Source organism: Xanthomonas sp. NCPPB 3569 (assembly GCF_041475645.2).
Classification (GTDB): Bacteria; Pseudomonadota; Gammaproteobacteria; order Xanthomonadales; family Xanthomonadaceae; genus Xanthomonas; species Xanthomonas phaseoli.
The window spans coordinates 4,526,264-4,640,187 of record NZ_CM192969.1; the positions used below are offsets into that span (position 1 = coordinate 4,526,264).

A 113,924-nucleotide genomic window follows, 5' to 3' on the forward strand; every position below is an offset into this window, starting at 1 on the left:
GCTGCAGGCTTTGACTGAAGGTGGGTTCATCGGCGCCGGATTGGTTGGCAACCCGGCGCCGCGGCAAGGCCACCTGCCCCCGGCTGGCCAGCACCAGCAGCACCGCAATGATCAGCAGCAATGCCGCCACGATGGCGCAACCGACGGCGCCCAAGCCCAGCGGGCCGCTATCGCCTTGCGGCACCGCCGCAGCCACGCGCAAGCCGCTGTTCCCAAGCGGCCTGGCCAGCGTTTCGGCGGCATCGGCCAGTGCCATATCGCCCTGCTGGGCGACGTTGTAGCTGCCCTGGCGCAGGGCCAGGTAGGCGCTGCTTGGTGCCGCAATTGCATCCAGCGGGCCGGTCAGGCGCAGCAACGGCAACCGCGCATACGCCACCGCCGGCTGCCCGCTAAGGCGCACCGCGGCAGCCACGCCCAGGCGGACTTGTTTGGCGTCGCGCACGACCCGGACCTGGGCACGGTCGGCCACCTGCGCCGATTCGAGCAGGCTCAGACGCGCGTAACCGAAATCCTTTGGGTTGGCATAGGCCGCGGCAAGGTCCCCAGGCAGCACCTGGACATCCTCGGCACCTTTGAAACGCTCGCGGATGGCCGATGCGGCCGCCAGTGCGTCGCCACCGGCCAACGCAGCGACGACCGGCGGCTGCTTGAGCACCGCATCGAGCTGGCCGGCCTGCGTGGCCATGGCCTGGCCTAGGTCCTGCACGGCACGGTCGCGCACCTGCTCCAGCCCTTGCGCCACCGTGTCTTGGCGCCATTGCGCATAACTGTTCCAGCCGAACCAGGCAGCCAGCAGCACCAAGATGCCCCCCAACACCGGACCACTCGTACGCACGCTGGACATCCCCTGCCTGCGCTCGTTCGTCTTGCTCATGTCATTTCCCCTGTCAGCGCACGCCGGTGTGGCCGAATCCACCCGCTCCCCGCGCGCTGTCGACGAAAGTATCCACCACTTGCAAGCCCATACGCACGATCGGCAGGACCACCAGCTGCGCGATGCGGTCGCCCGGCTCGATGGTGAAGGCCTCGCGACCGCGATTCCAGGTGCTGATCAGCAACGAGCCCTGGTAATCGGCATCGATCAAACCGGTGCCGTTGCCAAGCACGATGCCGTGGCGATGACCCAACCCCGAGCGCGGCAGGATCACCGCGCACAGCTGCGGGTCGGCCAGATGGATCGCGATACCGCTGGGAATCAACGCCGCATCGCCCGGCTGCAGCGTCATCGGCGCCTCCAGCGCGGCGCGCAGGTCCATGCCGGCACTGGATTCGGTGGCATAGGCCGGCAGCGGCCACAGATCGCCGAAGCGCGGGTCGAGCAACTTCACCTGCAAGGACTGGGTTGGGGGGCTCATGCCTGCAATCTCTCCGCGATCAGGGCCAGCAGCTGGTCTGCCAACTCGGTCTTGCTGCTGCTGGGGAACACGCGCTCGCCGCCCTGCCAATAGGCCGTGGCTGCGTTGTTGTCGCTCTCGAATCCGCCGCCTTCGATCCCCACCTGGTTGGCGATGATCAGGTCCAGCCGCTTGGCCGCCAGCTTGCCACGGGCGTAATGCTCCACGTCGTGCGTTTCGGCAGCAAAACCGACCACCAGTTTCAGCGCGCCGGTCTGCGCGGCGACCTCGGACAGGATGTCCGGGGTGCGCACCAGTTCCAGGGTCAACGTTTCGCCGGTCTTCTTGATCTTTTGCGACACCACCCGCTTGGGGGTGTAGTCGGCCACGGCGGCAGCGCCGATGTAGATGTCGGCCGGGAATGCGCCCAGCACCGCGTCGCGCATCTGCGCGGCCGAGCGCACGTCGATGCGCTGCACGCCGGGTGGGGTGGTCTGATGCACCGGCCCGCTGACCAGCACCACATCGGCGCCCTGCCTGGCAGCTGCGGCGGCCAGGGCATAGCCCATCTTGCCGCTGCTGCGATTGCCGACGTAGCGCACCGGGTCCAGGTCTTCGAAGGTGGGGCCGGCACTGATCACGATGCGCAGGCCTTCCAGCTGGGCGCTGCTGGGAATGAAGACGGGCGCGGCGACGCTCTTGGCGCCCTCCGGGGCAGCGTTGGCGACCGCCGCGCCGCCGGCCAGCGCCGCAATGATCGCCGCCGGTTCGGCCAGCCGGCCGGGGCCGGATTCGCCCTCGGCCAGCGGGCCGTCGTCAGGGCCCACCACCGCCACCCCGCGCGCGCGCAGGGTGGCGATATTGGCCTGGGTGGCCGGATGCAGCCACATGCGGTGGTTCATGGCCGGCGCCACGGTCAGCGGCGCGGTCGTGGCCAGGCACAGCGTGGTGACCAGATCGTCGGCCAGACCATGCGCCAGACGCGCCAGCAGGTCGGCGGTCGCCGGGGCGACGATCACCCGGTCGGCCCAGCGCGCCAGTTCGATGTGGCCCATCGCCTGCTCGGCGGCGCTGTCCCACAGCGTGGTGCGGGTGGGCTGCCCGGACAATGCCTGGAAGCTGAGCGGGGTGACGAATTGTTGCGCACCGCCGGTCATGGCGACCTGCACCTGCGCACCGGCGTCGCGCAGGCGACGGACCAGTTCGAGCGATTTGTAAGCGGCGATGCCTCCGCCGACGCACAGCAGCAAACGCTGTCCGTCCAGGGGGCGGGCCTGAGTGGAGCCGATCACGTCGGGGTCGTCCTACGGTTACAAGGACAACTAGATTAGCCGATGCCTCTGCTTGGCCTGATGGGCGTCGGCGATGAGCACCGGCAATCTCGCCATATGCACATACACGACTGGCCCACCCACGAACGCCCGCGCGAGAAACTTCTGGCGCGCGGGGCCACTGCCTTGTCCGATGCCGAGCTGCTGGCGATCTTCGTCGGCTCCGGTCTGCGTGGCCAGGATGCGGTGCAGACCGCGCGCGATCTGCTGCATCGGCACGGCCCGCTGCGCCTGCTGCTGGACCGCCCGCCCAGGACGTTGGCGCGCCTGCCCGGGCTGGGCCCGGCCTCGGCCTGCAAGCTCGCCGCCGGGATGGAACTGGCCCAGCGGCACCTGATGAGCGCGCTGGAGCGTGGCCAGGCGCTCAGCGACCCGCCCAGCGTGGGCCGCTACTTCTCGCAGCGGCTACGCGCGCGGGCCTATGAAGTGTTCGCGGCGCTGTTCCTGGACAACCGCCACCGCGCCATCGCCTTCGAGGAACTGTTTACCGGCACCATCGACGGTGCCGACATCCACCCGCGCGAAGTGGTCCGGCGGGCGCTGCTGCACAACGCGGCGGCGGTGATCGTCGGGCATAACCACCCGTCGGGTAATCCGGAGCCCTCCGAGGCCGACCGCGCGGTCACCAAGCGGCTGCTGGACAGCCTGGAGCTGGTGGACATCCGCCTGCTGGACCATTTCGTCATCGGCGATGGTCGGCCGGTGTCGTTCGCCGAGCGCGGCTGGCTAGAATGAGCAGTGGTGCGCTGACCTGAACCATCGGTCGGACCCTGCGGCACGCGGTCGGGTAAAATCGCTGGTTTGGTTCCAAGCAGATCCCACGTGAAAGCCCTACTCCGCGCACTGATCGGCCAAGGCATTGAAGCCTTGCGCGCCAATGGCACCCTGCCCGCCGACACCCTGCCGCCGGATTTTGTGGTCGAGCGACCCAAGACCCGCGAGCACGGCGACTTCGCCACCAACGCCGCGATGCTGCTGGCCAAGGCTGCGCGCAGCAATCCGCGCGCACTGGCGCAGGCGCTGGTTGCCGCGCTGCCGGCCAGCGACGACGTGACCAAGGTGGAGATCGCCGGCCCCGGATTCATCAATTTCCATCTGGCTCCCACCGCCTACCAGCGCGAAGTGGCGCATGTGATCAAGCAGGGTCACGACTACGGCCGCGGGCTGGCCGGCAACGGCCGTTCGGTGGGCGTGGAATACGTTTCGGCCAACCCGACCGGCCCGCTGCATGTCGGCCACGGCCGCGCCGCGGCCATCGGCGACAGCCTGGCGCGCGTGCTCGACGCCAACGGCTGGAACGTCAAGCGCGAGTTCTACTACAACGACGCCGGCGTGCAGATCGAGAACCTGGCGTTGTCGGTCCAGGCACGTGCGCAGGGGCTCACCCCCGACAGCGACGGCTGGCCGGAAAACGGCTACCGCGGCGACTACATCGCCGATGTGGCCAATGCCTACCTGGCCGGCGAGACCGTCGACCTGGAGGGCCATCTGGTCACCGGCACCAAGGATCCGGCCGATCTCGAATCGATCCGCCGCTTCGCGGTGGCGTACCTGCGTAACGAGCAGAACCACGACCTGGCGGCGTTCCGGGTCGATTTCGACATCTACTTCCTGGAAAGCTCGCTGTACAAGGACGGCAAGGTCGAAGAAGCGGTGCAGAAGCTGATCGCCTCCGGCCACACCTACGAGGAAGGCGGCGCGCTGTGGCTGAAGTCCACCGACTTCGGCGACGACAAAGACCGCGTCATGCGCAAGTCCGACGGTACCTATACCTATTTCGTGCCGGACGTGGCCTATCACCTGACCAAGTGGCAGCGCGGCTACGAGCGCGCCATCACCGAACTGGGCGCAGACCACCACGGTTCGCTGACGCGCGTGCGCGCCGGCCTGCAGGCGATGGAACTGGGCATTCCGCAGGGCTGGCCGGAATACGTGCTGCACCAGATGGTCACGGTGATGCGCGGCGGCGAGGAAGTGAAACTGTCCAAGCGCGCCGGCAGCTACGTCACCCTGCGCGACCTCATCGAAGAAACCAGCGCCGATGCGGTGCGCTGGTTCCTGATCGCGCGCAAGCCCGATTCGCAGCTCACCTTCGATATCGACCTGGCGCGTGCGCAGAGCAACGACAACCCGGTGTTCTACGTGCAGTACGCGCATGCGCGCGTGTGCAGCGTGCTGCGCCAGGCGCAGGAAAAGGGCTACAAGTACGACCAGGCCCACGGCCTGGCCGAGCTCGCATGCCTGGAAGACGAGCACTCGCTGGCGGTGATGCTGGAGCTGTCGCGTTACCCGGAAGTGGTGGAAATCGCCGGTCAGGCGTTGGAGCCGTATCAGATCGCGCAGTACCTGCGTGAATTGGCGCACGCCTTCCACACGTGGTATCACAACAGCAAGGTGCTGGTGGACGCTGCCGCCGAGCGCGACGCCAAGCTCACCCTCGCGGTCGCCACCCAACAGGTGCTGGCCAATGGCCTGGAACTGCTCGGCGTCAGCGCTCCGGAAAAGATGTAAACAGGCGGCCGCTGCCGGGTGCCATCGCAGGCAGCGGCGCAGCGCATGGCACGGCGGTAGGCGCCGGCCTGCCACCTCGGGTGCCGATGGCGCTCACCGGGCAATCAGCGCATCGGCGCGCGTTGCCACAGCACGCGGGCCAGCGGGCCCGCAACGACACGATTCGGAGAAGTGGTAGATGGCAGCACGACGCGGTAAGAGTCAGGCCCGGCGCAACACCAGCAATGGCACCCCCGGTTGGGTGTGGCTGGTGGCTGGCGCCGCGATTGCGGCAGTGATTTTTCTGGCCGCACCCAACCTGTTCAAGAAGGACGGCGACGGTTTCCTGCGCGTGGGCCCGCGTGCCAATCCGGATGCGCAGCCCGAGCCGGTGGCCGATGCCGACGTGGACACGCCGGCCGAACTGCCCAAGCCCAGCGCGCAGCCGCCCAAGCCGCAGGCCAAACCCGGCGATGCACAGACCCAGTACGACTTCTATACCTTGCTGCCTGGCAAGGAAGTGCAGATGTCCGACGCCGAATTGGCTGCCAGTGCGCGCGCCGAAGAGGCCGCGCGAGCGCGTGCGGCGCTGGAAGGCAAACCCGTGCCCCCCGCACCCGGCGCCAGCGTGGCAGCCGCTACACCGGCCGCCAGCGTCGCGATGCCATTGAAGGAAACCAGCGCCAGCGCACCCAAGCCGCTGCCGGAAACCGCACCGGCACGCCCGGCCGCCACGCCGGCTCCGGCCAGTACCGCCGCACTCACCACGCCGGCCGCCGCCGCGCCCAAACCCGCCGCAACCGCCGCCGCTGCAACAGCGCCGCCGGCTGCTGCGCCGGCGGTCGCCGACAACACCCGCTACATCCTGCAGGCCGGCTCGTTCGGCGCCTCCGGCGATGCCGAATCCACCAAGGCCAAGCTGGCGATGATGGGCCTGGCCGCACGCGTGGAATCGGCCGACATCAGCGGCAAGACGGTCTATCGCGTGCGCATGGGGCCCTACGGCAGTGCCAGCGAGCTTGCCGAGGCCAAGCAGAAGCTCACCGGCAGTGGCCTGTCCGCCATCGCGATCAAGGCGCAGTAAACGCCCGTGTTGCGACGTATCGCTGGCATGTTGCTGGGCGTCCTGGCGTGGGCCGGCCCGGCGCAGGCCACCGATCAGCTGCCCGACCTGATCCAGATCGACGGCCAGCAGGCGACCCTGCTGGCCGAACCCTTGTCCGGCCCACTGGACGACCCAGCCACCTGGAAGCGTTTCGTGGCGCACGCCGGCAGCGCGCTGGGCAGTTGCAGCGCCAACTGGCGCGGCTACCGCGCTTACTGGCGTCTGGACGGACACCAGCTGTGGCTCGATCGCGTGGTCTTGGGCGCCTGCGCCGAGGCACCGCCCACGCTGCCGTTGGATGTCCTGTTCCCCGGCCAGCCAGCGCCAGTGCCCGCCGCCTGGGTGGATGGCGAATTGATCGTGGCGCTGCCCGCCACCGCCACGAGCGCTGCGCACGCACCGGCCCCGTACGTGGCGCTGCAGCTGCGGCGTGGCCACGTCGTCGCACGCCAGGCCCTGACCGACGAGCTGCTGCGCGCGCGGCATGCCGCAACGGCGAACCCGCGGCCTGCTCACTGAATCTGCTTCCCGCCCCCTGTCCTCCCTGGAGTTCCCCATGTCCAAGACCGTCCTGATCACTGGTGCCACCTCCGGATTCGGCAGCGCCGCCGTGCGCCGCTTCGCCGCAGCCGGCTGGAAGGTCATCGCCACCGGCCGTCGCGCCGAACGCCTGCAGGCGCTGGCCGCTGAACTGCCGGCCGGGCAGGTACACGCCGCCGCGTTCGACATGCGCGATGCACACGCCTTGTCGGACGCGATCGACGCGGTGCCGGCCGCATTCGCCGAGATCGACGTGCTGGTCAACAACGCCGGCCTGGCGCTGGGAACCGCGCCCGCGCAGCAGGCCGACCTGGCGCAGTGGCAGCAGATGATCGACACCAATGTCACGGCGCTGGTCACGCTCACCCACCGCCTGCTGCCGGCGTTGATTGCGCGCCGCGGCGCCATCATCAACATCGCTTCGGTCGCGGCCACCTACCCATACACCGGCGGCAACGTCTACGGCGGCACCAAGGCCTTCGTGCAGCAGTTTTCGCTGGGCCTGCGCTCTGACCTGCACGGCACCGGCGTGCGCGTGACCTCGATCGAACCGGGCATGGCCGAGACCGAATTCACCCTGGTGCGCACCGGCGGCAACCAGGCCGCGTCGGACACGCTGTACCGTGGCGCCACCCCGATGACGGCAGAAGACATCGCCGAACAGATCTTCTATGTCGCCAGCCTGCCGGCGCATTTGAATATCAACCGCCTGGAAATCATGCCGGTGACGCAGTCCTTTGCGGGGTTCCAGGTGGCCCGCGACGCGCAGTGAGGCGTTGCAACGACGCAAGGGCCTAGGCGGTGAGCGCGCAGTGCGCCAGGCACACCCCCCGCTGCGCCGCGTAAGCGGTACGGAGCATCGAACGGAGCATCGAAAAGCCGCGCACTGCGCGGCTTTTCTTTGCATCGGCGCTGCAGATTCGCAGCAATTGCGCAGACCGGTTGCCTGACACCAGGTGCTGCAGCGGCGGCCACCATGCGCAACCGGTGCACGCTCGCCGTTATCCGCAGCCATCGCATCATGCAAGTTCGGCATCGCGGCGCGCGGCTGCACGCCTTCGCAGCAACGCGCTACGCAGCTGCAGGAACGGACGTTCCACCATGTAATGCAACAGCGCACCCGCCGCCAGCGCCACCACGCCATACACCGCAAAGGCCAGCACGCCATGGCCGTCCAGCGTGGTGCCCAACCAGCCCTGGGTCACATGGAACATCGCCTTGTGGGTCAGATACACGCTGTAGGAAATGGCGGCCAACCAGGTAGCGCCCGGCACGCGTAGGCGGCCCAGTACGCTGTCGGTCGCGGTGCCTGCCAATACCAGCAAGGCTAGCCCCAGCGAAAGCACCGGCCAGCCCACTGCGTTGCCGATCAAACCGGTACGTTCGCGAAACAACCACATGGCCAACGCCAGTACGGCCAGCCCGGCAAACGCCCAGGTCGTGCCGCGCTGCTGCAGGCGCTGCCATGTGTGCGGGCGAAACACCTTGACCACTGCCAGCACGACCCCGGCCAGCAAACCGTCCAGCCGGTTCCAGGTGGGGTAATACAGATCTTCCACAAACCAGTTGCGCTGCTGGCCGCCGCCGAGTTGATCCAGCGCCGTGTTGTGCAGCCACACGCTGGTGCGCAACGCGATGCCGGCGACCACCACCGCCACGCACACCGCGACCACGCGCGCGGCCGATGGACGCCGCAACAACACCGTCGCCAGCAACGGAAACACCAGATAGAAATGCTCTTCCACGCAGAGCGACCATGCGTGCGAGAACGCGGCCTGCTCGCCGTAATCGACCAACAGATTCAAGGTGAAGGTGAGAAACATCCACCATGGCGCCAGCCCGGGCGATTCGCGAAAACCCGGCCATGCCATGTAGATCGCCAGCACCACCAAAAACGCCGGCAGGATGCGGAATGCGCGGCGCAGGTAGAAATCGGCGAAGTCCAATGGCTTGCCGCGCGACAGCGGAGTCAGCACCTGGGTGCCGATCAAAAAGCCGCTCAGCACGAAGAACAGGTCCACCCCCATCCAGCCGTAGCGCGACAGCCATTCCCAGTCCGGCCCCAACCCGCCGACCACGAACGAATGGAACAGCATCACCCACACGATGGCGATGCCACGCAACAGGTCCAGAGCGGGATAGCGCATGCGGGCCAGATCAACCGAGGGAGCCCGATTGTGCCGCATGCCGGCAGCGCACAGTGCGTCGCTGCCAACCACGCACTGCTACGCGGCGCCGCAGTGCGCGCATCGCCTGCGGCGGCAGATGCGCAGCATCGCCACGCCTATGCGATGGCGTGCTGCTCGGTCCGTGTGGCCACTGCGGGCGCCACTGCCGTGGGTTCAAGCAGGTGCCAGGCTTCCAGCTGATCGACCGCGTTGCGGACGCCGTCTTCCTGGCCAATCCGTTGCCCGAGTGCGCGCGCGGCCGCGCGCATGGCCGGCGTGCTCGCCTGCTGGATGGCTGCGGCCAGGGCTTCTGGCTGCAGCCCGGCACGCGCCAGCGCGGGCGGCGCAACCCCGCGCTGGGCCAGGCAATGCGCCCAGAACGACTGGTCGTAGCCAAACGGCAGCACCACCGAGGGGATGCCCGCCGCCAACGCGGCACCGCTGGTGCCGGCACCACCGTGATGCACGGCCACAGACACGCGCGGGAACAGCCAATCGTGCGGTGCCTGTTCCAGATGGAAGAAGCGCTCAGCGTCATCGGCGGCAGCGGCATCCCCGGCCCCCAGGCCGCCCCAGCCGCTGGCCAGCAACGCGCGCTGCCCGGTCAGTCGCACCGCTGCCTTCACCGTAGCAGTGAGCTGCGCGACGGCGCTGCTGGTCATGCTGCCGAAGCCGATATACAGCGGCGGCGGCCCGGCCTGCAAAAACGCCTGCAGCGCGGCCGGCGGTTGCCACTGCGACGGCGGCAGTTGCCAGAAGCCGCACACCTGCGCGCTCTCCGGCCAGTCCGGCGGGCGCGGGCACACATGCGCGCTATAGCCGTAGATCGCGCGCAGCGTGCTGCGATCCGGACCGCTCCACGGATACCCCGGCAGCCCCAATGCCGGACGCACGATATCGTTGAAGGCCGGCCGCATCAGCTGCCAGCCGACAAAGCGCATCAGGCGATGCAATGCCACGCTGACACTTCCCGGCAGACGCAGGTTGGGCATCAGCATCAACGGCAGGTGGCGCGACTCGGTGAGCGGCTGCAACTGCGCAAACGCCACCGGCACGCCATACGCCTCGCCCAGGCTGTGGACGAGGAAACTGGCACTGCCCACGCCCAGGATCAAGCCGGCATCGGCGCACGCCGCACGGCCCTGGGCGGGCCAATCGCGCGCCCACTCCAGCAACTTCCTGCGCAAGATGGCAGGGGCGCCGCGCATCTCGGCAACGTCCGGATGGTCTTGCAACAGCTTCTGGAGATCGCCGCTGAGCGGGAAGAATTCCAGGCCGTGGGCACGGATCAAGGTCTCGAAGTTGGAACTGGTCAGCACCCGCGCCGGATAACCGCGCCGCTGCAGTCCAAGCGCCAGCGCAATGATCGGGCGCACGTCCCCGTGCGTGCCGAGGGTGGCGATCACCACCGGCCGCTGGCGTGACGGATCGGCTCCGGACTCAGGCATATTCGGTCACTCCGTCGCCGGCGACCGCACCATGGCCGGCCTGCCCCACAGGCTGCACAGCCCGGGTAGCCTCTGCGGTAGCCGCGTGCAGCACGCTGCTGAGCGTGGCCGAATGAGTCGGCGAGAGCATCGAATGGTGGTCGCTGTCCAGAACGTGCAGCTGCAAGTTGCGCACGTACGGATGCCACGCCTGGGGACGGTAATCCACCCACAGCGCATCGTCGCCGCCGGAGCTCATGCGCACCCTCGCCTCGACAAAGACCACATCCTGGTCCAGCGGCTTGGGCCGATGACGCCGCGCCAGCTGCAGGTAATGCTGGGTGAGGGCGCCCAGATAGTCCAGCAAGGTGGGACGTTGCTCCAGCAACTGGCGCACCGCAGGCAGGTCGTTCAGCCCGTAGTGATCGCACAACAGGATGGCCAGCTCGGCGACCGTGGTCGGCATCGGCTGGCCCGGCGCCAGATGCAAGGCCAACGCGTGCACCGAGGCGCGCACGTTCTCCGACTCCGACAGCGATGCGGCCTGTTCCAGATGCGGGTAACTGTCGAGCATGGCCAGCAACTGGACCTCTTCGCCCAGCGCATGCAATTCGGCCGTGATGGCGTGCGCGATCAGACCGCCCAGCGACCAGCCCAGCAGACGGTACGGCCCGGTCGGCTGCACGCTGCGCAGACGCGCCAGGTAATCGCGCGCAATTGCCTCGATGCTCTCCGGACGGTGCTGCGGGTCGCTCAAGCCCGGCGATTGCAGCGCATACACCGGCCACTGCGGATCCAGCTGACCCAGCAAGGTGAGATACGACCAGCCCAGACCGATGACCGGATGGATGCAGAACAGCGGCGTGGTGCCGGCGGTGCCTGCACGCAGCGGCAGCAGCACGCTCAACGGGTCGTTGGGCGTGTGTGCGCTGCGCCTGATCACTTCGGCCAGGCCGGCGATCGTCGGTGCATGGAACAACGTGCCCAGCGGCAGTTCCACCCCGAACATCTGCGGGAAACGCGCGGCCATTTCCGCCGCACGCAGCGAATCGCCGCCAAGCTCGAAGAAGTTGTCTTCCACGCCCACCACTTCGATGCCCAGCACCTCCTGGAGCATCGTTGCCAACTGGCGTTCGAGCGCATCGCGCGGCGCCAGATGCGCGCGTTGCGGCAATGCGCCGGGCGCCGGCAATGCACGCCGATCCAGCTTGCCGTTGGGGGTCAGCGGCAACGCCTCCAGCGGCACCCACAGGGTGGGAATCATCGATGCCGGCAGGCGCTGCTGCAGATGCGCGCGTAGCAGCTCGACCGATGGCGCGTTGCCGTGCTTGCCGACCACATAGGCCAGCAGTTGCAAGGCATGCTCGCCATCGCCATGGCCCACCACCACCGCCTGTGCCACCTGCGAATGCAGCAGCAAGGCGCTTTCGATTTCGGCCGGCTCCACCCGATGCCCGCGGATCTTCAGCTGCGCATCGGCGCGCCCGATGAATTCCAGCAGGCCATCGCTGCGTTGACGCACACGGTCGCCGGTGCGGTACATGCTGCTGCCGTCGTCGGCGAACGGGTCGCGCATGAAACGCTCGCTGGTCAGCTGCCGCTTGCCGCGATAGCCCTTGGCCACGCCTGCGCCACCGATATACAGCTCGCCGATCGCACCGGTCGGCAGCGGTTGCCGCTGCGCATCCAGCACATAGACGCGCTTATTGAGCAGCGGTCTGCCGATCGGCGGTGCGGCGGCATCGGTCAGCTGCAACGGCATGATGGTCGACCAGATCGTGGTTTCGGTGGGCCCGTACAACTGGGTCAGGCGCCCTACCCGGCTGAGCAATTGCGTGGCCAGCTCCGGCACCAACGCCTCGCCGCCGATCAACGCGTGGATGCGATCCAGCACCAGATCCTCATTGGCCAGCAGAACGCGCCACAGCGATGGCGTGGCCTGCACCACGCTGATGTGTTCGTCGGCGATCAACCGCGACAGACCGCGCGGGTCGTGGCTGATACCGGCTGGTGCAATGACCACGCGCGCACCCACCAGCAGCGGCAGGTACAACTCCAGCCCGGCGATATCGAAGGTGATGGTGGTGACGGCAAGGACACGATCGCGCGGACGCAATGCCAGCTCGTGCTCCATCGCATGCAGGAAATTGAACAGGTTGCGATGGCTGATTTCCACGCCCTTGGGTGCGCCGGTGGAGCCGGAGGTGTACAGCACGTACGCAGTGCCGTCGGGCGTCGCCAGCGGTGCGATCGCCTCCGGCAACACGGCCGGGCGCGGATCCAGCCAGACCATGCCACCGAGCAGGTAGCGCTCGCACAGCGCCGGCTCGCAGACCAGGCCGATGGCACCGGAATCGTTGAGCATCTGGCGGTTGCGTGCGGCCGGGCTCTCCGGATCCAGCGGCAGATACGCGGCCCCGGACCACATCACCGCCAGCAACGCCACCAACAGTTGTTCGCTGCGCGGCAACGCCACCGCGACCACGTCGCCAGGGCGCACGCCATCGGCCACCCATTGCGCAGCGATGCGCGAGGCAAGCTCGCACAGCGTGGCGTAGTCGAGCGTGCGGTTGTCGTATTGCGCCACCACGGCCGCAGGCATCAACTCGGCGCGTTGCAGCATGCCGTGCAACAGCGTGGCCGGTTGCGGCAGCGGCGCGGCGGTGTTGTTCCAGGTGTGCAGCAAACGTCGGCGCTCGCTGTCGCCGAGGACATCCACCTGGCCCAGCGCACATTCCGGATCGGCCAGCACCGCGTCGGCCAGATGGGTCAGGCGACGGCAGTGTTCGGCCAGTTCCTCGCTGTCGTACAACGCCGGGTTGGCATCCAGATCGAAACGCAGCGCGGCCCCATCGCCGCGTTCGTAGCAGAAGATGGTGAGGTCGTCGGCCGGGCCGTTGGAAAGGTTGTGCGGTACCGCGTACGCCTCGCCGAAGCGCAAGGTGTAGTCGAAGGCCTCGATGTTCACCGCCAAGCGTGCGAACTTCTGCTCCATCCCGAACATGCCCAGATCGCGGCGCACGTCCTCGAAGCGGTATTGCTGATGGCGCAGTGCATGACGGACCACCGACGACACCTGCGCGAACAAGGTATGGATAGGCTGCTGCGGGTCCATCTTCAGGCGCAGCGAAATCACGTTGGCCACCAGGCCTGCGGTTTGCCTATAGCGCGCGTTGATGCGGCCGGTCACCGGCATCGCCAGCACCAGATCCTCGGCACCGGTGCAGCGGTAGTAGTACGCGGCAATCAGCGAAATCAGCATCTGCGGCAGGCTGGCGCCGTACTCCTTGCCCAGCGCGCGCAGACGCACCACCTGCTGCGGCGAGAACTGCCCGGTGCCGCGCAACAACCCGGTGGACAGCGGATTGCCCGGCCGCGCCAGCGTCGCCGGCGGCGGCAGATCGGCCAACTGCTGCATCCAGTACTCGCGATCGCGCTGGAACCGATCGGAGTTGCGATAGTGCTGTTCCATTTCGAGCAGCGACAATGCACTGCCGTACTGCGCAGGCTCCGGCTCCACGTCGGCCAGGTAGGCGTTATAGAGCACGGCCATGCGCTGCATCATGATCGACGCGCAGTAGCCGTCCATCACCAGATGGCTCACGCATTGCACCCAGATATGATGATCTTCGCCAAGACGGAACACCGCGCAATGCCATAGCGGCCCGTTCTGCAGGTCTTGCCGGCTTGCGGATTTCTTCGTCGATCCAATGTTCGGCGGCATTACGCGGAGCCGGATCGGAGCTGACATCGAAGTATGGAATCGTGCCGTTGTACTCGGGCAAGACTACCTGCGAAGGCACGCCCTCGTGCTCGACGATACACAGGCGCAGCGTATCGAACTCGTGCGTCAGCTGCATGCTGGCACGGATCAGCACCTGGGGATTGAGCGGGCCGAACATTTCCAATACTTCGGCCAACATCAAGGTGTTTTCGGTGTGCAACTTGTTGGCCACCCAAAGGCCACGTTGCGCCTTGGTCAGGGGAAAAAAACGGGAGAGGCGTCAGCGTGCATTGCGTGCATCCTTCTGGTGTGGCGCGCAGTCCGTCGACACCCTTCAACCGTTATCGGTCAATGGACACCGGATCAGCACCTGGCTTGAGAAAACGAGGGGTAAGAAACACCGCCGACCACCGACAATTGCCGGTAATACGCGATGGAAACGCATGATGAAGACGCACAGCACAGCGACTCGCACAATCGAACAACAATGTGCAGGTGACTAGTTGAAGCACTTGTATCCCGACAAGTTAAACGAACACTAACAATTCGCGCGGGGCCGAAACCGTGCAAAAAATCACGGAAATCGCGTGATGCCGAAAATTTTCTTTCTGAACTGTGATTTGAACTAGTGTTCTACATGCATACATCCGATCGAATCCCGCGCCGCATCCGGCATACCGCATGGTCGACGCTACGCACGCAGTTCAAGGCGAATATGCGCGCATCACCGCAGATAAGACCCCGCATTGAATAAGACCAATTCCAAATGAGCGTTACTGGAATTAGGTTATTCGGAAAATCACTTTATGAGAGAAAAGACGCCTTCAATGCGTTTGACTCCCTCGCGTGCACGATCACGCGATGGTCGCCTGATTGTCATCGGCATGCAGTACAAACGCGCGAAGAACGTAAGCTCGAGCCGATCGCAAGGCGTAGCGCATGACAAGTGCAGGCACTTTGTTCGATCCGGCGGGGTACGGCTGCATGAAGCGCAGGATCGCAGCCGACCAGCGCACGTCTGCGCGATCGCGCATCGACACGTTGCAGAACCTGCAGCGTCCATGCCGGTGATGCCCCTGCCGCTTCAGGCGGCGCTTGCGGCACGAGCGCGTGCAGGATGGGCCATGTCGCGCACCGCCAGCGCTGCGGCCCAGCCGCAGCGCATTGCCGATCAGCCCAGCGGCTCGTCGGACAGGTAGGTGTAGCCGGTCAGCCCCGCTTCCAGCGCAGCGCTGAGTTCCTGCGCCCGTTCCGGCGACAGGTGTGCGGCAGCAATGCGCTCGGCATAGGTGGCACGCAGCGTGTCCAGCTGATAGCCCACGTAGTCCAGCATCACGTCGGTGGTATCGCCGCGGCGCTGCTGTGCGATGCGATAGCCATCGCGATTGACCACCACTTCCACCGCATCGGTATCGCCGAATAGGTTATGGATATCGCCCAGGATTTCCTGGTAGGCGCCGACCAGGAAGAAGCCGATGCGATAGCTCTCACCGGCATTCAAGCCATGCAGCGGCAGCGAGCTGTCCAGGCTCTCGTTCTCGACATAGGTCTTGACCATGCCGTCCGAATCGCAGGTCATGTCGGCGATGATGCCGCGCCGCTGCGGCGCTTCGTTCAAGCGCTCGATCGGCACGATCGGGAAGACCTGATCGATCGCCCACACGTCCGGGATCGATTCGAACACGCTGAAGTTGACGAAATACTTGTCCACCAGCCGCTCGTTGAGCTCATCCAGCACCGGGCGATGGCTCTTCTCGTCGAAGCTCAGGCGTGCGCGCACGCCATGTGCGATGGCATAGAACAGGTCGTCGATGCGCGCGCGCTGCGGCAGGTCGATCTGGCCCAGCGCGTACGCGCTCAAGCCTTCGGCATGGAAATGCTGGGCTTCCTGGAACAGCTCCACCGCCGGACGCACATCGAGCTCGTCGTGGATCTCGCGCAGGTGGCGGATCGCGGCCGGCTCATCGTCGTGCGCGTCCGGCACGCGGCCTTCCGGCGCCTGCTCCACTTCCGACACGTTGGCGATCAGCACCGCGTGGTGCGCGGTCATTGCGCGCCCGCATTCGGTGACGACGCGCGGCGGCGGCAGGCCATGCTCTTCGCAGGCGCTGGCCAACGGCTGCACGATGTTGCTGGCATACGAATGCAGGCCGTAGTTGATCGAGCAATAGCTGCGCGAGCGCGTGCCTTCGTAGTCGATGCCCAGGCCGCCGCCCACGTCCACATGGCTGATCTTCGCGCCCAGGCGCGAGAGCTCCACGAAGTAGCGCGTGGCCTCGCGCATGCCGTTGGCGATGTCGCGCACATTGGAAATCTGCGAGCCCATATGGAAATGCAGCAGATTCAGGCTGTCGGCGTACTCGGTGTCGCGCAGCGTCTTCCACAGGTCCAGCACCTGCCGCGGCGAGAGCCCGAACTTGGCCTTGTCGCCGCCGCTGTTCTGCCACTTGCCCGCGCCCAGCGAGGCCAAGCGCATGCGCACGCCCAGGCCGGGCTTGACGTCCAGCGCGCGCGCCTCTTCCAGCACCAGGGTCAGCTCGGACGGCTTTTCGATGACGATGAAGGTCTGCAGCCCGAGTTTGCGGCCGATCAGCGCCAGGCGGATATATTCGCGGTCCTTGTAGCCGTTGCACACGATCAGCCCGCCCGGACGCGACAGCGCCAGCACCGCCATCAGTTCTGGCTTGCTGCCCGCTTCCAGCCCGAAGCCTTCGCCGTGGTGGCTGGCCAGGGTGCCGGCCACGCCACGATGCTGGTTGACCTTGATCGGGTACACCGCGGTATAGCCGCCGGCGTAATCCCACTCCGACTGCGCCTGCGCAAACGCTGCCTGCAGCTTGCCCAGGCGCTGGCCCAGGATGTCCGGGAAGCGCACCAGTAGCGGCAGCTTGGCACCGGCTGCGCGCGCGGCATCCACCACCTCGGGCAGCGACACCGCCGGGCCATCGGCGGTCGGCGTGACCACGACATGTCCGGCAGCGTTCACATCGAAATACCCGTCGGCCCAATGCGGGATCGAATAGGTCTTGCGGGCTTGGTCGAGGGACCAATCGCTCATTTCGCTGTCTCGGCTGGAATAAAAAAGGGCGTGAAGTGTAACGCCTGGCATGCGCAGGGTCCGTTACAATCCGCGCCGACTTCACGCCCCTCTCCTGGTTGGAGCGGGGCCGAGCAAGGGTCAGCCGCTGTGCAGTTTGGCTGCACGGGGCTGCGCCCGACCCTCATCCGGCGCTTTGCGCCACCTTCTCCCGGTGGGAGAAGGAACTGCCCGCTTCTTTTCGATTAGGACGTCCGCATGAGCACCAACGACAACTGGTACATCGAACACTTCCAGCCGACCGGCTCGGCGATCGGCTTCCGCATCAGCGGCAAGCTGGACGAGGTGCAGTCCCCGTTCCAGAAGATCGAGATCTACCAGACCACCGATTGGGGCAAGCTGATGCTGATCGACGGCGCGGTGATGCTCACCAGCCGCGACAATTTCTTCTACCACGAGATGATCAGCCACCCGGCACTGTTCACTCACCCGGCGCCCAAGCGCGTGGTGATCATCGGCGGCGGCGACTGCGGCACGCTGCGCGAGGTGCTCAAGCACCCCGGCGTGGAAAGCGCCACCCAGTGCGATATCGACGAGCAGGTCACCCGCATGTCGGAGAAGTATTTCCCCGAGCTGTGCGACGCCAACCACGACGCGCGCGCCGAACTGCTGTTCGACGACGGCGTGGCCTACATGGCCAATTGCCCGGCCGGCAGCGTGGACATCGTGATCGTCGATTCCACCGACCCGGTTGGCCCGGCCGAAGGCCTGTTCAACAAGGCCTTCTACGAGAGCTGCTTCAAGGCATTGAAGGACGACGGCATCCTGGTGCAGCAGTCCGAATCGCCGCTGGCGCTGCTGGACCTGATCAACGAAATGCGCACGGAAATGGGCAAGGCCGGCTTCCAGTCGTTCAAGACCTTGCCATTCCCGCAGCCGTGCTACCCCACCGGCTGGTGGAGCGTGACCATGGCCAGCAAGCAGGCCAAGGCCGATTTCGCGTTCCGCCAGGACGCTGCGCAGGCCAAGGGCTTCGACACGCTGTACTACACCGCGCACCTGCACACCGGCGTGCTGGTTGCCCCGCCGTTCGTGGCCAAGGCACTGGGCGAGTAATCGCGGCTGGCCGAGCATGGCTGGCACGTGCAAACGGCAAGTGTTTAAGCATGGCGCCTGAATGGACGCGGCCGGTTCCTGCAAACGGCCGCGCCCGCTTGGCGGTGAGGTCCAGCCGTTTTGCGGGTTTTCTGCATGGCCTGCGTGCTTACGGCGCGCGGGCCGATGCATTGGCACACCGATCAGGTCTGCCGTGGCCGCGCAACGCTGGTGATGTGCGAGGCCAGCGCGCCACCCCCAGCCTTCTGGCACAGCGATCCGCCGATAGCGCGGCCGTTGATGCGTCACTAGCTGCGATCTATGGGCCGATGTATGTGAAGCCCACCGATGCATCGATGCGCTGCGCAAGCTATAGGCGCGCCAGCACTTCTGTCTTCTTGGCGTCGAATTCGTCCTGCGTGATCAGCCCTGCCTCCAGCAATTGCTTGAGCTTGCTCAGCACCTGCACCGGATCGTCGGTCGCAGGAACCGCACTGGCTTGCGGTGCCACTGCCGCACCCTGCGCACCAGGCGCATGCACCACCACGCCACCGGCCGCCGCACGCAACTTGTCGATCTCCAGCTGCTGGCGCTTTTCGTAGGCGGATTCTTCTACCTGCTGCGCATAGGCATACACGCGCCGCGCCTGTTTCTTGGGCAGGCTGTCGATGGAAGCGTAGGCGCCCTGCGTGGTGCGGCACATGATGGTGGCTCCGAGCATCTGTTCGCTCATGTGCACATCGAGCACCTCGCGCCAGGGGAAATCGCGGAACGTCATGCCGAGCAGCTTTGGGTAGACCACGATGAAGCGGCGGTTGGTCAGCACCACCGCATCCGGAGACAGGTTCATCACCATTTTCTTCTGCACGGCGATGTACTCGACCTGCTCGTCGCGGGTCAGCAACTCGGTGATCTTGGGCAGGATCTTGCCCACCGCCACCGGGTCCTGTTCGTCCGTCAAAAACTGCGCCAATGCGTCCATCTGCCCTCGCCAACGGTTGAATCAGTGCGTTGACCAGGACACTACAGCAAGCCGCATGGATGGCGGTGCAATGCCGACCGTTTGCGGTGCAGCTTCAACTGGATCGCTGTCCGCTGCATCGCGGTGCATGCGGCATGACGCAGAAGGGGGAGCGCTGCCGCCCGCCCTTCGACCAGCGCTAGTTAGAAGCGGACTTCCAGTACTGCGTTCAGTACGTCTGCACGGTTGATGGTGGTGTCTTGGGCATAGTCGTAGTAGTCATTGGCGTAGACGTAGTTGGTGTACATCGCGCTCACGCTCGCATGCTTGCCGATATCGAGGCCCAGGCCGAGGCTTGCGTAACCGCCAAAGATTTCGTCGCTCATGTCTGCGACCTCGGCATACCATGAGCCAAGGCGGACTACCGCGAACAGCGGAGTGTCGCCAAAATTGAAACGTGCCGTACCCCCAATGCCGCCAAACTTCACTGCGGGGATAAAGACATCGTCGGCCGTATCGCCGCGGTCCAGGCGTCCAATCGATCCCTCAAGTCCGATCAACGTGACCGAGCCAGCACGCCAGCGATAGCCGGCGCTGAGGCCAAGCATGTCTTGCTTATAGCCACTGAAAACCTCACCTCGACCACGCTGCACGCCGATGAACGCGCCCCTTTCAATGCGCGATTCCTCCACCCGTGTGTAGCTCGCTGCGGGGACAGGCGCTGCCGGGTAAGCAGCGGCAGGCTGGCCTGCCTCTGCCTCAGTCGGCTCGGTCACCGTATTGAATCGGCCGGGCGCACCAGGCTGGCCGGAGCCGCTTCCACCGACAGCGGCCGGCGCTGCGCCAACGCCCGCTGGCGCCGGACGCGACGATGGCGCTGCCGGCGCGGCAACGCCTTGCGTGCCGGTCTGCTGCTTTTGCTGTTGACGGTAGCTGTCCCAGCCGCGCGACAACGACTGCGCCGAGGCCTGAGCCGTGACGCCGAACGCCGTGCAAGCCAACAGCAGTGTTGCGGTCCTTTTCATTGCATCCCCATGAGTCGTGCTCCATCGTTTCCGCATCCTTGCGCACGCAGGTGGCACCTGACGGCGTCTGGAAGTGGCGCAAGTTGCAGTCGTATTCGGAGGCGCTTTTCGGCATCACCGGATGTCGTGCGACATCGATGCAGGGCGACGCTCGAAGAGCGTGCCCGTGTTAACGCGTGCTGCAGCCCCCTGACCGCAGCCGGCACAGTGTCTGGAGTCTCATTCGCTGTCAAGAAGCAAAGTGACCGTCAACGCACTTCATCAGCCGGCGCGGACAGCGCCGACCCTGAGGCAAGACGCAACGCCGGCGGGGCGAATCATGGCCTGGGCTGGCGTGCCTGTATGCACTGGCCGGTACATTCCGATCCTGGTGTTCCTGTCAAACGCCTGATTCCAAATGCTGTTCCACTCCCGGAACATTTCATTTGTTAAATAAATATAATTTCAATACTAACAAGTTCTAAAATTAGGCAGACCGATCCCCGCGATCACCGTGAACCTGCGCAACGCGTGACATCTCCGCGCCGCCAAGGTCTGGAGAACTGCCATGCATTACCAGCCGCTGGACATGTCCAGCCTGCACCTCGTCACCCCTGTTCTGCTCAAGCAAGGCACCAGGCTGCTCGAGCCGGACGTCTACCGCACCCACGTGAACGGGCAGCCGGCGGTGGTCAAGGACTACGGCCGCTATCGCCGCACGCTGTTGTCGCCGATCGCCCGGCTCATGGTGCGCCACGAGGCCAGGATGCTGCGGCAGTTGCAGGGCTGGCGGCATGCCCCGGCCTTGCTCGGCACGCTGGGCGGGCTGGCGCTGGGCATGGAATTCATTCCAGGCGACACGCTCAGCGCCAGCACCGTTGTGGGCCAGGAGGTCTTTCAGCAATTGCAGCAGGCGCTGCGCCGGCTGCATGCGTTCGGCATCACCCATAACGATTTGCACGGCACCAATGTGGTGGTCAGTGCCGGCGTGCCGGTGCTGATCGATTTCACCTCGGCGTGGCGATTCCCGCGCTGGCTGCGGCGCGGCACGTTGGCGCGTCAGCTGCAGCGCAGCGACGTGGCCAACTTTCAGAAAATGCGCCAGCGCCTTGCCGGCATCGCACCGACTGCCGACGAATCGGCCCGCAGTGCCGAACCGCGTTGGGTGCAGGCAATTCGCAGCGGCTGGAAGCGGCTGTATCGACGCTTGAAAGGCAAGGCGTGACCAGCGCTGCCGACTAACGGCGACTGAGCACACCATTGCGCCCAGCTGCTGCGCTGATGTCGTCGGTTTGATCTGGAGCGCGGACGTCCTTCCGGCGCGCCATGCCAGGTGCTGCGATGCAGATGGCAATGGCGCCCGCGCATTTGCATGCACAGCGACGCGAACAATTCCCCGTGCGCGTCGTTAGTGTTTGTGCACTAACCCACTCATTTTGCTGCTGCCGACTCAGTCGCTGCCGCCTGGCGATAAGCGATCAGGCGCGGCGCTTGCGCGATGAAGCGGTCCAGCACGCCGTCAGCGATCTTGACCGGGCCGCCGAAGCGCGTGGCGCCGGGAATCGATTGGATCTGGCCCGCGACGGCGGCGATCGCAGCCGCCTCGGCAAACAAGGCCGGCGCCTGCGTGTGGCCGCGATTTGCCGCATCCAGCCCGGCTGCGGTCTTCTGCAGGGCCTGGCCCCAGTCTTCCATTGCCTCCAGCCACGGGCGCGATTGCTCGGCAAAACCCTCATCGGCCACGCCGTCGCGGATGATCTGCGGTGCCGCAGCCATTTCGTCGGCAGAGCGTGCCAGTTCGGCAATCGCCTGCGTGCGCGCTGCGGCATCGCCAAGCGCGATTGCCTCGCGTACATGGTCGAGCACCGCCTTCAAGCGTGGCGCCTGTTCCTGCCATGGCTGGCTGCCAAAGGTGGGCGCCAGGTGCTGGGTATCGAAGAGGGTCAGCAGGGCCGCAGCAACACGCGCATCGCCGCCGGCCAGATCGCGCGCCGCCGCATGCCAGGTGCGTTGCGCGTCGTAGCCTTTGTCGTTCCAGGCGAACGCGGCCACGCCCATCACCGCGACGCGGCTCGGCGCTTCCTGGTTCATCGGGTTGGACACGATGCCCGACAACTCGGCCGATAGACCCGCCTCGCGCCGCGCATACGGCGCCATCAGCAGGCGCCCGGCCGACGTTTCGAAATCGTTGACCGGATAGTTGTCCCACAACAGCGTCTTGCGGCCGAACGCCTTGGTGGCTGCGCGCGCATCGGGGATGGAAATGGCCGGCGGCACCACGTCGGTACCGGTCCACTGCACCACGATCTTCGGGTCTAGATGCTTGCGCAGCGCTTCCTTGTAGGGGCTCTCTTTGGCGTCGTAGTACTCGGTCGGCACCATGATCAGTTCAGCGGCCGCATCGTGGCGCGCGACCAGATCGGCCTGCACCAGATTGAGCAGATGCGACTGCGCGATACCGGCCGCCTGCGCGCCGGACTCGCCGAAGGTGGTCTTGTCGCGTTCGCAATTCCACTTGGTGTATTCGATATCGTCCAGCGCCACGTAGAAGCTGCGCACGCTCAGCGCGCGGAACGCATCGAACTTGCGCAACAGCGCCTTGGCATCGGCCGGATCGGAGAAGCACACGGTGGGGCCAGGCGAAATCGCGTAGACGAAATCGACATGATGGCGCTTGGCGGTGGCGGCCAGCTGGCCGAGCGCCTTCAAGGTCGTCTTCGGGTACGGCTCGCGCCAGCGATCGCGCGCGTAAGGGTCGTCCTTCGGGCTATAGATGAAGGTGTTGGCCTTGGTGCGGGCGAGGAAATCGATGTGCTTGCTGCGATCGCTCATCGACCACGGCGCGCCGTAGAAGCCTTCGATGGTGCCGCGGATCGGCATGGACGGGTAATCCTGGATCGTCAGCGTCGGGATGGCCGGCCGCTCGACCAGCTGCCGCAGCGTCTGCGCCGCATGGAACAAGCCATCGTCATCGTGGCCGGCCAGCGTGATCAGGCTGCCGCGATCGAGCGCAACGCTGGCCAACGTGTAGCCTTCCTTATGGGTGTCCTGCATCGCCTTGCTACGCCCCAGCGCATCGCGCACCACGGCCGCATCGCCGGTGCCGAGCACGATGTGCGGGCGGTCCAGCGTGGCAGGCAGGCGTGTGGCGGTCGCAATCTTGGTGACGCCTGCGCTGTCGAGAATGCTGCGCACCAGCGCCACCGTGGCCTTGTCCGCGCCAGGGGCGACCACCAGCACCACCGAGCGGCCCAAGGTGACGGTTGCCCCATCCAGCGTCATCGAGACCGGCGTCGGATAGATCGCCGGCTGGGTAACCGGTTCGGTCACGTCCTGTGCCAGCGCCGGAGCAGCCAGGCCCAGCGCTACCAATACCGAAAGCAGGCGCACGCCCGGCTTGCAGTTGCGTCGCTTCATCTCGAACTCCGGTATTGGAATAGTATTACACCCTAGAGTAGGCAAGTCGGGCGGCGGCGACAAGCGCGGCCGCGATTGCTCTCTGTTCAGCGCTGGAACGCCGTAACTTCAGGCTGTTTCTGCATGGCACGCCAGAAAGGTGCGGCAGCAATCGGTGGCGGTATTGAAATGGTCTGACAAGATGGACGGTGGCGCCTTCGCGCCCGGTAGCGGCCTGGCCCGCACACGCCCAGCCGCCCATCCGCGGCGGTGATGCGCGCCACCGCCAGTGCATTTAGTGCACGCGCAGCGCGCACGTCGCATGGCTTAGGTGGCCCGAGTTTCCTGCGGTCGGTGCGACCGCAATGCGCCTGATCCAGTGAAGTCGACTGGATTGCTGGCGCAGCACTACGGCTCGGTCTCGCCGTTGCGCAGGCAGAGGGCATCGAACCCCTCACCGCCCGCCACGCATCTGGCAAGCAGCAAGCGCCGCATTGCGAACCTACAGCGCGTCGCTATCCAGCTCGCCGGTACGAATACGGACCACCGTGCCCAGGTCGTACACGAACACCTTGCCGTCGCCGATCTTGCCGGTACCGGCCGCCGCGACGATCGCCTCGACCACGCGCTCGGCCTGGTCGTCGGTCACCGCCACTTCGATCTTCACCTTGGGCAGGAAATCGACCACGTATTCGGCGCCGCGATAGAGCTCGGTGTGGCCTTTCTGGCGGCCGAAGCCCTTGACCTCGGTCACCGTGATGCCCGCCACCCCACAGCCGGCGAGCGCTTCGCGCACATCGTCGAGCTTGAACGGTTTGACGATGGCCATGATCATTTTCATCGGTGCAGGTCCCAGGGCATGACGGCCGCGCAGCATACCGTGGACGGGCGCAACACTCATCCAACCGCGCCGCGCCCTCACCGCGGACGACAGCCGAATGAGACTATCCTTACCGCCTGCCGACTGCCTTGCCGATGTCCCGCGTGTCCCGGCCTGCACTAGGCTTCCTACGGACCTGCGGAGAACACCATGATCGATTTCAACCAGCTCGACGACCTCGCCCGCCGCCTCAGCGACCTGGTGCCGCCGGGCCTGCGCCAATCGCGCGAAGAACTGCAAAGCACCTTCAAGGGCGCATTGCAGGCCGGGCTGGGCAAACTGGACCTGGTCACCCGGGAAGAGTTCGACGTGCAGCGCGCGGTCCTGCTGCGCACCCGCGAAAAACTCGACGCGCTGGAGCAGACCGTTGCCGCATTGGAAGCGCGCGCACCCGGCACGCCACCCACTGCGCCGCCCACCACCCCCTGAGCGAAGGCCACCACCATGAGTCTGGCGCTGGTGCACAGCCGTGCCCGCGTGGGGGTGCATGCGCCTGAAGTTCGGGTGGAAGTGCATCTCTCCGGCGGTCTTCCTTCTACCCAGATCGTGGGCCTACCCGAAGCGGCAGTGCGCGAATCGCGCGAGCGCGTGCGTGCCGCCCTGCTGTGCGCACAGTTCGAATTCCCCGCCCGGCGCATCACCATCAACCTGGCACCGGCCGATCTACCGAAAGAAGGCGGCCGGTTCGACCTGCCGATCGCTCTCGGCATCCTGGCTGCCAGCGGGCAGATCGACCGTCAGGCCCTGGCCGATTACGAATTCCTCGGCGAGCTTGCGCTGACCGGCGAGCTGCGCGGCGTCGACGGCGTGCTGCCCGCGGCGCTGGCGGCCGCGCAGGCCGGGCGACGGCTGATCGTCCCGCTCGCCAACGGTGCCGAAGCCGCCATCGCCGGGCACGTCGAAGCCTTCACCGCGCGCACCCTGCTGGATGTCTGCGCCACGCTCAACGGCAGCCAGAAAGCGCCTGCCGCCGAGCTGGCAGCGCAGGCGCTCGGCGCCCGCGCCCTGCCCGACATGGCCGACGTGCGCGGCCAACCGCATGCACGTCGCGCGCTGGAGATCGCCGCCGCCGGTGGGCACCATCTGTTGCTGGTCGGCAGCCCTGGCTGCGGCAAGACCCTGCTGGCCTCGCGCCTGCCTGGTCTATTGCCCGAGGCCAGCGAAGCAGAGGCACTGGAAACCGCAGCGATCACCTCGATCAGCGGCCGTGGGCTGGATCTGGCCCGCTGGCGGCAACGCCCCTACCGCGCCCCGCACCACACCGCCAGCCCGGTGGCCCTGGTCGGCGGCGGCACGCACCCGCGCCCCGGCGAGATCTCGCTGTCTCACAACGGCGTGCTGTTCCTGGACGAATTGCCCGAGTGGCAACGGCAAACCTTGGAAGTGTTGCGCGAGCCACTGGAGTCGGGCGTGGTCACGATCGCGCGCGCGTCACGCAGCGTGGATTTTCCGGCGCGCTTCCAACTAGTCGCCGCCATGAATCCCTGCCCGTGCGGCTGGGCAGGCGATGGCAGCGGGCGCTGCCGCTGCAGCAGCGATAGCATCCGTCGCTACCGCAGCCGCATCTCCGGCCCGTTGCTGGACCGCATCGATCTGCATGTGGAAGTGCCGCGCCTTCCGCCACAGGCGCTGCGCAGCGGCAACCTCGGTGAAGACAGCGCCAGCGTGCGGACGCGCGTGGTCGCCGCACGACAACGACAGCTTGCACGCGGCGCGCTGCCCAATGCGCAACTGGACCAGGCCGATACCGACCGCCATTGCCGCCTGCAACACGACGATCAGGTGCTGCTGGAGCGCGCCATCGAACACCTGCAGCTGTCCGCACGCTCGATGCATCGCATCCTGCGCGTTGCGCGCACCATTGCCGATCTCGACGACAGCCCGGACATCGCCACACGCCATCTCACCGAAGCGATCGGCTACCGCAAACTGGATCGCGCGCTTGGCGCCGCCAGCGCGGCGTAGTTCGGCAGGTCAACCGGGGGCGCGGTCCGCAAGCCATGCGCGGGCGCGCATCCTGCTACTGCAAGGCGCCTGCATTGTCAGGAAGTGGCGCTGGTGCCAGTGCCAGTGCCAGTGCCAGTGCCAGTGCCAGTGCGCAACAGCATTCACCGTCACGGTGTTCATCGGATGCAGCCAATTGATCGCTCGCGCGACATCGGCGCACGAGTGGCATCGTGCCTAACGCCAGCACGCACCGAGCCGATGCCCTCACGGACGCCCGCCCTTGCTGCACGACCGCTGGCGCCATATCCCAACATGCATTTCATGGCGTTGCACGTACAACAGGCAGCACTCCATTGTGCAGAGGCCTGTATGAGCCACCACCCCGAACTTGCCACGGTCCCTTCGCTGGATCTGAATCGCTACCTGGGCACGTGGTACGAAATCGCCCGCCTGCCGACCCGCTTCGAGGATGCCGACTGCACCGACGTGTCGGCACACTACACCCTGGAAGACGACGGCAGCGTGCGCGTCCAGAATCGCTGCTTCACCGCGGAAGGCGAGCTGGAAGAAGCGGTAGGCCAGGCGCGTGCCATCGACGACACGCACAGCCGGCTGGAAGTGACCTTCTTGCCCGAGGGTCTGCGCTGGATTCCTTTCACCAAGGGCGACTATTGGGTGATGCGCATCGACGCCGATTACACGGCTGCACTGGTCGGCAGCCCGGATCGCAAGTACTTATGGCTACTGGCGCGCTTGCCGCAGCTGGACGAAAACATCGCCCAGGCCTACCTGGCGCATGCGCGCGAACAGGGCTTCGATCTGTCGCCACTGATCCATACCCCGCACACCGGGCGGCTGACCGAGCAACCGCTTCCGTAGGCGACCCCGGCTGGCTGGGGACTGGTCAGGCCAGCAACGACGCACCGCCTGCAACCCTTGCGACCTGGAGGCACTGACCAGTGGACGATAGGCATATGCTCTCAACGACCACCCAGCCCACAATCACCCACTGACGCAGTCGCCATGGCCACTGCCGTGGCGACCCAGGGCACCGGTCCTGGCGGCTGCATCGCGCAGACCAGCACCCCAACCTCTCAGTCGTCGAGCGTGCCGAGATCCTTGGCAGCTGCCTGTGCACCTTCCAGGCTGTCGAAAGCCACGCCCGTGTCGCCGACCACGTACTTGGTCAGCTCGCCGTCGCGTGTTGTCTCCTGCATCTTGAAGATCGGCACCGCATCGGTGCCGCCGACGCGTTCTTTCTGCGTTGTCATGCGTGATTCCTCCAGTGAAAGCGTCCTGCGTGGGACGGGTGTCCGGCTGCTCCCGGGCGGGAGCGCAGACAGTCCGACCCTAGCGCGGTCCTGCGTGCAGTCGCGTGAATCCGCAGGCGGCCCCGACTGCCACGATGCGAGGCAAGACGGTCGGAAAAAAATCACAGCCGCTTCGCTCCGCAAACGCGCGCAATGCACGCGTGTGTCGTACATTCGCGACGTGCAGCCTCATCAGTCCATGCCGTGCGTCACCAATCGCGACGTGTGCCGTTCGCGCACGCCGGTTGGCGTGCACGTTCGATCTGCGCAAGCCCGCGCTGACGGCGTTTCTGCAGGGGCCATGCGTGAACCGGCAGCACGGCCGTCGCGGGTGGTGGGATGAAGCGCCAACGCATCATCAGCGTCACCGTGCTGCTGGTGTTGCTGAGCGCAACGCTGCCGATCGGCCTGTCCTACTACCTGGCCTGGCGGCTGGCGTTGGCGCGCGAAGAGGGCAAGCTGAGCCAGCTGGCGGCGCTGTCGATCCGGCGCACCGAAACCGCCTTCGACGAGGCGCATGGCGCATTGTTGAGCATGGCCGCCTCGCGGTTGCCGCCGTGCTCGCCTGCGCACCTGGCGCAGATGCGCGCCTTGGTGCCGACCAGCCACTACATCGTCGAGCTGGGACGGTTCCAACAAGGTCGTCTCAGCTGTACGTCGTGGGGCCAACTGCGCAACACCGTTCCGCAGCGCACGGCCGACTTCGTGGTCAAACGCGGCATCGCGGTGACCACGCGGCTGCTGCCGTTGGCCAATCCGCAGCGTCCGCTGATGGCACTGCAACTGGGCGACTACAACGTCCTGGTCAACCCGGACACGCTGGCCGACATCAATATTCCGCCGGGCCTGCAACTGGCGATCGGCACGCCGGACGGGCAGATTCTCAGCAGCACCGGCACCGCCGCCGAACACTTGCTGATCGACCCCACGGCCAAGCGTGAGCCGGGCGACCTCGTGCTGTCGCAGGTGTTGTTCGGGCGCGACCGTCGTGGCGACTGGGCCGCGGTGGTCACCGAGCCGGTGGCCTATCTGCGCGGGCCGCTGGCGGCGGCACGCTTGCAGCTGGTACCGATCGGCATTGCCGTGGCGCTGCTGCTGGTCGGTGCGGTGCTGTGGGTCTCGCGGCGGCGCCTGTCGCCACTGGCGCGGCTGGAAATCGCCGTGCAGCGCGGCGAGTTCATCGTGCACTACCAACCGATCGTTGCGCTCGACAGCGGTGCCTGCGTTGGCGCCGAAGCGCTGGTGCGCTGGCAGCAGCCCGACGGTGTGCTGGTGCCGCCGGACGCCTTCATCCCGCTGGCCGAACAAAGCGGCCTGATCCTGCCGATCACCGATCTGGTGGTGGCCGAAGTCATCCGCGAACTCGGCCCCACCCTGGCCGCCGATCCAGCGCTGCATGTGGCCATCAATGTCTCCGCCGACGACATCAAGAGTGGCCGCGTGCAGGGCGTGCTGGCCCAGGCGTTGCGCGGCACCGGCGTGGACAGCGGCCAGCTGTGGGTGGAGGCGACCGAACGCAGCCTGATGGACATCGAGGCGGCACGCACCACCATCACCCATCTGCGCGGTGCCGGCCACACGGTGTCCATCGACGATTTCGGCACCGGCTATTCGAGCCTGCAGTATCTGCAGGGCTTGCCGCTGGACGCGTTGAAGATCGACAAATCGTTCGTGGACACCATCGGCACCCACTCGGCCACCAGCGCCGTGACCGCGCACATCATCGAGATGGCCAAGACGCTACGGCTGCGCACCATCGCCGAAGGGGTCGAGCGGCAGGAACAGCTCGATTATCTGCGCGCCCATGGCGTGGATCTGGCGCAGGGCTGGCTGTTTTCGCGCGCATTGCCCGCCACTGGTTTCATCGCCTACTACGCACAGGCACGCAGCGCCAGGCAGTGAACCCGGCAAGAAAAAGGCCGCCATTGGCGGCCTTTCGATGTCGATCAGGCGTTGCGCAACCCAATCACGCGCCCTGCAATGCAGCACTGCTCTGCCGCACCGGCTTAGGCCGGCTCGGGAAGGCATGGCGCACGATCCGCCACATCACCTGGCCGAACTGGCGCGGCAGCGAGCCGGTGTTGTAGTGCTGGCCGTAGCGCGCACAGACCTGCTTCACTTCGACGGCGATCTGCGCATAGCGGTTGGCCGGCAGGTCGGGATAGAAGTGATGCTCGATCTGGTGGCTCAGGTTGCCCGACAGCACGTTCATCAGCTTGCCACCGGTCAGGTTGGACGAACCACGCAGCTGACGCAGATACCAGTGGCCACGCGATTCGTTGCGGATGGATTCCTTCGGAAACACTTCCGCATCGGCGGTGAAGTGGCCGCAGAAGATGATCACGAAGGTCCAGATGCTGCGCAGCACGTTGGCCGCCAGATTGCCCAGCAGCACGGTCAGGAAGAACGGGCCGGCCAGCAGCGGAAAGACGATGTAGTCCTTGAGCATCTGGCGACCCATCTTGCGGCCGACCGGCAGGAACGAGGCACGCAATTCGGCGGCCTTCATCTTGCCGGCGAACCAACGGCCCAGACGCAGGTCCTGGATCGCCACGCCCCATTCGAACAGCAGCGCGAACACCACCGCGATAAAGGGCTGCAGCAGGTAGAAGGGGCGCCAGCGCTGCTCGGGGAAGATGCGCAGCAGGCCGTAGCCGATGTCGTCGTCCATGCCACGCACATTGGTGTAGGTGTGGTGCTTGAAGTTGTGCGTCTTGCGCCAGTTGTCGCCGGTGGCAACGATGTCCCACTCGTAGGTGTTGCCGTTGAGCTGCGGGTCGCCCATCCAGTCGTACTGGCCATGCATGACGTTATGGCCCAGCTCCATGTTCTCCAGGATCTTGGACAACGCCAGCAGCAGCACGCCGGCGATCCATGCCGGAATCAGCACGCTGTGCACGAAGGCGCCCAGGAACAGCAGCGCACGGCCGGCCACGCCGGTCCAGCGCACGGCAGCCACGATGCGGCGGATGTAGCGCGCATCGGCGGCGCCCACCTGGCGCAGCACGCGCGCGCGGATGGCATCGAGTTCGTCGCCGAAAGACTGCAGTTCGGCAGCGGACAGGGCACGGTTATGGACTCGGCTCATGAAGATTCCTTACAGATCCAGGATCAGGTCAGTGCTCGGCGCACTGATGCACAGGCGCACCTGTGCGGTGGGTTCGTTGCTGCGTTCACCGGTCAACAGGTGCCGGGTGGTGCCGGACTGGCGCGGGCAGGCGCAGGTATTGCAGATGCCCATGCGGCAGCCGTGTTTGGGCCGCAGGCCTTGCGCTTCCAGCCCTTCCAGCAGCGACTGGCCGCGCGGCAGGGTCAGGGTACGGCCGCTGCGTGACAGTTGGACCTGCACCTGGCCGGTCTCGGCCTGGTCCAGTGCCGGCACGCTGAAGGCCTCTGCCTGAAAGGCAGCCACGCATCCCTGCAGCCGCTCGCGCGCGGCCTGCACAAAACCGCCCGGCCCACAGGCCATCACATGGCGCTGGTCCAGCGCGGCAATGTGGTCCAACGAATAGGTGTCCACGCGTTCTGCGGGGGTCTCGCCTTCGCGGGTGGTCAGCAGTTGCACACGCAGGCGCGGATGCGTCGCGGCCAGCGCGGCGAATTCGTCGACGAAGCAGGCTTCGTCGCGCTGGCGCACCCAATACAGCAGGTCCACGTCCATCGGCATGCCGGCCTGCGCGGCGGCCTGCAGCAACGCGCGCATCGGCGTGATGCCCGAACCGGCGGCCAGCAGCAGGAGCGGAGTTGGCGTGGTCGGCAGCAGCATGTCGCCGAACGCCGGGGCCAGCGACACCACCGTGCCCAGGGCCGCATCGTGCGCCAGGAAGCGGCTCACCAGCCCGCCCTCGATCGCCTTGACGGTGATCGCCAGCCGGCCGTCGGCCAGCACCGTCGGGCTATAGCTGCGCAGCAGGCGGCGGCCGTCGATCTCCACGCCCAGGCTCACATGCTGGCCGGCCTGCAGGCCGCGCCAATGGCCGTTGGGTTGCAACACCAAGGTTACCGCGTCCCGGCTGGCCGGGGTGCGCTGGACCAGCCGCGCCATCGGCTGTTCCAGCGTCCACAACGGGTTGAGTCGGGTTGCCCAGAAATCGAACAGTTGCGGGGACACCAGCCGACGCGCCAGGCGTGCCGGCAACGGGGACTTGGACTTGCGAGGAGATGCCAGGTTCATGGGTCGCACTATACGCATGCATGTACAGCCGTGTATACACTTGTATATTGCCAGAGGGGCTATGATTCAGGCCCACGCCCGGCTGCAGCCTCATGACCTCTATCGCCCTGCCTTCCCACGACGCGCCGCCGTCCCGCAAGCCGGCGATTTCACGTGAGGATCTCATCGCTGCAGCGCTGTCCTTGATTGGCCCGCACCGCAGCCTGTCCACGCTGAGCCTGCGCGAAGTGGCACGCGAGGCGGGCATCGCGCCGAACAGCTTCTATCGCCAGTTCCGCGACATGGACGAGCTCGCCGTGGCCTTGATCGACCTGGCCGGGCGTTCGCTGCGCACCATCATCGGCCAGGCGCGCCAGCGCGCGACCTCCACCGACCGCAGTGTCATCCGTGTCTCGGTCGAAGCCTTCATGGAACAGCTGCGCGCCGACGACAAGCTGCTGCACGTGCTGTTGCGCGAAGGCGCAGTGGGCTCGGACGCCTTCAAGCAGGCGGTGGAGCGCGAACTCACCTATTTCGAAGACGAGCTGCGCGTGGACCTGATTCGCCTGGCCGCGGCCGACAACGCCAAGCTGCATGCTCCTGCCCTGGTGTCCAAGGCGATCACCCGGCTGGTATTTGCGATGGGCGCGGTGGCGATGGATTCGCCGCCGGAAAAAGATCCCGAGCTGATCGAGCAGATCTCGCAGATGCTGCGCATGATCCTCACCGGCGCGCGCACCCTGGGCACGCACGGCGGTTGATTGCTTGCCGGCGTCCGCGCGCTGCGGGCATCGGCATCGGCGCATGGACCGAGTGTCTACAGCGATTTTGAGCGCGCCGTGCAAACTTTCCGACGACTGCTCACGACGCGCGACCGGCATGCGTCATCGGCGGTGCTTGAATCGGATCATCGCCGGATTCCACCGCCCTCTTCGATTTCATCAGCGCGTTGTAGCCGATACACAGCTGCATTCTCTTTCGCCTCGCGAAAGATAATCCGAAAAATAATTGCATAAAGTGCTTGCATCGTTAAAAAGACGCAGGTAATGTTCGCGCCCTCAGCAGCCACGTCTGCACTTTCACCGAACCGACCTCATGTCCCTGCTCAACTCCGCCACATTCAATCGACTGCCCAGCGCGCACCGCGCGGCATCGTATGTGCGCACGAAGAAAGCAGACGTGCGCATCACCCTCTTCGACTGATCCCCTCAAGGAGATCGGTCATCCGATCTCCGAGGCACGCGAACGCCCTCGGATGCTGCATCCCGGGGCGTTTTTCGTTGTGCGTTCGCATCACATCATGTGGATGACCTTCCAGGCACCCGGGCATGGATTGCCCGACAACATGGACGTTGCACGCGACCAGGCGCGAGAGCGCTGTGCCCAGGTGCCGGGCACGGGTAGCGCTTGGTCATGCACAGACAAGAATTACCGTTTGAATAAAACGGTGATCAGAAACACTGCGAAAGATATTCAGCGGCCTGGAGTTTATTCCAGCTGGTGCGCGCGGCGATGCCGTGGCGTATACCGAACTCTTTGGCATGTTTCTCGTTACGGGTATCGGCTCCTGGTGGAGCGGCGGCGAAAGCCGTAGGCCTGGTTCGATTCCGGAATACCCACCCCTGGATAGCTCAGTTGGGTAGAGCAACAGATTTGTAATCTGTCTGTCGCGGGTTCGAATCCCGCTCCATGCATGACCTTCTCGGTCATTCCTCGGGACGCAAGTCCCCTTACGGAAACGCCCATGCCGCAGGCAACAGGCAAGCCATCGCCTGACTGCCTGCAGCAGCGGCGCCCCTGCCGGGCCATTGCCCTGAATGCGCGTGCTGCGCCGTTCGCTGCTGCTGCGCAAGCCATCGCACCGCAGCAGTCACACAGATGCAGGCGCCAACAGCGCATTGCGCCCCGCACGGCCGCCGTCACCGGCGTTTCCACCTTTCAACGCCGCGTTGCATCGGCACACGTTCCGCCGGCAGTCCGATCCGGGCAGCGGAACGGCTGCATTCCCGGATCGGACCACCAGAGCCAAACCTAAGGAGAAGTGCCATGTTCTGGACCAAGAGGGTCGTGATCGGTGACGGCGAGCGCGGCCTGGTGTATCGCAACCGTCGGTTCGAGCGCGTGCTCGTCCCCGGCGTCTATCGCCTGTTCGACCCGTTGGGTCGCAGCCAGGTCATCGTCCACGCCATCACGCAAGGCGCCGATGTGGGCTGCGATGCAGAAATGCTGATCGACACGCTTCGTAGCATCCTGCCGCAACACTTCGTGCTGGCCGACATCGGCACCGCGCAGGTCGGCTTGCTGATCCGCAATGGCAAGCTCGACGACGTGCTGCCACCGGGCACGCGCACGCTTTACTGGCGTGGTCCGTCGGCAATCGAGGTGCAGACCCTGCCATTGGGCGATGGGCTGCAGGTGCCCACCGATGTGCAGCGCAGGCTGCGCCAGCTCGGCACGCTGTCGCGTGTGGCGGTCTGCATGGATGTGCCGGCCGAGTCGCAAGGGCTGGTGTTCGTCGACGGCAAGCTGCTTGCACCGTTCGGACCGGGGGCGTATGCATTCTGGAATTTCCAGAAGAACATCACCACCGACGTGATCGATCTGCGCGTGCAGTCGGTCGAAGTGTCCGGGCAGGAGCTGTTGACGCGCGACAAGGTGTCGTTGCGGGTCAACCTGGCCGCCAGCATGCGCGTCACCGATGCCGTGGCGATGCGTACGCGCGTGGCCAAGGCCGGCGATTACCTGTATCGCGAGTTGCAGTACGGTTTGCGGCGCGCAGTCTCGGCCAAGACGCTGGACGAGTTGTTGGGCGACAAGGCCTGCCTGGATGCAGATATATTCGGGTATGTGCGCGGCAGCGTGAGCGGCTTCGGCATCGAGGTACTGGGTGTCGGCGTCAAGGACGTGATCCTGCCGGGCGAGATGCGCGAGATCCTCAACGCAGTCGTGCAGGCGGAGAAGCAGGCGCAAGCCAACGTCATCCGTCGGCGCGAAGAGGCCAACGCCACGCGCTCGTTGCTCAACACCGCCAAGTTGATCGAAGACAGCCCGGTGCTGATGCGTTTGAAGGAACTGGAGGCGCTGGAAAAGGTCACCGAAAAGATCGACAAGCTCACCGTGTTCGGCGGCCTGGATGGCGTGCTGAAGCAATTGGTGACGATCAGGCAATGAAGGCTGCGCGTGGCGGAAGGATCTGCCACGCACTGCCGCAAGGTAATGACAACAATGAGTACATCACAACACTTTGAATTTCTGCACGCCGAAGGCAGCAGCACCCCGATCAAGGGTTGGGTGCGCGGCGTGCCGCTGGAAGAGCAGGCGCATGCGCAGCTGCGCAATATCGCAGCGGTCCCGTTTGTCGGTCCGTGGGTCGCGGTGATGCCAGACGTGCATCTGGGCAAAGGCGCAACCGTGGGCTCGGTGATTCCGACCCGTGGCGCCATCATCCCGGCGGCGGTCGGCGTGGATATCGGCTGCGGCATGGCGGCAGTGCGCACCACGCTGCGCGCCAACGACCTGCCCGACAACCTGGCGCAGCTGCGTTCCAGCATCGAGCGCAGCGTGCCGGTAGGCAACGGCCGTGGCGGCGAGCACCGCAAGCTGCCGGACAGCATCCAGACCCGCATCGCGCAGTCCGGGCTGGTGCAGCGTCTGGATGCCATCAAGCAACAGCACAAGCGCATCCGGACCGACAAGCTGGACTGCCAGATCGGCACGCTGGGTGGCGGCAACCATTTCATCGAGATCTGCCTGGACGAAACCGATGCGGTCTGGGTGATGCTGCACAGCGGTTCGCGCGGCACCGGCAACCTGATCGGCACGTATTTCATCGAGCGCGCGCGTGAGCAACTGGCGCATCGCGTGTTGGGTTTTCATCTGCCCGACAAGGACCTGGCCTTCTTCATGCAGGGCGAGCCTTTGTTCGACGAGTATGTCGAAGCGGTGTCGTGGGCGCAGGATTACGCCCGCGAAAATCGCGAGGCGATGATGGCGCGCGTGCTGGCCGAGATGCGTCACCGCTTGCCCAAATTCCAGCTGGAAAAGCTCGCAGTCAATTGCCACCACAACTATGTGCAAAAGGAAACGCACGGTGGCGAGGAATTGTTGATCACCCGCAAGGGCGCGGTGAGCGCTCGTGCCGGCGAGCTGGGCATCATTCCGGGCAGCATGGGCACGCGCAGCTACATTGTGCGCGGGTTGGGCAACGCCGACAGTTTCCACAGCTGCAGCCACGGCGCAGGGCGCGTGATGAGCAGGACCGCCGCACGCGCGCAAATCACCCTGGCACAGCATCGCGAGGCCACCGCACATGTGGAATGCCGCAAGGACGCGGCAGTGATCGACGAGTCGCCTGCCGCGTACAAGTCCATCGATGCAGTGATGGCGGCGCAGTGGGACCTGGTCGAGGTGCTGCACACCTTGCGCCAGGTGGTGTGCATCAAGGGATAGAAGAGGGCCGCGCTTGCGGCCCTCTTCACTAACAGACACGTTGCAAGCGCGAGCGAGCAACCTCATCCGCAATGCACTGCACAGTTCAGTCATGTCGCGGCAGCGCTCACATCAAAGCACGCGCGTTTCACTCTTTCGACGCCATCGTGGCGCCTCGTTCGCGGTCTGATTTACAGGGCGCATCCATCAAATAAGCCGGAGGCGGTATGAGCAATCTCGACAAGCAGGAACGCAAAGAAGAAGCGAAGGACTTGAACCGCGACCCGATCTCCGGAGCGCCTGGTTCGCATCCGGTTGGGGTGGGCGTGGGCGGCATCGCCGGCGGCGCGGCAGCTGGCGCGCTGGCGGGCACGGTGTTCGGGCCACTCGGCACCTTGATTGGCGCAGCAGCCGGCGTGGTTGCGGGCGCTGCAGCTGGCAAGGGCGTGGCCGAACGGCTCGACCCCACGGTGGAGACCGAATACTGGCGGCAGGAGCATCGCAACCGTCCTTACTACAAGGAAGGCACCGACTACGATCGCGACTACGCCACCGTCTACGGATTCGGTTTGCAGGCACGCGAAACCCGCCCGACCAGCACCTGGGAAGAAACCGAAGCCACCCTGGCTGGGGAATGGCCACGTAACCGCGGGCAATCGCGCCTGGAGTGGGACGAAGCCCGGCTTGCAGCACGCGACGCATGGGAGCGTGCGGACCGTACCCACACGGTCTATCGCGACAGCGATACGCACTATGCGGGTCGCTTCGACAGCGCCAGCTACCGCGATGCCGAGTATTCGTATGACGACTATCGTCCGGCTTACCGCTATGGCATGCAGGCGCGCCAGCAGCACGCCGGCCGCCAGTGGGACGACCATCTGGAACGCGACCTGGGCGATGGCTGGGACCGCTTCAAGGCCAATTCGCGCCTGAGCTGGGAAAAGGCCAAGCATGCGGTGCGTGAGGCGTTCGATTCGGATCATCACGATGCAGCGGCGCGCCGCAACCCAACTGATCCGCGCGTCTAAGGCTTGATCGCAGCGGCTTGGTAAAGATTGCCGCGGCGAGCGCAATGTGTTGACCCAGGGCGGGCCTATTTGGGCCCGTCCTGCATTGTGGAGTGATGAACGTTCGTTGCTCGTCGGGCGTCAGTGGAAGTGCATGGATGCCGACACGCATTCCAGGGTGATTTACCCACACGACGGCCCGCGCGCACTGGATGTCCAACACGCCGGGGAAGCAACGCATGCACGCCCGCACGGTGTTGCACGCGCTACCTCGTTCCTGACGCCTAACCTGCGGTCTTCTCTACCGCCCGGATGTCGCCGCGAAAGACCGGAGTGCTCTGCTCCAATTGGGTCGCAGCAGCGCCTTGCTGATCCTTGAGCAACTGCTTGCGCATGGCCACCACCTCCTTGGCCAATGCGATACGCCGGCCGACGACCATCTCGGTCAGCCAGTCGATCAGTGCGCGCGTGTATTGCTGCTGGTGCTCCTTGATGCTGAGCGCATGGTCGGCACCGGCGATGACGCGCGATGTGAGCGAACGCGCCTGCACGAATGATTGCGCGTAGTTGTGCAGCACCGGCTGCGGCACGATCACATCGTGTTCGGCTTCCACCAACAGCACATCGCCCTTGTACTCGGCGCAGGCGGCCAGGGCGATGTTGTCGGCCGGGCGCAGGCGCTGCCGGCGGTACGCCATCAGCTCCGGGTCGGCATTGAGGCTGACCTTGGGTTGGTCCCAGTGGGCGTCCTTGTAGAGCGCAGGCGAACGCAACGCCAGCCACTCCACCGGGCGCTCGCGCGTCAGCAGTGCGGACAGATAGCCCCCGTAACTCAGGCCAACCACGGCGATCGACTGCGCATCCACATAGGGCAGAGCCGCCAATTGATCGTACGCAGCCTTGATGTCGTCCAGGTTCTGTGCGCGTGTCACGGTCTGGCGCATCGATGCGTAACCCTCATGCCCACGCAGATCGAAGGTCATGCAGATGCAGCCCAGGCCTGCTGCCTCGCGCGCCCGTACCAGGCTGTGGTGCTGGCTGCCGCCCCAGCCGTGCACGAACAACACCGCAGGCATGCCTGAGGGTGTGAGCAAGGTGCCACTGAGTGCGTCCTGGCCGACCGGGATATCGATGCTGGAAAGTTTGGCTTCCATTACGTCGCAGAGATGCTCCTGCATTTGTAACGCGGCCCTGGACCGGATTGGGTTGCGCGATAGTAGACCTGCGCATCGGCCGGCGGCTGGCCCTGATAGATTTCGTGTGTGGACGCATTGACCCACTGCAACGCGGGATCGTGCTGGAACGCGGCGATTGCAGCGAGTTCGGCCGGGGTTGCGCCACCGATTCGCCAGGATTGTTCCAGCACGCCGCATACCGGGACATTGATAGCATCCCGACCGCTGACCACATCGTAGTTGCGGCGGGAAATCTGCAGCTCAGGATACGCGGCGGTGACGCATCGATCGTATCTGCACGCTTGCTCGACCACCTGCCGTTCGAGCAATGGTAACGCGGTCGCCATCAGTGCCTCCAACGACCCACGAAAGACGCGCAACGACGAGCCGCCGTACACCTCGCTGCCGTCCGCATCGGGCACGCTGCATTGCGTGCCGTAGTACGCAATCTGGACACCTGCCAGACACAACTCGCCCACGCTATGCGTCATCGGCTGCAAGATATTGCGTTCCAGCACGCCACCATGCGTGCCCAGATAGGTCTCGGGCAGGCTGTCCAGCACCTGCGCTAGCTGCGATGCGTCGGCGATGCGCCACTGGTCGTTGCCGCCCACGCCGGTGGGCAGCTTCAGGCGCACGTCTCCACCACCAGACAGCGCCTCGAACGCGTGCATCGCATCCGGGCGAGAAAACGCGGTGTAGCCCGGCAGGGTGGCGGGAATCAGCGACATGGCCAGCGCCTGATCCCAGCCTGCAGGGCGTGCCGCATCGGCGCCAATCAATGGGTGACCGATGACCTTGGTGGCCAGAAATGCATGCGGCACGATACCGCCAAGCAAGTCGTCCACGCCGTCAATGCCAAGCCCACGCGCTTGCGCAATCGTGAGCGTGTCGTCAGGTACGTGGAATGTTCCTCCTTCAATCACGCCATGGCCGGCGACGCCGGCGTCAGGCACATCCAGCAAGCGCGCAATCTCGCGACATACCCACGTATGTGTTGCACGCTCATGACCGTGCTCGGGCACCCGGCGCATGGCATGCCCAAGCACGTGGCGATAGTGCGTCTGTGCCATGACCTCTCACCTGCGGCGTGATCGCGCGTTGTTACTTGCCTCGGTCGCAGCTGAGGGACGGGTCTAAAAAGCAGGTGTCGTCCGGCCTTACTTCAAGGCCAGATACAGGCCAAGCACGATCAGGAACACCACGATCAAACTGATGGCGATACGGCCTCCGCGCAACTCCAACAAGGCATGCCACCATACGCGTGCTTCAGGGGTGCCGCTCGCATGATGTGGCTTACGGCTACTGGTCTCGCTGTCCTGCATCCTGGGTACTCTCGCTCCATTACGTCACCACCCACCTTAATGATCAGACGTTACACAGGTGTGGAGCGGTTCAGAATCTTCCGTGAAATGCGGCATTGCGAAAGCGATTTTCGCCCGATTGTCCATTACACGCCTGGACTCAAGTTGGTCAGGTGCACCACGTTGGCAACATCGGAACGCATACGAGACCAACGCGTTGCCTTGAGCACAAGGTTTCAAACGCGGTCACATCAGACGTATGAACCACTTGTACGCGCCTGCATGCGTGGCGTATAGACGCGCTCGAACAATCTGACCAGTTAAGCGTGCAATGCACCGACGTGCTGCAATGGTCGGGTTCGATGATCAATCGTTGACATACCCGCAGTTACCCTGCAGGTCAAGTTTGTTTATAGCGGAACACCCCCCAGTCATGAGCAGAGATCCATCCGTCATCGATGTACAGGCCGAAATCGCGCATTGGCAGGCGCGGCATGCCCAGGGCAACCTCGGCGCAGGCAAGTTCAGCGAGTTGTCCCCGGTGGTGAAAATGGCCTGCGACATCTACCTGCAAGCCCCGCGTTCGAGCGACCAGGAACGTCTGCGCTTATTTCGGGACCGCTTGGAGCACCACTTCATTTCTTCCAGCACACAGTCCAACTACGAACAGTTGGCAACTGATTGTTGGCAGCGCCTGGGCGCGCGCAATAGTTGAGTCCGCAGTATCGAGCAGCATCTGTTTTTCATTGGAGATCGTCATGAAAACCCCGTATCAAGTGCAGCAGGAGCTGGAACGATTGGAGCGGTTGGTACCGCACATCGTCAGCGACCAGGGCGACCGCGCGGAGGAAATCCTTGGCTTCCACGTTGCCAGTCTGTTGGGTAGCGCGCCGGTCAGCGAGCACGCGTTGATTCGCGAACGCACCGCGCGCATGGCGCGTACCTGCCGCAGTGCGCAGGAGGCCGTGTGTGCTCCCAAGGTGCCTGCCAGACCATTGGGCTTGGCCCCCGTCGCCCAGCCGCAGTGGGCCTGACCGACCTCCCCGGAGCCGCCTAGCGGCTCCTTTGCATTCCACCTCTGGCAATTGCCGATTCACTCCAGGATCTTCATGAAAGTCACGCTTCTCACCGCTTCGCTGTTGGCCATGCTCTCTCTGACTGCCTGCGATCGCCCCGGCGGCGATGCTTCGCGCACTGCGCCAGCAGTGTCGCCCGAGCCGACGGCTGCGCCCGTCAGTGGCAGCGGCGCGACCGAGTTGGCCAAGGGCGATGGGGCAGTGCTGGGCGTGCTGGCTGCGATCGACGACAACGAAATCGCACTCGCCAAGCAGGCCATCGAACAGGATCTGGGCGGAGCCACCGGCGAGTTCGCGCAGCAGATGCTGCACGACCATGAAGCCAACCTTGAAAAGACCAAGTCGCTTGGCGCATCCGAGAGCCCGCGCGCGCAGGCCATACGTGCCAAGGGCAAGGCGGCAGTGGAAGCGCTGTCCAAGACGCTGACCTTGCCGGACGGCAAGGACGCCTACCGCAATGCCTTCATGCGCACCATGGTCATCGACCATGGCGACACCATCAAGATCATCGATTCGGAGCTGCTGCCCGCCGCCGAAAGCGCGCCGGTCAAGCAGCATCTGGAGCAGACGCGCCGCGTTGTCTCGGCGCATTTCGAACGCGCCCACGCGGTGTCCTCGTCCAAGTAAGCAGCTGATCAAGCGCTCACCCCGCAAACGCGCCGGCCAGTCCGGCGCGTTTGCGTTAGGTGGACAGCACACGCCGCTATCGTCGAGGTCGTAGGCCACGCTGCAGGCCGACGGCCGCAGCGCACAGCCGCATGCCCGCGCCAGCTTCACCTCGCTTGGCGCGATCCTGGCCTATCGTGCCGCATCGATTCGGCCAGGAGCCCTCCATGCATCTGCTCATCACCGGCGGCACCGGCTTCATTGGCCAGGCCCTGTGCCCGGCATTGCTGCAGGCCGGCCATCAAGTCAGCGTGCTGACCCGCGACCCGCAGCGCGCCACGCGCATCCTGCCCGGCATGACCGCCGTGCACACGCTGGATGGGGTACAGGCCGATGCAGTCATCAACCTGGCTGGCGAGCCGCTGGCCGCCGGCCGCTGGACCGATACCCGCAAGCAGCGCTTCCGCCAATCGCGCCTGGGCATCACGCGCCAATTGCATGCCTGGATTGCGCAGCAACCGGCCGCACAACGCCCCTCGGTGCTGATTTCCGGCTCGGCCGTGGGCTACTACGGCGAACGTGGCGATACGGCGTTGACCGAAGCCGAGCCTGCCGGCGACGACTTCTCTGCCGTACTGTGCCGCGACTGGGAAGCCGAAGCCGACGCCATCGCCGCACTCGGCCCGCGGGTGAGCTGGGTGCGCACCGGCATCGTACTGGATCGCGATGGCGGCGCACTGGCCCGCATGCTGCCGGCATTCCGCTTCGGCGGCGGTGGACCGTTCGGCGATGGCCGGCACTGGATGAGTTGGATCCACCGCGCCGATATGGTTGCGCTCTTGCTGTGGCTACTGCAGCACGGCCAGCCCGGCGCCTACAACGCCACCGCGCCCAATCCGGTGACCAATGCCGACTTCGCGCGCACGCTGGCGAAGGTACTGCACCGCCCTGCCCTGCTGGCGCTGCCGGCCGGCGTGCTGCGGCTGGGCTTGGGCGAGATGGCCGACCTGCTGTTGATCAGCCAGCGTGTGCTGCCGCAGCGCGCGCTCGATGCCGGCTTCCGGTTTCAGTACCTGCACCTGGATGCTGCGCTGCGCGCCATTCTGCGGCGCTGAGCGGCGGCCCGGGCCTGACCGGACGGGATCGAACGGCCTGCATGGCTGCCTGTGTGCGGTTCGGCCATGCACTAATATTTGCCCAAACTTCATCACCGACAGTGCTGCGGATCTCGGACTGAACCCTGCGCACGGCAGCACACCCATGCATCTGCTCCTCGTCGAAGACGACACCATGCTGGCCAGCGCCATCTGCGACGGTGTGCGTCAGCAGTCATGGACCGTCGATCATGTCGGTCATGCCAATGCCGCCAAGACGGTGCTGGTGGACCACCGCTACAGTGCGGTATTGCTGGATATCGGCCTGCCGGGCGAGTCCGGGCTGAGCGTGATCCGGTTCATGCGCAGCCACTACGATGCCACCCCGGTGATCGCGCTGACCGCGCGTGGCCAGCTCACCGACCGCATCCGCGGTCTGGACGCCGGCGCCGACGATTATCTGGTCAAGCCGTTTCAGTTCGACGAGCTGATGGCACGGCTGCGTGCAGTCACCCGGCGCAGCCAGGGCCGCGTGGTGCCCCTGCTCAGCCACGGCGACGTCTGCCTGGATCCGGGCAGCCGCAAGGTCACCAAGGACGGCAAATGGGTGGCGCTGAGCGCACACGAATACCGCCTGCTGCTGGCGTTGATGGAACGTGCCGGACGCGTGGTCACCAAGGATCAGCTGGAAGAAGGCGTCTATGGCGGCCCATCCGAAGGTGGCAGCAACATGATCGCGGTGTATGTGCACCAGTTGCGGCGCAAGCTGGGCGATACGCTGATCTCCACCGTCTACGGCCAGGGCTACATGGTCGGAAAGACCCCTGAATGAAGTCGCTGCAGGCACGCATGCTGGCGGCGCTGGCCGCGATCGTTCTGCTGAGCTGGTCCACCTCTCTGTGGATCCTGGTCGCACTGGTCACCCAGGGTCATCACAGCGTGTTCGAGCAGGAACTCAACCTGCTCGGCGATCGACTGATCGCCATCTTGCCCGACGCGCTCCAGCAGCGCTTCGATATGCAGGCAGAACCGCCCGACGCGGCGGTAACGTCGACCCCGATCGGCAACCCATCCTCGCGCATGAGCGTGAAGCAGACCCTGATTGCGGTGGTGCTCAACACCGTGCAATTGGGCGTCCTGGGGCTATTGATGTGGTGGGCCGTGCGGACCTCGCTGGGGCCGCTGCGCGCCTTGTCCGGCAACATCGCGCAACGCACCGGTCTGGATACCGAGCCGGTGCCGCTGGCTCAGGCGCCCGACGAAGTCCGCCCGTTGATCGCCTCGTTCAACACCTTGTTGGCGCGGGTGGAACAGGCCGTGCAGGCCGAGCGCGATTTCGTCGCCGATGCCGCGCACGAACTGCGCACCCCGCTCTCGGCACTGCATGCCTACGCCGAGGTCGCATTGCGCGCGCCCACACTGGAGGCCAAGGACGCCGCGCTGGGCCAACTGCTGGAAACCGCGCGTCGCAGCAATCGGCTGGCCGAACAATTGCTGGATCTGGCGCGACTGGATGCCGGCATCAGTTCAGCGGCCTATCATCAAGTCGAAATGGGCGAGCTGATCTCGCATGTGCTGGACGAATTCAGCGTGCAGGCCGACGCACGCCAGATGCAGTTGCAGGTTGAGGCATCGCCCTGCCTGCTGCGTTGCGATGTGGATGCAGTGGGCATTCTGATCCGCAACCTGGTCGACAACGCCATCCGCTATGGCCGCCTGCATGGCAAGGTGGAAGTGAGCTGCGGCTATTGTGTGCGTGCTGACGTATTGCACCCCTTCTTGCAGGTCAGCGATGACGGTCCCGGGGTACCCGAAGGCGCGCAGACCACTATTTTCGAGCGGTTTTATCGTGTGCCCGGTAGCGCCGTACAGGGCAGTGGCATCGGATTGTCGCTGGTCGCCGGCATTGCGCGCCTGCACGGAGCAACGATCGAAGCCGGCGACGGCAACGATGGACGCGGCCTCTGCGTACGCGTGGTGTTTGCCGGCGACCGCCCGGCCGGCGCGGCCTGAATCTGCCTGTCCTGTAGCGCGAGAGCACGACGATACGCGGCCAACCAAACGGCTACGCAATCACGGGCTGGCGCGGTTGGTGCTTGGAGCGCAATGGACCAGGGGCCGCACGTGGAATGCACGACTGCGCACACACGGGCCCAGCGCGAAACGCGATACGGCCTATCTGCGGCGTACGGTGCGGTTCCCGAGCGCCGTCAATACCACCTGACCACTGCGCGCTCCGTTTGTGTAGGCGCTCTACTGCGGACACCCTGGTGTGGCGCACGGAAACACCTTGCCTTCGCCGGGGTGCGCCGTCGTCGCGACGATCCAATAAGTTCCCAAACTCGTTTGCCTACCGTGCACTCACCGCACGCATCAAGGATGCCTGGTGATGCCTCACTCGATCCGTTTCACCCAACACCTCCCTACCGCGCCATCGCTGGCGGTCGGGCAGTGCGCCGCCAACGACCCCGTGGCCGCGCATACGCTGCCTGTCGCGCCGGAATTTCGCTGCGGCCTGCCCGGCACGCGCAACCGCGACATCTGGTGCGCGTTGCCGGATATCCGCAGCGCGCGCGATGCCCGCCGCCTGCAGTATTTGGCCAAGCGCGGCGTGTTGTTCACTGCCGCAACGGCGGTCTTGGCCCTGGCAGCTACCAGCGTTCTATTGCACTGAACATCAGGTCACGACAGCGCGCAGGGACTGCGCCCACCCACCTTCTTGCACCAGGTCATTCTCCATGTCGACTTCCTACTTCGTTCGATACTGCGCACTCGCCGTTGTCAGCGTCAGCCTGATCGGCTGCGCCAGCACCCGCCCCGTGCCCTATCGCCAACTGCCATCTTCGAGCTACCTGCGTCCGCACGATGGCAGCCGCGGCGGCCGCATGCCGTACGCGTATCACGGCGAGGTCGATTGGTCGCGGTATCGGACCGTATTCGTCGAACCGGTGAGCATTTACCGCGGTCCGGATGCGCAATTCGAAGAGGTGCCCGAGCAGGACAAACGCATGCTCGCCGATTTCATGCAACGCGAGTTCGGCGACGCAATTGGCCAGCGCTGGCAGCCCACCACTGCCATCGGGCGCGACACCTTGCGTGTGCGACTCACCTTGACCGGCGCCAAACCCAGCAAACGGGTCATCGGCACCTTCATGAAGGTCGATATCGGTGGGGGCTCCTACAATGCCGTCCAGGCCGCGCGTGGCAAGGAAGGCGCATTCTCCGGCTCGGTCAGCTATGCGGTGGAAATCTTCGACGCGTCAAGCGATCGCTTGCTGGCGGCCTATGTCGAAAAGCAGTACCCCAATGCGATGAACATCAAGGCCAGCCTCGGTGCGTATGGCGCGGCCAAGGCAGGGATCGGCCTGGGTGCGAAACAATTGGTCGATGGCATGCGCTAGGCCTTGCTCCTTTTATTGCATGCGCGATGCCTGTGCGTATCGGAGTGCACGTACGCGATACGTTCGGGCAATCCTCCCGCGCAGTGCAGGGTCATCAGCGTGTTGGCTGCAGGCGGGGAGCGCCAGCCAAAGCTGCTGCAACAAAAACGCCGAAGCTGTTGAACAGCGCCGGCGTTTTCACCATTGCACAGGGTCGGTGACACCTATCGCGTGCGCTGCACGCCTTCCACGCTACCTGGCGACCCGCACATCTCGCCTGCGCCCTGCGTGACAACCTCAACGCGTGACGCGCTTTGCCGCTTTCTTACCCACTGCCTTGCGCGCGGCGGTGGTCTTTGCCACGGCACGTGTAGCCGGGGTCTTGGTGACCTTGGCGGCTTTCTTCAACGCGGTCTTGGTCACGGCTTTCTTGAGCGGGGCCTTCTTCACTGCGGCCTGCCTGGTCGCGGTTTGCTTGGCGACCGGCGCCTTCTTGGCTGCAGGCTTGACCAGCGGCTTCTTCGCTGCCGCCGACTTGGCCACCGCCTTCTTCGCAGCCTTCTTCGCCGCCGTGCGCGCGTTCACCGTTGCGACGGCGGTCTTGCGTGCGGCGCTCTTGGCAGCGGTCTTGGCACTCAGTGCGGCCGCCTCGGCCTTGGCATTGGCCTTGGCGGTTTCCAGCTTGCGCTTGGTAGTGGCCTTGGTGTCGGTGATCTTCTTCTTGGCCGCGGCGCTGGTGCTGCTCAACTTCTGCTTGGCGGCCTGCGTGGTCGAGGTCAACGTTTGCTTGGCCGCGTCCTTGGTGGCGGTGAGCTTCTGCTTGGCGGCCTCCTTGGTGGCGACCAGCGTGTCCTTGGCAGCGTCCTTGGTGGCCGCCAGCGAGCGCTTGGTCCTGGCCACGCTGCGTTTCACTGCAGTGGCTGCATTGCCGGCGTTCTTGACCACGTTCTTTTCGACCTTGACCACTGCCTTGCGCGCTTTGGCCACCTGCGTCTTGACCTCTTCCACCGCCGTGCCTGCCGCCTCCTGCACGCTGGCAACCGCCTCGCTTGCGGTGCTGGCGAGGGTCTCGGTCAACTCGGTGGCGGTGCTTTTTACGCTATCGACGGCGTCGGACAGGGTTGCCGTTACACCATTGCCGTTGCTCATAGACCCTCCTTAAGGGCGTCAGTGCGGAAAACTTAGGCGATGCGCGACCGCACGCAACATGCTGAACAGGCATCGGATCAAGCGGACGCTACGCCCGGCCCGTCGGGCTGTCAACGCAATCAGGGCAAGGGATGCGCGGCACTTTCACCAGCAGTTAAATTGCGCGCAGGCACTCTCGTTCAGCTTGATTTACGCAGTCAGACGCCCTATTCCTCATCCACCGCGTAACCCGGAATCCGTTCCATGCGACCGCTGCCTACCCTGCTGACTCTTTCGCTGGCCGCTGCCTTCGGCGGATTTGCCGCCACCGGCGTCAACGCCTGGCTCGACAATCGCGCCGAAGCCACGCCCCCCAGCAATGCCGCCTTCACCCTGCCGACGGCCGCCGCATTGCCGGCTGCGGTGGCCGGCCAGCCAGTGCCGTCGCTGGCGCCGATGCTGCAGCAGGCCATGCCAGCAGTGGTGAGCGTGAACACCAAACAGGTGGTGCGCGTCCGCAACCCGTTCTTCAATGACCCGATCCTGCGCCGGCTGTTTCCGCAGGTGCCGCAGGACCGCATCAACGAATCGCTGGGTTCGGGCGTGATCATCGATGCGCAAAAAGGCTATGTCCTGACCAATCACCACGTCATCGAAAACGCCGACGACGTGCAGGTGACGCTCGGCGACGGACGCACGGTCAAGGCCGAGTTCATCGGCTCCGATGCCGATACCGATATCGCGCTGATCCGAATCAAGGCCGACAACCTCACCGATATCAAACTGGCCGACAGCAACGCGCTGCGCGTGGGCGATTTTGTGGTGGCCATCGGCAACCCGTTCGGCTTCACCCAGACCGTCACCTCCGGCATCGTCTCGGCCGTGGGGCGCAGCGGAATTCGCGGCCTGGGCTACCAGAACTTCATCCAGACCGATGCCTCGATCAACCCCGGCAATTCGGGCGGCGCGCTGGTCAACCTGCAAGGCCAGTTGGTTGGCATCAATACCGCCAGCTTCAATCCGCAAGGCAGCATGGCGGGCAATATCGGCCTTGGGCTGGCGATTCCGTCCAACCTGGCACGCAATGTGGTCGAGCAATTGGTGACCAAGGGCGTGGTGGTGCGCGGCACGCTCGGTCTGGAAACCCAGAACCTCACCCAGCAGATGTTGCAGGGCCTGGGCGTTGATTCGTTGCGCGGCGCGTTGGTGACACGGGTGTTGCCGGGTTCCGCAGCGGCCGCGGCAGGCGTGCAACCGGGCGATGTGGTGGTGGCGGCCAACGACCAGCGCGTGGACAGCGCCGAAGCGCTGCACAACTACGAAGGCCTGCAGGCGGTGGGCAGCGCGGTGACGCTGGATATCCGTCGCGATGGGAAGCCGCTCAAGCTCAAGGCCACGTTGAAAGAGCAGGACCGCGCCGTCACCGGCGATATGCTGGACCCGCGACTGACCGGCGCGACCTTCGTCGATCTCCCCGAATCGCTGCGTCAGTCAGGCATCGCCGGGGTGATGGTGAGCGAGGTCAAACGCGGCGGTCGCGCTGCCGCCAACGGCCTGGTCGCCGGCGATGTGATCGTGGCCAGCAGCGTGGGCGAGTTCGCCGACCTTGCCAGCTGGCGCGCCAATTTCCAGCGTAAGCCGCAGCAGCTTGTCGTGCGTATCCTGCGTGGCAACGCGCAGTACGACGCGCTGATGCGTTGACGCGATGTGCACCGGAAGGTGCTTCCACTAACGCCTCCTACACCCCCCCGATGCTATTGCTACTGCTCGACCGCACGTGAGTGGCGGCTGCCATCAATGACCGAAGGAGATATCGCATGAGCCCCACCAATACCGATCAGCTGAAGGAAAACCTGAGCGAAGCCGGCACCCACCTGAAGTCGGCAGCGAGCGCCGCTGGCGAAGCCGTCCGCGGTGCCACCAGCGCCGCCGGCGATGAGCTCAAGCTCGGTCGCGCCAACGTCAAGGCCGAACTGTCCGACACCGCGCTGGCCGGCATGGCCGCTGCCGAGTTCGGCGGTGCCGCTGCCAAGGAGCAGATGGACGTCCTGGTTGCCAAGGGCAACGATCTGCTGGAAAGCGCCACCGATCTGATCCGCGAGCGTCCGCTGGCTGCCTTTGGCGTTGCCTTCGCCGCTGGCTGGGTCATCGCCAAGCTGGCACGCAGCAACGACAACTAAGTCGTGAGCGATCAGGCCTCTCCCGCTGCCGGAACCGACGCGCCAGACGCGCGCGAGCAGACGCCAGGACTGGACGAAAGCGTGCGCGCGGTCGCCGCAGCCGGCCGTGCAACGCTGGGCTCGGCCAAGGACACCAGCCGCGCCTTGCGCCGGCTGGTGTCGGCCGATCTGCAACTGGCACGCAGCGCATTCGGGCGTGGCCTGGCCTGGGCCTGCGTGGCGGTGGTGTTTGGCGCCTCGTCGTGGTTGCTGCTGGCCGGTGCCATCATCGCGCTGTTGCAACGTGCCGGGCTATCGTGGTTCCAGGCGATGTTTTTCACTGCGTTGGGCAGTCTGTTGGTGACCGGCATCGCGGCATGGCGGGTGTTTTTCTACTTCGACCACACCGGCATGAATGCAACGCGCCGTCAGCTCATCAAGCTGGGGATTTTCGATGACCCCAGCAAGGACGACGACGCGGCAACCTCTGCCAGGGGAGCACGTCCATGAAGTTTGGAACCTTGCGTCAACGCGTCGAGCGCGCCGAATTCCTGGTCGAAGGACGCGCGCAGGAAACGCGCCTGCATTGGAGCGAACTGCGCCAGACCTGGCGTGCTGGATGGTCCCCGCTACGCATCGTGACGGTGGGTTTCGTGCTCGGGTTTGTCACCGGCCGTCATGAGCCGCAGGCGGCATTGGGCAGCATCGCTAGCAAGCTTGGCGGGATTCCCAAGATTTTGCAGATGATCAGCACCATCTCTGCGCTGTTCACCGCGCACCGCGCGCAGGAAGCCTCCGAGCAGGCCGAACGTGCGGCAGACAATGCCGAGGAAGTGGCAGCCGACCCGCCGGTGACCGTGGTGCAGGTTCCAACCGATCGCGCGGCCTGAGCGCGGACGGCATTTGCAGCGGCTAGCGAATTGCTGCGCCGCCGTTGTGGCTGGCAGATTGGGCTGTGCAAGGCATCGGCTCACCAGAGTCATTTGACTGTGCACGCGCTCCGGACGGAGGTGTTCGGACACTGGCCCTGCATGCAACACGCACGACTGCGCTTGGGGACTGGGCGAAAGAACCGCTGCACCGCGAACCACGATGCTCGAATCTGCGCGTTCCAACTCGCCAAATGACCGCACGCCGTGACTCCTTGCCGATGCTCGCCGCGGGTGCTTGTGATCTCGGCTCTGAGATGTGGGGATCGCGCCATGGTGACCAAGCCATGGGTGACCAATAAGCGTCGCCGATCGCAGCGAGGTCTGACGGCCGTTCGCACGCAGCCTGCGTGCTGTCGCAGATGGCAGCGTGCGGCAGATCCTGGCGTCGTTTGCAATGCCACCCCGACGAGCGATTCGGCGCCTTACGACCTGCACCAAGACGCGTGCGGCCGAGTTCGCCACAAGCCTTCGTTCGCTGACATCCTGCCCACAGGCCCTGTGCGCGCCGTTGACGCATTGCACCGATAATGGCGCACCGCTGGCAGCACGCCAGTCTGCTGCCAGGGCGCGCATGTCTCTTCCCGTCGATTTACCGGATGCCGCCACCGCGGCAGATTCGCTTCCGCCCGCACCGGCGCCCCGCCCGCGCGCGCCGGCCTCGCTGGTGGTACTGGCCACGCTCGCCGTCGGTTACACGCTATGGGCGGCGCAGACGATCATCCTGCCGATCATGCTGGCCGCGTTTTTCGCGCTGATCGGCAATCCCATCCTGCGGGGTTTGCGCAAGCTGTACATCCCGCGGTTTCTCGGCGCCTTGCTCATCCTGTGCCTTGGCCTGGCCGGTACCGTCACGCTGGCCGCGCAATTGGCCGGCCCTGCCGCCGAATGGGTGCAACAGGCACCAAGGCAAATGCGCCAGATTGCGCGCGATGTGCGCGATCTCACCAAGCCGGTGATGCAAGCCAACCAGGCAGCGGAAAACTTTGCACGCGCGGCCGGTGGCGAAGGCCAGCGCGGCGTGCAGATCGTGCGCACGCAGATGGACGACCCCTACAAGGCACTGGTCCGCACGCCCAAGCTGGCGGCCTCGGTGCTGGCCGTGGTGCTGCTGACGTTCTTCTTCATGGTGTATGGCGAAAGCCTGCAGCGGCATGCGATCGCCCTGCTACCGAACCGGCAGCAGCAACGTTTCACCACCGAGATCATGCTGGACATCGAGCGCGAGGTCTCGCGCTACGTGCTCACCATCAGCGTGATCAACACGCTGGTCGGGCTGGTATTTGCCGGCATTTTGTCTGTGCTGCAGATTCCGCTGCCTGAAGCGATCCTGTGGGGAACAGTGGTCGCATTGCTGAATTTCGCACCGTATGTCGGTCCGTTGATCGGCGTGATGCTGATGCTGCTGATGGGTTTTGTGGAATTTCGTACCACCTTGTCCTCGCTGCTGCCGGCGATCCTGTACCTGGCGCTGCACACGATCGAAGGCCAGGTGGTCACACCGATCGTGCTGGGCCGACGCATGGCGATCTCGCCGCTGATGCTGATCCTGGCGCTGATGCTGTTCGGCTGGCTGTGGGGCATGGTCGGCCTGCTGCTGGCGGTGCCGTTGCTGGTCTGCATCAAGATGGTGCTGAGCCGGGTGGACGGGATGCAGCGCTGGGCGCGGCTACTGGAGTAGCCGCGAATAGGGAATCGGGAGTTGGGAATCGCAAGAGCAGAGGCGCCGCTCTCCCCATTCTCGATTCCCGACTCTCCATTCCCGGCATTACAATCAGGCAATGAGCTTCCACATCAGCGCCATCACCCTCGACCTCGACGATACGTTGTGGCCCTTTGCGCCGATCGGGGCGCGCATCGACCAGGTGCTGTACGACTGGATGCGCAAGCACAGCCCGGTGACAGCCGAGCGCTTTCCGGTGGAGGCGATGCGCGAGCTGCGGGAGCGCAGCTTTGCCGACAACCCGCACCTGCATCACGACCTCAGCGCGCTGCGCCGGTTGACGCTGGAAATGGCCTTGCGCGAGAGCGGCGGCGACTTGGCGTTGCTGGAGCCGGCCTACGAAGTGTTCTATGCGGCGCGCAACCAGGTGGAATGCTATCCGGATGCGCTCGACGCGCTGGCGCGCATTGCCGCCCATGTGCCGGTGGCCGCGCTCAGCAACGGCAATGCCGATCTGCAGCGCATCGGGCTGATGCACCACTTCGCGTTTCAGTTGGGCTCGCGCGAACACGGCAGCGCAAAGCCCGACCCGAGCATCTTCCTGGCTGCCTGCGCGCGGCTCGAGGTGCCTCCCGCACAGGTGCTGCATGTGGGCGACCATGTGCGCATGGATGTGCTGGGTGCGCTGGATGCCGGCCTGCGTGCCTGCTGGATCAATCGCGAGGGCGCGGTGTGGTCGCACCCCACCCAGCAGCCGGATCTTGAATTCGACAGCATGACCGGGCTGGCCGATTGGCTGGACGCGCAGCAACCGCATCCGGGCCCCGCGCGCGCCGGCATCACCCTTCCCGCCTGAGCCACTCTGCACGGCGCACGGCGCTGCACTCGAGGATTCCCATGTCGCACCTGACCGGTTTCACCGATCCCACTGCCGCAGCCTTGCCGCTGTATGTGCTCGACCGCGAGAGCTTTACGCGCTGGTGCGCGGAGCAGCCCACCCGTGTGCTGTCATGGGCGCAGGCGCAGCGTTTCGATGCCGCGCCGGGCAGCATGCTGTTGTTGCCGGGCGACAACGGGCTGGCCGGAGCAGTCCTGGGGATCGGCGACCGCGCCGATGCCTACGCCTACGCGCATGCGCCAATGGCCTTGCCGCCGGCCAGCCGCTGGACGCTGGCCAACCCGTTGAGCGATGCCGAGCAGGCGTTGCTGCATCTGGGCTGGGGATTGGGCGCCTATCGCTTTTCGCGGTATCGCAAGGTGCCGCGCGCGCCGGCCGAACTGGCGGCAACGCCGTCGGCACACACCCATGCACTGATCCAGGCGTGCCTGCGCGTGCGCGATTGGGTCAACACGCCCACCGAAGACATGGGTCCGCAGCATCTGGAAGAAGCCACACGCACGCTGGGACAGGCGCATGGCGCACAGGTCGATGCAGTCGTCGGCGACGCGTTGCTGGCGCAGAACTTCCCCACCATCCATGCCGTGGGGCGCGCCTCGCATCGCGCGCCGCGACTGATCCAGTTGCAGTGGGGTGACACCGCGCATCCGCATCTGGTGCTGGTCGGCAAGGGTGTGTGCTTCGACACCGGCGGGCTGGATCTGAAGCCGGCCGATGGCATGCGCAACATGAAAAAGGACATGGGCGGTGCGGCGCATGCGTTGGCGCTGGCCGGGCTGGTGATGGCGCAGCAGTTGCCGGTACGGCTGACGCTGCTGATTGCGGCAGTGGAGAACGCGGTGGGCCCGGAGGCATTCCGCCCTGGCGAAGTGATCACCACCCGCGCCGGCGTGACGGTGGAAGTGGACAACACCGATGCCGAAGGCCGCCTGGTGCTGTGCGATGCGCTGAGCTATGCCACCGAGCAGCATCCGGATCTGATCCTGGATTTCGCCACGCTCACCGGCGCGGCACGCATCGCGCTGGGCCCGGACCTGCCGGCGCTCTTTGCCAACGACGATGCGCTGGCGCAGGCCTGGATCAGTGCCGGCGAACAGACCCGCGACCCGGTGTGGCGCATGCCGCTATGGCGCCCGTACCTGCGCTATCTCAACAGCCATGTCGCCGACATGGCCAACGCCGGCTCGCGCATGGCTGGCGCCGTCACCGCCGCGCTGTATCTGGAACGCTTCGTGGCACCCGGCCAGCCGTGGGCGCATCTGGACGTCTACGCCTGGAACGACAGCGACCGCCCCGGCCGGCCCGCCGGCGGCGAAGCGCTGGCACTGCGCTCGGCGTTCGCGATGCTGCAGCAACGCTACGGCGGCTGAGCGCGGGCAGCGCTGCAATCAGGCCGAGGCGAACACAACCTTTGCGCTGCGCTGGTCAGCCCTGGCGACGCAACAACGGCGCGATCGTGCGCATGCGTGTCTGCGTCGCCGGGCCAACCAGCGCGAACGCGGTATCGCCTTCGGCCCAGTACTGCGCCAACAGCCGGCCATCGCGGCGCTCGCCGGTCGGCATCGGTCCGCTGCGTGGACGCAGATACAGGCCAATGCGTGCGCCGTCGGCATCGCCATACACCAGCATCGCGGCCGCGCCTTCCGGTGTGGAAAGCAGTTGCCCACCGCGCAGCGTATAACCCTGCGCACGCAGATCCGGCACGACGCCTGCGTTGCCGAAATGCGTTCGCAACCACGGTTCCAATTCGGCGCGGCGTTGCACGTCCAACGCAACGCCCTGATGCGCGCCGGCATCGGCGAACAGGCGGTAGGCGGCTACTGCATCGGCCATCGGTACGCGTTGGCTGGCGATCCGGCTCGCATGCAGCTGCCAGCCCAGCCCGGTACCCAAGCCAAGTGCCAGCACGCAACTGGCGGCCACGGCAAACATGGCACGGCGGCGCTGTTGCAGCCCGCGGCGAATCGCCGCGGGCGTGAATGCTAAGGCGCTCATTTCCGGCGCCAGACCAGCGTGTGCGGCACGCAGCGCTTCGGCATCGCGCTTCCAGCCCGCCACGCGTGCGGCCTGGGCGGGGTGCGCGTGTAGCCAGGCGGCCACTGCTGCATGTTGCTCCGGCGCCAGGCGGCCATCGACGTAGGCGTGCAGCGCGTGTTCGTCCGGCGGTGTGGCGGTCATTTCAGGATCCTCAATGCAGGTGCGTGGCTCACATGCCCCTCGTTCAATGCGCGCAGGCGTTCGCGCGCGCGACAGGCGCGACATCACCGTGCCGATCGGGATGCCGAGGGTGTCGGCTACCTCGCGATAACTGAAGCCTTCCACGCTCACCAAGAGCAATAACGCACGTTGTTCGGCCGGCAACGATGCAAGGCTGGCCAGCATGGCGCGCCCGTCGTGCACCTGCTCAGGGGATGCGGATTGGCTGGGCTGCTGCGGCGCGAACAGGCCCACGACCCGCTGCCAGCGTGCGGCACGCCGCTGCCCATCCAGAAACTGCCGGTACAGGATGGCGAACAGCCAGGGCTGCAGGGCGTCGGCGGTATGCCGGGTGCGCCACCGCCGCAGCGCGCGCTCCAGCGTGGCTTGCACCAGATCGTCGGCGCTGGCGGGCTCGCCGCTCAGCGAGCGCGCAAAGCGGCGCAGTGCCGGCAGCACGGCGCGCAGTTGGTCATCGTCCAAAGCATCCATTGGCGGGCTTGGTGGTGGCATCACACGGTAGACGCACTGGAGCGTGGATTATTCCCGCGATCGGTGCGTGCCACCGTCGTCGGGGGGAAGGGAATAACGCGGCCCGCACGTCGTCTCACCCGTATCAACCACACACAGTATCGACCACCGGAGCCAGCCATGACGTTGCCACCTCCCTCGCCCCCGCGCGCGCGCAGCCCCGTGCTGCCGTTGTTGGGAATTGCCGCCATTGCCGGCGGCGTTGCGCTTGCGTTCGCCTGGACGGCCGGTTGGATCGGTGGCGACCGGCTCACTGCCGCGCGCATGACCGATACCATCGAATCCAGCGGGCCGCCGCATCCGGGCTTTCGCCGCGCGCATACCAAGGGTGTGTGCGTGAGCGGGCAGTTCCAGTCCAGCGGCAAGGCCACCTGGCTGTCGTCGGCACGCATCTTCAGCCAGCCCAGCACGCCGGTACTGGGGCGCATGTCGATCGGCGGCGGCGACCCCCACGGACCCGACGGGCAGGCGCGCGTACGCAGCATGGCGCTGCTGTTGCGCAGCGACGATGGGCAGGAATGGCGCACGGCGATGAACAGCTTCCCGTTCTTCGTGGTCGCCACCCCGGCCGGTTTCCAGGCCTTGAATGTGGCCTCCAAGCCCGACCCGGCAACCGGCAAGCCGGATCCGGAAAAACTGGCGGCGTTCGGCAAGCAGTACCCGGAAGCGGCCAAGTTCCAGCAGTGGGCCAAGACCGCGCCGTGGTCGGACAGCTGGGCCAACACGCAGTACAACGGCGTCAATGCGTTCCGCGCGATTGCCGCCGACGGACGCGAACGCTACATCCGCTGGTCGATGCGCCCGCATACGCCATTCAAGGAATTGAGCGCCGAGCAACGCAAGCAGGCAGATGGCGATTTTCTCGCCACCGACCTGGACGCGCGGCTGGCGCACGGGCCGTTGCGTTGGGACATGGTGCTGACCATCGCCGAGCCCGACGATGCGGTGGACGACCCGTCGCAGCCATGGCCGGAACGCCGCAAGCAGATCGTGGCCGGCACGCTTTCGATCGAGCATGCGCAGCCGCAGGCCACCGGCCCCTGTCGCGATCTCAATTACGACCCGCTGATCTTGCCCAAGGGCCTTGCTGCATCGAATGACCCGATTCTGGCAGCGCGCTCGTCGGTGTATTCGCAATCGTTCAATCGCCGCGAGCGCGAGATCGCCAATGGCCAGGGCAGCGCCGCCACCGGCCAGGGAGCACGCCAATGAGCCCTACCCACTTCAATCTGCCAGCGCGCGTACTGCATTGGCTGATGGCCGCGATGATCCTGACCATGCTGTTCGTCGGTGTCGGCATGGTGGCCTCGGTGACGCAGCGGCCATGGTTGATCGATCTGCATCGCCCGCTGGGCATCGCGATTCTGATCCTGGCCGTGCTGCGCCTGATCAACCGCCTGCGCCATCGGCCGCCGGCATTGCCTGCGGATTTGCCTGCGTGGCAGAAGGCTGCGGCGATTGCCTCGCATTGGCTGCTGTATGCATTGATGCTGGGCATGCCACTGATCGGCTGGGCGATGTTGTCGGCCGGCGGCTACCCGATCGTGCTGTGGCCAGGCGCGAACCTGCCGGCGATCGCACCACACGACCCTGCGCTGTATGCCTGGCTGCGCAGCGCGCATGGCTGGCTGGCGTATCTGTTGTTCGCCACCGTGTTGGGGCATCTAAGCGCGGCGTTGTATCACGCCTGGGTGCGCCGCGATGGGGTGTTTTCCAGCATGGCGCGTGGCGAGCGCTCTGCGCGGTGATGGATGGGTGTTGGCTCCCTTCTCCCGCCGGGAGAGAGGCTTTGATTTGCCTTCTCCCCTCGGGAGAATGTGCCCCGCAGGGGCGGATGAGGGTGCGGGCAAAGCAGCGGGTTAACTGCCGTCTGGAGTGGCGTTGCCCGTACCCTCACCCCAACCCCGCTCCCGCCGGATGCGGGGCTTTGATTTGCCTTCTCCCCTCGGGGAGAAGGTGCCCCGCAGGGGCGGATGAGGGTGCAGGCAAAGCAGCGGGTTAACTGCCGTCTGGAGTGGCGTTGCCTCATAACCTCACCCCAACCACTCGCCCGACGGGAGCGGGGCTGTGACTTGCCTTCTCCCCCCGGGAGAAGGTGCCCCGCAGGGGCGGATGAGGGTGCGGGCAAAGCAGCGGGTTAACTGCCGTCTGGAGTGGCGTTGCCGCATACCCTCACCCGAACCCCTCTCACGCGGGGAGAGGGGGCTAGTGCCGGCGTTGTGTTTTGGCCGCTGGCGCAGATGATTCGATGCCCTTGCCGGTAGCCGCCCAATAGATCCCACCGTACAAATGCTCCAGATAGCGTGGGTCGTTATAGGCTTCGGCCTGGTGGCCCAGCGCAGTGGCGAACACGCGGCCACCTTCGAAGTGGTGATACCACGCCACCGGGTGCTGTTGGCCCATGCCCTTGGCGACCTGTCCTGGCCAGATCAGCGTGGGGTCGTAACTGCGTTCGTCGACGGTGAGCAGCGTGACCAGATCGTCGCTGTAGGGCGGATCGTATTCGTACCATTCGTCGCTCCACACCCAACGCTTGGGCAGGCCGGCCGTGGCCGGGAAATTGGCCTCGGCCACATCCACCATCGCCGTTTGCAGGTACGGATGGGTGCGGAACGAGCGGCCGATCATGTGGTCGTACCACTCCCACTCACCGCGCTTGATCGCAAAGGCCTTGTGCACGGCGACCACGCCGCCGCCGTTGCGCACATATTTTTGGAAGTTGGCCCGCTGGGCGGGATCCAGATCGGTGGCTGGCGTATTGAGCAACACAATGGCCGCGTAGTGCGACAGATCGCCATCGAAGGCTTTGGCATTCCACGCCCACACCAGCTCGACATCATGCTTGCGCGCCATCGCTTCGAATTGCGGTTTGGCCACGGGGATATAGTCGTGGTGATACTGGTTGGGAATGGCAGCCACCAAGATCTTGAATTGCTCGGCCGACGCATTGAATGCGCAGATCAGCAGCAAGCCCAACAGCCATATCGATTTCATGCAGTTACTCGTGGTGGTGACGATCATCCGGAAGTGTACCTGTGCGATGAAGGCATGCCTTCGCATGCATTTGGAATAGCTGTTGATCGCCCTACAACCGATGGCCCAGGCAAGCAGACGCGTATCGAAACGATCGCAAAGCAAGCACGCATGCGTGCAACGTCGCAGCACGCTTGCTTACACGATGCCGCACACGTGTGCACGCGATGCATGGCTGCAGTGCGGCGACCAACCGCTCGCATGAGCTCTGCCGATTCAACGCTCTGGCAACGCCCGCTTTGCGATCAGCAGCACTGTGCCGATGGCGCACGCTAAACACGCCTGGCGATCACGCACCGCGGCGTCCGCCAGCAGTTACAACCAGCCTTTCTGCCGCGCCAACCGATACGCTTCGATCCGATTGGCCACACCCAACTTGCCGATGCATTCGGACAGGTAATTGCGCACCGTGCCGTGCGAGAGCTGCAACTGCTGCGCGATCTCGCTGGCGGAGCGGCCTTCGCCGGCCAGTCGCAGCACCGTCCGTTCGCGTTCGCTCAAAGGGTCTGCTTCCACCCACGCATCGATGGCCAGCTGCGGGTCGATCACCCGCCCGCCGCGGTGCACCTGGCGCAACGCATCGACCAGTTGTTCGGCGGGCGCATCCTTGAACAGATACCCGGCCACGCCGGCATCCAGGGCACGGCGCAAAAATCCCGGTCGCGCGAACGTGGTGACGATCATGACGCGTACCGGCAACGCCTGGCGCTGGATCCGCTGCGCCAGTTCCAGCCCGGTCAGGCCAGGCATTTCGATATCGGTGACCAGCACGTCCGGCTGCAGGCGCTGCAGTTCGCGCCACGCGCTTTCGCCATCGCCGGCGCTGCCGACCACCGCAATATCGTCCTCCAGCCCGAGCAAGGCCACCAGCGCGCCACGCAGCAAGGCTTGGTCTTCCGCCAACAACACCCGGATCATCGGTCGCGCTCGCATGCATGCAACGGTTGCGCACGATAGCAGCGCTGCCACATGCCGTGCACTTGGCAGCGCAACCAAAGGCGCGTCAAAGCGGCTGCGGCATCACCGGCGGCGACGTTGCGGGGACAACTGCAGGTCGCGGCAGCGGCAGACTGGCGCGCAATCGCATGCCGCGCGGCATGGCCTGCACATCCAGCGCGCCACCCAGGGCGTGCAGGCGTGCGCGCATGCCGTCCAGGCCGTTGCCAGGCACGATCACGCCGCCGCGGCCGTCGTCGGTGATTTCCAGCATCGCCTGCTCGCCGTGCGTGCGCAGCTGCACATGCACACGTTTTGCCTGGGCGTGGCGCTGCACATTGGTGGCCGCCTCGCGCACGACCAGGGCCAGCGCGGTTTCATGCTCGGGCGGCAAGGCCAGCGGCTCCAGGTGTTGCTCCAGCGCAATGCCGTCCAGGTCCAGCAGCACGCGCGCAGATGCCAGTTCGGCCACCAGGCCGGCAGCACGGATACCGGTGACCGCACGTCGTACCTGCGCCAATGCCTCGCGCGAGACCTGCGCCACCGCGTCGATCTCGTTGCGTGCGGCCTGCGGGTCGCGCTCGATCAGGCGCGCAGCCAGATCGGATTTGAGCGCCACCAACGACAGGGTGTGGCCAAGCAGATCGTGCAGGTCGCGGCCGATGCGCTCGCGTTCGGCAGTGGCTGCCAAACGGCGAACTTCGTCCTGCGACAAGCGCAGCAACGCGTCCTTGCGTTCGTTGATGCTGTACACCGCGCCCACGGCGGCCATGCCGAGCACCGTCACCGGCATCCACACCAGCGCCTGCAGGCTCAAGCCAAGCCAGTGCGCCCAGCTCAGGTACAGCGCATTCATCAGCAGCAACATCGCAAAGTGCCGCCACAACGCGTGCCGCGTGGAGGGGCGCAAGGTCAGGCAGGCGAACACGAAATAGCTGAGCCCTGCCGCGTACACCGGCAGCAAGGCGGCGCTCAGCGCCGCCATCGCCCAGGCATAGCGGTACAAGGTGCCGCGCGGCGCCAGCAACATGCGTGCGTACAGCAGCACAAACACCGGATACGACGCCAGCGTGCACAACAGCCAGGTCCTGTCGTAGCCACGCGCAGAAAACGCCGGCACCACGAACACCCAGGCCGACCAGAACAGGTGCACGCTATCCATCCATGGCGATTGGCCCTGCGCCAGACGCGCGGCCACCTGCGAACTGGCGGCGGGACGAAGCCATGCGGGTAACCGGAGGCGCATCAGACAAGGTCCGTGTGGGTGAGCGGATTCTGCCACTGCCGGGCCCGCCTGCGTGCGGCTGCGTGCAGGACGAGATGGGTGAGCGGCCTCATGCATGTTCCTGGTGATGGCTGCGCTGCGATCGCCTACCGAGGTTGCGATTGGCCTGCGCAGACGTAAGCCAGAGACGTGCAGTGTGCAAATGCAGGGAAAGCATGCCGGTCGCGGATTGCCGAGGAGCTTCCAGTATTGCCGCCCGCAGCGCTGGCGCACGAGTTGCCGGTGTCATGGTGTGCGGATGACAGCTGTCACTGGTGAGCGCGCCGCGCTGACTGCATGCTGCGCACCATCTGGCGGTGGCATCGGCGCATCGACCGTTCGTCGCCGCACCGCAGTTGGTGACTTCCGGCAGCTTGCGGCATCGCCTGCAGACCGTCACATTTCGCGCAGCCTTCCGTCCTGGTCATCGATGAACACTTCCGCCGATCTGCTCAAGCAACTCCGCATCGACCGCCAGCGCCCTGCCACGCCGCCGCCCGCCCGCCGTACCGGCTGGATCCTCGCTGCAGTGATCGTCGTCATCGTGCTGGCCGCCGCCGCGTGGTGGTTCACGCGCCGGCCGGTGGTGAAGGTGCAGACCGCGCCGGTGGTGGCGATCAGCGCCGGTAGCAGCAGCGCATCGGTGCTGGACGCCTCCGGCTATGTGGTGGCACGACGCATGGCCACGGTGTCGGCGCAAGTTACCGGCAAGGTGCGCGAGGTGATGATCGAAGAAGGCATGCGCGTCGAACAAGGCCAGGTGATGGCCGCCCTCGACCCGCTCGATGCCGATGCGCAGCGCGCCCTGTCGGCCTCGCAGTTGTCGGCCGCACGCAGCCAGGTCGACAACATGCAGGCGCAACTGGCGGTGGCCAACGCCGATGCCACGCGCCTGCAATCGTTGGTGGGTGCGCAGCTGGTGTCGCGCTCGCAATACGACCAGGCCGTTGCGCAGCGCGATGCCTTACGTGCGCAGTTGCAGAACGCCCAGCGCAACGTGCAGGTCGCCTCCGACCAACTGGCCATCGCCGGCATCCGCTCGGACTTCAACGTGGTGCGCGCGCCGTTTGCCGGCGTGGTGACGGCCAAGGCCGCGCAGCCGGGCGAAATCGTCTCCCCGTTGTCGGCCGGCGGCGGGTTCACCCGCACCGGCATCGGCACCATCGTGGACATGGAATCGCTGGAAATCGAGGTGGAAGTGGGCGAGTCCTACATCGGCCGCGTGCAACCCAAGATGCCGGTGGAAGCGGTGCTCAATGCCTATCCGGAATGGAAGATTCCAGGCGAGGTCATCGCCATCATCCCCACCGCCGACCGCGGCAAGGCCACGGTGAAAGTGCGCGTGGCGCTCAAGGTCAAGGACCCGCGCATCGTACCGGAAATGGGTGTCCGGGTCAGCTTTCTGGAGCAGGCCAAACCGCAACAGGCAACCCAGCCGCAGGGCGTGCGCGTCCCGGCCGCCGCACTGGTGGAGCGCGATACGCGCACGGTTGCGTTCGTGGTCGGCGAACAGAACATCGTCAGCGCGCGTGCCGTCACGACCGGGATGGTGATGGGCGAGGACAGGCAGGTGCTCTCCGGCCTGGCCGCAGGCGACAGCGTGGTACTGAATCCGCCGCAAGCCTTGAAGGATGGCGACAAGGTGACCGACGCAGAACCGGACGCTGCCGAGTAACGCACTACGACAAACCGCGCAGGCAGCAACCACTCAGAAGCACGCAAAGCGCGTTGATGGAAACGGCAGCGGTGCAGGCGCCTGCGCCGCGCAGCGACAACGCTGCTGAATCCAGTAATGCGGTATCGGCCGCGTGCCCGCGCATCTGCGCTGGCGCAGGTCTTCACCATTTTCAGCCAGCGTTGTCGCACGCACGTTTCAGACACCGCAACGTGCGTGGCACATGTGTCGCAACAGCACTCGGTGCCTTGCCTGCACTTGCCGCATCGCTTCATCGCATTTCAGCTCACCGTGTTACTGCAGCCGCCTCACATTCGCCATCGCTCTGCGCAGCGCTTCCTTTCTTCCATCGCACCGCCAGGAGTTGCCATGTCCGCTCTCGTCAGTTTGCGCAACATCACCAAGACCTACCAACGCGGCCCCGAGCAGGTGCAGGTGCTGCACGGCATCGATCTGGAGATCGCCAGCGGCGATTTCGTTGCACTGATGGGGCCGTCTGGCTCCGGCAAGACCACCTTGCTCAACCTGATCGGCGGGCTGGACAACCCCAGCGGTGGCGAGATCGAAATTGAAGGCGAACGTATCGACCGCATGAGCGGTGGGCAGCTGGCGACCTGGCGCAGTCACCACGTCGGTTTCGTGTTCCAGTTCTACAACCTGATGCCGATGCTCACCGCGCAGAAGAACGTGGAGCTCCCGTTGCTGCTCACCTCGCTCAATGCCGCCCAACGCAAGCGCAATGCCGAGATCGCATTGACCCTGGTCGGCCTGCAGGAGCGCCGCAACCACAAGCCCAGCGAACTGTCCGGTGGCCAGCAGCAACGCGTGGCGATTGCGCGCGCAATCGTGTCTGATCCCACCTTCCTGATCTGCGACGAGCCGACCGGCGACCTGGACCGCCACAACGCCGAAGAAATCCTGCGCCTGCTGCAGGAGCTCAATCGCGAACACGGCAAGACCATCGTGATGGTTACCCACGACCCCAAGGCCGCCGAATACGCCACCCACACCATCCATCTGGACAAGGGCGAGCTGGCCGACGCGCCGCTTGCACTGTAAGGGAGCGCTGCCATGAAGTATCTCTCGCTGGTTTGGGCGCAGTTGTTCCGCAGCAAGACCCGCACCTTGCTGACCCTGCTCTCGGTGGTCGCGGCGTTTTTATTGTTCGGCATGCTCGATTCGGTGCGCGTGGCCTTCACCTCCGGCGGTAGCGTCAGCGGCGTGGACCGGCTGGTGGTGGCATCGCGCTTGTCGATCACCCAGTCGTTGCCGATCACTCTGGAAAACCAGATCCGCAGCGTGCCGGGCGTACGCGATGTGACTTCGGCAATGTGGTTCGGCGGCATCTACCGCGACCCGAAGAATTTCTTCCCGAATTTTTCGGTGGCGCCCAATTTCTTCGATGTGTACAGCGAATATCAATTGCCCAAGGATCAGCTCAAGGCGTTCCAGACCACGCGCACCGGCGCGATCGTTGGCGAAAGCCTGGCCAAGGAAAACGGCTGGAAGATCGGCGACACCATTCCGCTGCAGGCCACCATCTTTCCGCGCGGCGGCAGCAATGACTGGCCGCTGCAACTGGTCGGCATCTTCCGCATGAAAGACCGCACCGTGGCGGCCAACCAGGAACGCCAGTTGATGATGAACTGGAAGTACTTCGACGAGTCCAACGACTACATCAAAAGCAGGGTGAGTTGGTACACGGTGACGCTGCGCAATGCCGACCAGGCATCGCGCGTGGCACAGGCCATCGATGCGTTGTCGGCCAACTCCGACCATGAAACCAAGTCGCAGACCGAATCGGCATTTCAGCAGGCCTTCGTCAAACAGTTCGCCGATATCGGCCTGATCGTCACCTCGATCATGGCCGCGGTGTTTTTCACCTTGCTGCTGCTGACCGGCAACACCATGGCCCAGGCCGTGCGCGAGCGGATTCCGGAGCTGGCCACGCTCAAGACGCTGGGCTTTCAGGACCGCACCGTGCTGAGCCTGGTGATGGTGGAGTCGATGTTGCTGATCGGCCTGGGCGGTTTGATCGGCATGGGATTGGCCGCGCTGGTGATCCCGGCCGTTGCAGCACGCAGCGGTGGGCTGATGCCGACCCAGAGCGTGCCGCTGCAGACCTGGCTGGTCGCCTTCGGGCTGATGGCCGGCATCGGCATCGTGGTGGGTGTGCTGCCGGCGTTACGCGCGCAGCGCTTGAAGATCGTCGATGCACTCGCCGGCCGCTGACAGGAGCACGCACATGCAACGCAAATGGAAAGATCGTGGGGTCAACGCGCTGTCGGTCGTGCTGCTGGCGATCGGGCTGGCTGCCTGGATCGCACTGCCGTGGATGGTGCTGCTGCCGATCGGTGGATTGCTGGCGGTGTGGCTGGTGGCCACACGCAGCGGCAGGCTCTCGCTGGCTGCCGCACGCATCGGTATCGCCACGCTGCCGCAGCGCTGGGGGTCCAGCTCGGTGATCGTGGTCGGCATTGCCGGCGTGGTCGGCGTGCTGGTGGCGATGCTGGCAATGGGCCAGGGCTTCCAGGCCACGCTCAACAGCACCGGCGACGACACCACCGCCATTGTCCTGCGCGGCGGTTCGCAGGCCGAAACCAACTCGGTGATCACCCGCGACCTGGTGCCGCTGATCGGCAGCCTGCCCGGCATCGCCGCCGATGCCAATGGCCGCCCGATGCTGTCGCCGGAATTATCGCAGGTAGTGAACATCGCCTCCCGCTCCGACGGCACCGACGTCAACGCACAACTGCGCGGCGTTGGCGAACAGGCCTGGGCCGTGCATGACAAGGTCAAGATCGTGCAGGGCCGCCGCTTCAACACCGGCCTGCGCGAAATGGTGGTGGGCAAGGGCGCGTTGAACCAGTTCCGCGGACTGGAGCTGGGCAAGACCCTCACGCTTGGCAGCCAGCAGTGGACGGTGGTGGGCGTGTTCGCCTCCGGCGATGCGCACGATTCGGAGCTCTGGACCGATGCGCAGACCCTGGCCACCACCTACAACCGCAGCGCCTATCAATCGATCAGCGTGCGCACCAACGGCAAGGCAGGCTTCAGCGCGTTCAAGACCGCCATGGCCGCCGATCCGCGGCTCAAGCTGGATGTGGAAACCACCCGCGCCTATTACGGCAAGCAGGGCGGCGGGCTGAACAAGCTGATCAGCATCCTGGGCACGGTGATCGGGGCGATCATGGCAGTGGGCGCGGTATTCGGCGCGCTCAACACCATGTACGCAGCGGTGGCCACGCGCGCGCGCGAGATCGCCACCATGCGTGCGATCGGCTTCCGCGGCACGCCGGTGATCATGGCGCTGATGCTGGAAACCATGCTCCTGGCATTGCTGGGCGGGCTGCTGGGCGGAGTGATCGCCTGGGCGGTGTTCAACGGTTACACCGTCTCCACGCTGGGCAGCAACTTCAGCCAGGTGGTGTTCCAGTTCAAGGTCTCGCCGCAGCTGCTCTGGAGCGGGCTGAAATGGGCGCTGGGCATCGGCCTGGTGGGCGGGCTGTTTCCGGCGCTGCGTGCGGCGCGCCTGCCGATTACCACGGCGTTGCGTGAGGTGTAGGCTGTTCGCCCGCAGGGAGTCGGGAGTGGGGATTGGTGACAGCCGGAGCACAGCGCGTGGCGGCTGCGGCTGAACACATTGCAGGCTGTCATGGTTTTGTCACTGCAGTGCGGTAGATGCGCGGGTCGGGCAGGCCGTAGCCTGCTCGGCCGTTTGCTGCATCGATCGATCGCCATGACGCGCCTGCTTGTGCTGGTCTGTGCCTGCCTGTGGCTGGCCGGCTGCTCCTCTTCTTCGACCTCGCTCAGCGAGCGCCTGGTTGCGCCCGGTGGCACCTCGCCGCTACTGGACGAAGAACGCATTGCCGCCACCATCGCCACGGTGCCCAACCGCAGCGGGCATGTGGTGACGCGGGATGGCGTGCCGATCTTCTGGCGCGCGATCGACCCCGGCCAGTACGCCATGCACTATCGCTACCTGGGGCAGCGCACCGACCCGGCGCATGCGCTGGATGTGGATTTCAGTTTCAAGCTACCGACTGCCAAACCGCCAGCGCCGCGCGGCACCGTAGTGCTGCTGCACGGCTGGATGATGGATGGCGACTCGCTGCTGCCCTGGTCGCTGCAGCTTGCGCAAGCCGGCTACCGCGTGGTCACCATCGACCTTCGCAATCATGGTCATTCCGGCGGCGGCCTCTCCGGCTACGGCACACGCGAGTCCGACGACGTCATCGATGTGCTCGACTCACTGCAACCACGCGGCGAAATCCGCGGGCCGCTGTATCTGTTCGGTATTTCCTACGGTGCGGCCACCGCGCTGTTTACTGCCGACAAACTCGGCTCGCGCGTAACCGGCGTGGTGGCAATGGAATCCTTCGCCAATGCCGGGCGCGGCATTCGCGACATGGTGCCGCACCTGCTCGCCAGCCAACCGCACGGCTGGCGTGGGCGGGCAGTGGCGGCGTATGCGCGCTGGCGCTATGCCGACCAGAATATCGACGCGGTGATTGCGGCGGCCGACACCCAGCTCAAGCTGGACCTGGACCGTGTCGATGTCGCGCACGCCCTGGCCGACACGCGCAGCTGCGTGCTGCTGTTGCATGGCGATGCCGATCAGCACATTCCGGTGGCGCATGGCCGCGCACTGGCCCTGGCCAGCGCGCGTGCGCATTACCTCGAACTGCCTGGCGAAAACCATTTGAGCCTGCCACTGCGGCTGGACGTGCTCGGCGGACCGATCGACCAATGGCTGGCACAGGTGCAACAAGACCCCAGCCATTGCCCTGCACCGCAGGCGCTGCCCGCGTCCACGCTGGCAGTGGCCAGCCCGTTCGCGCCGCCGCGCAGTTGAGCGCGACCATCGCGCACGCTGACGCGACGCAATCGCACTGATGAAGGCCACACGCACGACGTGCGGTGACGTGCTGACTCAGCGCGTCACCACCGGCTGCCGCGAACGCACCACGCTGTCGCCGACAAACAGCAGCAAACCCACCCAGATCGCCGCAAAACCAATCGCGCGCCCCTGGTCGAATGGCTCGTGGAAAAACCACACACCCAGCAGCAGCTGCAGGCTCGGCGCGATGTATTGCAGGATGCCCACCAGCGACAACGGAATGCGCCGCACCCCGTAGGCGAAACCGATCAACGGCAGCGCCGTCACCACGCCGCCGAAGATCAGCATCGCATCGGTGCGCAGGCTCCAGCCGCTCAGGAAGGCGCCACCATGGCCCTGCTCGCCCCACGCCGCCAGCAGCAGCGCCGGCACGAACAGGTACACGCTTTCCACGCCCAGCCCGGCCACCGGATCCACCGCCACCAATTTGCGCAGCAACCCGTAAATACCGAAGGACACCGCCAGCCCCAACGCAATCCACGGCGGCGCGCCGGCATCGATGGTCAGCCACAGCACGCCCGCTGCCGCGCAGGTCACCGCCACCCACTGGAAGCGGCGCAGGCGCTCTTTCAACACCAGCACGCCCAGCAAGACGCTCAGCAGCGGGTTGATGAAGTACCCAAGGCTGGCCTCGATCACATGCCCGGCGTTGATCGCCCAGATGTACAGGCCCCAGTTGAACGCGATCGCCACGCTGCTGCCGGCCAGCATGCGCAGCGCGCCGGGCTGCGCGGCAATTCCGCGCCACCAGCGCAGGTCCGAGCTCGCCAGCAGCCACGCCACCACCAGCACCGTGCTCCACACGATGCGGTGGGCGATGATCTGCAGCGACGGCACCGCCTTGAGCAGATGCCAGTACACCGGCACCAGCCCCCACAGCACGAAGGTGGAAGCGGTGATCAACAACCCGCGGCGCGCTTCCTGCGGCGACACCGCGCTCATCGCCGCGCCTTGGCGAAGGTGACCACCAGCACGCCGGCCAGGATCACCGCCATCGCACCGATGTCGTGCGCGCTGAAGCGCTCGTGGCCGAGCCAGGCGCCCAGGCTGACCGCAATCACCGGGTTGACGTAGGCGTAGCTGCCGGCGAGCGCAGGGCGCACGTGATGCAGCAACCACACGTAGGCGGTGAACGCCACGATCGAGCCGAACACGCACAGGTAGGCCACCGCCAGCAGCCCTTGCGGACTCGGCCACACCTGCGGGCGCTCGCCGATCAGCAGGCCGGTACTGACCAGCAGCACGCCGCCGCACAGCATCTGCCCGGCGGCGGTCATGAACGGCGAAGGCAGATCGCGGCCACGCGACCACACCGACCCGAATGCCCAGCCGATCGGTGCGATCAGCAGCAACACCAGGCCGCCCGGCGTCGCGGTCAGGCTGCTGCCGGCGTTGAGCCACACCACGCCCAGAAAGCCGATCACGATGCCCAGCCATTCGCCGCCGCTGGCATGCTGGCCGCGCAACGCGCCAAACAAGGCCATCCACAACGGCACCGAGGCCACTGCAGTGGCGGCCAGCCCGGACGACACGCTGCGCTCGGCCAGCACCACCATGCCGTTGCCCAGCAGCAGCAACGCCGCCCCCATCAGCGCCACGTTCTTCCACTGTGCACGCGTTGGCGCCGCCACACCGCGCCAGCGCAGCACGCTGTAGAGCACGCTACCGGCGATGATGAAACGTGCGCCGGACACCATCGTCAGCGGCTGCGCGCCACCTTCCAGCGCAAATCGGATCGCCAGATAGGTCGAGCCCCACACCACGTAGACCAGCAACAAGGCGAGAACGACTAACCCGCTGCGCGCAGGCGCGGCAGCATCGTGAGAGGAAGACATCGGAACAGTGCCAGGCAGTGCAGCGGAAGCTTCAATTCTAGAGCACATGGCAAAGCACACGCCGCACCCCGGCCGCGCTATGGTGCACGTCGCACCGCATCCGAGCGTGCATATGCATCGCCTTCTTCGCTGGCTGGCCCTGGTCACCCTATGCGCAACGTCCGCCACGGCATCGGCACGCGCTCCCGAGCCGTGGGAACTCAGCGGCCGCAAGCTGATCGACGCCGGACTGGACGGATCGCTTGCGCCAGAAATCACCGCGCCGGAGCAACGCGAGTTCAAGGTGCTTGTCTCGGCCAGCCGCGCCGGCGCGTATCTGCTCGGCGTCGCCAGCGCCAGCTATCGCACCGGCTGGTGCATGCCGGCGGGCAGCACCGGCACGCCCGATCTGCAGGCGGTCATCGCCGATATCGGCGCGCTGCCCGATACACGCCAGGACCAAGCCGCACCCGACTTGATCGTCCAGGCGCTGGCAAAGCGCTATCCATGCAGCGGCAGCGACAAGAGCACGCGTACCGGCAGCGGCAACTCACCCAATACCGCCAAGCCGTAGGGCACGCCTATACGCAGTCGTTCAATGCGCTGGCGTTGATCACAACGCCAGCATGTGCACTGCGCGAGGACCAACGTCCCGAGCAGCCGTCTGGCAAGCGTGGACGGCGCGCGGGATGCGCACACGCACGAGCAAGGGCATGCCACCGAGCATTGGTTGCGTTCGCTTGGCGTAGCGCTCAGTCATCCGATGCGCATGGGCAGCGTGCAGCATCCCAAGTGTACGAGCGCACATGCCGCATCGAATCCGGCTGCGCCCGTCTGGCGATCAGCGCAGGCGTCCTGATCGCTGCTCTTGGCCTCGATCGAGGGCACGGCACCCTCTCGCTCCTGCGCGCTTACTTGCGCGCCGCATCGCTCTTGGCACGGATCGCCTTGAATTCCGAGCCATCCTGCCAGCTCGGCCACTGCCGGCCATTGGCCAGCGCCACGCCCACGTCGTAGACCAGCGTGGTATCGGCGGCATGGCCGCTGGCATCCCATTGCGGGGTCCAGCGATCGCACGGCTGGTGGTAGCACTCGGCGAAATACTTATCGCGCAGTGCCTTGCCTGCTTTGACGCCGCCGTCGAGCATGTCCAGGCCGGGGCCGGCGGTGATCGCCGGCACACCCATGCGCGCGAACGCAAAATGATCGGCGCGGTAGAAGAAGCCTGCTTCCAGATTCGGGTCCGGCGAGTAGCTGCGACCGCGCGCCTTGGCGGCGGTTTCCAGGTCGCCTTCCAGCGACACCCGCCCACGTCCCCACGAGGCGATGTCGCGGGTCGGGCCATCGGGGCTGAACATTTCCATGTTGAGCACGGCCACGGTCTTGTCCAACGGCGCCAGCGGATGCGCGGCGTAGTAGTTGGCGCCGAGCAGGCCCTTTTCCTCGGCAGTCAACGCGATGAAATACAACGTGCGCTGCGGCTTGGGGCCGGCTGCGAATACGCGCGCCAACTCCAGTACGCTGGCCACGCCGGTGGCGTTGTCCACCGCGCCACGCCGAACCGTATCGCCACCGGCATCGGCCTTGCCGATCCCGAACGCATCCCAGTGCGCGGAAAAGATCACCGTCTCGTCCGGATGCGCACTGCCGGTAAGTTTGGCCACCACGTTATGCGTCACCACGCGCTCGCGCTTGAGCTTGAAATCCACCGACAACGCCGCATCGCCCAGCGCCACAGGCGCGAAGTCGCGCTGCTGCGCACGCAGCTTGGCCTGTTCGAAATCCAGGCCGGCCTGCTTGAACAACGACACCGCCAGTGCACGCTGCATCCAGCCACGCACCGGCACATGCTGCGCGCGGGCGTCGGCATCGCTGCGCTCGATGTCGAACAACGGCGACATGCCCGAGCTCTGCACGGTGGCCCAGCCATACGCCGCCGGTGCCGTCTCGTGCACGATCAACACACCGGCCGCGCCGCGCCGTGCGGCCTCTTCGTACTTGTAGGTCCATCGGCCGTAATACGTCACGGCCTTGCCGTCGAACGCGCCCGGCTGCGGCGATTCGAAATCGGCATCGTTGATCAGCACCACCGCGATCTTTCCGCGCAGGTCCACGCCCTTGTAATCGTCCCACTGGCGCTCTGGCGCACTGATGCCGTAACCGACGAACACCAGTGGCGCGTTCTTCAACGCGACCGCCTGCTGCGGGCGCAGGCTTTGCAGGGTCACATCGTTGCCATTGACCAACGCCTGGGTCTTGCCGCCGACACGTAGACTCGCGCGCACCGAGCCATCCACCTGCGCGCGCACCAGCGGCACGGCCTGGGTCCAGCTGCCCTGCTCGCCGCCTGGCTCCAGGCCGGCCGCCTTGAACTGCTCGACCAGGTAATCGACCGTGCGCTGCTCGCCGGCGCTGGCCGGCGCGCGCCCCTCGAAATCGTCCGACACCAGCAAGCGCACGTGACGCGACAATGCCTCGGCATCGATGCCGCCACCCGGCAGATCATTGGCGGCCTGCGCCACACCTCCCACAAACAGGCAGGCAGACAACAGCAGGATGCGCATCGGATTCACGGAGAGGCCTTGCAACGGTAGATGACACATAGTTTACAAGCGTGCAGCCAATCCAGGAGCGCTCTGACGGGAGAATGCAGTCGATCGCAGGGATTGCGTGCGTGGCGAAGAAGGGCCAACAACAACACTGCGCAGCCGCCAGGCAGGTGCGGACGCCGGTCGGAATCGGCATGCGCAACGCGTACGCCGCGGCTCTGAGCGCGTTGTCCACATCCACCCGCCGCCTGCTCGCTACCCGTAGTTAGCCAACTCAAGAGCAAATCACCTGTGGCTTGGCTGCAGAACCCTTGCCCGTCCACCATGCAAACACGCCGCAAGTACTTACTTGGACGTGCTCCTGCACGAACGCTGCGCAGAAGGTCCCACGACGGTGAGCGGACAGGGACACGTTGAGATGGTCGCTGCGCACAATGTTCACTTAGACAAGCAGCAAATTGTCTGGTGCGGTGTCCTCGCCGCTTGCGGGACCGTTGGCGGCATGGATGCCGCCATCGAGCCTACAAGGATGTACTGCGGCGTGTCCCGCAAGCGGCGAGGGCACCGCGCACTCGACTGATCGGCTTTTAAACAACGTGACAATTCGCCACAGCGTTCGAGCGGCGGCATCAGTCGCTCCAGGAGCGCTAACCCGTACGCGCCGCACGATCCAGCCAACAGCCCAGCCCTTGCGCGTTGAGCTCGATATCTGTTGCCAGCAGCCGCTCCACGGCGGCATCGTCCAACCGACACTCATGTTGGCGCGCGCGTTCCAAATACAATTGGGTCAACGCCGCCACCATGCAGCGATGCCGGTCCGGACGCTGCGTGCAACCCAGCGCAATGTCGGTCATCGCATGAATCTGCTCGCCCAGCGCCCGCGCCAACGGTCCTGGCGAGGTGACACGGCCGTAATGGGTCAGATACATCGCCTCTGGTGCGGCCTCCATCAGGCGCGCGATCGACTGCAGCATGGCCTCGGGTTCGAACTGCACCGGTGAAGACGTCGGCAGGATGAAGGCGCCACGCGCACTGTCCAACTGGCGATACGACAGGCCGAAGGTGTCGCCGGTGAACCAGCTGCGGCTGCGCGCATCCCACACACACAGATGATGGCGCGCATGCCCCGGCGTCTCGAGGGTGCGCAGCGCGCGCTCACCCAGCATCACGGTATGACCCTCGCCCGCCGCCACCACGCGCTCGGCCGGCACCGGCTCGATAACGCCGTAATTGCGCGCCATCTCCGCCTCGCCATACACCGCGGTGGCGCCGGCAATCAGCCGCGCAGGGTCGATCAGGTGCGGCGCACCGCGCGGATGCACCAGCACCTGCGCATTGGGCAAATGCCGCAACAAGGCCCCTGCACCGCCAGCATGATCCAGATGCACATGGGTCAGGATCAACCACTCCACCTGCGCTGGCGACAACCCGGCCGCCTGCACCGCGGCCAGCACCTGCGGTACCGATAGCGAGGTACCGCAATCGATCAAGGCAGCGTGCTGCGCTTGGATCACCAGATACGCCGCGTCGAATTGCACGCCACCAAAGCCGGTATCGATGGTGTGGATGTTGAATTCGGCTGTCGCTGTCATTGGCACCCCGCCGCGGCTGTCGAAACTGCAGTGTAGGCCCAAGCCTGGCGTCGCTGTCGTGCATGTTGCCACAGGCACGAGCTTACCCAGCCGCGACGCCCCACTCTCCGCCTGCTGCACCGCGCAGTTCACGCCTCGCGCAAGGCATCCATCGCGGCAAGAATCACGCCCGCATCCACTTGCGCATGCACGCCCGGCAGCTGCAAATCGCTGGCCTGGGTAGCCTGCTTCAGCCGTGCGATCACCTGTCCGGCATCGCGTGGCGAAGCGAAGCCCTCGCTCTGCAGCAGCAATGCACCCGCGCCATCGTTCAACTTGAAATAGAACTGCCCATCGCTTTCGCGATATTGCTTGAACACCGGCAGCGCGATCTTTTCGCTGGCCTGCACCGCCGCGGTGGCGGCCTGGCTGGACAGATCGCGCAAGCCCACCGCATCGCGCAACTCGGCCAGCAGCGGGGTGGCATAGCGCGCGCGCAGACGTGCACCACCGGCGCGCAGAATCGCTTCGATCTTGGCTGGCTCTGCCATCAACGCCTCGTAGCGTGTACGCAGCGGCGCAATCTCTTGATCGATCCGCTCGAACAGCTGCTGCTTGGCATCGCCCCAGCCGATGCCATCGGCAAACGCCTGCGCAAAAGCCGCAGATTCCTGCGGCGTGGCAAATGCCTGGTACAGCTGAAACAACGCCGACCCCTGCGTGTCTTTCGCTTCGCCGGGCGCACGCGAATCGGTAAGGATGGAATACACCAGCTTGCGCAATTCCTCGCGCGGTGCGAACAGTGGAATGGTGTTGCTATAGCTCTTGCTCATCTTGCGGCCGTCCAGGCCCGGCAAGGTGGACACCTGCTCGTCGATCACCACTTCGGGCAAGGTAAAAAAGTCGCGCCCGTAGACATGATTGAACCGCTGCGCGAAATCGCGTGCCATTTCGATGTGCTGGATCTGGTCGCGCCCCACCGGCACCTTGTGCGCATTGAAGATCAGGATATCGGCCGCCATCAGCACCGGATACATGAACAAGCCTGCGGTGACACCGGCATCCTCGTCCTCGCCATCGGCGCGGTTCTTGTCCACTGCCGCCTTGTAGGCATGCGCGCGATTGAGGATGCCCTTGCCGGCCACGCAGGTCAGCAACCACATCAACTCGGTGGTTTCGGGCACATCGGACTGCCGGTAGAACCACACCTTGTCCGGGTCCAGGCCGCAGGCCAGCCAGGTGGCGGCGATTTCCAGCGTCGAACGCTGCGTACGCGCCGGGTCCTGGGCCTTGATCAGGCTATGCAGATCGGCCAGGAAATAAAAGCTCTCCGCATCGGCGCCGGCACTGGCCTGGATGGCCGGGCGGATTGCACCGACGTAATTGCCCAGATGCGGGGTGCCGGAGGTGGTGATGCCGGTAAGGACACGGGTGGTCATCGACGTCATGCCAGGGTGGGGTAGCCCCCAAGTTTAGCGGTTCCGCACTTTTGCCACCGCCGCACCGGCACCGGGGGTTGGCTCGACGCCCGAACGCAGGACGGGCCGCACCGGGCGGCCTGTCGTCTGCACGCTGCTCGCCTCAACCGGCGGCAGGTCGGCGCACCCTTCAGGTGTCGTCGCGCAACGACTTTTCGAATGCGCGCACTTCAGTCTGGGCGCGGTCGCGATCCCAGCCATAGCGCTCCTGGAGCTTGCCCTGCAGATATTCGGCATTGCCTTCGGCAACCTTGAAATCGTCGTCGGTAAGATCGCCCCACTTGGCCTGGGCCTAGCCCTTCAACTGGGTCCACTTGCCGGAAATGATGTCACTGTTCATGCGATGACTCCGCTGATGCGGTCGCGATTGACCGTGGCACCAGCGTGCCCACGCGTGCGTTGGTCCTGGATCAAAAGGTGTCAAACCGCCGATCACCGCACTGAACCGCTGCCCACTGCCATCGCGGGCCTCGCAGCGCGCTGCAGCGCTGGCGGCAGGCGTGCCTTCCACGTAGAGCGCGCACAAAAAACGGGCCTTGCGGCCCGTTTGTCTGCACGCGGCGAAAGATTACTTACGCGCTGCGTCTTCCACCTTCTCGCCAGCGCCCTGCACGTCCTTGCCGGCACCTGCGACGGTGTTGCAACCCGCCAGCATTCCCACCGACAACATCGACAGCACCAGCAGCACAATTGCACGCTTCATAACATACTCCTCATGGGTAAAGCGGCGCGTTGCCGCAGATCGATCAATTCAACAAGACCACGCGATGTGGCGGATCAGCACTTACCGTCGCTGCACTTTTCGGCCGTTTTCTCGACCTTGTTGCCCGCACCCTGCATGTCCTTGCCGGCGCCGGCCACGGTGTTGCAGCCCGTCATCACGCCGGCCGAAAACAGGCCCAGCACCATCAGTGTCAGCAGTCGCTTCATCGCTTGTCCTCGTTCTATCACGGTGCCAGCGCACCTGGCTTGGCGCCAAATCTGACTGCGCGGCCGTGGATTTGATGTGAACGCGGCGCGGTGCGCTCGGTACGGATCAATCGCGCATCAGCGTCGACTTGCCAAACAGGCTTTCGACCAGATCCACCGCCAGTTCGGCGGTCGCATTGCGGTTGTCCAGCACCGGGTTGAGCTCGACGATATCCAGCGACCCCATGCGCCCGGTGTCGGCAATCATTTCCATCACCAATTGCGCCTCGCGGTAGTTGGGGCCACCGGGCACGGTGGTGCCCACGCCCGGCGCGATGCTGGGGTCGAGGAAATCCACATCGAAACTTACGTGCAGGTGCGTATCGGCGCTCATGCCCTGCAATGCCGCTTCCATGGTGCGCTTCATACCGGCTTCGTCGATGTAGCGCATGTCGTACACATCGATGCGGTGCTGCTTGATCAGCCGCTTCTCCTCCGGGTCCACCGAGCGGATGCCGATCTGCCGCACCTGCTCGGGCAACAACGCCGGCGCACTGCCACCCAGGTGCGTCAGCGCCTCGGGGCCCAGCCCGCACAGGCAGGCCACCGGCATGCCGTGCACGTTGCCCGAAGGGGTCACCTCGCTGGTGTTGAAATCCGAATGCGCATCCAGCCACAGCACCCGCAACGGCCTGCCCTGCTCGCGGCAGTACTTGGCCACCGCCGTGATCGAGCCGATGCCCAGGCAATGGTCGCCACCGAGCATGACCGGCATGCGCTCGGCACGCAGTTCGGCATAGCTGGCGTCCATCAGCGCCTGGTTCCACGCCACCACTTCGTCCAGATGCCGGTAGCCGGCCTGCGGCGCCTGCCAGGGATTGCGCGGGCCATCCAGATTGCCCAGATCGCGCACCTCCACGCCGCGGCCGACCAGCGCCTCCTGCAGGCCGGCGATGCGTAGCGCCTCCGGCCCCATGCGCGCACCTCGGTGGCCCGCACCGATGTCGGTGGGGACGCCAATCAAGGAAACCGGCACGTACTGCGTTGCCATACATTGCTCCAGTAGCGATAAAGCCGTGCAGTCTAGTTGCCCGCCCGCACAGTGACGCGCGGCAGCGCAGCACGCATGTCGCCCGTACTGAACATTGCGCGCAAACGCGAGGTTTAGATCTGCCTCGTCGCGCCGCTAACGTGACGTACCAAGGCACGTTGTGGCGCACCGGACTTTGCCGATTCTGCCTGTCTGACCGCCCAGTTAAGCACCACGGGCGAGCGTGGCAGCCTGCTCGGATCCGGGTGGTATGGTGCGCCGCCCGGCGCGCCACACCATGCACGTACGCGCCCGGGCCATCACGCAACAGGGGGATTTTCATGCCGCACAACGCCGTCAACCAGGTCGTCAAGGCTGCCGTAGGCGAAGTCCCGCGGGCGCTGCATTTCTACGATCTGCCGCGCATCGGTCACGAGTTTGCGCAGACCATCGAACGTGAGCCGGGCATCCGTCTGCTGATGCTTTCCACTGCCGACGGGCGTGCCATCACCGAACGTTCCAGCCTGGATGTGGACAGTCGCCGGCTTGCCGCGATGGCCAATTCGTTCCTGACCCTGGGCGAGACCCTGGCGCGCGAATCCAGCCTGAAAGAGGCCGATTACGCCACCATCAGCACGCGCGCCGGGCAGCTGGTGCTGATCCGCATCCGCGCCGACAAGCCACTGACGCTTACCGCGGTGGGCAGTAGCGACATCAATGCCGCTGCGCTGTTGTTCAACGCGCGCGATTGCGCCGGCCGCCTCGCCACCGTGTTGACGCCGCCGCAAGGCTGAACACTTGGCACTGTTCGTGCATGCCGCAAGGCACCCATTCCTCATCGTTCGTAAGGACCACACGTGTCAAAACTCAATCTGGAACACCTGCATTCGCTGGCCGGCTTCGTCGGCGCGGCGCTGGTCGATAGCGACAGCGGCATGGCGCTGGGCATGACCGGCGGTGCCGAGCTCAACCTGGAACTGGCGGCGGCCGGCAACACCGAAGTGGTGCGCGCCAAGCGCCGTATCGCCGAACAGCTCGGCCTGAACGACACCATCGAAGACATCCTGATCACGCTTGCACGCCAGTACCACCTGCTGCGCCCGCTGGAAAGCAACAGCACGCTGTTCCTGTATGTCGTGCTGGACCGTGCCAAGGCCAACCTGGCCATGGCCCGTCACGAGCTCAAGGCGTTCGAGAAAACCCTCGATTTCGGTTGATGCCCACGGCGCATTGCCAGCGCATCGCCTGATCCAGCCTGCCGGTGCAGACCGGCAGGCATCTCGCAATCCAATGCGCCGTTACGGCGCCAGCTCATGACCACACCCATCAACGCCATGCGGGTCGCCACGGCCGGCCTGGACCTGCTGCACACCACACGCCTGAAACTGGCGTGCTCGCTGCTGCTCGCCGACCGCATCGACGTGCAGTTGGGCCCGTGGCCGCAGCACGCAGCCGATGTGGTGGTCCTGGGCCTGGACAGCGCCGATGGCTTGGCTGCCTGGCAGGCATTGCAGGGGCAACCGGTGCGTGTGCTGGTGGTGTCGCGCACGCCCATGGCCGGCGCGTGGATCAAGCACGGCGCCACCGTGCGCGAACTCAACGAACACGTGCGCTTGCTGCTGTCCTCGCCGCACGCCACCCCGGTCGCGGAGCCGGCCTTGCTGCTGCGGCACTGCCGCGGCGAATTCGGCGCCGGCGCAGTGACGCTGCAGCATGCGCAGTTGCACGTGCGTGTGGACCCGCGCAATGGGTGCGTGCAGTTGCCCGCTGGCGTGGCGCTGGCAGAGGTGATCGCCGCGCTGGACCGCTCGGGCTGGCACGTCGTGCCCGACCCTGCCGCAACCGCGCTGCCCCAGCGCATTTCCTTCGAAGCGCTGTATTTCGCCCTGCCCGAGCATCTGCGCCAGGCGCTGCCGGCGGTGGAACCCAGCCATGCGCTGCAATTGCGCCAGTGGCCGGAGTTGACTGCAGAAACCAGCTCGCCAGCCCAGTTGCTGGCCATCGCCCACCTGCATGCGCGCCCCTGGCGCCCGCAGGCGCTGGCCAATGCTTGCAAGCTGCCGCTGCAGACGGTGGAATGCCTGTTCGCCGCTGCACTCGCCAGCGGCCTTGCCCAGACTGCGGAGATTCCCGTGCCTGCAACGCAGCACCGCCCAGATGGCGGCAACACGCGGTTCTTTTCCTGGGTCGCCCGTCGGTTCGGCCTTTCCCTTTTCCAGGCGCAGTCATGAGTCTTCCAGCCAACAAGCTGGTGTTCGTCGGCGGCATGGGCGCCGGCAAGACCACCGCGGTGCGCTCCATCTCCGATGTGGAGCCGGTGAGCACCGAAATGCCGCTCAGCCAGGATGCCTACGGCGACAAGACCTACACCACCGTCGCGCTGGACTACAGCTCGATCGAGCTGGAAGACGGCGAGCTGTTGCATGTCTACGGTGTGCCAGGCCAGAAATACCTGGATTTCATGTGGCCGCTGGTGTGCGACGGTGCGCTGGGTGTCATCGTGCTGACCAACGCACGCGACCCGCAGATGCTCACAGCCACGCTGGAGTTGTTGCGCGAGTTTGCGCAGATCGCACCCGAGGCCAGCCTGGCGGTGGGCATCACCATGACCGATGAAGTCGAGGATTTCCTGGTGCCGCCCTTTCGCGACGCCTTGGTGGCCGAAGGCTTCCGCGTGCCGGTCATGCGCGTGGATGCGCGCTCGGCGACCCAGATCACCTTCCTGGTGAAGTCGCTGCTGTCCTATCGCTACACCTCGGCGAACAGCTGATCCAAAGCATGCTTGGCGCGGGTACTGGGTACGGCACGCAAGACAAGGAATCTGGTCACGACGGTGCCTGAGCGGGCGTCACGCGGGGGATGCCGCCTCTAGGGTAGCGGCGACGCGTCCGTTTTCCTTGAAGCCAAAACACGACTCAGTCGCGAGACGCGTGTGCAGTGTGTCTGACTTGTTCAGTATGGCCCGCGGGAAGAAGCCAGGATATCGGGACATTTCCGACATCGCGCAGGACATACCGCCGATAAGTCATCGGCAATAGAGGCGCCGCGCGCGTCGGATCCTTCGACCCCATCGACGCCGTGCCCCTCAAGCACGACACGGCAGCGCCCGCACTGCAGCGTCGCGCCTGCAATGCACTGTGCGGCCGAGTTTCGCCAGCGCGGGTCGCGATGGCTGCATGCTCTTCACCGCCGTGCTGCCGGTTAGGGTCCATCGCCACGATCAGATAAAGTAGCGCGATGACAATCGAACTGAAGCCCGGCGGCTTGCTGATCGCCATCGAAGGCATCGACGGCGCGGGCAAGACCACGCTCGCCCGCCGCCTGGCCACTACCCTTGAAGCGGCCGGCGCGCGCGTCGTGCTGAGCAAGGAGCCCACCAACGGCCCGTGGGGCACCCAATTGCGCCAGTCCGCCGCCACCGGCCGCCTGAGTGCAGAGCAAGAAGCCGAGCTGCTCATCCGCGACCGCCACGAACACGTGGACACCTTGATCGCGCCCGCGCTGGCACGCGGCGACATCGTCATCCTGGACCGCTACTTTCCCTCGATGGTGGCCTACCAGGGCGCGGCCGGTCTGCCGCTGGGCGAACTCCTGGAGCGCAACGCCTTCGCGCCGCGCCCCGACGTCCTGCTGCTGCTCGACCTGCCACCGCCCACCGGCCTGGCCCGTATCCGCGCCCGCGGCGATGCGCCCAACCACTTCGAAACCGAGGACAACCTGGAACGCTGCCGCGCGATCTTTGCCGCGCTGGACTTGCCCGGCAAACACGTGATGGAGGCCAGTGCCGATGCCGACAGCGTGCTGCGCCAGGCCCACGCCATCATCGTGGCCGCATTGGCCGACCGATTGAGCGGCGATGCAGCGAAGGCCGACACCGGCAAGGCCGCACTGGAACTGCTCTCGGCCGGTCGCCCGGCCTGATTGCTGCACCTCGCATCGCGCGATCAACATCGCGCGATGCACCTGACATGGTGCACGCCACTTGCAGCGGCGACCAAACGGTGCGGGCAGCCTTCAGCTGAGCGTGGATAGCGCGCTCAAACACCGGAGCGCGACGCACCCTCCGGCTTACAAAACGCTGGGTGCGATAAAGGTTCGTCGGGACAGATGGCGGCAGGCAACGCGCCATGGTGCCTGGTAACCAGTTGATGCAAAGATTCCACACCGCATCGCGTGCCCGAATCGCCGCAACGTCAACTGTAATTGCCACGTCTGCGTGGATCGAAAATGGTGCCGACACCCGGATTCGAACTGGGGACCTACCGCTTACAAGGCGGTTGCTCTACCAACTGAGCTATGCCGGCGAAGGCAGGCGCGTTGCGCGCCGGTGCGCATTCTAGCGCAGCGCGGCGCAATCTAGCGAACGCTGACGCGTGGCACCGGCAGCCCCTTGCAGGACGCTGGGGGCCGTACTGGTGCGGACATCGATCCACCAGCGCGACTGCCCATTGCCGCTGGGCACCAGTTGCGCCGGGAATCCTGCGCCGACCAGGCTGGCCTGGCGCCGCTCGGCGCGCTCGCGGCTCTGGTACTGGCCCAGCGCCACGGTGTTGTCCTCGCCCTGCGCGATCACGTAGTAATCGCCCATCCCGGCCGCGGCAATGCGCTTGACCAGGGCCTGTGCCGCCGCGCGATCGCCCACGTTGGGCAACATCACCCGAAACGTGCTGATGCCGGCGTCCTTGTCCTCGCGCACGCTGGCGCGACTGGCCTGCCCACGCACGCGTGCCAGCGCCGCATCGGCATCGGCACGTGCAGCGAATGGCCCAAGGCTGGCGCAGCGCTCTGCGGCAGGCGGGGATGGCGCGGGTGATGGTTGTGCCGCCGTCGTGGCGACGCCATTGGCCGGTTTCGCAGCGGCGTTCGCCGCTGCCGACGTCTCAGCTGCACCGCGCGGCGCTTGCGCTGCGGCAGTGGTGGCCGCTGGCGGCGCTGCAGACGTTGACGCCGAAGGACCGGCAACTGCCGGCGTGGGTACAGATGCAGGCCCAGATGCTGGCGATGGCGATGGCGCCGGTGCAGTCGACGCACGCCCTGCCGCAGCCGTCGATTCGGTAGGCGCTGCAGCCGGCCGCACGGGCCCGCCAGCACCGGTTACCGTCGGCAGTAATTCCAGCCGCGCCACACCGGTCGGCTGCAGCGGCGCCGGCGGTGGTGCCGGCGGCGGCTGCAAGGCCCACCACAACGCCACCCCGGCATTGAGGACGATCAAGACGACGATGAGCGCACGAACGTACATGCCTGGATTCTACGGTGACGACGCGGCGGTCGCCCACGTCGCCAGACCGTCCAGCACCAGGGCCGCGCGGAACGTGGCATCGGGCAACAGCGGCAGCAACGGCGGCGCGCCACCGCCATGCACCAGCAGCCGCACCGGCACGCCCAGGCTGCGTTGGGCGTGCTGCAGGCTGCGCTCGATCAGCGCCACCGCCGCGCCATCGCAGCCGGAGGTCAAGGCATCGTCGGTGTCGATGGCCAGCTCGACGTAATCGCCGCCGCTGGCCGGCAGTTGCACCGCGCGCGCATGCAGCGCTTCGCGCATGGTAGTCGGCGAGGCGGCGATGCGGCCGCCGTGATGCAGGCCATCGGCGCCGAGCACGTCGATGGTCAATGCGGTGCCCACGCCGGCCACCAGCACCGGCGCGTCGCCGCGCGCGCCCAGCAACGCCAGAAAGCGATCCACGCCGAAGCGGCTCGGGTCGGCGTAAGCAATACGGATGCCGGCGCATTCGGCGGTGGTCCGCACGATGCGCACCTGCGTAAAGCGCTCCTGCAGGCAGGCGATCATGCGTTGCGTCAATGCCGGTGCGGCCACGCTGGCGACATAGGCAATACGCCCGGACGGCAGCGCCGCCAGCGCCGCCGCGTCCATCGCTTCGGCGCCATGCGCCCATGCCTGCACCTGGCCGGCACGGTTGCCATGCAGCGGCGCGTACTTGAAGCGCGAATTTCCCAGGTCGAACAACCACTCGCTCATGCAGGTCTCACGCTTACTTCTCCGGAGTGGAACAGACGCACCGTCTCGCCCAGTTGCACCCGCAACGCACCATCGGCCGCCAGGCCGAGCGCGACGCCACGATGGCAGGTGCCGGCCTCTTCGACCTGCACCGCACGCCCGCTCAAGACATCCAGGCCTGCATAACGCCCCAGAAACGGCGCCAAGCCCTGCGCCTCGAACAGGTCCAGTGCCGGCAGCAACCCGGACAGCACCGCTGCCGTCACCTGGTCGCGCGACACCGGCCTGCCCGCCAGGGTATCCAGGTCGATCCATGGCTGGTCGATGCCGGCCGCTGCCGTCGCCGGCATGTGCACGTTCAAGCCCAGCCCGATCACTGCACGCGCGTTGCCGGCCATCTCGCCGCCGCCTTCGATCAGCAGGCCGCCCAGCTTGCGCTGCCGCGCCAGCAGATCGTTGGGCCACTTCAGCCCGACATCGGCGAACCCGCAACCACGCAAGGCTTCGGCCACTGCAACACCCACGGCCAAACTCAGGCCGGCGAGTTGGCCCAGCCCGCCATTGAAACGGCGCGAGGCCGACAGATAGATGTGCGCGCCCAGCGGCGAGGTCCATTGACGCCCGCGCCGGCCGCGGCCGCCGGTCTGACGCTCGGCCAGCAGCACCGCCACGCCCTGGTCGGGCGCCGGCTGCGCCAGCAAGGTGGTGTTGGTGGATTCCAGCGTCCAGGCCACATCCAGTGCCGCCAACCCAGCGGCCGCGTCGGGTGCCATGCCGGCGCGGATACGCGCCGCATCCAGCAGATCCAATGGCGCGGCCAGGCGATAGCCGTCACCGGCACGTCCTTCGATGTCGACACCGGCCGCGCGCAGATTCTGGATGCGCTTCCACACCGCCGCGCGGGTCAGCCCGGCATCGCGCGCCAACGCATCGCCGGACAGCCGGCCACCGGCGAGTTTGGCCAGCAACGCACGGTCATCCACGGCTGCGGCGGGCGATGCGGCGTGAGGTGGCGACGGCGCGGGCTGCAGCACCTGGAGGCAATACCTGCGCAGCGCAGCCGGTCTGTCGCCGGGACAAGGCGCGCGAGGCAGCATCGACGGGCCAGACCATGCGTACCGTCGGCGCGGTGACCGACCGCACCGAGCCTGCGCCCTGCCGCTGACCAGCGCGCGCGCGCGACCAATCTCCCGCAGCGCCTACGCTGCGCCGCCGGCCGCCGACGCCTTTCATCTCACAGTGCATTGCGCGCAAAGTCCCCGAATCCATCCGCCAAAGTATGCGCCAAGCCCTCCCGGGCGCCCAGCGCGGCTTGCGTGAGGGAGTGAAAAGCGCGTTATGATCGGCGACTCACGCCGCTTGCCCTGGATGTGGACGATGCGCCGAATCACGGTTTGCCTGCTCCTGTTGTTGGCTCCGCTTGCCGCCCTGGCATCGGACCAGCTGATCGACGGCGATCATGACAGCTGCATCAGCACCAATTCGGCCGCACGCGGCAGGACACCGGCGCCCGAAGCGGCACCGGCACGCAACAGCCCTCACAAGGCCACGCCGTCCACCGGCGGCGGCGGCGGCAGCGATGGCGATTCGTTATTCCCGCGCATGCGCACGATGCCGCGCTGGCACAGTTTCCTGCCGGGCATGTTCCGCTGATCCAGTGGTTGACGCGCTGGCTGCGCCGGCCGCCTCCCGACATTGCTGAGGCGCTGTGGCAGCGGCTGTGCGGCAGTTGCGCCTGGGTCGCCGCGCTCGATCCACCCCGCCAGCAACGTCTGCGCGCGTTGACCGCGCAGTTCCTGCAGCAAAAGACCATTTCGCCTGTCGACGGGCTGCTGCTGCAACCGAACGATCACCTCGTGCTGGCCGCGACCTGCTGCCTGCCGCTGCTGGAAATCGGCGCCACCGGTTGGCGCGGCTGGTCGCAGCTGATCGTGTACCCGGACGCGTTCCGCGTGCAGCGCACCCACCTGGATGCGGCCGGGGTGATGCATGCCTGGGACGACACCCTGATCGGCGAAGCCTGGGAGCAAGGCCCGCTGATCGTCAGCTGGGCCGACGTGCAAGCCGACCTGGACGACCCGCAGGCGGGCTTCAACGTGATCGTGCATGAGATGGCGCACAAGCTCGATGCACTGGATGGCGCGCTCGACGGCACGCCGCCCCTGCCACGCGATGCGCAACGCGCCTGGGCACGCGATTTCCAGCATGCCTACGATATGTTTTGCGAACGCGTCGATGCGGGCGAAGACACCCAGATCGATCCGTATGCCGCCGAAGCCCCGGAGGAATTCTTCGCGGTGGTCAGCGAATATCACTTCTCCGCACCGCACGTGCTTTTGCGCACGATGCCGCAGGTCGCTTTGCATCTGGAACGGTTCTACGGACGCTCGCCGTTTGCAGATTCCGCGCAACGGTAATGTGCCGCGTCGCGGGGCGGCGTACGGTATCGCCGTTGGCAGAGGCAACCTGCAGCCGTCATTTGAAGCAGATGCCGCATCATCGATGCAAACCGGCGTTCGATACCACGCACATGACCTGGCCTGTGCGATCGCTCGCCATCCAGACTCACACCAATCCAAGGTCGCGTGGCGTGGCACCCGGGAACACCCGCTCCAACTGCGCCGGCGACAGCCCCCACAAACGGCCGAGCATCCCGCCGAACAGGCTGCGGTAGTTGTTGAGCACCGGGTAATCGCGGTTCTGCAGCAGCTTCGCCTGTTCGACCGCCACCTGCTCGCCCGCGATGCGGCCGCCGCGCACGCCACCGCCCAGCACCCAGTAGGTCGTGCCATGGCCATGATCGGTGCCCTTGCTGCCATTCTCGCGGAAGGTGCGGCCGAATTCGGAGATGACCACCACCACGGTGTCGTTCCAGGCCGGGCCCAACGCATCGGCATAGGCCGCCAGCCCTTCGCCGAGATTGCGCAGGTTGTTGGCCAGGCCACCTTCCACACTGCCCTGATTGGCATGCGTGTCCCAGCCACCGACATCGACGAACCCCAGGCGATAGCGCTCGCGCATCAAAGTGGCCATGCGCCGGGTTTCATCGGCGAATGTACGTGCACTGGCGGCGCCACGGCCGGCCTGCTCCATCTCTTCGCGCAACTGCGCGGTGACCTGCTGACGCAGCGCCAAGCCCTCGCGCGCAGCGGCCGCCAGCGGCGTGCTGTCGTACATCTGCGACAGGATCTGTGCCTGCCGCGCATCCAGCCCGCCTTTGCCGATACTGCGCAACGACACGTTGGGTAGATCGCCGCCGCCCTGGAACGTCAGCGGCAACGAATCGGTGAACGCGATGGCCGGCACGCCACTGAGCACCTCCGACAGGCGCGCCATGAACCCGGAACGGTAATCGCGATGCTTGCCGGCCTGGCCGGATTCGATATCGTCCTGGGTTTCGAAGTGGCTGCGCGACAGATCGTCGGTGCCAGCGAACGGCACGAACGCCACCTGCTTGCGTTCCCACAGTGGCAGCAGCGTCTCGCGCACCACCGGGTTGAGACCCCACTGCGCATTCAGCGCCAGCGCACTGTTTGAATTGCCGGCATCTGGCCGCGCAATCGCCAGGCTCGGCCGCGACTGGTAATAAAAATCGCTGCCATGCGGCACCAGCAGATTATTGCTGTCGTAGCCGCCACGCAGAAACACCACCAGCATGCGTGCGCTATCGCGTGGCGCAGCGAACAGACGACCGGCCCACGGCATGCTTGCAGCGGCTGCAGAGGCAAGCAGAAATCGACGTCGTTGCATGGTGTCCTCCCGTGGCGTTGACCGCCTGGTACTGGTTAGATCGTTGGATCGGTTTGTGCATCTGCGCGCATTGAATCGTCGGCGTTGCAGCAGATCTGAATCGGTGTGACTGCGTCAGCGGTAGTTGAAGTCAGGCGACGACAACAAGAATCCATTCCATTCGGCGGGCGAGCGCGCTTGCGTCAGTGCCTGCTGGGTCGCGGCAGACAGCGAGGGCGCCAGCCAGCGGTACGAGGGGCGCGTGTCGATTTGCGTCACTGCCGGAATCGGCGTGTCGGTGTCGCCGTCCAGGCGAAACAACTGCTTCGGTCCACCGCCGATCGAACGTGCCACCTCGAACCTGCGTGCCAGCTGCCCGGAACTGGTCCAGGCCTGCGACTGCAGCGACCAGCCATCGGGCGTGATGCGACCGAACAGCGGTTCACCCAGCTGCTGCACCCAGCTGGCCATTGGCGCGGCATTGATCACCGGTTGACCCTCGTACGCCACCCGCATCGCCGACACCACAAACCGGTTCGGGTCCTTGAACTTGCGCGGTTGCGCCTGCGCAAACTCCGGCGAGGCCAGCATGGTCTGCATGACCTTGGCGATATCGCCATCGCTGTGCTGGAAGGTATTGGCCATGCGCGTCACCAGTGCCGCAGGCGGCGCGTCGCTGACGAAGTACTCGGCCAAACGCTGCGAAATGAAATGCGCGCAAGCCGGCTGCCGCACCAACAGCTGCACGGCGTGTTCGATCTCATCCAGCCCACCGCCGGCAATGCGCTGGCCAAGCAGCATCTTGTCGCCGGGCTGATGACGCGCCGGATTGAATTCGAACAGGCCCTTGCGCACGACCTGCGCCTGCCCTGGCGCTGAAGGCGGCAACGGCGGTGCACCATTGGCCTTGATCGGCACCAGGCCCGCGCCGGTGAGGATCAGCGCCAGTTGCTGCACATCCTGCTGGCTGTAGCCGCCGTGCACGCCCAGCGTGTGCAGTTCCATCAACTCGCGTGCGTAGTTTTCGTTGACCTTGCCCTTGGCATTCTTGGCATTGTCCAGGTATTCCAGCATTGCCGGGCTTTCCAGCGTGGCCATCACCAGGTCGGCAAACTTGCCGGTGGCATTGGGGCGGATGGCGTTTTCCATGTAGTCGGCCGCCATCCACTTCACCCGGGCCTTGTCGGCATACACGCTGAAATGATTGAGCCAGAACCACACCAGTTGCTCGCGCAGCTGATCCGGCGCGTACACCGCGCGCAACAGTTGCGCCTGCCGCGCCTGCACCAGCATCTGGCCACCGCGCGCCTGCCACTGCTTGCGCAAGGCAACCTTCTCATCGCCATCGGGCATGGCCTGCAGGCGGACCTTGTCGGCTTCGTACTGGGTCAGCAAATCCACCAGCGGGGTGTGCAATGCATCGAAGCGCTGCAGCTGCGCGCGCACCGATGCGGGCAACGCAGCGTCGTCGCTAGGCTGCAACAGCAACGCACCAAGGCGCTTGGGGCCCAGCCGTGTCAGCTGCGCCGCGCTGCCGGCATCAACCCCATAGGTGGCCCGCTGCAGCCAGCGCATCTGGGATGGAGTCAGTGGCGCTTGTGCAGCCGTGCAAGTGAGTGCGCACAGGCTGCCGACCAACAGCGGCAGCAGCAGACGCCATCCTCGCGTGCGCCGCACGTGCGTAACACGCGGATGCACGCCTAAGGCCTGGCCAACTTGCTCGATCATGCAGCCCCTCCATCGCAACGGCTTGCCCGTCCAGTATGGGTAAGCCAACGCGTGAGGCGTTAAACGGTTGTCGGAACGCCAGCGCACATTGGCCACGGGTTCATCGGACCTGCGGCGGTCACAATCCCGGCGGCAGGGTCACATCGAAGCGGGCGCCGCCCAGTTCCTGCGAGCGCACCACCTGCAGCTCGCCGCGATAGCCCTTGATCAGGTCCTGCACGATGGACATGCCGATGCCATGCCCTTGCACACGCTCGTCGCCACGCACACCGCGCTGCAGAATCTTGGCCACGTCTTCCGGCGCGATGCCGGGGCCGTCGTCTTCCACCGACAGAATCAGGCCGGCACGACGGCTACCGGTGGTGGGCCCCGGTTTTGCGGTCAGCAGCACGCGGCTACGCGCCCACTTGAAGCCGTTTTCCAACAGGTTGCCGAGCAGTTCCTGCAGATCGCCCGGCTCGCCGTGAAAGCACGCTTCGGGGGAAATATCGAATTCGCACAACACGCCCTTGACCGAATACACCTTCTCAAGGCCACGCACGATTTCTTCGGCGGTCGGTTCGATCGGCAGCGGTGCCGCAAACAATTTGTGCCCGCTGGAAGCCGCACGCGCCAGCTGGTACGACACCAGGTCGTTCATGCGGCGCAACTGCACATCCATTTCTTCGTGCAAATCGCGCTCGGACGCGCCGCTATCCAGTTGGGTGCGCAGGACGGCAATGGGCGTCTTGAGGCTATGCGCAAGATCGGCCAGCGTGTTGCGCTGACGCTCCAGGTTGTCGCGTTCACTTTCGATGAAGGCATTGATGCTGTCGGTCAGCGGCTCCAGTTCGCGCGGATGCTGCTCGCTCATGCGCTGGATCTCGCCGCGCTGCACCTTGGTCAACTCGTTGATGACCCGCCGCAGCGGACGCAGGCTCCATTGCAGAATGAAGGCCTGCAGCACCAGCAACACCACGCCGGCACTGCCAAGGTAGAACCACACCGCGCCACGGAACACGCGCAGCTGCGCGCCCATCGAGCGCGCGTCCTCCATCACGTAGATGGTGTACGGAATCTCGCCGCCGTGTTCGCGTTCGACATAGCTCACGCCTAAGCCGTAGCGATACAGCTGGCCCAGGCTGCCGTCGATCTGGGTCATTTCCAGCGGGCCGATGAACTCTTCCTGGCGCGGCTCCAGCATGCGGCCGTGCGGAATGTTCGGGCCTTCGGCCGACATCGAGGTCCAGCTTTCGTCCGGACGGACCACTTCTACATAAAGCCCGCCGCCAGGCACGTCGAAACGCGGGTCGGGCGGTTGACCGCCGATGTACAGCGACCCATCGCGGACGAAATCGATATTGGCCGCATACGCGGAGGCGTAATTCTTCAGCCGCTCGCGCAGGTTCTTCTCTGCGGTGTCGGCAAACGCCACATCCAGCGCGTAACCGGCCAGCGCCAGGAAGGCCACCAGGCTGAGGCTGGCGGCCAGCAGCTGGCGGGCCTGCAATGAGCGCGGCCGCCAGCGTCTATACCACTTGGAGCGGCCCGGCACTTGGTCTTCCTGCTCGTTGACGCGCTGACTCAGCCTTCGGTACGCGGAATGGCGAAGCGATAACCGCGGCCACGCACGGTCTCGATCGGCTTGAGTTCACCATCGGGGTCGAGCTTCTTGCGCAGGCGACCGATGAACACTTCCAGCACGTTCGAATCGCGGTCGAAGTCCTGCTGGTAGATGTGCTCGGTGAGGTCGGCCTTGGAGACCAGTTCGCCAGCATGCATCATCAGGTACTCGAGCACCTTGTACTCGTAGCTGGTCAGATCGACGTTGGCGCCGTTGACGCTCACCGTCTGTGCTGCGAGATCCAACGCGACCGGGCCGCATTCCAGCGTGGGCTTGCTCCAGCCGGCAGCACGCCGCAGCAGCGCGTTGACGCGCGCCAGCAACTCTTCGACGTGGAACGGCTTGACCAGATAGTCGTCGGCACCCTGCTTGAGGCCCTCGACCTTGTCCTGCCAGCTCGAGCGCGCAGTCAGGATCAGCACCGGGAACTTCTTGCCTTCATCGCGCAGGGCCTTGATGAGCTCCATCCCCGACATCTTGGGCAAACCAAGATCGATGATGCCGACATCGAATGGCACCTCACGGCCCATGTACAGGCCTTCTTCGCCGTCCTGTGCAGCGTCGACCGCAAAGCCTTCGCGCTTCAGACGCGCCGCAAGGGTTTCGCGCAGCGGAGCTTCGTCTTCGACCAAAAGGATACGCATGCACTCTCCCTAGTTACGTTGTCGGCCAGTGGCCGGGGGAATTTATAAGACTGAACGCACAACCATCTACGTTCAGTGGTTATCGTCGCGTGGTGGCGCGTCGGGCGGCGAGTTACGCGCAGGCGCGGCCTGCGTCTGCTCCGGCTCATACACGGTGTGCACGCGCCCGTCCTTCATGTACTTGACCCGATTGAGATTGCCGCCATCGAACGGCACGCGCTCGGCGCCCAAGATTTGTCCACCGGTAGACCGCTGCACATGCCGAATGGTGTCCGACAGCGTGCGGCTGTTGCCGCGTGCCGAAGGCGGCATCGCCTCGCGTCCGCTCTGCACCATCGGATAGCCCTGGCCCCAGGCCGACGGCGCGGCCATGGCAACCCAGAGGGCAACCAGAGCGACTTGGCGAGCGCGGCAGGGCAGTTGGGTCACAAACAAATCCTAGCGGGTTGTTCAGAAACATTCAAAATTCGTGAAATCGACCACGTATAGCTGAAGGTCGAGCGTCGAAATAGAGGCAAATTCTTGATTTTTCGGGGTGAATCCGATCTGAACTTTTTAGCTTCACGTTAACGGCATTCAGTGAAATGAATAGCGATCAGGCCAGCACCGCACGATCACTGCGCGGCAGCGCGGACGCGCCTGATGCAGCCGCCGCCTGAAATACCCGGCAGCCCGTTCAGGAATGCAAGCGGTGGGCCAAAGTCAGGCAACGACTCGCCAGGGCCGCGCATCGGTGCGCTCCAGGGCCTGCTCGACCAGATCCCAGCCCGCACCCGGGCGATGTGCGCCCTCGCTCAGGACCTGCCGGAACGCCCTGCCTCCAGGCTGGCCATGGAACAGGCCCAGCACGTGCCGGGTCATGTGCTTCAAGGCCAGGCCCTGTGCAAGCTGTGATTCCACATACGGCTGATAGGCGCGCAGCAAGGACTCGTGTGGTTGTTCGGGCCGCTGGTTCAAGGCTGCATCCAGACAATGCAGGACGTACGGGTCGTGATAGGCGGCGCGGCCGAGCATGACGCCGTCGGTGTGCTGTAGATGCGCCATGGCCGCGTCCACGGCCACAATGCCGCCGTTGAGCACCACCGGCAGGCCGGGCCGCTCCCGCTTGAGCCGGTAGGCCCAGTCGTACCGCAGCGGTGGCACCTCACGGTTTTCCTTCGGCGACAAGCCCTTGAGCCAGGCATTGCGGGCGTGCACCACCACCATGGCCGCGCCGGCCGCGGCCACCTGGTCGACAAAGCGGGCAAACACCGCGTAGTCGTCATCGTCGTCCACGCCCAGGCGGCACTTGACCGTAATCGGCAAGTGGCTGGCCGCGCACATGGCCGCGACGCACTCGGCCACCAGCGCCGGCTCGCGCATCAGGCAGGCGCCGAAACGCCCGGCCTGCACACGGTCGGACGGGCAACCGCAATTGAGATTGATCTCATCAAAACCCCATTCCTGCGCGATCGCCGCCGCCTGTGCGAGCAAGGCCGGATCGCTGCCGCCCAATTGCAGCGCCAGCGGATGCTCCACCGCATCGAAGCCGATCAGGCGCGCGCGATCACCGTGGATCACCGCATTGGCGTGCACCATTTCGGTGTACAGGCGCGCGGACGGCGCCAACAGACGGTGGAACACCCGACAGTGGCGGTCCGTCCAGTCCATCATCGGAGCGACGGACAGGCGCAGGGAAGCGGCGTAACGATCGGAGGAAGCAGTCATCGACGAGTTAGCCGCAGCGAGCGACCATGGGAATGCGAAGCAGGATCAACAGCTTACACGGGCCCCGATGAATCTGCGGCAGTGCGGCACGGGATATGGGGGCGCCTACGTCTCACGCCTAGCTGCAGGATCGCTTGTCCGCGTGCAGGATGATCTAGCCAGACCGCTTGGTCGAATCCAAACCTTAGGCACCAGTGCAGATGCCGCTGGTGGCGCGCGTTGGCGGCCAGGATCAAAGCGATGCTCGACCGTCGGAAGGGGTAAACATCTCGCATGAGCATTGAAGTGGTTTTCCCTCGCTCGCCGAGGACCGGCGGCAGCGGGAGGCATCACGGCAAGTTGCGCGGTGCCTGTCTGCGTTCGCTCTGCAGAGCGAACGCGTTGCATCGTCAATGACGAGCGGAGTTTTCTCGGTCCAGTGCCGCAACCACTGCCGCGTGCGGACGGCAGCGAAGCTTACGGGTTACGGACACCGACACGCTCTTCGGCGCTCAGCGGCTTGCCCAGCGCATGGTAGGAGGCAACCAGCGTGATCAGGGCAGTACCCATGACCGTGTAGAAGCTCCACGACTTGGCCAGCACATGCACCTGGCCAAACATCAGCGCGACGACGGCAGTGGCCGTGCACAGCACCATGGCCAGCAGCGACATCAGGAAAGGGATGGAGGGATCGAGCTTCATGGTCCGGGGGTTCCAAGGTGCGATGCGATAGCTGCAGCATCGGCGTTCCCGGCGCTTTCTTGAACTGTTTTCTGCGGTTTTTTCCAGGCGATTCAAAGCAAGTCAGCAAGCACTCAGTTTTCTGTCAAAGCCTTGGCGCACAAGGGTTTGCGCGTCAGAAAAATCCTGACGCAATGGCGAAATGATCACCACCACTGTCAGAGATCCAGCGCAGCTGTGGCGGAAAACCGACGGCGCTGCAAGGCGCGGTTTGGGGGTAGCAGGCAGCGGTTCGAGTGCTGCGATGGAGGCGGCGCCCCTGATCGAAGCCGTCCACATGGCAGGTGCAGCAAGCGCCGATGGCTGCGCAACAACTAGGTGGGGCGCGGCATGCACCCATAGGCGTGGCATCTTTCGCCAGAGCCGCGGCGCGTTGCGATAAGAGCGCGCATGGCTACCTGCCTGCCGCACGGCAGCCGTTGGCTCCGAGCAGCTACCTGCTGCCTCTAGCGGGCAATGCGCAAGCACGGACGCGCAGCGCGGCCGAGGCGGCACGCTGTGAGGGGCAGGCTCGGCAGGCGCGCGGGACTGGCGCGCTCAGCGCGCCGGCGCGGTAGCGAATTCGCCACGTTGCAGCTTGGTCACATCGTTGCCCTGCCCGTCCTTGAGGCTGAGGTCCGCGCCCTTGGCGGCGAGGTCCTTGAGCACATCGGTGCGTTGGAACAGGGCTGCATACATCGCAGCGGTCTGGCCGGCGTTGTTGCGCTGGTCCGGCGCACAATCGGCCTGCATCAGGCGCTTGGCGATGCCCAGCTCGCCCTTGAAGATGGCACCCATCAGTGCGGTGTTACCGCGCTTGTCCTGCGCGCAAGGGTCGGCGCCGGCGCTCAGCAATTGCTCCACCGCCGGCCGCTGGCCGTGGTAAGCAGCCAAGATCAATGCGGTGTAGCCCTTTTCGTCGCGGGTATTGAGGTCGTAATGCGAGCGAATGAACTCGGCCAGCATGTCCTGGCGGCCCTCGCGCGCGGCATCGAAGAAATACTCGCGCAGCTGCAGCTTGATCTGCTCAGGCGTGGCAGTGGCCGTTGCGCTGGCAGCGGATGCAGGTGCAGGTGCAGGTGCAGGTGCAGGTGCAGGTGCAGGTGCAGGTGCAGGTGCAGGTGATGCAGCGTTTGCAATCGCAGACGCGCTGCCAAGCATCAGAAACAACAGGGTGCGCATAGCGATCTCCCGAAACGAAGACGACATCGCGGCGCAGGCCGCGATGTCGTCGAGGCGGATCAATCCTGCAGGCTGGAGGCCAGCTGCTTGACTCGTGCCAGGTCGCCCTTGGCCACGCGGGTGACGCCGGTACCGTACTCGGGGTCGGCCTTGTACAGGAACGACAGCATCAGGTGCTTGCTTTCGGTATCGGTGGTGGCCAGCGACTCACCGAAGCTCTGCACCAGATCGGCGCGGTCCTTCTTGCTGTAGGAGCGATACAGCTCGCCGGCCTGCTTGAAGTTCTGCTCGCGGGTGATCTTGGCCTGCTGGGTGGTGCCCGACAGCGGCAGCTCGCTGTAACGCGCAGCGGTGTCCTGCGGACGCGGCTCCAGGCGGCTCGGCTCGTAGTTCACGCCACTGGTGGTCTGACCGATGTTGCCCTGGCCGTCCTGGTTACCGTTGTTGACGGCCACACGTGGGCGGTTGACCGGCAGGCTCAGGCCATTGGCACCGATGCGATACAGCTGGGTGTCGGCATAGGAGAAGATGCGGCCCTGCAACAGGCGATCTTCCGAAGGTTCGATACCCGGCACCAGATTGGCCGGCGCCATCGCCACCTGCTCGGTTTCCTGGAAGAAGTTATCGACGTTCTTGTTCAACACCATCTGGCCGACCTTCTGCTCCGGCACGTCCGGCCAGATCTTGGTGGCATCGAGCGGGTCGAAGTCGAACTTGGCCAGGTCTTCGGGCTTGAGCACCTGCACGTACAGGTCCCACTTCGGGTAGTCGCCCTTCTTGATTGCGCCGACCAGGTCGTTGGTCAGGTGGCTGTAGTCCTTGGCCTGCACCGCGGCGACCTGCTTGGGATCGAGGTTCTTGATGCCCTGCAGCGTCTTCCAGTGGAACTTGACGTAGTGCACCTCACCTTGCGCGTTGACCAGCTTGTAGGCGTGCACGCCGTTGCCGTCCATGAAGCGATAGCCGGCCGGGGTGCCCTCGTTGGAGTACAGCAGGGTCAGCGTGCGCGTGGCCTCTGGTACGTGCGAGAAGAAATCGAAGCGACGCGAATCGTCATCCAGGTTGGTGCGCGGGTCCGGCTTGAACGCGTGCACCATGTCGGGAAACTTGATCGCATCGCGAATGAAGAACGTGGGGAAGTTGTTGCCGACCAGATCCCAATTGCCTTCGCTGGTGTAGAACTTGGTGGCGAAACCATGCGGGTCGCGCAGCGTCTCCGGCGAATGGTTGCCGTGGACCACGGAGGAAAAGCGCACGAACACCGGGGTTTTTTCGCCGGCGCTGAACACCTTGGCCTTGGTCAGGCTGGAGAGATCGGCAGTGGCGGTGAACTCGCCTTTGACGCCGGTGCCGCGCGCATGCACCACGCGCTCGGGAATGCGCTCGCGATCGAAACGCTGCAGCTTCTGGATCAGTTGCACGTCCTGCAGCAGCGTCGGGCCGGTGGCGCCGGCTGTCTGCGAATTCTGGTTGTCGCCGACCTTGGCGCCATTGTCGCGGGTCAGAACGGATTGGGCGAAGACCGGCGGAGCGATCAACGTCGGGGCTAGCAGGGCTAGCACCATGAGGTGTCCAGGGCGCATGGCGTCAGCTCGTTTGAGGAGGCTGAATCATCGCCAGCAGGCCGAAGCGTGAGAAGTCGTTAGTTATGATCGCTTCGATAGGGGAATCTGATGATGACGGCGTTGCGTGATATGCATCGCGTTAGAAGTCGGCAGCGAGTCTTAAATCACGCAGCAGCCTTCCACCTTCGGTAGGCAGCAGGAGCTCAACTCAATCACGTGGATGTGCTGGCAGGGACGCAGTTGCTGCAGTGCACAGGTCATTGGATCCCCGCTATGCGTGGTCACGACAACAGAGATGCGTACCATCACCCATTAGCACGACTACAGGCATGTAGCTGCTCGATGCGGCCGCCCTGCACGAACACCTGAGCCGCTGCTGCGTTATAGCCGGATCAATGCCCCCGCACGCTGTCCTCTTCCTCGGGCAGCCCGGCCTCTGCCCGGCGCTTTTTCAACTCGGCAGGATTTTCCAACTCGAACAAGCTGCCGTCGGCCCTGCGCTGCGTTCCGTAGCGCTGCGGTTTGCCCGACATGATGAGATTACGATCGATGAACAACGCAAGGTCCGCAGTGCTGTAGGCGCCACGTTGCGCGGCCGCCTGCATTTTTTGCAGAAAGTCATCGCGAAAGGCCCGGTCGGTCGAATGCTGCGCGATCAAAAAGCCTGCATGCGCACCCTCTTCACCCACGGAGGGAATGTCGGGAAAGCCAAATTGATCGATCAGGCGGGACAGCGCGGCCTGGTTTTCCCGTTGCGACGCAACCAGGCGCATGGCCATCTCTTTTGCTGCGCCCTGATTGGCCTGCAACTGCTGCGCGGTGACTGCACCACGAATTTCTGCACGGATCTTCTGGTCGGCATCGGCCAGTGCCAGCAACTGCTGACGGTAGGACGCATTCATGGATTGTTGCCTCGCCGGTTGCTCCTCTGCGTCTTCCGCAAACGCCTGCACGGGCATCGCCCATTGCCCCCATAACAGCATCCCAAGCAGCACCATTTTCATACGTACGCCAGTCCCGATTCTGGGGAACATCCGCCCCCTGCGCTGTCTTCACTCACCGCGGGCACCTTGCGCGGGCGTGGAAATTCCAGAGACCTATCGACGCGACCGTAAACCAGGAACGAGCAAAATTTGCTCGCAATATCCATTCCCGGTGCCTTTTCGTCCAGATAGAGAAACTGCCCCCCAGGGTTGAGCTCAAGAAATACCGGCTCGCCGCCGCCGACAGGCACGACGAAATCTGCGCAGAAAAAATCGACGCCCAGCACGGATCTCAGTGCATCAAGCTTGGCCTGAAGCCCGGGAAACAGCGGCACCCAGTCGTAACGCAGCGTTGTCTTGTGCCGGACCGCCCGATAGTCGATCTCCCCCTCCAGGGAGTGCCGCATCCGCAGACAGGCGTATTCGCCCCCCATGCAGACAACTCGCAAATCGGCTTGATGGTCGACGACTTGCTGGTAGGTTGTGGGACATGCGCGCAGATCGGCATCCGTCAATGGTTCGTTCTGCGAAATGCGTGTCGCATAGGAGACGCTATAGTTGGCGCCGTCGGCCCATGCGCCCACATTGAATGGCTTGACGACCACGCCATTCGCATGACGCTGACGAAATGCTTGAATGTCGCCAGGGCACTGGCTGATCAAGGTCTCAGGCACCACCAGACCACTGGCGATGGCCGCAGCGAGCTGTAACGGCTTCTGGTCTGCTGCAAGCGCCGCGAGCGGCGCATTGACCCAGCGCTGCACGCCATGTCCGGCGCCAAGCAGTGCAACAGCTCCCAGATCGAACAGCAGCCCCTCTGTCTTGATGAACTTGGTGTCCTGATCGTGGACATGTGCAGGCGCGGTCTTGTTGAACATCAAACGGCGGCTCCATGCCGCGTCGTAAGCAACCGAGGCGCCCTCCCGGACGACACTGGCGCCGCTTTGCCCATAGAGCAGGGAGCCCTCGAGACCACACGGCCACTGGCTCGTATCCAACAGGCTGGCCGTATGCCCCGATGCCGCAATCATCGCCGCAATCGTAGATGCATGCGTATCGCGATGAGGAGCGACGATCAACACCTTCCTAGGATCTTTTTGCATAGGCGCAATCTGTTCCGTAGCGCAGTCGAAGCATGGCGACATCTTCATGCCGCCATGCCGGGGGACACTTAGCCGACGATCACGATGGTCTCAGTGTCGACGGCCTCGACAATGATGATGATCAACGTATCGCCAGCACCACCGCAGGACACAGCACTGACTTCTTCCTGAGTCATTTCACGTGCGAAGCGCTGGGCGACGGGACGCGAATTTTCCATGAGTTCAAAGTTTTCCATTCCTTACTCCTTGGCTGCTTCAGGGTAGTTCGCCGGCGAGATTGCCGACGCGCTTCTCGATGCCGTGATGGGCATCAAGTCTCTCGGCAGCATGACGGCTGCCCGGCTTGTCACCCGACTCGGCAACAAGCGATATCCTGCGATCGGCAGATGCGATCGTTTCCTGGCGATGCGCGATGATGATCCTTGTCATTTTCATCGCTTTGATATGGGCGTTGACCACTTGGTCCCTCGTGGAATCCAGATGGCTGGTTGCTTCATCCAGCACCAGAATCTTCGGTTGGCGATACAACGCACGTGCCAGGATGACGCGCTGCCGTTGCCCGCCCGACAGGATCGAGCCCATGTCGCCGACCAGCGATTCATATCCCATGGGCATCCGTGCAATATCGTCGTGGATCGCGGCCAGCTGCGCAGCGCTGGCGATCCGCTCGATACTCGAGTCAGGATCGAAGAAGGCGATGTTGTCGGCTAACGAGCCCGCAAAGAGCTGATCGTCCTGCATGACTGCCGAGACCATTGCCCGGTAATTCTCCAGCCCATATTTGCGGATATCCACACCGCCGACCTCAATGCTGCCCTCCGTTGGCTCGATCAGGCCCAGCAGCAATTTGGCGAATGTCGATTTACCGCATCCGCTCGGACCCACGATCGCGACCGACTCACCTGCTTCGATGCGCAGGTCGAGATTACGGATGACCCAGGGGTCGTCGTCCGAGTAACGAAAGCTCAGCCCTTTCACGTGAATTTCCGGAACCGGCTCTGGACCGCTATAGCTTGAAATTTCGTCGAGCTCGGGCGCCGTAGTGGCGATATCGGCAATCCGCTCGGCGTGCAGGCGCAACATCTTGAGCTCGATGAATTTGTCGACCAGGCTCGCAGCCCTGCTGGTAAACAAATCCGCAAACGCCAGGAAGGCGACCAACATGCCTGCAGACAGCGTCCCGCTCAGCGCCAGATAGCCACCGATGGCGATCAGGAACACCCTCTGCGTTCCAAACAGGCCCTGATTGAGCGCATTGAACGCCAGGCCGAAGCGTTGGGACTGCATTTCCAGCCGCACGCTTTGCGCAGTGGCGCCGAACAATCGTCCTTGACGCAGCCCCTGCTTGTTGGCCAGCTTGATCGCTTGAATTCCGCGTACCGACTCCATCAGCTCGCTTTGCTGACGTGCGGCATACGTCAGCTGATCGCGGCTGACCACGAACTGGAGTCGATAGAACGCCAGGCGCAAACCCAGATACAAGGCAAAGGCAGCCAGCACCAGGCCGGTGAGTGCGGGGCTGTAGGCCAGCAGGACTGCCACTGCCAGGCATCCGGTCAGGCCGTTGAGCATTGCCTCGACGAAGCTGCCGGTCAACGTGGTCTGGATGGACTTCAACGAGGAAAAGCGCGACAGCACATCGCCCATATGCCGCTTTTCGAAATACTCCAGCGGAAGCCGCAGCAAATGACCGAACAAGTTGGTGATCCATTGCGTGTTCAACGATGCGCCAAGCCAGCTGACCACCCAGCTGCGTGCAAGCGTCAGAACCGTCTGGAAGAGCACGGTCAACAGGAAGGCGATGGTCAGGATCTTGAGCAGCGGCATATCGGCCGAGACCAGCACATGGTCGATGACCCACTGCATCTGGAAGGGCAACAGCAGCGCCAACGCTTCGATTGCCAAGGCTAGCCCGAAGATCTGCACTAACCCACGCTTGAGTCCGAAAATGCGTCCGGTGAGCGAGCGCAAGGACAACGCTGGCGTTTCAACCGAAGGCTCGAAGCTCGTGCCTGGCTGCAGCTCCAACAACACGCCGGTGAAATGCTTGCCGAGCTCGGACATCGGCAATCGGAGCGTCCCTCGCGCAGGATCGTGAAGCAGTGCCACGCCACGTACCACTCGCTCTAGCACCACGAAATGCGACATATCCCAATGCAGGATACAGGGTTGCCTGAGCTCCTTCAGATACTCAGGTTCCGCACGCATCGCACGGACATCCAGCCCCATGGCGCGCCCGATCTGGACCAATCGCTCAAGGCGCACGCCCCTGAGGGAGATGTTGAAGCGCCGCCTGACCTGTGCAAGGTCGATTTTGTCGCCGTGATAGCGGGCAATCATGACCAGGCAGGCAAGACCGCACTCTGCCGCCTCGGTCTGCATGATCGGAACGATGTGCGCGCGGTTCGACAGCAACTGGTGAACGGAGGTGGTGTCGATCATCCGCGCTGCCCAGCCGAATCATCGGAAAGGCGCGACGTCATTTCGTAGACCGGCTCAAACATCCATTCGATCAACCGACGCTTCTCAAGCAGGATATCTGCATCCAGCGCCATGCCTGGACGAAGTGACTCCTGTCTTCCATTGGCCAGGATGTGCTGACTTTCCAACTCGACCACTACGCGATAACGAGCTTCATCAATCTGCTGTCCCAGCAGCGATGACACTTCTTTGGAGCTGATCGCGCTGCGCGAGACGTCGACCACACGCCCTGCATGGCGGCCGAACTTCTGATACGGGAAAGCCTGGTAGCGCAACAGCACTCTATCGCCGCGCGTGACGAATCCAACTGCCCTGGAGGGTACCCACAGCTCGGCCCGCAACTTGATGTCCTTGGGCAACAAGGTGATCAAGGGCTGTTGCGCACCCACCGGTTGCCCTGCGTGCACGAGCAGGTTGGTAACGATTCCATCGGTTGGCGCACGCAACACCACCGAACGGCGCGCCTCGGTTTCCGAGAGCGATTGCGCGACGTCTGCAATCTGCCTGGCGATCTCGTTACGCTTTGCTTCCAACGTCGCAGGGGTTTGTTCAAGCTGCGACTGGAGTTGAGAGTGCTCCACACGCAGGTCCAGCGCACGTTTCTGCAACTCCTTGAGTTGCGCCTGGTTCTGGATGGCGATGTCTTGCTGCTGCAGCAACTGGACCTTGGTCAATATCCCCTTTTCTGCAGCACTCACCCACTGTTCGTAGAGTCCCAGCGCACTGTCTGCGCGCTGGCGTTGCAAGCGAATTTGCTCGGCAGTGTTATCCATCTGCGCTTGGAGCAGCGCGACACGGCGCCCCAGATCGCGCTGTTGGGCAGCGTAGAGCTGATTCTGGGCCTGCAGATCCGCATTTAGGCGCCCGCGCTTGATCTCCAGTTGCGAAATCACCGACGCCTGGGTGTCACCCAGTGATGTGCTGTCCTGCTCTCCGGAAATTTCCACGATCGGCTCGCCTGCCCGCACCCTCGCCCCCTCTGCGACGAATGCGTTGGAGACGATGCCAGCACTGAGCGGTGTCAGGGTCAGCAGACCACGGTCCGGGACGAGTGCGCCGTTGACTGCTTCGTGCCGTGTGAAACTTCCAAGGCACAACAGCCCGACTACCGCAGCAATAAGAGCGAGCGCAATGGCGAACAACGGCCAACCGAACGTGGGCGCCTGAAGACGTACCGGTACAAGCCACGCATCGCGGCGAGCACGTAACACTTCTTCCCTGAAGAACCCGCCTGGCATGTGCACTCCCTGCTTCGCTGAGACCTGCGCCCACTTCCTTCAGGCTCAGTTAATCAGCAAAACCGATGCGGTAAAGCGCACTGCGTCGCATAACGCTATGCCGTTATGACGACCGATATATGGCACAGATCCGTGGCGAGTCCGAACTAGCCGATCACCCGCTTGAACGGCGGCAACGCGTCGATGATGCGTTTGCCGTAGCGACGGGTGAGCAGGCGCGAGTCGAGGATGATCACGCGGCCGTGGTCGCTGGAGCTGCGGATCAGGCGGCCGGCGAATTGGGTGAGCGTGCGTAGCGCGTGCGGGATGGCGATCAGGTTGAAGGCATTGTGCCCGCGGCTTTCCAGCCATTCGCTCAAGGTGGAGGTTTGCGGATCGGTGGGCACGGCGAACGGCACCTGGGTGATGACCACGGTGGTGCAGGCTTCGCCCGGCAGATCCAATCCTTCGCCGAAAGAATTCAGACCGAACAGCACCGAGCCTTCGCCGGCGGCGATGCGGCGCAGATGTTCGGTGATCAGTTGCGACTTGTTGCCCTCGCCTTGCACCAGCACGCGGTTGCGCTGCGCCAGCGGCATCAGGTCGGCCACCTTTTCCATCTTCCAGCGCGAAGTGAACAACACGATGCTGCCCTTGGCGTTCCAGTCCAGTTCGCGCACCAGATATTTGGCTACTTCCTTGGGATGACCTTCGCGGTCGTCGGGCGTGACCGGGAAATTGGGCACGATCAATTCGGCCTGATTGGGCAGGTCGAACGGCGAGGCCAGCGATGCCATTTCGGCGTGATCGGGCAAGCCGTTGTCGATGGCGAAGGATTGGAAATCGCCGCCACCGGTGAGCGTGGCCGAGGTCATCACGACCGAGTCCACCTCGTTCCAGATCATCGTGCGCAGCACCTGCGCGGCCGACACCGGCGAGCAATGGCAGACCAGATCACCGTCGCGCGAGAGGGTGATCCAGCGCGCCATCGGCGGCTGACCTTCCTTGTCTTCGCGGCGCCAGCCGCTCCACAGATTGTGCTGCTGCTCGGCCATTTCCAGCGCCAGGCCGAGGCTGCGCTGCAGACGTTCGCGCGCGGAATCGTCCTGTTTTCCCTTGGCAATGGCGCTGTGTGCGGCATGCACCCAGTTGAACAACGCGCGGGTTTCTTCACCGAGTTCTTCGATGGCCGGGCCCCATTGCGGCGGCAACTTGCCGTTGGCCGCGCGCCACAACGGATCGCGCTCGCCCGGCTCCGGCTTCCAGACGCGTTCGACTTCTGCGTGGAAAGCCTTGAGCAGTTTGGACACCCGCGCCGCCACCTCGATGGCTTCGTTGGGCAGCAAGTTGCCCAGCTTGTCCTTGTCTACTGCGCGATAAGCGGCCGCAATCAAAATCTGCATACGTCCGGTGCGCCGGGCCATGTCGTCCAGCGGCAGATTGGCCGCGCCCTGGTCGATCGCCACGCCGGCGATGTGATGGCCTTCGTCGAGCACCAGCAGCATGTCCGCTGGCGGGGCGATCAGCGGCTGGCCGTTTTCGGCATCGCCCAGCGAGAGCGACGACAGCAACAAGGCGTGGTTGGTGACCACGATCTGCGCCTCACGCACATCGGTGCGCGCCTTGAGTACCGGACATTGCGCCGCGTAGCTGCAGCGGCGCCCTGCACAGCCGGAGGCCGGGGTGGTGATGCGCATGCGCAGCGGCACGGAGATCTGTTCTGGCGCATCGTCCAGATCGCCATTCCAGGTGCGAGCGGCGTAGGCCTTGGCGAGGCGCTTGGCCAGATCCGCATCGACCGGGCTGAGCGGGCGGTCGTACAACGCCTGCTCGTCTTCGAACATGGCGTTCTGGCTGGTATCGCCTTCCAGCTCGGCGGCATTGCGGGTGCACAGGTAGCGCGTGCGGCCCTTGGCCAGGGCCACGGTGGCGTCAAGACCGGTGGCCTTGAGGAAGGCCGGGATGTCGCGTTCCACCAGCTGCGATTGCAGCGCAACGGTGCCGGTGCTGATGACCAATTTTTTCTTGGTGGCCAACGCGATCGGCACGCCGGCGGTGAGATAGCCCAGGCTCTTGCCCACGCCGGTGGGCGCCTCGGCGATGCCGATGCCGCCGGAGGTGGCCAGGGCACGCGAGACCAGGCCGATCATCTGGCTCTGCGCGCGCCGCGTGGCAAAGCCCGGCGTATTGGCCTGCAGCTTGGCATAGGCGTCGCGGATGCTGGCCTTGATCGGGTCGGTCAGGCTGCGCTGGGTGGGAACGGGCGCCGACGGCGCGGTCGGTGGGGCAACTTCACTCATCGCGCTATTTTCGCATGGACCGGCGCAGTGACTGCGACCGGCGCGCCGCACGGCTGAACGGGTTGCCTGCTTGTAGCGCGACCGGCCCATCCTCGTCGGCAAGCCGGCACCGGGCGGCAGTCCCACGCCGGTGCGACTGCCGCGCGGCCGAGGGCATGGCTCGATTGTCCGATCGTGGCCTGCCAGCACCGGCCGCCTGCAGGCACTCGCCGCCTGTATCACCCGAAAGGCGGCGCAGTGAATGCCGCTGCAAGACCCGCCGCTGTCTTTAAAGCGTCGGCACGATCAATGCGCTTAGTTCCGCTGCCGGCGCGCCGGCCACGCATAGCGCGCCCATACCAGGCCGATGGCCGTCATTGCGATGCCCATCAACAGCATGCCGGCACCCACGCCATTCGGCCCGAAGCGTTCGTACAACAGGCCACCACGATTGACCGCGGCCAGCGCCTGCGGATGCAGCAGCGTCCACACGCCCTGCCCGGCGCAGACCAGTCCAACGATCACCAGCAAGATGGCTTTGATCGGGATCATGGGCGCGGACCCGTGCCAGCGGGCGAACGCTGCAGGCTGGCCGCCAGCGTCCACACCAGCACGCCGATGCCCACGGCCTGCACGGCCATCAGCACGAAGTGGGCGATGCCGACCACCCTGCTGATCTGACGCACGTTGCCTTGCTGCAGCAACAGCATCGGAATCGCCTGGACGCCGACCTCGGCGAACAGGCAGCCCAGCAGCAGCCAGAGCGCGGCCAACCCGGCGCGCCGGCGCGGGCCATGCGGTGCGCGCCACACCAGGACCAGCCCGAGCAGCAGCGCAATCAGCATCGGCACGCGCGACAGCAGGCTGGTGACCAGGGTCAGCAGGATCGCGGTGGCATCGGCGCTGCCCACCTCAGTCAGCACTGACCAGCACGGCCTCGCGCGCGCGCAGCGCGGCGTAGACCGGGTCGGTGTCCGGGCGTACGCCGTGCCACAGCGCGAAGCTCTCGGCGGCCTGTTCCACCAGCATGCCCAGCCCGTCAATGGCGTACCGGCAGTGCGCCGCGCGCGCCCAGGCCAGAAATGCAATGGCGGTGTCGCCGTAATTCAGATCGACCGCAGCAGTGAGGCTGTTGACCAGGCCCAGTGGCAATGCGAACGCGCCGGCATCGCGGTCGCGACCGGCGGCCGTGGCATTGACGATCAGTTCGAAGTCGCCGAGCTCACGCAGGTCTTCGATGTAACGCGACATCACCCGCGCCGGTTCGCCCAGCGAATCGCACAGGGCATCGGCGCGCTCGGGCGAGCGGTTCACCACCACCATTGCGGTGATGCCCGCCTCCAGCAGCGCCGGCGCCACACCGCGTGCAGCACCACCGGCGCCCAGCAGCAGCACGCGGCGGCCACGCAGATCCAGGCCATGGCGTTCGGTGAGATCGCGCACCAAGCCGGCGCCGTCGGTGTTGTCGCCCTGCCACTGGCCGTCGTTGCGCACCAACGTGTTCACCGCCCCGGCCAACCGCGCGCGATCGCTCAGGCTGCTGGCCAGCGCATAGGCGGCTTCCTTCAACGGCAGGGTGACGTTCGCACCTTTGCCGCCTTCATCGGCGAAGCGTTGCAGCGCGGCGCTGAAGTCTTCCAGCGGCGCGTCGATGGCGGTGTAGTCCAGCGCAATGCCGGTCTGCTTCCCGAACTCGGCGTGGATGGCCGGCGACAGCGAATGGGCGACGGGGTGACCGAACACGGCATAACGGGATACGGGCATGAAACGCTCTCTGGTTGACTAGACTGTGCGCGACTTGGAGCCGCTCTTGAGGCAGGAACACCGCATGCACTATCGATGGACGCTGCTCACGCTGGCGGCAAGTTTACTCTGCGTCCCGTCTGCTTCGGGGCTTGCCGAATTCGGCATCGAGGGCATGGGCGTGGTCTCCACGCCGGCCAACGAGGCGCGCGCCACGCTCAGCCCGGACGGGCAACGCATCGTCTGGGCCAGCGACCGGGCCGGTGGTGCCGGCGGCTGGGATCTGTGGCAGGCGCAGCTGCGCGGCGGGCGTTGGCAGGACGCGCAGCCGCTGCCGATCAATACCGCGCAGGACGAGACCACCCCATTGTTCAGTGCCGACGGCCACTGGCTGCTGTTCGCCTCCACCCGGCCCAGCGGCGCGGGCGGCAGCGACCTGTACCGTGCCCCGGTGGATGCGCAAGGCGTCGTGGGCCGAGTGCAATCGCTGGGCGCGGCGATCAACAGCGCCGGCAACGAGCGCGCACCGACGCTGTCGCTGGACGGCACACGCCTGCTGTTCGCCAGCGACGGTCATGGCGGTGCTGGCGGCATGGATCTATTCGTCGCGCACTGGGACGGGCAGGCGTTTACCGCGCCGGTGGCCCTGGTCGACATCAATAGCGCCGCCGACGAGCTGGACGCCGCCTGGCTCGGCGACGGACGCGCGTTGGTGTGGGCTCGGGGGAAGACCACGGGCCCCAGCCAGTTGCTGCTGGCCATCTGCAAGGACGGCCATTTTGCCCAGGGCTCGCCGCTGCCGCTGTCGTTCAACGGGCCGCAGGAGCGCACCTTCGGCGCGGTCGTGGACACGGCCAAGCCGGGCGAACTGCTGGTGACCGGCAGTGCGCGCGCACCGCGTGCAGGGCAGTTGGACATCTACCGGATGAAGGCACCGGCAGCCGATGGCGATGCGCGTTGCCGTTGAAGTAGGTGGAGCGACCGCGTCGACCCAGAGCGGTTGGACGCACGTAGGGCACGCCGGTGTATTGCAGGGTGGATATCTGGGCTTTGTTGCAAAGCCACTTATCCGAGGTCTGGATGCAGCGCACTTGATCGGCAACCGGGCTGGGTGGGCAAGCAACAATCGCGCCGGTCGGTGTGCATTGCGCGATGCATTAGACCAATCACGCGTCGGCTCGTTCGATCCCTTGCCGCAGCGACTAGCTACCGTCATGACCAAGCCACTCACGGCGACAACCCAATCGAAACTGCAGCGATCTGCTCGTGGAGTGAGCTGTTTGAGTAAGACGCCAGCCAACTCTCCAGCGCGGTGCCCTCGCCGCTTGCGGGACCGGTGGCGGCATGGACGCCCCCATCGAGCCCCCACGGACAGGTTCACGACCTGTCCCGTGAGCGGTGAGGACACCGCGCGCTCGACCGACCAGGCGTTTGATTGCATCGAAGAGGATGCCGATAACCGAGCGCTGTGTCGCCACCATGCGGACGTGGCACGCACTGGGACTCGAAAGGTGTCAGCCGTGCCATCGGGTTCTGCGCTCTCTGCAACCGCCTAGCGTGCATTCACTGCGTTGCTAGCCGATGTAAGGCCGGACTGCAGCGGTCATGACCGCACTCAGTACACATCGCGCCGATAACGGCCCGCCGCGGTCAGCGATTCCAGTCGCGAGTCGCCGAGCACGTCTCGCAACGTGGCATCGACTTCGCGCGCCATGCTGTCCAGACTGCCGCAGACGTAAATCACCGCGCCACGGTCGATCCAGTGCCGCAGCGTGTCGCCAGTGTCGCGCAAGTGATGTTGCACGTAGCGTTTTTGCGGTTGATCGCGCGAGAACACCCACTCCAGCTGCTGTAGATGCCCACTGGCCTGCCAGGCCTGCAGCTCGTCGGCGAACAGGCGGTCGTGCGCCGCATGCCGTTCGCCGAACAACAACCAGTGCCCATGCACGCCGGCCAACTCGGCCTCGCGTAGCAGCGCGCGCAGGCCCGCAATGCCGGTGCCGTTGCCGATCAAGACCATCGGCATCGTTTCGAGCCGATGGAACCCGGGATTGGTGCGCAACCGTGCGCGCACCGGCGTGCCGATCGCCGCATGGCAGATCAACCAACCCGAACCCAGACCGGGACGACCATCGGCACGTGCCGTCAGCCGCACCACCACCATCGCAGTGCCGTCGGCCGGGACGCTGGCGAGCGAATAATCGCGTGTGGGCAGCCAGCCGCATGCGTCCAGCCAGGTCTGCGGATCGGGGCGATGGGCAAGTGGCGTTGCGGGCGGCTCGGGCAGTACGCGCTCGGCAGCAGCCTGCTGCAATGGCAGCAGCTGCGCATCCACGTGCACCAGCGCGTCCGGCGCCAGGCCCCATGCCGCCAGACAGGCGTGCACCTGTGCGTGGGCATGCGCGGGCTGCACTTCGAGGATGTCGCCGGCCTGCCATTGCGCATCGGCAGGCGGCTGCAGATCGACGCGCCAGATCGGCGCCCCCTCGCTGCCCGGATTCAGATGCATGCGCGAGGACAGGGTCCATTCGGTCAGTTTGGGACGTGCCAGCGGCGCCACGCGCATGGGTGCACCGGCGATCTGGCCCAGCTGCGCATGCCATTGCGCCAGTGCCTGCGGATCGGCCTTGTCCAGTTCCACCGCAGGAAACAGCGCGCGTGCACCCTGCGCATCCAGCCACTGTTCGACGCGCCGCGAGAATCCGCAGAACTGCGCGTATTGGCGGTCTCCCAGCGCCAGCACCGCGTAGGTCAGCTGCGGCAATTCCAGGCGTTGCCGCAGCAGCCCGCGCTCGAAACCGCGTGCCGCATCCGGTGGCTCGCCATCGCCAAACGTGCTGATCACAAACAACGCATGCCCGGTGCGTTGCAGCGCCTGCGCCTCCAGCTGCGCCAGCGAGCGCACCTGCACCGGCAAGCCGGCGGCCTGCAGATGCCCGGCGGCCTGCCACGCCAGGCGCTCGGCAAAACCGCTCTGGCTGGCAAACGCAATCAACCACGGGGCCGCTTGCGAGGCCGGTGCTGCGCCTTGCAACACCTTGCGCGCAGCGCGCAGTTCGCGTTTTTTGCGGCGCCGATCCAGATACAGCATCCAGCCGGTAACGAAGAAGACCGACATGGCCAGGCTGGCCAGCATCACCACGATGCGCCCGGGCAACCCGAAGAAACTGCCCGAATGCAGCGGGAACATGCTCACCGCCAATTGCTGCCCGCGCGGCAGCAGCGTGTAGTCCTGACGCTGCAGCAGTGCTCCGCTGTCCGGCGCGATATCCAGGCTGTTGTAGGCGCGGTCGTGAGCGGGATTGTCGGGCAAGAACCGCACATTTAACGGCTGCCCGGCGCGCGTGGGAATGCGCAGATCCAGGGCGGCGCTGCGCGTGGCGGGAATGCCATCGAGCGTGCGCTGCACGCGCGCAAGATCGACGGTGGCCGGGCGGCTAGCGCCGTTGTCGCCACGTATCGCAGGCGCAGCGCCAAGCAAGGCCATCATGCCATCGCGATACCAGGGGTAGGACCAGGTCAGCCCGGTCAGCGCGACCAGCAAATACACCAGCAAGCACCAGGTGCCGAACACCGCGTGCAGGCTCCACAAAAAACTGCGTCCCTGCCGTCGCCATTCCACCACCCACCAGGTGCGCGGGCTCCACCACCGTCGCGGCCAGCGCAGATACAGCCCCGATGCGCAGAAGAACAGCAAGACGAAGGCGCTCGCACCGGTGACCGCCTGCCCGCGCTTGCCGGCCGTCAGGTTGCGGTGCAGGTCTTCGATGAAGGCAAACGCAGCGCTCAGCCGCGGCGGCGCGACCCGCTCACCCGTATAGGGATCGAAGTACACCCGGCCCGCGCCCTTGCCGGCGAGGCGCGCGGCAGACGGGCGCGCACCCGTAGGATCGATCAACAGGCGCGTCACCGTCTGTTTGTGCCCTGCACTGGCTGGCGCCAGATCGAGCCGTTGCAACAGCACATCCACCGGCAAGGGCCGCTCGCCCGCCGCATGCCGCTGCGCCAGCTGCGCAATGGCCGGGTTGGCCAGACGCACGATCTCGTTTTCGAACGACATCGCCGCGCCGGTCAACCCCATCACCGACAGCACCAGCCCGGCAGTGATGCCGAGCAGCCAATGCAGCTGGAACAGGAGCGTCTTGATCAAGACCTGGACACGAAACAGGACGGCCGGCCATTGTAGATGAGAATGAGTCTCGCATCCGATCTGCATCGATGCTCATGGCGTTGCGCGGCGTCTTGCCCGCCGCGCGCCCGCAAGCGCCTTGTCTTGCCTGCGGCGTCCTGCCGCGCCGTCATCTGCCGCACATGAGGCGGTCATCGTTTGGACATCGCCTGTTGCCACCTTCCCCACTCCCCTTGGCAAGCGAGCTCTGCAATGTCCTCCCTCCTGCGTGGTTGCGTGGCCCTGGCCCTGTTGTGCACGACCTCCGTGGCGGTGGCCGCCACCAGTTGTCCCAGCCTGTACGCGAACGGCACCCCGCCCAGCGTGGGCAGCAGCACGACCCGCACCACCGAGGTGTGCCACACCGAATACGTGCTGCTGGCCTCGGGCGTGACCAAGGACCCGGTGTATTCGGCCGAGCACCTCACCGACCAACAGGTTGCCGGCGCCGAGGCGATCGGTCGGGTCGGCTCCTTCCACGACGAAACCGGTATTCCGGCCGCCGATCGCTCGAAGAGTTCCGACTACACCAACACCGGCTACGACCGCGGGCACATGACGCCGGCCGGCGATGCATCGACCGAAAGTTCGGAAAAAGAAACCTTTTCCATGGCCAACGTCGTCCCGCAGGACCACAAGCTCAACACCGGCGAGTGGGCGCACATCGAAGAACAGGTGCGTCAGTTGGCCAAGCAACACGGCGAGTTGTACGTGGTGACCGGCCCTGCGTTCGACAGCGGCACTGCAGCGACGATCGGCACCGACAAGGTCGCCGTCCCGGCGTATGTGTGGAAGGCCATCTACGAACCGGGCGTGGGCGCGGGCGCGTATCTGTGCGTCAACGACAGCAGCATCAACTGCGATGTGGTGTCGATCGACGACCTGGTCATGATGACCAACGTCGACCCGTTCCCCTCGCTCAGCGCCAGCGTGAAGTCGCAGGCGATCGCGTTGGTGCTGCCCTGAGACGAGAGACGGGATTCGGGATTTGCACCACTATCAGTTGCTGGCTCGGCGCTGGGCCGTCGCCAGGCGCGTTCCGCGGCTGACCCGCAAATTTCAAGCGTAGCGCGCCGGTCCTGTTGCGGCGTACGCAAGCCATAGCATCAGAAGGTTTGAATGCTCTTGCATGGGAGCGACGTGCCGTATTGCATCCGATGCAGGCGGCACGTCGACATCCCCGATCCAGCGGGCGCTGGTGCCTCTCTCAGGCTAACGACCGGCCATGGAACCGGACCGCCCGCTCCGGATCCTGCTGTGCGCAGGCGACTGCTTGGCCGAAGCGAGCGCTCCTATCCATGCACAACTGAAATGGCGCGCCGTCCCAGCGTGCTCGCGCTCAGCGCGTTTCGCGCAACCAGCGTGCCACTTGCGGGGCGAAATACGTCAACACGCCATCGGCACCGGCACGCTTGAAGGCCATCAACGCCTCGAGCACGCACTTGCGCTCATCCAGCCAGCCATTGGCCGCGGCCGCCTTGAGCATCGCGTACTCGCCGCTGACCTGATACGCAAAGGTCGGCACGCGGAATTGGTCCTTCACCCGGCGCACCACATCCAGATACGGCATGCCCGGCTTGACCATCACCATGTCCGCGCCTTCTTCCAGATCCAGCGCAATCTCGCGCAAGGCTTCATCGCCGTTGGCCGGGTCCATCTGGTAGGTGGTCTTGTCGGCCTTGCCCAGATTGCCGGCGCTGCCCACCGCATCGCGGAACGGGCCGTAGAACGCCGAAGCGTACTTGGCCGAGTACGCCATGATCCGCACGTTGAGATGATCGTCGGCATCGAGCGCGCGGCGGATCGCACCGACGCGGCCATCCATCATGTCCGAAGGCGAAATGATGTCTACGCCGGCCTGCGCATGCGACAACGATTGCTTGACCAGGGCCTGGACCGTGATCTCGTTGAGCACATAACCCTTGGCGTCGATGATGCCGTCCTGGCCGTGGGTGGTGTACGGGTCCAGCGCCACGTCGGTCATGACGCCCAGCTCCGGAAAGCGCGACTTCAACGCCCGCACCGCGCGCTGCGCCAGGCCGTCCGGGTTCCAGGCCTCGGCCGCGTCCAGGCTTTTGCCGGCCGGGTCGATCACCGGGAACAGGTCGATCACCGGGATGCCCAGTTCCAACGCGTTTTCCGCCTCGCGCAGCAACTCGTCCAGCGACAGGCGTTCCACGCCCGGCATCGAGGCAATCGGCGCGCGGCCAGGCAATTCGTGCACGAACACCGGCCAGATCAGGTCGTCGGTGGTCAGCGTGTTTTCGCGCATCAACCGACGCGAAAACGCATCGTGGCGCATGCGGCGGGGGCGATAGTGCGGGTGGGCCATGGCAAGGCTCCTAGAGACAGCGCATCAGTTTACGCCCGCCGTCACGCGCAGGACGCGCTGCGACGCAGTGTCGCAGCGCTGCAACGGCGCGGATTCTGCGTGCGTGCGCCGAAGGCAAACGCACGCAGCGCACCGAACGCTGCCGACACAGGCGCTGCTCGACTCGCGCACGCGACACGCGCACGCACGCATACGCATCGCCGCCTTGTCGAGAGCCTCTTAGATAATCCCGCCGCCCAGGGTCAGGCGCATCACCCCGACCACGATCACCAAGCCGTTGAGCACCAGGCCGGTCTTGGCACGGCCGCGGTTGCCTGCCGAGGTGAACAACAGCGCGATGGCGGCGATCAGCGCGCCCACCGCCGCGAACGGAATCAGGAACCAGTTGCCCCACCCCAGCAGCGGGATGAAGGCCAACACCATCCAGAGCAACGCCACGATGCCCCACAACAGGCTGATCAATCCCACGTGCCACCTCGTCTTGAAGAAAGCACGAGCTTACCGGCGCGGCCGTCCCCGCGCCGTGGGCGGGTGGTCATCATGACCAATGGCGGTTTGGCGGCAGCCTCACGCCGGCATGGCTAGGGTGCGCCAAAGTCCGGCGCGATTCAGTCCAGGCGCCGGATCATCGCTGTCACTACCCGGCTGTCATTACCCAGCTTTCATTACCCAAGGGGTCCCACCATGCGCAAGCAGTCGCTGATCAGGAACGTCGCCATCGCAGCGGCTACCGCCGCCTTGCTGGCCGGCTGCGCCAGCAGCTCCAAGGTGATGCTGGGCCAGGCGCGCGCGCCGATCGACCCGGCGCAGGTGCAGGTGTATTCCAACGCACCGGTCGGCTCGGTGGAAATCGCCCAGCTCGAATCGACCAGCGCCGCCGGCTTCGGCACCCAGGGCCAGACCGACGCCGCCGTGCAACGCCTCAAGCGCGAAGCCGCCAAGCTCGGCGCCAACGGCGTGGTCATCGTCGGCGTGGGCTCCGAACGCTCCGGCGGCGGCCTGTCGGTCGGCGGTGGCAGCTACGGCGGCCGCGTCGGCGGCGGCCTAGGGATCGGCATCCCCACCACCCAGAAGCGCGCAGCAGGTGTGGCGATCTGGGTACCTGCGGGGGCGAGGGATACACCTACAAGAGAACCGTGAGCGTCGCTTCAAGGCAGCAACCCACCGAAGATCCCTCGCATGCGATGCCTTTAAAGACCGAGCGTCAGGGCCGCCTCTCCCAACAAGGCGCCTGCCGAAAATCTGAAGGCATTCATCAAACGAAGACGCATTAAAAATATGGAAATGCGGCCTGCTCTGTGGCACCTTACGGCAGACCTGCGTTTAACCGCACACAAGGAAGATGGCCGTGGCAGGCACTCGAATGAACAACTTCAGCGCTGACAGCAGCGCCAGCGCGGGCGTCTATGGCTGCATCGGCCTTACGACGCCCGCTCCCAGGCAAGCCGCCGACAGGACCCATCGGCGCACCCCTGTGTCTTTTTTTCCGTATCAAGCCAATTCAGTGAGACTTGCCATGACTGACCATGTCCGTCGTTCGCGCGCGCCGTTTTCACGCCTTGCAGCAGGCCTGCTCCTCGCGGTAGGGCTGTGTGCCGGGCATGCAAATGCACAGGTGATTACCCACGACCCGATGACGTTGGAAAGCATTATTGCTGAATACGGAAAGGAATTTGAACGTTGGAAGGAAACGTTATCGCAGTACCAGAAAGAATACGCGCACTACCAGCAACAGCTGATCAAGCTGCAGAGCCTCAACTTGGGCACTACAAATCTGGAAGACAATTTCAACGAACGTGATCCCAACTACGGGGTGGCGGAAGCATGCTCAGGCTCAGGTGGCGGCTTGGGAAGCATCATGACGAGCATCAAAAGCATATTGCCCAATATGGATGGCAACTTGGTAACTGAGCAGACCAAGATCTGTCAGTTGATGGTGATGACTGAAAACGCCCGCTACAACGAGTCTGTCCGCATGCTCAAACGATTGATTCAGCGCAACAAGGATTTCGAGCAAAAGATTCAGTCACAGCGTAATAGCGTAGGGACCAGCCAGGGCGCGCTTGCCGCGAATGACAATGAGGTCTCACGCTTCATGGCGCAGAACTCGATGGATCTCGATTACTGGCAGGCAAAACTGAAGGCCTATGACTATTACGAGGCTTCCCTG

At 65.3% G+C, this 113,924-nt stretch carries 105 protein-coding genes, 1 tRNA gene and 3 pseudogenes (2 of these 109 running past the window's edge); 51 read left to right on the top strand and 58 right to left on the bottom strand.

What is annotated here, in order from left to right; translation table 11 throughout:
* The 3 genes in view from ACCQ03_RS19520 to coaBC are tightly spaced (at most 13 nt apart) and all read right to left on the bottom strand, a layout consistent with a single transcriptional unit that may run on beyond the window.
* On the bottom strand, positions 1-874 hold the beginning of the coding sequence (locus ACCQ03_RS19520) for a phosphomannomutase/phosphoglucomutase (protein ID WP_209226146.1). The gene continues 1,472 nt to the left of window position 1, outside the view; 874 of the gene's 2,346 nt are visible here — the first part of the coding sequence; the start codon lies at positions 872-874; the stop codon falls past the left edge of the window.
* Positions 875-887: 13 nt separating this feature from the next.
* Entirely contained in the window at positions 888-1,355 is a 468-nt protein-coding gene (gene dut, locus ACCQ03_RS19525; protein WP_209226142.1) for a dUTP diphosphatase, read from the bottom strand.
* Positions 1,352-2,626, bottom strand: coding sequence for a bifunctional phosphopantothenoylcysteine decarboxylase/phosphopantothenate--cysteine ligase CoaBC (coaBC, locus tag ACCQ03_RS19530; RefSeq protein ID WP_057685211.1), 1,275 nt, complete (start codon positions 2,624-2,626; stop codon positions 1,352-1,354). Before coaBC ends, dut begins: the two co-directional genes overlap by 4 nt.
* A 96-nt stretch (positions 2,627-2,722) precedes the next feature.
* Between coaBC and radC the strand changes: the two genes are divergently transcribed.
* The 5 genes from radC to ACCQ03_RS19555 all read left to right on the top strand — a co-directional run bounded on the left by radC (position 2,723) and on the right by ACCQ03_RS19555 (position 7,572).
* The gene (gene radC / locus ACCQ03_RS19535) at positions 2,723-3,400 is read left to right on the top strand and encodes a RadC family protein (RefSeq protein ID WP_057678699.1); all 678 of its coding nucleotides are present in this window, start codon (positions 2,723-2,725) and stop codon (positions 3,398-3,400) included.
* An 87-nt stretch (positions 3,401-3,487) separates the two neighbouring features.
* Positions 3,488-5,176, top strand: a complete 1,689-nt coding sequence (argS, locus tag ACCQ03_RS19540) for an arginine--tRNA ligase (protein ID WP_017156754.1) — start codon at positions 3,488-3,490, stop codon at positions 5,174-5,176.
* A 178-nt stretch (positions 5,177-5,354) separates the two neighbouring features.
* Positions 5,355-6,239 (top strand): SPOR domain-containing protein, encoded by an 885-nt coding sequence (locus ACCQ03_RS19545; RefSeq protein ID WP_057678692.1) that lies wholly within the window; start codon positions 5,355-5,357, stop codon positions 6,237-6,239.
* Positions 6,240-6,245: 6 nt separating this feature from the next.
* A complete protein-coding gene (locus tag ACCQ03_RS19550) occupies positions 6,246-6,779 on the top strand; it encodes a hypothetical protein (protein WP_057660418.1) in 534 nt (177 codons plus the stop codon).
* Positions 6,780-6,816: 37 nt separating this feature from the next.
* Entirely contained in the window at positions 6,817-7,572 is a 756-nt protein-coding gene (locus tag ACCQ03_RS19555) for an SDR family NAD(P)-dependent oxidoreductase (RefSeq protein WP_057660420.1), read from the top strand.
* Positions 7,573-7,819: 247 nt separating this feature from the next.
* Here the strand turns inward: ACCQ03_RS19555 and ACCQ03_RS19560 are convergent, their stop codons facing one another.
* The 5 genes and pseudogenes from ACCQ03_RS19560 to speA form a co-directional block, all read right to left on the bottom strand.
* Positions 7,820-8,947, bottom strand: coding sequence for an acyltransferase family protein (locus tag ACCQ03_RS19560; RefSeq protein WP_057678691.1), 1,128 nt, complete (start codon positions 8,945-8,947; stop codon positions 7,820-7,822).
* A gap of 137 nt (positions 8,948-9,084) precedes the next feature.
* Complete coding sequence (locus tag ACCQ03_RS19565; protein ID WP_150147086.1) at positions 9,085-10,416, bottom strand: glycosyltransferase; 1,332 nt, start codon at positions 10,414-10,416, stop codon at positions 9,085-9,087.
* A pseudogene (locus ACCQ03_RS19570) lies at positions 10,409-14,410 on the bottom strand (amino acid adenylation domain-containing protein). Before ACCQ03_RS19570 ends, ACCQ03_RS19565 begins: the two are co-directional and overlap by 8 nt.
* A gap of 563 nt (positions 14,411-14,973) precedes the next feature.
* Entirely contained in the window at positions 14,974-15,153 is a 180-nt protein-coding gene (locus ACCQ03_RS19575; RefSeq protein ID WP_057660426.1) for a hypothetical protein, read from the bottom strand.
* Positions 15,154-15,290: 137 nt separating this feature from the next.
* A complete protein-coding gene (gene speA / locus ACCQ03_RS19580) occupies positions 15,291-17,177 on the bottom strand; it encodes an arginine decarboxylase (RefSeq protein ID WP_057687010.1) in 1,887 nt (628 codons plus the stop codon).
* Between the two features lie 237 nt (positions 17,178-17,414).
* On the opposite strand from speA, the gene speE reads away from it, so the two are divergent.
* Complete coding sequence (gene speE / locus ACCQ03_RS19585) at positions 17,415-18,272, top strand: polyamine aminopropyltransferase (RefSeq protein WP_057679033.1); 858 nt, start codon at positions 17,415-17,417, stop codon at positions 18,270-18,272.
* 349 nt (positions 18,273-18,621) lie between these two features.
* On the opposite strand, the gene ACCQ03_RS19590 is transcribed toward speE, so the two are convergent.
* Together ACCQ03_RS19590 and ACCQ03_RS19595 are read right to left on the bottom strand one after the other, a co-directional pair.
* Positions 18,622-19,233, bottom strand: a complete 612-nt coding sequence (locus ACCQ03_RS19590) for a PH domain-containing protein (protein WP_057679034.1) — start codon at positions 19,231-19,233, stop codon at positions 18,622-18,624.
* 182 nt (positions 19,234-19,415) lie between these two features.
* Entirely contained in the window at positions 19,416-20,237 is an 822-nt protein-coding gene (locus ACCQ03_RS19595; protein WP_057679036.1) for a hypothetical protein, read from the bottom strand.
* A gap of 547 nt (positions 20,238-20,784) precedes the next feature.
* On the opposite strand from ACCQ03_RS19595, the gene ACCQ03_RS19600 reads away from it, so the two are divergent.
* Positions 20,785-21,441, top strand: a complete 657-nt coding sequence (locus tag ACCQ03_RS19600) for an RIO1 family regulatory kinase/ATPase domain-containing protein (protein WP_057679037.1) — start codon at positions 20,785-20,787, stop codon at positions 21,439-21,441.
* A 206-nt stretch (positions 21,442-21,647) separates the two neighbouring features.
* Here the strand turns inward: ACCQ03_RS19600 and ACCQ03_RS19605 are convergent, their stop codons facing one another.
* Both ACCQ03_RS19605 and ACCQ03_RS19610 read right to left on the bottom strand, forming a co-directional pair.
* Positions 21,648-23,633 (bottom strand): glycoside hydrolase family 84 protein, encoded by a 1,986-nt coding sequence (locus tag ACCQ03_RS19605; protein WP_209226139.1) that lies wholly within the window; start codon positions 23,631-23,633, stop codon positions 21,648-21,650.
* Positions 23,634-24,114: 481 nt separating this feature from the next.
* The gene (locus ACCQ03_RS19610; RefSeq protein ID WP_008574841.1) at positions 24,115-24,489 is read right to left on the bottom strand and encodes a P-II family nitrogen regulator; all 375 of its coding nucleotides are present in this window, start codon (positions 24,487-24,489) and stop codon (positions 24,115-24,117) included.
* 153 nt (positions 24,490-24,642) lie between these two features.
* Between ACCQ03_RS19610 and ubiK the strand changes: the two genes are divergently transcribed.
* The 3 genes from ubiK to ACCQ03_RS19625 all read left to right on the top strand — a co-directional run bounded on the left by ubiK (position 24,643) and on the right by ACCQ03_RS19625 (position 27,318).
* Positions 24,643-24,921, top strand: a complete 279-nt coding sequence (gene ubiK, locus ACCQ03_RS19615; protein WP_017156738.1) for a ubiquinone biosynthesis accessory factor UbiK — start codon at positions 24,643-24,645, stop codon at positions 24,919-24,921.
* Positions 24,922-24,936: 15 nt separating this feature from the next.
* Positions 24,937-26,457 carry a YifB family Mg chelatase-like AAA ATPase gene (locus tag ACCQ03_RS19620; RefSeq protein ID WP_057679039.1) on the top strand — a complete coding sequence of 507 codons (1,521 nt, stop codon included), beginning with the start codon at positions 24,937-24,939 and terminating at the stop codon, positions 26,455-26,457.
* A gap of 351 nt (positions 26,458-26,808) precedes the next feature.
* A complete protein-coding gene (locus ACCQ03_RS19625) occupies positions 26,809-27,318 on the top strand; it encodes a lipocalin family protein (protein WP_057679040.1) in 510 nt (169 codons plus the stop codon).
* A gap of 215 nt (positions 27,319-27,533) precedes the next feature.
* Here the strand turns inward: ACCQ03_RS19625 and ACCQ03_RS19630 are convergent, their stop codons facing one another.
* Positions 27,534-27,710, bottom strand: coding sequence for a hypothetical protein (locus ACCQ03_RS19630; protein WP_017158194.1), 177 nt, complete (start codon positions 27,708-27,710; stop codon positions 27,534-27,536).
* Positions 27,711-28,088: 378 nt separating this feature from the next.
* Here ACCQ03_RS19630 and ACCQ03_RS19635 point away from each other — a divergent pair, with 378 nt between their 5' ends.
* Positions 28,089-29,651: an EAL domain-containing protein gene (locus ACCQ03_RS19635; protein WP_209226136.1), complete on the top strand. Its 1,563-nt coding sequence runs from the start codon at positions 28,089-28,091 to the stop codon at positions 29,649-29,651.
* A gap of 64 nt (positions 29,652-29,715) precedes the next feature.
* On the opposite strand, the gene ACCQ03_RS19640 is transcribed toward ACCQ03_RS19635, so the two are convergent.
* Both ACCQ03_RS19640 and ACCQ03_RS19645 read right to left on the bottom strand, forming a co-directional pair.
* Entirely contained in the window at positions 29,716-30,837 is a 1,122-nt protein-coding gene (locus tag ACCQ03_RS19640) for a fatty acid desaturase family protein (RefSeq protein WP_017158196.1), read from the bottom strand.
* 9 nt (positions 30,838-30,846) lie between these two features.
* Entirely contained in the window at positions 30,847-31,923 is a 1,077-nt protein-coding gene (locus tag ACCQ03_RS19645; protein ID WP_057679042.1) for a ferredoxin reductase, read from the bottom strand.
* Positions 31,924-32,015: 92 nt separating this feature from the next.
* Here ACCQ03_RS19645 and fabR point away from each other — a divergent pair, with 92 nt between their 5' ends.
* The 4 genes from fabR to ACCQ03_RS19665 all read left to right on the top strand — a co-directional run bounded on the left by fabR (position 32,016) and on the right by ACCQ03_RS19665 (position 37,358).
* Positions 32,016-32,663, top strand: coding sequence for an HTH-type transcriptional repressor FabR (gene fabR / locus ACCQ03_RS19650; protein WP_005989260.1), 648 nt, complete (start codon positions 32,016-32,018; stop codon positions 32,661-32,663).
* 1,285 nt (positions 32,664-33,948) lie between these two features.
* Positions 33,949-35,073, top strand: coding sequence for a slipin family protein (locus ACCQ03_RS19655; RefSeq protein ID WP_209226132.1), 1,125 nt, complete (start codon positions 33,949-33,951; stop codon positions 35,071-35,073).
* Between the two features lie 54 nt (positions 35,074-35,127).
* Complete coding sequence (locus tag ACCQ03_RS19660) at positions 35,128-36,351, top strand: RtcB family protein (RefSeq protein ID WP_057679045.1); 1,224 nt, start codon at positions 35,128-35,130, stop codon at positions 36,349-36,351.
* Positions 36,352-36,557: 206 nt separating this feature from the next.
* On the top strand, positions 36,558-37,358 hold the full coding sequence (locus ACCQ03_RS19665; RefSeq protein ID WP_057679046.1) for a hypothetical protein: 801 nt from the start codon (positions 36,558-36,560) through the stop codon (positions 37,356-37,358).
* 263 nt (positions 37,359-37,621) lie between these two features.
* On the opposite strand, the gene ACCQ03_RS19670 is transcribed toward ACCQ03_RS19665, so the two are convergent.
* The 3 genes from ACCQ03_RS19670 to ACCQ03_RS19680 form a co-directional block, all read right to left on the bottom strand.
* Positions 37,622-38,491 (bottom strand): alpha/beta hydrolase family protein, encoded by an 870-nt coding sequence (locus ACCQ03_RS19670; protein ID WP_057679047.1) that lies wholly within the window; start codon positions 38,489-38,491, stop codon positions 37,622-37,624.
* Positions 38,491-39,585: a DUF3182 family protein gene (locus ACCQ03_RS19675; protein ID WP_209226127.1), complete on the bottom strand. Its 1,095-nt coding sequence runs from the start codon at positions 39,583-39,585 to the stop codon at positions 38,491-38,493. Before ACCQ03_RS19675 ends, ACCQ03_RS19670 begins: the two co-directional genes overlap by 1 nt.
* An 87-nt stretch (positions 39,586-39,672) precedes the next feature.
* Complete coding sequence (locus ACCQ03_RS19680; protein WP_005914365.1) at positions 39,673-39,837, bottom strand: hypothetical protein; 165 nt, start codon at positions 39,835-39,837, stop codon at positions 39,673-39,675.
* 412 nt (positions 39,838-40,249) lie between these two features.
* On the opposite strand from ACCQ03_RS19680, the gene ACCQ03_RS19685 reads away from it, so the two are divergent.
* The 8 genes from ACCQ03_RS19685 to ACCQ03_RS19720 all read left to right on the top strand — a co-directional run bounded on the left by ACCQ03_RS19685 (position 40,250) and on the right by ACCQ03_RS19720 (position 45,993).
* Positions 40,250-40,531 carry a hypothetical protein gene (locus tag ACCQ03_RS19685; RefSeq protein WP_003486531.1) on the top strand — a complete coding sequence of 94 codons (282 nt, stop codon included), beginning with the start codon at positions 40,250-40,252 and terminating at the stop codon, positions 40,529-40,531.
* Between the two features lie 43 nt (positions 40,532-40,574).
* Positions 40,575-40,850 carry a hypothetical protein gene (locus tag ACCQ03_RS19690; RefSeq protein WP_057679049.1) on the top strand — a complete coding sequence of 92 codons (276 nt, stop codon included), beginning with the start codon at positions 40,575-40,577 and terminating at the stop codon, positions 40,848-40,850.
* A gap of 75 nt (positions 40,851-40,925) precedes the next feature.
* Positions 40,926-41,519 carry a DUF4142 domain-containing protein gene (locus ACCQ03_RS19695; RefSeq protein WP_150147138.1) on the top strand — a complete coding sequence of 198 codons (594 nt, stop codon included), beginning with the start codon at positions 40,926-40,928 and terminating at the stop codon, positions 41,517-41,519.
* A gap of 206 nt (positions 41,520-41,725) precedes the next feature.
* On the top strand, positions 41,726-42,613 hold the full coding sequence (locus ACCQ03_RS19700; RefSeq protein ID WP_057679051.1) for a TIGR01777 family oxidoreductase: 888 nt from the start codon (positions 41,726-41,728) through the stop codon (positions 42,611-42,613).
* Positions 42,614-42,758: 145 nt separating this feature from the next.
* Positions 42,759-43,424: a response regulator transcription factor gene (locus ACCQ03_RS19705; protein WP_057679052.1), complete on the top strand. Its 666-nt coding sequence runs from the start codon at positions 42,759-42,761 to the stop codon at positions 43,422-43,424.
* The gene (locus ACCQ03_RS19710) at positions 43,421-44,605 is read left to right on the top strand and encodes an ATP-binding protein (protein WP_057679053.1); all 1,185 of its coding nucleotides are present in this window, start codon (positions 43,421-43,423) and stop codon (positions 44,603-44,605) included. Before ACCQ03_RS19705 ends, ACCQ03_RS19710 begins: the two co-directional genes overlap by 4 nt.
* A gap of 376 nt (positions 44,606-44,981) precedes the next feature.
* Positions 44,982-45,266, top strand: coding sequence for a hypothetical protein (locus ACCQ03_RS19715; protein WP_057679054.1), 285 nt, complete (start codon positions 44,982-44,984; stop codon positions 45,264-45,266).
* 64 nt (positions 45,267-45,330) lie between these two features.
* Entirely contained in the window at positions 45,331-45,993 is a 663-nt protein-coding gene (locus ACCQ03_RS19720; RefSeq protein ID WP_057679055.1) for a DUF3313 domain-containing protein, read from the top strand.
* Between the two features lie 276 nt (positions 45,994-46,269).
* Here ACCQ03_RS19720 and ACCQ03_RS19725 read toward each other — a convergent pair whose 3' ends face one another.
* Positions 46,270-47,121 (bottom strand): hypothetical protein, encoded by an 852-nt coding sequence (locus ACCQ03_RS19725; protein ID WP_057679056.1) that lies wholly within the window; start codon positions 47,119-47,121, stop codon positions 46,270-46,272.
* Between the two features lie 243 nt (positions 47,122-47,364).
* Here ACCQ03_RS19725 and ACCQ03_RS19730 point away from each other — a divergent pair, with 243 nt between their 5' ends.
* The 7 genes from ACCQ03_RS19730 (at position 47,365) to ACCQ03_RS19760 (ending at position 54,119) form a co-directional block, all read left to right on the top strand.
* The gene (locus tag ACCQ03_RS19730; protein WP_209226122.1) at positions 47,365-48,801 is read left to right on the top strand and encodes a Do family serine endopeptidase; all 1,437 of its coding nucleotides are present in this window, start codon (positions 47,365-47,367) and stop codon (positions 48,799-48,801) included.
* A gap of 116 nt (positions 48,802-48,917) precedes the next feature.
* Complete coding sequence (locus ACCQ03_RS19735) at positions 48,918-49,280, top strand: hypothetical protein (protein WP_008574792.1); 363 nt, start codon at positions 48,918-48,920, stop codon at positions 49,278-49,280.
* Between the two features lie 3 nt (positions 49,281-49,283).
* The gene (locus ACCQ03_RS19740; protein ID WP_209226116.1) at positions 49,284-49,769 is read left to right on the top strand and encodes a phage holin family protein; all 486 of its coding nucleotides are present in this window, start codon (positions 49,284-49,286) and stop codon (positions 49,767-49,769) included.
* Positions 49,766-50,149: a hypothetical protein gene (locus ACCQ03_RS19745; protein ID WP_057679058.1), complete on the top strand. Its 384-nt coding sequence runs from the start codon at positions 49,766-49,768 to the stop codon at positions 50,147-50,149. Before ACCQ03_RS19740 ends, ACCQ03_RS19745 begins: the two co-directional genes overlap by 4 nt.
* Before the next feature lie 613 nt (positions 50,150-50,762).
* Positions 50,763-51,869 carry an AI-2E family transporter gene (locus ACCQ03_RS19750; protein ID WP_017158216.1) on the top strand — a complete coding sequence of 369 codons (1,107 nt, stop codon included), beginning with the start codon at positions 50,763-50,765 and terminating at the stop codon, positions 51,867-51,869.
* 100 nt (positions 51,870-51,969) lie between these two features.
* Complete coding sequence (locus ACCQ03_RS19755) at positions 51,970-52,707, top strand: HAD family hydrolase (protein WP_209226111.1); 738 nt, start codon at positions 51,970-51,972, stop codon at positions 52,705-52,707.
* Positions 52,708-52,748: 41 nt separating this feature from the next.
* A complete protein-coding gene (locus ACCQ03_RS19760) occupies positions 52,749-54,119 on the top strand; it encodes a leucyl aminopeptidase family protein (protein WP_057679060.1) in 1,371 nt (456 codons plus the stop codon).
* Positions 54,120-54,174: 55 nt separating this feature from the next.
* On the opposite strand, the gene ACCQ03_RS19765 is transcribed toward ACCQ03_RS19760, so the two are convergent.
* Positions 54,175-54,927 (bottom strand): anti-sigma factor family protein, encoded by a 753-nt coding sequence (locus ACCQ03_RS19765; RefSeq protein ID WP_150147150.1) that lies wholly within the window; start codon positions 54,925-54,927, stop codon positions 54,175-54,177.
* Positions 54,924-55,437: pseudogene (locus tag ACCQ03_RS19770) on the bottom strand (RNA polymerase sigma factor). The gene ACCQ03_RS19765 and the pseudogene ACCQ03_RS19770 overlap by 4 nt, the downstream one beginning before the upstream one ends.
* Before the next feature lie 159 nt (positions 55,438-55,596).
* On the opposite strand from ACCQ03_RS19770, the gene ACCQ03_RS19775 reads away from it, so the two are divergent.
* Positions 55,597-56,688, top strand: coding sequence for a catalase family peroxidase (locus tag ACCQ03_RS19775; RefSeq protein ID WP_209226107.1), 1,092 nt, complete (start codon positions 55,597-55,599; stop codon positions 56,686-56,688).
* Positions 56,685-57,224, top strand: a complete 540-nt coding sequence (locus ACCQ03_RS19780; protein ID WP_057679061.1) for a cytochrome b — start codon at positions 56,685-56,687, stop codon at positions 57,222-57,224. The genes ACCQ03_RS19775 and ACCQ03_RS19780 overlap by 4 nt, the downstream gene beginning before the upstream one ends.
* A gap of 457 nt (positions 57,225-57,681) precedes the next feature.
* Here ACCQ03_RS19780 and ACCQ03_RS19785 read toward each other — a convergent pair whose 3' ends face one another.
* From ACCQ03_RS19785 to ACCQ03_RS19795, 3 genes are all read right to left on the bottom strand, one after another.
* A complete protein-coding gene (locus ACCQ03_RS19785) occupies positions 57,682-58,470 on the bottom strand; it encodes a ThuA domain-containing protein (RefSeq protein ID WP_150147155.1) in 789 nt (262 codons plus the stop codon).
* A 354-nt stretch (positions 58,471-58,824) separates the two neighbouring features.
* On the bottom strand, positions 58,825-59,427 hold the full coding sequence (locus tag ACCQ03_RS19790; protein ID WP_209226162.1) for a response regulator transcription factor: 603 nt from the start codon (positions 59,425-59,427) through the stop codon (positions 58,825-58,827).
* 85 nt (positions 59,428-59,512) lie between these two features.
* A complete protein-coding gene (locus ACCQ03_RS19795) occupies positions 59,513-60,691 on the bottom strand; it encodes a sensor histidine kinase (RefSeq protein WP_150147157.1) in 1,179 nt (392 codons plus the stop codon).
* A 448-nt stretch (positions 60,692-61,139) separates the two neighbouring features.
* Between ACCQ03_RS19795 and ACCQ03_RS19800 the strand changes: the two genes are divergently transcribed.
* From ACCQ03_RS19800 to ACCQ03_RS19820, 5 genes are all read left to right on the top strand, one after another.
* Entirely contained in the window at positions 61,140-62,384 is a 1,245-nt protein-coding gene (locus tag ACCQ03_RS19800) for an efflux RND transporter periplasmic adaptor subunit (protein ID WP_057679677.1), read from the top strand.
* A gap of 369 nt (positions 62,385-62,753) precedes the next feature.
* Positions 62,754-63,443: an ABC transporter ATP-binding protein gene (locus ACCQ03_RS19805; protein WP_005914341.1), complete on the top strand. Its 690-nt coding sequence runs from the start codon at positions 62,754-62,756 to the stop codon at positions 63,441-63,443.
* A 12-nt stretch (positions 63,444-63,455) separates the two neighbouring features.
* Positions 63,456-64,616 carry an ABC transporter permease gene (locus tag ACCQ03_RS19810; RefSeq protein WP_057679678.1) on the top strand — a complete coding sequence of 387 codons (1,161 nt, stop codon included), beginning with the start codon at positions 63,456-63,458 and terminating at the stop codon, positions 64,614-64,616.
* Positions 64,617-64,629: 13 nt separating this feature from the next.
* Entirely contained in the window at positions 64,630-65,949 is a 1,320-nt protein-coding gene (locus ACCQ03_RS19815; RefSeq protein WP_057679679.1) for an ABC transporter permease, read from the top strand.
* Between the two features lie 174 nt (positions 65,950-66,123).
* Positions 66,124-67,239: an alpha/beta hydrolase family protein gene (locus ACCQ03_RS19820; protein WP_057679680.1), complete on the top strand. Its 1,116-nt coding sequence runs from the start codon at positions 66,124-66,126 to the stop codon at positions 67,237-67,239.
* 78 nt (positions 67,240-67,317) lie between these two features.
* On the opposite strand, the gene rarD is transcribed toward ACCQ03_RS19820, so the two are convergent.
* Together rarD and yedA are read right to left on the bottom strand one after the other, a co-directional pair.
* A complete protein-coding gene (gene rarD / locus ACCQ03_RS19825) occupies positions 67,318-68,226 on the bottom strand; it encodes an EamA family transporter RarD (RefSeq protein ID WP_209226104.1) in 909 nt (302 codons plus the stop codon).
* Entirely contained in the window at positions 68,223-69,167 is a 945-nt protein-coding gene (gene yedA, locus ACCQ03_RS19830; RefSeq protein ID WP_170922324.1) for a drug/metabolite exporter YedA, read from the bottom strand. The genes rarD and yedA overlap by 4 nt, the downstream gene beginning before the upstream one ends.
* A 31-nt stretch (positions 69,168-69,198) precedes the next feature.
* Here yedA and ACCQ03_RS19835 point away from each other — a divergent pair, with 31 nt between their 5' ends.
* Entirely contained in the window at positions 69,199-69,672 is a 474-nt protein-coding gene (locus ACCQ03_RS19835) for a Rap1a/Tai family immunity protein (RefSeq protein WP_057679690.1), read from the top strand.
* 337 nt (positions 69,673-70,009) lie between these two features.
* On the opposite strand, the gene ACCQ03_RS19840 is transcribed toward ACCQ03_RS19835, so the two are convergent.
* Positions 70,010-71,662, bottom strand: a complete 1,653-nt coding sequence (locus ACCQ03_RS19840) for a M28 family metallopeptidase (protein ID WP_412566724.1) — start codon at positions 71,660-71,662, stop codon at positions 70,010-70,012.
* A 50-nt stretch (positions 71,663-71,712) separates the two neighbouring features.
* Between ACCQ03_RS19840 and ACCQ03_RS19845 the strand changes: the two genes are divergently transcribed.
* Positions 71,713-71,916, top strand: coding sequence for a hypothetical protein (locus ACCQ03_RS19845; RefSeq protein WP_057687008.1), 204 nt, complete (start codon positions 71,713-71,715; stop codon positions 71,914-71,916).
* Positions 71,917-71,936: 20 nt separating this feature from the next.
* Positions 71,937-72,227, top strand: coding sequence for a hypothetical protein (locus ACCQ03_RS19850; RefSeq protein WP_209226158.1), 291 nt, complete (start codon positions 71,937-71,939; stop codon positions 72,225-72,227).
* A 67-nt stretch (positions 72,228-72,294) separates the two neighbouring features.
* Here ACCQ03_RS19850 and ACCQ03_RS19855 read toward each other — a convergent pair whose 3' ends face one another.
* From ACCQ03_RS19855 to rocF, 6 genes and pseudogenes are all read right to left on the bottom strand, one after another.
* On the bottom strand, positions 72,295-73,239 hold the full coding sequence (locus tag ACCQ03_RS19855) for an MBL fold metallo-hydrolase (protein WP_081022854.1): 945 nt from the start codon (positions 73,237-73,239) through the stop codon (positions 72,295-72,297).
* A gap of 128 nt (positions 73,240-73,367) precedes the next feature.
* Entirely contained in the window at positions 73,368-74,657 is a 1,290-nt protein-coding gene (locus ACCQ03_RS19860; RefSeq protein ID WP_057679685.1) for a tryptophan--tRNA ligase, read from the bottom strand.
* Between the two features lie 169 nt (positions 74,658-74,826).
* Positions 74,827-75,036: pseudogene (locus ACCQ03_RS19865) on the bottom strand (CsbD family protein).
* 228 nt (positions 75,037-75,264) lie between these two features.
* The gene (locus tag ACCQ03_RS19870; protein ID WP_005914328.1) at positions 75,265-75,399 is read right to left on the bottom strand and encodes an entericidin A/B family lipoprotein; all 135 of its coding nucleotides are present in this window, start codon (positions 75,397-75,399) and stop codon (positions 75,265-75,267) included.
* A gap of 74 nt (positions 75,400-75,473) precedes the next feature.
* Positions 75,474-75,626, bottom strand: coding sequence for an entericidin A/B family lipoprotein (locus ACCQ03_RS19875; RefSeq protein WP_003486606.1), 153 nt, complete (start codon positions 75,624-75,626; stop codon positions 75,474-75,476).
* A 106-nt stretch (positions 75,627-75,732) separates the two neighbouring features.
* Positions 75,733-76,656 carry an arginase gene (gene rocF / locus ACCQ03_RS19880; RefSeq protein ID WP_057679686.1) on the bottom strand — a complete coding sequence of 308 codons (924 nt, stop codon included), beginning with the start codon at positions 76,654-76,656 and terminating at the stop codon, positions 75,733-75,735.
* 320 nt (positions 76,657-76,976) lie between these two features.
* Here rocF and ACCQ03_RS19885 point away from each other — a divergent pair, with 320 nt between their 5' ends.
* From ACCQ03_RS19885 to tmk, 5 genes are all read left to right on the top strand, one after another.
* The gene (locus ACCQ03_RS19885) at positions 76,977-77,429 is read left to right on the top strand and encodes a roadblock/LC7 domain-containing protein (RefSeq protein WP_057679687.1); all 453 of its coding nucleotides are present in this window, start codon (positions 76,977-76,979) and stop codon (positions 77,427-77,429) included.
* A 63-nt stretch (positions 77,430-77,492) separates the two neighbouring features.
* Complete coding sequence (locus ACCQ03_RS19890; protein WP_003486613.1) at positions 77,493-77,852, top strand: roadblock/LC7 domain-containing protein; 360 nt, start codon at positions 77,493-77,495, stop codon at positions 77,850-77,852.
* A 96-nt stretch (positions 77,853-77,948) separates the two neighbouring features.
* Entirely contained in the window at positions 77,949-78,866 is a 918-nt protein-coding gene (locus ACCQ03_RS19895; protein WP_057679688.1) for a hypothetical protein, read from the top strand.
* On the top strand, positions 78,863-79,405 hold the full coding sequence (locus ACCQ03_RS19900; protein WP_017159094.1) for a GTP-binding protein: 543 nt from the start codon (positions 78,863-78,865) through the stop codon (positions 79,403-79,405). The genes ACCQ03_RS19895 and ACCQ03_RS19900 overlap by 4 nt, the downstream gene beginning before the upstream one ends.
* Positions 79,406-79,872: 467 nt before the next feature.
* Entirely contained in the window at positions 79,873-80,556 is a 684-nt protein-coding gene (gene tmk / locus ACCQ03_RS19905; RefSeq protein WP_209226096.1) for a dTMP kinase, read from the top strand.
* A 307-nt stretch (positions 80,557-80,863) separates the two neighbouring features.
* Here tmk and ACCQ03_RS19910 read toward each other — a convergent pair.
* The 4 genes from ACCQ03_RS19910 to birA form a co-directional block, all read right to left on the bottom strand.
* Positions 80,864-80,939: transfer RNA gene (locus tag ACCQ03_RS19910), tRNA-Thr, on the bottom strand.
* A gap of 32 nt (positions 80,940-80,971) precedes the next feature.
* On the bottom strand, positions 80,972-81,874 hold the full coding sequence (locus tag ACCQ03_RS19915) for an SPOR domain-containing protein (protein WP_081022853.1): 903 nt from the start codon (positions 81,872-81,874) through the stop codon (positions 80,972-80,974).
* A gap of 9 nt (positions 81,875-81,883) precedes the next feature.
* Positions 81,884-82,612 (bottom strand): type III pantothenate kinase, encoded by a 729-nt coding sequence (locus ACCQ03_RS19920; protein WP_003486621.1) that lies wholly within the window; start codon positions 82,610-82,612, stop codon positions 81,884-81,886.
* On the bottom strand, positions 82,609-83,574 hold the full coding sequence (gene birA / locus ACCQ03_RS19925) for a bifunctional biotin--[acetyl-CoA-carboxylase] ligase/biotin operon repressor BirA (protein ID WP_031327612.1): 966 nt from the start codon (positions 83,572-83,574) through the stop codon (positions 82,609-82,611). Before birA ends, ACCQ03_RS19920 begins: the two co-directional genes overlap by 4 nt.
* Before the next feature lie 355 nt (positions 83,575-83,929).
* Here birA and ACCQ03_RS19930 point away from each other — a divergent pair, with 355 nt between their 5' ends.
* The gene (locus ACCQ03_RS19930) at positions 83,930-84,244 is read left to right on the top strand and encodes a hypothetical protein (RefSeq protein ID WP_008576447.1); all 315 of its coding nucleotides are present in this window, start codon (positions 83,930-83,932) and stop codon (positions 84,242-84,244) included.
* A gap of 8 nt (positions 84,245-84,252) precedes the next feature.
* Positions 84,253-85,008: a M90 family metallopeptidase gene (locus ACCQ03_RS19935; protein ID WP_057679477.1), complete on the top strand. Its 756-nt coding sequence runs from the start codon at positions 84,253-84,255 to the stop codon at positions 85,006-85,008.
* 148 nt (positions 85,009-85,156) lie between these two features.
* Here the strand turns inward: ACCQ03_RS19935 and ACCQ03_RS19940 are convergent, their stop codons facing one another.
* The 18 genes from ACCQ03_RS19940 to aroE all read right to left on the bottom strand — a co-directional run bounded on the left by ACCQ03_RS19940 (position 85,157) and on the right by aroE (position 105,275).
* On the bottom strand, positions 85,157-86,341 hold the full coding sequence (locus ACCQ03_RS19940) for a DUF1501 domain-containing protein (RefSeq protein ID WP_057679476.1): 1,185 nt from the start codon (positions 86,339-86,341) through the stop codon (positions 85,157-85,159).
* Between the two features lie 114 nt (positions 86,342-86,455).
* Positions 86,456-88,048 (bottom strand): DUF1800 domain-containing protein, encoded by a 1,593-nt coding sequence (locus ACCQ03_RS19945; RefSeq protein ID WP_150147174.1) that lies wholly within the window; start codon positions 88,046-88,048, stop codon positions 86,456-86,458.
* A gap of 118 nt (positions 88,049-88,166) precedes the next feature.
* On the bottom strand, positions 88,167-89,537 hold the full coding sequence (locus ACCQ03_RS19950) for an ATP-binding protein (protein WP_170922322.1): 1,371 nt from the start codon (positions 89,535-89,537) through the stop codon (positions 88,167-88,169).
* A 74-nt stretch (positions 89,538-89,611) separates the two neighbouring features.
* Positions 89,612-90,295, bottom strand: coding sequence for a response regulator transcription factor (locus ACCQ03_RS19955; RefSeq protein WP_002808458.1), 684 nt, complete (start codon positions 90,293-90,295; stop codon positions 89,612-89,614).
* A gap of 72 nt (positions 90,296-90,367) precedes the next feature.
* Complete coding sequence (locus ACCQ03_RS19960; protein WP_017154912.1) at positions 90,368-90,730, bottom strand: hypothetical protein; 363 nt, start codon at positions 90,728-90,730, stop codon at positions 90,368-90,370.
* Positions 90,731-90,997: 267 nt separating this feature from the next.
* A complete protein-coding gene (dusA, locus tag ACCQ03_RS19965) occupies positions 90,998-92,002 on the bottom strand; it encodes a tRNA dihydrouridine(20/20a) synthase DusA (protein WP_057687005.1) in 1,005 nt (334 codons plus the stop codon).
* A gap of 456 nt (positions 92,003-92,458) precedes the next feature.
* Positions 92,459-92,683, bottom strand: a complete 225-nt coding sequence (locus tag ACCQ03_RS19970) for a hypothetical protein (RefSeq protein WP_057678903.1) — start codon at positions 92,681-92,683, stop codon at positions 92,459-92,461.
* A 576-nt stretch (positions 92,684-93,259) separates the two neighbouring features.
* On the bottom strand, positions 93,260-93,883 hold the full coding sequence (locus tag ACCQ03_RS19975) for an ankyrin repeat domain-containing protein (protein ID WP_209228341.1): 624 nt from the start codon (positions 93,881-93,883) through the stop codon (positions 93,260-93,262).
* A gap of 59 nt (positions 93,884-93,942) precedes the next feature.
* On the bottom strand, positions 93,943-95,448 hold the full coding sequence (gene katB / locus ACCQ03_RS19980) for a catalase KatB (protein WP_170922321.1): 1,506 nt from the start codon (positions 95,446-95,448) through the stop codon (positions 93,943-93,945).
* Positions 95,449-95,840: 392 nt separating this feature from the next.
* Entirely contained in the window at positions 95,841-96,452 is a 612-nt protein-coding gene (locus ACCQ03_RS19985; protein WP_057678901.1) for a DUF6624 domain-containing protein, read from the bottom strand.
* Positions 96,449-97,582: an ATP-grasp domain-containing protein gene (locus ACCQ03_RS19990; protein WP_209226089.1), complete on the bottom strand. Its 1,134-nt coding sequence runs from the start codon at positions 97,580-97,582 to the stop codon at positions 96,449-96,451. Before ACCQ03_RS19990 ends, ACCQ03_RS19985 begins: the two co-directional genes overlap by 4 nt.
* 20 nt (positions 97,583-97,602) lie before the next feature.
* Complete coding sequence (locus tag ACCQ03_RS19995; RefSeq protein WP_017156254.1) at positions 97,603-97,770, bottom strand: hypothetical protein; 168 nt, start codon at positions 97,768-97,770, stop codon at positions 97,603-97,605.
* A 19-nt stretch (positions 97,771-97,789) separates the two neighbouring features.
* Complete coding sequence (locus tag ACCQ03_RS20000; protein ID WP_057678899.1) at positions 97,790-99,976, bottom strand: peptidase domain-containing ABC transporter; 2,187 nt, start codon at positions 99,974-99,976, stop codon at positions 97,790-97,792.
* On the bottom strand, positions 99,973-101,253 hold the full coding sequence (locus ACCQ03_RS20005; RefSeq protein ID WP_268271669.1) for a beta-barrel domain-containing protein: 1,281 nt from the start codon (positions 101,251-101,253) through the stop codon (positions 99,973-99,975). The genes ACCQ03_RS20000 and ACCQ03_RS20005 overlap by 4 nt, the downstream gene beginning before the upstream one ends.
* A gap of 146 nt (positions 101,254-101,399) precedes the next feature.
* A complete protein-coding gene (dinG, locus tag ACCQ03_RS20010) occupies positions 101,400-103,532 on the bottom strand; it encodes an ATP-dependent DNA helicase DinG (protein ID WP_057678898.1) in 2,133 nt (710 codons plus the stop codon).
* 294 nt (positions 103,533-103,826) lie between these two features.
* The gene (locus ACCQ03_RS20015) at positions 103,827-104,063 is read right to left on the bottom strand and encodes a hypothetical protein (RefSeq protein WP_017156258.1); all 237 of its coding nucleotides are present in this window, start codon (positions 104,061-104,063) and stop codon (positions 103,827-103,829) included.
* Entirely contained in the window at positions 104,060-104,434 is a 375-nt protein-coding gene (locus ACCQ03_RS20020; RefSeq protein WP_057678897.1) for a hypothetical protein, read from the bottom strand. The genes ACCQ03_RS20015 and ACCQ03_RS20020 overlap by 4 nt, the downstream gene beginning before the upstream one ends.
* Entirely contained in the window at positions 104,424-105,275 is an 852-nt protein-coding gene (gene aroE / locus ACCQ03_RS20025; protein ID WP_057678896.1) for a shikimate dehydrogenase, read from the bottom strand. Before aroE ends, ACCQ03_RS20020 begins: the two co-directional genes overlap by 11 nt.
* Before the next feature lie 64 nt (positions 105,276-105,339).
* Here aroE and ACCQ03_RS20030 point away from each other — a divergent pair, with 64 nt between their 5' ends.
* Complete coding sequence (locus ACCQ03_RS20030) at positions 105,340-106,221, top strand: TolB family protein (RefSeq protein ID WP_057678895.1); 882 nt, start codon at positions 105,340-105,342, stop codon at positions 106,219-106,221.
* Positions 106,222-106,869: 648 nt separating this feature from the next.
* Here ACCQ03_RS20030 and ACCQ03_RS20035 read toward each other — a convergent pair.
* Positions 106,870-109,404, bottom strand: a complete 2,535-nt coding sequence (locus tag ACCQ03_RS20035) for a PepSY domain-containing protein (protein ID WP_057678894.1) — start codon at positions 109,402-109,404, stop codon at positions 106,870-106,872.
* A 231-nt stretch (positions 109,405-109,635) separates the two neighbouring features.
* Here ACCQ03_RS20035 and ACCQ03_RS20040 point away from each other — a divergent pair, with 231 nt between their 5' ends.
* Entirely contained in the window at positions 109,636-110,388 is a 753-nt protein-coding gene (locus tag ACCQ03_RS20040) for a DNA/RNA non-specific endonuclease (RefSeq protein WP_057678893.1), read from the top strand.
* A 373-nt stretch (positions 110,389-110,761) separates the two neighbouring features.
* Here the strand turns inward: ACCQ03_RS20040 and hemB are convergent, their stop codons facing one another.
* Positions 110,762-111,754, bottom strand: a complete 993-nt coding sequence (gene hemB, locus ACCQ03_RS20045) for a porphobilinogen synthase (protein ID WP_209226085.1) — start codon at positions 111,752-111,754, stop codon at positions 110,762-110,764.
* Between the two features lie 219 nt (positions 111,755-111,973).
* Positions 111,974-112,216, bottom strand: a complete 243-nt coding sequence (locus ACCQ03_RS20050; protein WP_017156266.1) for a hypothetical protein — start codon at positions 112,214-112,216, stop codon at positions 111,974-111,976.
* A gap of 222 nt (positions 112,217-112,438) precedes the next feature.
* Between ACCQ03_RS20050 and ACCQ03_RS20055 the strand changes: the two genes are divergently transcribed.
* Both ACCQ03_RS20055 and ACCQ03_RS20060 read left to right on the top strand, forming a co-directional pair.
* Positions 112,439-112,894, top strand: coding sequence for a hypothetical protein (locus tag ACCQ03_RS20055; protein ID WP_057678892.1), 456 nt, complete (start codon positions 112,439-112,441; stop codon positions 112,892-112,894).
* Between the two features lie 223 nt (positions 112,895-113,117).
* On the top strand, positions 113,118-113,924 hold the 5' portion of the coding sequence (locus tag ACCQ03_RS20060) for a hypothetical protein (RefSeq protein ID WP_335338814.1). Its footprint extends 120 nt past the window's final position; only the first 807 of its 927 coding nucleotides appear in the window; it begins with the start codon at positions 113,118-113,120; its stop codon lies beyond the right edge, outside the window.

Bases quoted from the DNA above. Each gene is read 5' to 3' on its own strand.
- dut (WP_209226142.1), bottom strand. From the start codon at position 1,355: ATGAGCCCCCCAACCCAGTCCTTGCAGGTGAAGTTGCTCGACCCGCGC.
- radC (WP_057678699.1), top strand. From the start codon at position 2,723: ATGCACATACACGACTGGCCCACCCACGAACGCCCGCGCGAGAAACTT.
- ACCQ03_RS19545 (WP_057678692.1), top strand. From the start codon at position 5,355: ATGGCAGCACGACGCGGTAAGAGTCAGGCCCGGCGCAACACCAGCAAT.
- ACCQ03_RS19555 (WP_057660420.1), top strand. From the start codon at position 6,817: ATGTCCAAGACCGTCCTGATCACTGGTGCCACCTCCGGATTCGGCAGC.
- ACCQ03_RS19560 (WP_057678691.1), bottom strand. From the start codon at position 8,947: ATGCGCTATCCCGCTCTGGACCTGTTGCGTGGCATCGCCATCGTGTGG.
- ACCQ03_RS19565 (WP_150147086.1), bottom strand. From the start codon at position 10,416: ATGCCTGAGTCCGGAGCCGATCCGTCACGCCAGCGGCCGGTGGTGATC.
- ACCQ03_RS19575 (WP_057660426.1), bottom strand. From the start codon at position 15,153: ATGCGCGATCGCGCAGACGTGCGCTGGTCGGCTGCGATCCTGCGCTTC.
- speA (WP_057687010.1), bottom strand. From the start codon at position 17,177: ATGAGCGATTGGTCCCTCGACCAAGCCCGCAAGACCTATTCGATCCCG.
- speE (WP_057679033.1), top strand. From the start codon at position 17,415: ATGAGCACCAACGACAACTGGTACATCGAACACTTCCAGCCGACCGGC.
- ACCQ03_RS19590 (WP_057679034.1), bottom strand. From the start codon at position 19,233: ATGGACGCATTGGCGCAGTTTTTGACGGACGAACAGGACCCGGTGGCG.
- ACCQ03_RS19595 (WP_057679036.1), bottom strand. From the start codon at position 20,237: ATGAAAAGGACCGCAACACTGCTGTTGGCTTGCACGGCGTTCGGCGTC.
- ACCQ03_RS19600 (WP_057679037.1), top strand. From the start codon at position 20,785: ATGCATTACCAGCCGCTGGACATGTCCAGCCTGCACCTCGTCACCCCT.
- ACCQ03_RS19605 (WP_209226139.1), bottom strand. From the start codon at position 23,633: ATGAAGCGACGCAACTGCAAGCCGGGCGTGCGCCTGCTTTCGGTATTG.
- ACCQ03_RS19610 (WP_008574841.1), bottom strand. From the start codon at position 24,489: ATGCTGCGCGGCCGTCATGCCCTGGGACCTGCACCGATGAAAATGATC.
- ubiK (WP_017156738.1), top strand. From the start codon at position 24,643: ATGATCGATTTCAACCAGCTCGACGACCTCGCCCGCCGCCTCAGCGAC.
- ACCQ03_RS19620 (WP_057679039.1), top strand. From the start codon at position 24,937: ATGAGTCTGGCGCTGGTGCACAGCCGTGCCCGCGTGGGGGTGCATGCG.
- ACCQ03_RS19625 (WP_057679040.1), top strand. From the start codon at position 26,809: ATGAGCCACCACCCCGAACTTGCCACGGTCCCTTCGCTGGATCTGAAT.
- ACCQ03_RS19630 (WP_017158194.1), bottom strand. From the start codon at position 27,710: ATGACAACGCAGAAAGAACGCGTCGGCGGCACCGATGCGGTGCCGATC.
- ACCQ03_RS19635 (WP_209226136.1), top strand. From the start codon at position 28,089: ATGAAGCGCCAACGCATCATCAGCGTCACCGTGCTGCTGGTGTTGCTG.
- ACCQ03_RS19640 (WP_017158196.1), bottom strand. From the start codon at position 30,837: ATGAGCCGAGTCCATAACCGTGCCCTGTCCGCTGCCGAACTGCAGTCT.
- ACCQ03_RS19645 (WP_057679042.1), bottom strand. From the start codon at position 31,923: ATGAACCTGGCATCTCCTCGCAAGTCCAAGTCCCCGTTGCCGGCACGC.
- fabR (WP_005989260.1), top strand. From the start codon at position 32,016: ATGACCTCTATCGCCCTGCCTTCCCACGACGCGCCGCCGTCCCGCAAG.
- ACCQ03_RS19655 (WP_209226132.1), top strand. From the start codon at position 33,949: ATGTTCTGGACCAAGAGGGTCGTGATCGGTGACGGCGAGCGCGGCCTG.
- ACCQ03_RS19660 (WP_057679045.1), top strand. From the start codon at position 35,128: ATGAGTACATCACAACACTTTGAATTTCTGCACGCCGAAGGCAGCAGC.
- ACCQ03_RS19665 (WP_057679046.1), top strand. From the start codon at position 36,558: ATGAGCAATCTCGACAAGCAGGAACGCAAAGAAGAAGCGAAGGACTTG.
- ACCQ03_RS19670 (WP_057679047.1), bottom strand. From the start codon at position 38,491: ATGGAAGCCAAACTTTCCAGCATCGATATCCCGGTCGGCCAGGACGCA.
- ACCQ03_RS19675 (WP_209226127.1), bottom strand. From the start codon at position 39,585: ATGGCACAGACGCACTATCGCCACGTGCTTGGGCATGCCATGCGCCGG.
- ACCQ03_RS19680 (WP_005914365.1), bottom strand. From the start codon at position 39,837: ATGCAGGACAGCGAGACCAGTAGCCGTAAGCCACATCATGCGAGCGGC.
- ACCQ03_RS19685 (WP_003486531.1), top strand. From the start codon at position 40,250: ATGAGCAGAGATCCATCCGTCATCGATGTACAGGCCGAAATCGCGCAT.
- ACCQ03_RS19690 (WP_057679049.1), top strand. From the start codon at position 40,575: ATGAAAACCCCGTATCAAGTGCAGCAGGAGCTGGAACGATTGGAGCGG.
- ACCQ03_RS19695 (WP_150147138.1), top strand. From the start codon at position 40,926: ATGAAAGTCACGCTTCTCACCGCTTCGCTGTTGGCCATGCTCTCTCTG.
- ACCQ03_RS19700 (WP_057679051.1), top strand. From the start codon at position 41,726: ATGCATCTGCTCATCACCGGCGGCACCGGCTTCATTGGCCAGGCCCTG.
- ACCQ03_RS19705 (WP_057679052.1), top strand. From the start codon at position 42,759: ATGCATCTGCTCCTCGTCGAAGACGACACCATGCTGGCCAGCGCCATC.
- ACCQ03_RS19710 (WP_057679053.1), top strand. From the start codon at position 43,421: ATGAAGTCGCTGCAGGCACGCATGCTGGCGGCGCTGGCCGCGATCGTT.
- ACCQ03_RS19715 (WP_057679054.1), top strand. From the start codon at position 44,982: ATGCCTCACTCGATCCGTTTCACCCAACACCTCCCTACCGCGCCATCG.
- ACCQ03_RS19720 (WP_057679055.1), top strand. From the start codon at position 45,331: ATGTCGACTTCCTACTTCGTTCGATACTGCGCACTCGCCGTTGTCAGC.
- ACCQ03_RS19725 (WP_057679056.1), bottom strand. From the start codon at position 47,121: ATGAGCAACGGCAATGGTGTAACGGCAACCCTGTCCGACGCCGTCGAT.
- ACCQ03_RS19730 (WP_209226122.1), top strand. From the start codon at position 47,365: ATGCGACCGCTGCCTACCCTGCTGACTCTTTCGCTGGCCGCTGCCTTC.
- ACCQ03_RS19735 (WP_008574792.1), top strand. From the start codon at position 48,918: ATGAGCCCCACCAATACCGATCAGCTGAAGGAAAACCTGAGCGAAGCC.
- ACCQ03_RS19745 (WP_057679058.1), top strand. From the start codon at position 49,766: ATGAAGTTTGGAACCTTGCGTCAACGCGTCGAGCGCGCCGAATTCCTG.
- ACCQ03_RS19750 (WP_017158216.1), top strand. From the start codon at position 50,763: ATGTCTCTTCCCGTCGATTTACCGGATGCCGCCACCGCGGCAGATTCG.
- ACCQ03_RS19755 (WP_209226111.1), top strand. From the start codon at position 51,970: ATGAGCTTCCACATCAGCGCCATCACCCTCGACCTCGACGATACGTTG.
- ACCQ03_RS19760 (WP_057679060.1), top strand. From the start codon at position 52,749: ATGTCGCACCTGACCGGTTTCACCGATCCCACTGCCGCAGCCTTGCCG.
- ACCQ03_RS19765 (WP_150147150.1), bottom strand. From the start codon at position 54,927: ATGACCGCCACACCGCCGGACGAACACGCGCTGCACGCCTACGTCGAT.
- ACCQ03_RS19775 (WP_209226107.1), top strand. From the start codon at position 55,597: ATGACGTTGCCACCTCCCTCGCCCCCGCGCGCGCGCAGCCCCGTGCTG.
- ACCQ03_RS19780 (WP_057679061.1), top strand. From the start codon at position 56,685: ATGAGCCCTACCCACTTCAATCTGCCAGCGCGCGTACTGCATTGGCTG.
- ACCQ03_RS19785 (WP_150147155.1), bottom strand. From the start codon at position 58,470: ATGAAATCGATATGGCTGTTGGGCTTGCTGCTGATCTGCGCATTCAAT.
- ACCQ03_RS19790 (WP_209226162.1), bottom strand. From the start codon at position 59,427: ATGATCCGGGTGTTGTTGGCGGAAGACCAAGCCTTGCTGCGTGGCGCG.
- ACCQ03_RS19795 (WP_150147157.1), bottom strand. From the start codon at position 60,691: ATGCGCCTCCGGTTACCCGCATGGCTTCGTCCCGCCGCCAGTTCGCAG.
- ACCQ03_RS19800 (WP_057679677.1), top strand. From the start codon at position 61,140: ATGAACACTTCCGCCGATCTGCTCAAGCAACTCCGCATCGACCGCCAG.
- ACCQ03_RS19805 (WP_005914341.1), top strand. From the start codon at position 62,754: ATGTCCGCTCTCGTCAGTTTGCGCAACATCACCAAGACCTACCAACGC.
- ACCQ03_RS19810 (WP_057679678.1), top strand. From the start codon at position 63,456: ATGAAGTATCTCTCGCTGGTTTGGGCGCAGTTGTTCCGCAGCAAGACC.
- ACCQ03_RS19815 (WP_057679679.1), top strand. From the start codon at position 64,630: ATGCAACGCAAATGGAAAGATCGTGGGGTCAACGCGCTGTCGGTCGTG.
- ACCQ03_RS19820 (WP_057679680.1), top strand. From the start codon at position 66,124: ATGACGCGCCTGCTTGTGCTGGTCTGTGCCTGCCTGTGGCTGGCCGGC.
- rarD (WP_209226104.1), bottom strand. From the start codon at position 68,226: ATGAGCGCGGTGTCGCCGCAGGAAGCGCGCCGCGGGTTGTTGATCACC.
- yedA (WP_170922324.1), bottom strand. From the start codon at position 69,167: ATGTGCTCTAGAATTGAAGCTTCCGCTGCACTGCCTGGCACTGTTCCG.
- ACCQ03_RS19835 (WP_057679690.1), top strand. From the start codon at position 69,199: ATGGTGCACGTCGCACCGCATCCGAGCGTGCATATGCATCGCCTTCTT.
- ACCQ03_RS19840 (WP_412566724.1), bottom strand. From the start codon at position 71,662: ATGCGCATCCTGCTGTTGTCTGCCTGCCTGTTTGTGGGAGGTGTGGCG.
- ACCQ03_RS19855 (WP_081022854.1), bottom strand. From the start codon at position 73,239: ATGACAGCGACAGCCGAATTCAACATCCACACCATCGATACCGGCTTT.
- ACCQ03_RS19860 (WP_057679685.1), bottom strand. From the start codon at position 74,657: ATGACCACCCGTGTCCTTACCGGCATCACCACCTCCGGCACCCCGCAT.
- ACCQ03_RS19870 (WP_005914328.1), bottom strand. From the start codon at position 75,399: ATGAAGCGTGCAATTGTGCTGCTGGTGCTGTCGATGTTGTCGGTGGGA.
- ACCQ03_RS19875 (WP_003486606.1), bottom strand. From the start codon at position 75,626: ATGAAGCGACTGCTGACACTGATGGTGCTGGGCCTGTTTTCGGCCGGC.
- rocF (WP_057679686.1), bottom strand. From the start codon at position 76,656: ATGGCAACGCAGTACGTGCCGGTTTCCTTGATTGGCGTCCCCACCGAC.
- ACCQ03_RS19885 (WP_057679687.1), top strand. From the start codon at position 76,977: ATGCCGCACAACGCCGTCAACCAGGTCGTCAAGGCTGCCGTAGGCGAA.
- ACCQ03_RS19895 (WP_057679688.1), top strand. From the start codon at position 77,949: ATGACCACACCCATCAACGCCATGCGGGTCGCCACGGCCGGCCTGGAC.
- ACCQ03_RS19900 (WP_017159094.1), top strand. From the start codon at position 78,863: ATGAGTCTTCCAGCCAACAAGCTGGTGTTCGTCGGCGGCATGGGCGCC.
- tmk (WP_209226096.1), top strand. From the start codon at position 79,873: ATGACAATCGAACTGAAGCCCGGCGGCTTGCTGATCGCCATCGAAGGC.
- ACCQ03_RS19915 (WP_081022853.1), bottom strand. From the start codon at position 81,874: ATGTACGTTCGTGCGCTCATCGTCGTCTTGATCGTCCTCAATGCCGGG.
- ACCQ03_RS19920 (WP_003486621.1), bottom strand. From the start codon at position 82,612: ATGAGCGAGTGGTTGTTCGACCTGGGAAATTCGCGCTTCAAGTACGCG.
- ACCQ03_RS19930 (WP_008576447.1), top strand. From the start codon at position 83,930: ATGATCGGCGACTCACGCCGCTTGCCCTGGATGTGGACGATGCGCCGA.
- ACCQ03_RS19940 (WP_057679476.1), bottom strand. From the start codon at position 86,341: ATGCAACGACGTCGATTTCTGCTTGCCTCTGCAGCCGCTGCAAGCATG.
- ACCQ03_RS19945 (WP_150147174.1), bottom strand. From the start codon at position 88,048: ATGATCGAGCAAGTTGGCCAGGCCTTAGGCGTGCATCCGCGTGTTACG.
- ACCQ03_RS19955 (WP_002808458.1), bottom strand. From the start codon at position 90,295: ATGCGTATCCTTTTGGTCGAAGACGAAGCTCCGCTGCGCGAAACCCTT.
- dusA (WP_057687005.1), bottom strand. From the start codon at position 92,002: ATGACTGCTTCCTCCGATCGTTACGCCGCTTCCCTGCGCCTGTCCGTC.
- ACCQ03_RS19970 (WP_057678903.1), bottom strand. From the start codon at position 92,683: ATGAAGCTCGATCCCTCCATCCCTTTCCTGATGTCGCTGCTGGCCATG.
- ACCQ03_RS19975 (WP_209228341.1), bottom strand. From the start codon at position 93,883: ATGCGCACCCTGTTGTTTCTGATGCTTGGCAGCGCGTCTGCGATTGCA.
- katB (WP_170922321.1), bottom strand. From the start codon at position 95,448: ATGGTGCTAGCCCTGCTAGCCCCGACGTTGATCGCTCCGCCGGTCTTC.
- ACCQ03_RS19985 (WP_057678901.1), bottom strand. From the start codon at position 96,452: ATGAAAATGGTGCTGCTTGGGATGCTGTTATGGGGGCAATGGGCGATG.
- ACCQ03_RS19990 (WP_209226089.1), bottom strand. From the start codon at position 97,582: ATGAAGATGTCGCCATGCTTCGACTGCGCTACGGAACAGATTGCGCCT.
- ACCQ03_RS19995 (WP_017156254.1), bottom strand. From the start codon at position 97,770: ATGGAAAACTTTGAACTCATGGAAAATTCGCGTCCCGTCGCCCAGCGC.
- ACCQ03_RS20000 (WP_057678899.1), bottom strand. From the start codon at position 99,976: ATGATCGACACCACCTCCGTTCACCAGTTGCTGTCGAACCGCGCGCAC.
- ACCQ03_RS20005 (WP_268271669.1), bottom strand. From the start codon at position 101,253: ATGCCAGGCGGGTTCTTCAGGGAAGAAGTGTTACGTGCTCGCCGCGAT.
- dinG (WP_057678898.1), bottom strand. From the start codon at position 103,532: ATGAGTGAAGTTGCCCCACCGACCGCGCCGTCGGCGCCCGTTCCCACC.
- ACCQ03_RS20015 (WP_017156258.1), bottom strand. From the start codon at position 104,063: ATGATCCCGATCAAAGCCATCTTGCTGGTGATCGTTGGACTGGTCTGC.
- aroE (WP_057678896.1), bottom strand. From the start codon at position 105,275: ATGCCCGTATCCCGTTATGCCGTGTTCGGTCACCCCGTCGCCCATTCG.
- ACCQ03_RS20030 (WP_057678895.1), top strand. From the start codon at position 105,340: ATGCACTATCGATGGACGCTGCTCACGCTGGCGGCAAGTTTACTCTGC.
- ACCQ03_RS20040 (WP_057678893.1), top strand. From the start codon at position 109,636: ATGTCCTCCCTCCTGCGTGGTTGCGTGGCCCTGGCCCTGTTGTGCACG.
- hemB (WP_209226085.1), bottom strand. From the start codon at position 111,754: ATGGCCCACCCGCACTATCGCCCCCGCCGCATGCGCCACGATGCGTTT.
- ACCQ03_RS20055 (WP_057678892.1), top strand. From the start codon at position 112,439: ATGCGCAAGCAGTCGCTGATCAGGAACGTCGCCATCGCAGCGGCTACC.